The organism is Sphaerisporangium rubeum (genome assembly GCF_014207705.1).
GTDB classification, from domain to species: domain Bacteria; phylum Actinomycetota; class Actinomycetes; order Streptosporangiales; family Streptosporangiaceae; genus Sphaerisporangium; species Sphaerisporangium rubeum.
Genome location: NZ_JACHIU010000001.1, coordinates 458,529 through 573,871, shown reverse-complemented (window position 1 = coordinate 573,871; position 115,343 = coordinate 458,529). Strand labels below are relative to the sequence as shown.

Annotated in this window: 75 protein-coding genes and 2 tRNA genes (2 of these 77 cut by a window edge); 27 read left to right on the top strand and 50 right to left on the bottom strand. The window is 70.0% G+C overall.

The annotated features are described in order from the left end of the window. Positions 1-4,035: the 5' portion of a type I polyketide synthase gene (locus BJ992_RS02210; RefSeq protein WP_184978285.1), read on the bottom strand. Its footprint begins 1,566 nt before the window's first position; only the first 4,035 of its 5,601 coding nucleotides appear in the window; the start codon lies at positions 4,033-4,035; its stop codon lies beyond the left edge, outside the window. A gap of 151 nt (positions 4,036-4,186) precedes the next feature. Here BJ992_RS02210 and BJ992_RS02205 point away from each other — a divergent pair, with 151 nt between their 5' ends. The 3 genes from BJ992_RS02205 (at position 4,187) to BJ992_RS02195 (ending at position 6,672) form a co-directional block, all read left to right on the top strand. Beyond that, positions 4,187-4,915: an alpha/beta fold hydrolase gene (locus BJ992_RS02205; protein ID WP_221474650.1), complete on the top strand. Its 729-nt coding sequence runs from the start codon at positions 4,187-4,189 to the stop codon at positions 4,913-4,915. A gap of 82 nt (positions 4,916-4,997) precedes the next feature. Further along, positions 4,998-5,285, top strand: coding sequence for an acyl carrier protein (locus tag BJ992_RS02200; protein WP_184978283.1), 288 nt, complete (start codon positions 4,998-5,000; stop codon positions 5,283-5,285). Positions 5,286-5,304: 19 nt separating this feature from the next. After that, a complete protein-coding gene (locus BJ992_RS02195; RefSeq protein ID WP_246496498.1) occupies positions 5,305-6,672 on the top strand; it encodes an NAD(P)/FAD-dependent oxidoreductase in 1,368 nt (455 codons plus the stop codon). A 133-nt stretch (positions 6,673-6,805) separates the two neighbouring features. Here BJ992_RS02195 and BJ992_RS02190 read toward each other — a convergent pair whose 3' ends face one another. Beyond that, positions 6,806-7,540, bottom strand: coding sequence for a TetR/AcrR family transcriptional regulator (locus BJ992_RS02190; protein ID WP_343072464.1), 735 nt, complete (start codon positions 7,538-7,540; stop codon positions 6,806-6,808). Positions 7,541-7,585: 45 nt separating this feature from the next. On the opposite strand from BJ992_RS02190, the gene BJ992_RS02185 reads away from it, so the two are divergent. Beyond that, a complete protein-coding gene (locus tag BJ992_RS02185; protein WP_246496497.1) occupies positions 7,586-9,307 on the top strand; it encodes an ABC-F family ATP-binding cassette domain-containing protein in 1,722 nt (573 codons plus the stop codon). A gap of 118 nt (positions 9,308-9,425) precedes the next feature. Here the strand turns inward: BJ992_RS02185 and BJ992_RS02180 are convergent. The 5 genes from BJ992_RS02180 to tmk all read right to left on the bottom strand — a co-directional run bounded on the left by BJ992_RS02180 (position 9,426) and on the right by tmk (position 15,480). Continuing rightward, positions 9,426-9,499 (bottom strand) — tRNA-Thr (locus BJ992_RS02180). Between the two features lie 69 nt (positions 9,500-9,568). Further along, on the bottom strand, positions 9,569-11,137 hold the full coding sequence (locus BJ992_RS02175; RefSeq protein ID WP_246496496.1) for an alpha/beta hydrolase: 1,569 nt from the start codon (positions 11,135-11,137) through the stop codon (positions 9,569-9,571). Between the two features lie 88 nt (positions 11,138-11,225). Next, positions 11,226-12,062, bottom strand: a complete 837-nt coding sequence (locus BJ992_RS02170) for a PSP1 domain-containing protein (RefSeq protein WP_184978281.1) — start codon at positions 12,060-12,062, stop codon at positions 11,226-11,228. A 120-nt stretch (positions 12,063-12,182) separates the two neighbouring features. Next, entirely contained in the window at positions 12,183-13,364 is a 1,182-nt protein-coding gene (locus BJ992_RS02165) for a DNA polymerase III subunit delta' (RefSeq protein WP_184978280.1), read from the bottom strand. 55 nt (positions 13,365-13,419) lie between these two features. Further along, positions 13,420-15,480 carry a dTMP kinase gene (tmk, locus tag BJ992_RS02160; RefSeq protein ID WP_184978279.1) on the bottom strand — a complete coding sequence of 687 codons (2,061 nt, stop codon included), beginning with the start codon at positions 15,478-15,480 and terminating at the stop codon, positions 13,420-13,422. A gap of 235 nt (positions 15,481-15,715) precedes the next feature. Here tmk and efeU point away from each other — a divergent pair, with 235 nt between their 5' ends. The 3 genes from efeU to efeB are packed head-to-tail and all read left to right on the top strand — an operon-like array spanning position 15,716 to position 19,026. Continuing rightward, positions 15,716-16,564 carry an iron uptake transporter permease EfeU gene (efeU, locus tag BJ992_RS02155; RefSeq protein ID WP_184978278.1) on the top strand — a complete coding sequence of 283 codons (849 nt, stop codon included), beginning with the start codon at positions 15,716-15,718 and terminating at the stop codon, positions 16,562-16,564. 52 nt (positions 16,565-16,616) lie between these two features. After that, positions 16,617-17,756 (top strand): iron uptake system protein EfeO, encoded by a 1,140-nt coding sequence (gene efeO, locus BJ992_RS02150; RefSeq protein ID WP_184978277.1) that lies wholly within the window; start codon positions 16,617-16,619, stop codon positions 17,754-17,756. 19 nt (positions 17,757-17,775) lie between these two features. Further along, entirely contained in the window at positions 17,776-19,026 is a 1,251-nt protein-coding gene (efeB, locus tag BJ992_RS02145; RefSeq protein WP_184978276.1) for an iron uptake transporter deferrochelatase/peroxidase subunit, read from the top strand. An 84-nt stretch (positions 19,027-19,110) separates the two neighbouring features. Here the strand turns inward: efeB and topA are convergent, their stop codons facing one another. Beyond that, a complete protein-coding gene (topA, locus tag BJ992_RS02140; protein ID WP_343072463.1) occupies positions 19,111-21,822 on the bottom strand; it encodes a type I DNA topoisomerase in 2,712 nt (903 codons plus the stop codon). 204 nt (positions 21,823-22,026) lie between these two features. On the opposite strand from topA, the gene BJ992_RS32055 reads away from it, so the two are divergent. Continuing rightward, positions 22,027-22,254 carry a DUF5703 family protein gene (locus tag BJ992_RS32055; protein ID WP_425503637.1) on the top strand — a complete coding sequence of 76 codons (228 nt, stop codon included), beginning with the start codon at positions 22,027-22,029 and terminating at the stop codon, positions 22,252-22,254. Positions 22,255-22,912: 658 nt separating this feature from the next. On the opposite strand, the gene BJ992_RS33590 is transcribed toward BJ992_RS32055, so the two are convergent. The 3 genes from BJ992_RS33590 to BJ992_RS02125 all read right to left on the bottom strand — a co-directional run bounded on the left by BJ992_RS33590 (position 22,913) and on the right by BJ992_RS02125 (position 27,133). After that, positions 22,913-24,655: a chaplin family protein gene (locus BJ992_RS33590; RefSeq protein WP_184978274.1), complete on the bottom strand. Its 1,743-nt coding sequence runs from the start codon at positions 24,653-24,655 to the stop codon at positions 22,913-22,915. A gap of 372 nt (positions 24,656-25,027) precedes the next feature. Continuing rightward, the gene (locus BJ992_RS02130; RefSeq protein ID WP_343072461.1) at positions 25,028-25,648 is read right to left on the bottom strand and encodes a hypothetical protein; all 621 of its coding nucleotides are present in this window, start codon (positions 25,646-25,648) and stop codon (positions 25,028-25,030) included. Between the two features lie 186 nt (positions 25,649-25,834). After that, positions 25,835-27,133 carry a M20/M25/M40 family metallo-hydrolase gene (locus tag BJ992_RS02125; protein ID WP_343072460.1) on the bottom strand — a complete coding sequence of 433 codons (1,299 nt, stop codon included), beginning with the start codon at positions 27,131-27,133 and terminating at the stop codon, positions 25,835-25,837. Between the two features lie 143 nt (positions 27,134-27,276). Between BJ992_RS02125 and BJ992_RS02120 the strand changes: the two genes are divergently transcribed. After that, positions 27,277-27,362: transfer RNA gene (locus tag BJ992_RS02120), tRNA-Leu, on the top strand. Between the two features lie 202 nt (positions 27,363-27,564). Here the strand turns inward: BJ992_RS02120 and BJ992_RS32445 are convergent. The 4 genes from BJ992_RS32445 to BJ992_RS02100 form a co-directional block, all read right to left on the bottom strand. After that, on the bottom strand, positions 27,565-29,592 hold the full coding sequence (locus BJ992_RS32445) for a cellulose binding domain-containing protein (protein ID WP_343072459.1): 2,028 nt from the start codon (positions 29,590-29,592) through the stop codon (positions 27,565-27,567). Between the two features lie 238 nt (positions 29,593-29,830). Further along, positions 29,831-30,037, bottom strand: a complete 207-nt coding sequence (locus tag BJ992_RS02110; protein ID WP_184978273.1) for a hypothetical protein — start codon at positions 30,035-30,037, stop codon at positions 29,831-29,833. A 384-nt stretch (positions 30,038-30,421) separates the two neighbouring features. Then, entirely contained in the window at positions 30,422-32,494 is a 2,073-nt protein-coding gene (locus BJ992_RS02105; RefSeq protein ID WP_184978272.1) for a lectin, read from the bottom strand. Positions 32,495-32,648: 154 nt separating this feature from the next. Further along, positions 32,649-34,586, bottom strand: coding sequence for a lectin (locus tag BJ992_RS02100; RefSeq protein WP_221474649.1), 1,938 nt, complete (start codon positions 34,584-34,586; stop codon positions 32,649-32,651). Positions 34,587-35,237: 651 nt separating this feature from the next. Here BJ992_RS02100 and BJ992_RS32440 point away from each other — a divergent pair. The 7 genes from BJ992_RS32440 to pdxR all read left to right on the top strand — a co-directional run bounded on the left by BJ992_RS32440 (position 35,238) and on the right by pdxR (position 51,226). Next, positions 35,238-36,704 carry an arabinofuranosidase catalytic domain-containing protein gene (locus BJ992_RS32440; RefSeq protein ID WP_184978271.1) on the top strand — a complete coding sequence of 489 codons (1,467 nt, stop codon included), beginning with the start codon at positions 35,238-35,240 and terminating at the stop codon, positions 36,702-36,704. Positions 36,705-37,238: 534 nt separating this feature from the next. Then, entirely contained in the window at positions 37,239-38,195 is a 957-nt protein-coding gene (locus tag BJ992_RS02090) for a hypothetical protein (RefSeq protein WP_184978270.1), read from the top strand. 3 nt (positions 38,196-38,198) lie between these two features. Then, positions 38,199-42,233: a DUF6603 domain-containing protein gene (locus tag BJ992_RS02085; RefSeq protein WP_184978269.1), complete on the top strand. Its 4,035-nt coding sequence runs from the start codon at positions 38,199-38,201 to the stop codon at positions 42,231-42,233. Further along, positions 42,230-44,563 carry a hypothetical protein gene (locus tag BJ992_RS02080; RefSeq protein WP_184978268.1) on the top strand — a complete coding sequence of 778 codons (2,334 nt, stop codon included), beginning with the start codon at positions 42,230-42,232 and terminating at the stop codon, positions 44,561-44,563. Before BJ992_RS02085 ends, BJ992_RS02080 begins: the two co-directional genes overlap by 4 nt. Further along, on the top strand, positions 44,560-48,315 hold the full coding sequence (locus BJ992_RS02075) for a hypothetical protein (protein ID WP_184978267.1): 3,756 nt from the start codon (positions 44,560-44,562) through the stop codon (positions 48,313-48,315). Before BJ992_RS02080 ends, BJ992_RS02075 begins: the two co-directional genes overlap by 4 nt. A 34-nt stretch (positions 48,316-48,349) precedes the next feature. After that, positions 48,350-49,651 (top strand): hypothetical protein, encoded by a 1,302-nt coding sequence (locus tag BJ992_RS02070; protein WP_184978266.1) that lies wholly within the window; start codon positions 48,350-48,352, stop codon positions 49,649-49,651. A gap of 135 nt (positions 49,652-49,786) precedes the next feature. Beyond that, positions 49,787-51,226, top strand: coding sequence for a MocR-like pyridoxine biosynthesis transcription factor PdxR (pdxR, locus tag BJ992_RS02065; RefSeq protein WP_184978265.1), 1,440 nt, complete (start codon positions 49,787-49,789; stop codon positions 51,224-51,226). A 74-nt stretch (positions 51,227-51,300) separates the two neighbouring features. Here pdxR and BJ992_RS02060 read toward each other — a convergent pair whose 3' ends face one another. The 6 genes from BJ992_RS02060 to BJ992_RS02040 form a co-directional block, all read right to left on the bottom strand. Further along, a complete protein-coding gene (locus BJ992_RS02060; protein ID WP_184978264.1) occupies positions 51,301-52,656 on the bottom strand; it encodes an FAD-binding oxidoreductase in 1,356 nt (451 codons plus the stop codon). Positions 52,657-52,745: 89 nt separating this feature from the next. After that, on the bottom strand, positions 52,746-52,874 hold the full coding sequence (locus BJ992_RS33585) for a hypothetical protein (RefSeq protein ID WP_281390271.1): 129 nt from the start codon (positions 52,872-52,874) through the stop codon (positions 52,746-52,748). Beyond that, entirely contained in the window at positions 52,871-56,200 is a 3,330-nt protein-coding gene (locus BJ992_RS02055; protein ID WP_246496929.1) for an ATP-binding protein, read from the bottom strand. The genes BJ992_RS33585 and BJ992_RS02055 overlap by 4 nt, the downstream gene beginning before the upstream one ends. A gap of 2 nt (positions 56,201-56,202) precedes the next feature. Beyond that, positions 56,203-56,871, bottom strand: coding sequence for a DUF4194 domain-containing protein (locus tag BJ992_RS02050; protein WP_184978262.1), 669 nt, complete (start codon positions 56,869-56,871; stop codon positions 56,203-56,205). After that, entirely contained in the window at positions 56,864-58,363 is a 1,500-nt protein-coding gene (locus BJ992_RS02045) for a DUF3375 domain-containing protein (protein ID WP_184978261.1), read from the bottom strand. The genes BJ992_RS02050 and BJ992_RS02045 overlap by 8 nt, the downstream gene beginning before the upstream one ends. A gap of 172 nt (positions 58,364-58,535) precedes the next feature. Beyond that, positions 58,536-59,093 carry a hypothetical protein gene (locus BJ992_RS02040; protein ID WP_184978260.1) on the bottom strand — a complete coding sequence of 186 codons (558 nt, stop codon included), beginning with the start codon at positions 59,091-59,093 and terminating at the stop codon, positions 58,536-58,538. 185 nt (positions 59,094-59,278) lie between these two features. Between BJ992_RS02040 and BJ992_RS02035 the strand changes: the two genes are divergently transcribed. Next, positions 59,279-59,875, top strand: a complete 597-nt coding sequence (locus BJ992_RS02035; protein ID WP_184978259.1) for a TetR/AcrR family transcriptional regulator — start codon at positions 59,279-59,281, stop codon at positions 59,873-59,875. Positions 59,876-59,950: 75 nt separating this feature from the next. Here the strand turns inward: BJ992_RS02035 and BJ992_RS02030 are convergent, their stop codons facing one another. The 10 genes from BJ992_RS02030 to BJ992_RS01985 all read right to left on the bottom strand — a co-directional run bounded on the left by BJ992_RS02030 (position 59,951) and on the right by BJ992_RS01985 (position 70,686). Continuing rightward, positions 59,951-61,198 (bottom strand): glycosyltransferase family 4 protein, encoded by a 1,248-nt coding sequence (locus tag BJ992_RS02030; RefSeq protein ID WP_184978258.1) that lies wholly within the window; start codon positions 61,196-61,198, stop codon positions 59,951-59,953. 37 nt (positions 61,199-61,235) lie between these two features. Beyond that, on the bottom strand, positions 61,236-62,537 hold the full coding sequence (locus tag BJ992_RS02025) for a lipopolysaccharide biosynthesis protein (protein ID WP_184978257.1): 1,302 nt from the start codon (positions 62,535-62,537) through the stop codon (positions 61,236-61,238). After that, positions 62,534-63,748, bottom strand: a complete 1,215-nt coding sequence (locus tag BJ992_RS02020; protein ID WP_184978256.1) for a glycosyltransferase family 4 protein — start codon at positions 63,746-63,748, stop codon at positions 62,534-62,536. Before BJ992_RS02020 ends, BJ992_RS02025 begins: the two co-directional genes overlap by 4 nt. Further along, a complete protein-coding gene (locus tag BJ992_RS02015) occupies positions 63,745-64,509 on the bottom strand; it encodes an NTP transferase domain-containing protein (RefSeq protein WP_343072458.1) in 765 nt (254 codons plus the stop codon). The genes BJ992_RS02020 and BJ992_RS02015 overlap by 4 nt, the downstream gene beginning before the upstream one ends. Then, positions 64,506-65,165, bottom strand: coding sequence for an HAD family hydrolase (locus BJ992_RS02010; RefSeq protein ID WP_343072457.1), 660 nt, complete (start codon positions 65,163-65,165; stop codon positions 64,506-64,508). Before BJ992_RS02010 ends, BJ992_RS02015 begins: the two co-directional genes overlap by 4 nt. After that, on the bottom strand, positions 65,162-66,400 hold the full coding sequence (locus tag BJ992_RS02005) for a 2-phospho-L-lactate transferase CofD family protein (RefSeq protein WP_184978255.1): 1,239 nt from the start codon (positions 66,398-66,400) through the stop codon (positions 65,162-65,164). Before BJ992_RS02005 ends, BJ992_RS02010 begins: the two co-directional genes overlap by 4 nt. Then, complete coding sequence (locus BJ992_RS02000) at positions 66,397-67,212, bottom strand: glycosyltransferase family 2 protein (RefSeq protein WP_184978254.1); 816 nt, start codon at positions 67,210-67,212, stop codon at positions 66,397-66,399. The genes BJ992_RS02005 and BJ992_RS02000 overlap by 4 nt, the downstream gene beginning before the upstream one ends. Positions 67,213-67,262: 50 nt before the next feature. Beyond that, positions 67,263-67,997 carry a hypothetical protein gene (locus tag BJ992_RS01995; RefSeq protein WP_246496495.1) on the bottom strand — a complete coding sequence of 245 codons (735 nt, stop codon included), beginning with the start codon at positions 67,995-67,997 and terminating at the stop codon, positions 67,263-67,265. Between the two features lie 325 nt (positions 67,998-68,322). Next, the gene (locus BJ992_RS01990; RefSeq protein ID WP_184978253.1) at positions 68,323-70,155 is read right to left on the bottom strand and encodes a glycoside hydrolase family 9 protein; all 1,833 of its coding nucleotides are present in this window, start codon (positions 70,153-70,155) and stop codon (positions 68,323-68,325) included. A gap of 57 nt (positions 70,156-70,212) precedes the next feature. Further along, positions 70,213-70,686, bottom strand: coding sequence for a MarR family winged helix-turn-helix transcriptional regulator (locus BJ992_RS01985; protein ID WP_343072456.1), 474 nt, complete (start codon positions 70,684-70,686; stop codon positions 70,213-70,215). Between the two features lie 278 nt (positions 70,687-70,964). Between BJ992_RS01985 and BJ992_RS01980 the strand changes: the two genes are divergently transcribed. Both BJ992_RS01980 and BJ992_RS01975 read left to right on the top strand, forming a co-directional pair. Continuing rightward, positions 70,965-72,341, top strand: a complete 1,377-nt coding sequence (locus BJ992_RS01980) for an extracellular catalytic domain type 1 short-chain-length polyhydroxyalkanoate depolymerase (RefSeq protein ID WP_184978251.1) — start codon at positions 70,965-70,967, stop codon at positions 72,339-72,341. Between the two features lie 621 nt (positions 72,342-72,962). Continuing rightward, entirely contained in the window at positions 72,963-75,452 is a 2,490-nt protein-coding gene (locus BJ992_RS01975; protein ID WP_184978250.1) for a non-reducing end alpha-L-arabinofuranosidase family hydrolase, read from the top strand. A 239-nt stretch (positions 75,453-75,691) separates the two neighbouring features. Here BJ992_RS01975 and BJ992_RS01970 read toward each other — a convergent pair whose 3' ends face one another. Beyond that, entirely contained in the window at positions 75,692-76,402 is a 711-nt protein-coding gene (locus tag BJ992_RS01970; RefSeq protein WP_221474647.1) for a hypothetical protein, read from the bottom strand. A gap of 38 nt (positions 76,403-76,440) precedes the next feature. On the opposite strand from BJ992_RS01970, the gene BJ992_RS01965 reads away from it, so the two are divergent. Continuing rightward, positions 76,441-77,067, top strand: a complete 627-nt coding sequence (locus tag BJ992_RS01965) for a TetR/AcrR family transcriptional regulator (RefSeq protein ID WP_184978249.1) — start codon at positions 76,441-76,443, stop codon at positions 77,065-77,067. A 165-nt stretch (positions 77,068-77,232) separates the two neighbouring features. Here the strand turns inward: BJ992_RS01965 and BJ992_RS32435 are convergent, their stop codons facing one another. Then, positions 77,233-78,936, bottom strand: coding sequence for a glycoside hydrolase family 27 protein (locus BJ992_RS32435; RefSeq protein ID WP_343072455.1), 1,704 nt, complete (start codon positions 78,934-78,936; stop codon positions 77,233-77,235). 485 nt (positions 78,937-79,421) lie between these two features. Next, positions 79,422-79,598: a hypothetical protein gene (locus tag BJ992_RS01955; RefSeq protein ID WP_246496493.1), complete on the bottom strand. Its 177-nt coding sequence runs from the start codon at positions 79,596-79,598 to the stop codon at positions 79,422-79,424. 503 nt (positions 79,599-80,101) lie between these two features. Here BJ992_RS01955 and BJ992_RS01950 point away from each other — a divergent pair. The 6 genes from BJ992_RS01950 (at position 80,102) to BJ992_RS01925 (ending at position 90,707) form a co-directional block, all read left to right on the top strand. Further along, the gene (locus BJ992_RS01950) at positions 80,102-81,406 is read left to right on the top strand and encodes a cellulose binding domain-containing protein (protein WP_184978247.1); all 1,305 of its coding nucleotides are present in this window, start codon (positions 80,102-80,104) and stop codon (positions 81,404-81,406) included. 697 nt (positions 81,407-82,103) lie between these two features. Then, a complete protein-coding gene (locus BJ992_RS01945; protein ID WP_343072454.1) occupies positions 82,104-83,129 on the top strand; it encodes a ketoacyl-ACP synthase III family protein in 1,026 nt (341 codons plus the stop codon). After that, on the top strand, positions 83,126-83,404 hold the full coding sequence (locus BJ992_RS01940; protein ID WP_184978246.1) for an acyl carrier protein: 279 nt from the start codon (positions 83,126-83,128) through the stop codon (positions 83,402-83,404). The genes BJ992_RS01945 and BJ992_RS01940 overlap by 4 nt, the downstream gene beginning before the upstream one ends. 22 nt (positions 83,405-83,426) lie before the next feature. Next, entirely contained in the window at positions 83,427-84,467 is a 1,041-nt protein-coding gene (locus BJ992_RS01935; protein ID WP_184978245.1) for a ketoacyl-ACP synthase III family protein, read from the top strand. Between the two features lie 29 nt (positions 84,468-84,496). Next, positions 84,497-88,324 (top strand): type I polyketide synthase, encoded by a 3,828-nt coding sequence (locus BJ992_RS01930; protein ID WP_184978244.1) that lies wholly within the window; start codon positions 84,497-84,499, stop codon positions 88,322-88,324. A gap of 562 nt (positions 88,325-88,886) precedes the next feature. Continuing rightward, positions 88,887-90,707 carry a lectin gene (locus BJ992_RS01925; RefSeq protein WP_184978243.1) on the top strand — a complete coding sequence of 607 codons (1,821 nt, stop codon included), beginning with the start codon at positions 88,887-88,889 and terminating at the stop codon, positions 90,705-90,707. A 146-nt stretch (positions 90,708-90,853) separates the two neighbouring features. On the opposite strand, the gene BJ992_RS01920 is transcribed toward BJ992_RS01925, so the two are convergent. Genes BJ992_RS01920 through BJ992_RS01870 form a run of 11 tightly spaced genes read right to left on the bottom strand, consistent with a single transcriptional unit; the run spans position 90,854 to position 106,696 of the window. Continuing rightward, on the bottom strand, positions 90,854-91,900 hold the full coding sequence (locus BJ992_RS01920) for a MupA/Atu3671 family FMN-dependent luciferase-like monooxygenase (protein ID WP_184978242.1): 1,047 nt from the start codon (positions 91,898-91,900) through the stop codon (positions 90,854-90,856). Between the two features lie 9 nt (positions 91,901-91,909). Next, entirely contained in the window at positions 91,910-96,568 is a 4,659-nt protein-coding gene (locus BJ992_RS01915) for a non-ribosomal peptide synthetase (RefSeq protein WP_184978241.1), read from the bottom strand. Further along, on the bottom strand, positions 96,565-97,695 hold the full coding sequence (vioD, locus tag BJ992_RS01910; protein ID WP_221474646.1) for a capreomycidine synthase: 1,131 nt from the start codon (positions 97,693-97,695) through the stop codon (positions 96,565-96,567). Before vioD ends, BJ992_RS01915 begins: the two co-directional genes overlap by 4 nt. Before the next feature lie 25 nt (positions 97,696-97,720). Next, entirely contained in the window at positions 97,721-98,482 is a 762-nt protein-coding gene (locus tag BJ992_RS01905) for a thioesterase II family protein (RefSeq protein WP_184978240.1), read from the bottom strand. Further along, a complete protein-coding gene (locus tag BJ992_RS01900) occupies positions 98,479-99,738 on the bottom strand; it encodes a cation:proton antiporter domain-containing protein (protein WP_184978239.1) in 1,260 nt (419 codons plus the stop codon). The genes BJ992_RS01905 and BJ992_RS01900 overlap by 4 nt, the downstream gene beginning before the upstream one ends. Continuing rightward, positions 99,735-100,550, bottom strand: coding sequence for a PhzF family phenazine biosynthesis protein (locus BJ992_RS01895; protein ID WP_184978238.1), 816 nt, complete (start codon positions 100,548-100,550; stop codon positions 99,735-99,737). Before BJ992_RS01895 ends, BJ992_RS01900 begins: the two co-directional genes overlap by 4 nt. Further along, positions 100,531-101,649, bottom strand: a complete 1,119-nt coding sequence (locus tag BJ992_RS01890) for a fatty acid desaturase (RefSeq protein ID WP_184978237.1) — start codon at positions 101,647-101,649, stop codon at positions 100,531-100,533. The genes BJ992_RS01895 and BJ992_RS01890 overlap by 20 nt, the downstream gene beginning before the upstream one ends. A 3-nt stretch (positions 101,650-101,652) precedes the next feature. Continuing rightward, entirely contained in the window at positions 101,653-102,336 is a 684-nt protein-coding gene (locus BJ992_RS01885; protein ID WP_184978236.1) for an iron-containing redox enzyme family protein, read from the bottom strand. A 5-nt stretch (positions 102,337-102,341) separates the two neighbouring features. Next, the gene (locus BJ992_RS01880; RefSeq protein ID WP_184978235.1) at positions 102,342-103,208 is read right to left on the bottom strand and encodes an aspartyl/asparaginyl beta-hydroxylase domain-containing protein; all 867 of its coding nucleotides are present in this window, start codon (positions 103,206-103,208) and stop codon (positions 102,342-102,344) included. 4 nt (positions 103,209-103,212) lie between these two features. Further along, entirely contained in the window at positions 103,213-104,097 is an 885-nt protein-coding gene (locus BJ992_RS01875; RefSeq protein ID WP_184978234.1) for a chlorinating enzyme, read from the bottom strand. Position 104,098: 1 nt separating this feature from the next. Beyond that, positions 104,099-106,696, bottom strand: coding sequence for an amino acid adenylation domain-containing protein (locus tag BJ992_RS01870; RefSeq protein WP_184978233.1), 2,598 nt, complete (start codon positions 106,694-106,696; stop codon positions 104,099-104,101). A 241-nt stretch (positions 106,697-106,937) separates the two neighbouring features. On the opposite strand from BJ992_RS01870, the gene BJ992_RS01865 reads away from it, so the two are divergent. Continuing rightward, positions 106,938-109,346, top strand: coding sequence for an amino acid adenylation domain-containing protein (locus BJ992_RS01865; RefSeq protein ID WP_221474645.1), 2,409 nt, complete (start codon positions 106,938-106,940; stop codon positions 109,344-109,346). Between the two features lie 87 nt (positions 109,347-109,433). Here the strand turns inward: BJ992_RS01865 and BJ992_RS01860 are convergent, their stop codons facing one another. The 5 genes in view from BJ992_RS01860 to BJ992_RS01840 are tightly spaced (at most 22 nt apart) and all read right to left on the bottom strand, a layout consistent with a single transcriptional unit that may run on beyond the window. Continuing rightward, positions 109,434-110,234, bottom strand: a complete 801-nt coding sequence (locus BJ992_RS01860) for a phytanoyl-CoA dioxygenase family protein (RefSeq protein ID WP_184978232.1) — start codon at positions 110,232-110,234, stop codon at positions 109,434-109,436. A gap of 12 nt (positions 110,235-110,246) precedes the next feature. Further along, positions 110,247-111,617 (bottom strand): MFS transporter, encoded by a 1,371-nt coding sequence (locus BJ992_RS01855; protein WP_184978231.1) that lies wholly within the window; start codon positions 111,615-111,617, stop codon positions 110,247-110,249. Positions 111,618-111,625: 8 nt separating this feature from the next. Beyond that, the gene (locus tag BJ992_RS01850; RefSeq protein ID WP_184978230.1) at positions 111,626-113,014 is read right to left on the bottom strand and encodes an MFS transporter; all 1,389 of its coding nucleotides are present in this window, start codon (positions 113,012-113,014) and stop codon (positions 111,626-111,628) included. A gap of 15 nt (positions 113,015-113,029) precedes the next feature. Next, on the bottom strand, positions 113,030-114,277 hold the full coding sequence (locus BJ992_RS01845; RefSeq protein ID WP_184978229.1) for a cytochrome P450: 1,248 nt from the start codon (positions 114,275-114,277) through the stop codon (positions 113,030-113,032). A 22-nt stretch (positions 114,278-114,299) separates the two neighbouring features. Beyond that, positions 114,300-115,343 carry the 3' portion of an aminotransferase class I/II-fold pyridoxal phosphate-dependent enzyme gene (locus BJ992_RS01840; RefSeq protein WP_184978228.1) on the bottom strand. It continues 90 nt past the right edge of the window, so the window shows 1,044 of its 1,134 coding nt (coding positions 91-1,134); the start codon falls outside the window, past its right edge; the stop codon is at positions 114,300-114,302.

The window sequence follows — 115,343 nt, the reverse complement described above, 5'->3', positions numbered from 1 at the left end:
GGCCTCCAGGTGGCCGATGTTGGTCTTGACCGAGCCGACCAGCAGCGGCTTCTCCGCCGCACCCCCCGGACGCAGCGCCGCGGCGAGCGCGCGCAACTCGATGGCGTCGCCGAGAGGTGTGCCGGTGCCGTGCGCCTCGACGTACTCGACCTCGTCGGGACGCACCCCGGCCTGGCGCAGCGCGTCGCCGATGACCTCCCGCTGGGCGGCACCGCTCGGCACGGTCAGCCCGCCGCTGGCCCCGTCCTGGTTGACGGCGCTGCCCTGGATGACGGCGAGCACCCGATCACCGTCGCGCAGTGCGCAGGACAGGCGTTTCAGCACGACCACACCCGCACCCTCGCCACGGCCGTACCCGTCGGCGGCGTCGTCGAAGGTCTTGCACCGGCCGTCGCGGGACAACGCGCCGGCGGCGGACATGGCGCGGAAGATCGTCGGGGTGACCATGACGTTCGCGCCGCCGGCGACGGCGACCTCGCTCTCGCCCGCGCGCAGGCTCTGGCAGGCCAGGTGCACGGCGGTCAGCGAGGACGCGCAGGCCGTGTCCACCGCCATGCTCGGCCCGCGCAGTCCCAGCATGTACGACAGCCGGCCCGCCGCTCCGGAGAACGAGTTGCCGGTGCCGTAGTACAGGTCGACGTCGTTGCCGCCGCCGAGCAGAAGCTGTTGGTAGTCGGTGGAGTTCAGACCGACGAACACACCGGTCCTGCTCCCCCGCAGGCCGTCGGCGGACAGGCCCGCGTGCTCCAGAGCCTCCCAGGCGACCTCCAGGAACAGACGCTGCTGAGGGTCCATGCTGCGCGCCTCACGTGCGGAGACCCGGAAAAAACCGTGGTCGAAGCCGTCCACCGCCTCCAGGAAGCCACCGCTGGCGGTCACGGTGAGGCCGTCCTCCAGCAGGCGGCCGGCGTCCCAGCGACCGGGTGGCACCGGGACTATGGCGTCCCGACCGGCGCTGAGCAGGTCCCAGAACTCGCCGGCGTCCGCGGCGCCTGGCACCCGACAGGCCAGTCCGACGATGGCGATGGGCTCGGGTCCGGCGGGGGCCGGCCTGTCCGCGGGCTCGTCCCTCGCTGTGGCCGTCTCCCGGCGCAGGTGCGCGATCAGCCCGCCGAGTGTGGCGTGGGTGAGCACGTCGGCGGCGTCCAGCGGCCGGCCGGTGGCCCTGGCCAGGCGTTCGGCGAACTCGACGGCGGACACCGAGTCCAGGCCCAGCTCGACCAGCCCCCGGGTCTCGGGGAGACGCGTTCCCGCCGGGTGGCCGAGCACCTCGGCGAGCGACGCGTGCGCGGTGTCGGCGAGGTCGCCGGTGGTCTCCACACGGCCGAGCGCGACGGCCGGGACGGCGTCGGCAACAGGCACGGTGGACTGGACGCCGCGCGGCACCCCCGCCAGCCAGTGCCTGCGGTCGGCCCAGCGAGGCGGAGGCAGCGGCGCCGCGCGGACCGGCCCCTCGTACCCGCGAGCCCAGTCGACCGCCACACCCGCGATGTGCAGCGCCGCCCTGGACCTGGCCTGCACCGCCGCGCCGCGCTCGCCACGAACCAGGGAGGCCACCACGACGCCTCGGCGTCCCCGGCGTGCGATCATGTCGCGCAGCGGACGCGACAGCACCGGGTGCGCGCCGATCTCGACGAACACCACGTCCCCTCCGGCCAGCAACCGGTCGGCGACGGGCCAGAACATCACCGGCCGGCAGAGGTTGTGCTCCCAGTACTCCGCGTCCAGCGCTCGCGGCCCACCGCCGGGGTCGGCGGTGGACAGGAACGGGATCGCGGGTGCGGAAGGACGAAGCCTGGCCCTGCGCCGCAACTCCCGGCCGTAGGGGACCATGAGCGGGCCGTGCGAGGGATACTCGACCGACAACTCGACGGCTTCCACACCTTCCTCCTGAAGGCGGCGGACGGCGTCGGCGATCTGGAGCCGCGGGCCGCTCAGCACGACCGAGCGCGGGCCGTTCACCGCGGCGACGGTCACATCGGGATGGCGCCGGGCGAGCCACTTCCCGGCCGGCTCCGCGCCGAGATCGGCCGACGCCATCGCGCCGGTCCCCGTCGCGTCCTCCAGCACCCGGCTGCGCTCGACGATCAGCCGCGCCGCGTCGGGGAGCGTCAGCGCGCCGGCCACGCAGGCCGCCGCGATCTCGCCCATGCTGTGCCCGATGACGGCGTCCGGCCGTACCCCCCACGACTCCCACAGCCGGGCCAGCGCGACCTGCAGGCCGAACAGCGCCGGCTGACCGGTCCCGGTGGCACGCAACGCGGCCGGGCCGGGGTCGGCCAGCACGTCGAGCAAGCTCCACCCGGTGTGCGCGCGCAGTTCGGCGTCACACTCGTCCAGGGCCGCGCGGAAGACCGCGTCCTCCCGGTACAGGTCCATACCGGCGCCTGGCCACTGCGCCCCGTGCCCCGAGAAGGCGTACACCACCGGCGCGCCGGCGAGTCCTGCCTCGCCATGGAGCACGGCATCATGCGGCCGTCCGTCGTGGTAGGCCTGGAGCGCGGCGCGCAGAGGCGCGGCGCCGTCGCCGACGACGGCGAGCCGATGAGCGAGATGGGTCCGGCGCACCGCCGCCGTGGCGAGCCGTCCGGCGAGGCCCTCGCCATCGGTCAGCGCGGCGGCGTGGTCGCCGGCGAGCGCGCGCAGACCCGCCGCGGTGGTCGCCGAGATCACCAGGGTGTCCGGACCGAGCGGCGAGGAGACCGCGGCCGGCTCGGGCTCGGGGCCACGGACGACGAGGTGGACATTGGTACCCGACAGGCCGAACGCGCTGACCCCGGCGACGACAGGCACCGAGGCGGGCCCCGGCAGCGGTATGGGCCCGCGCGGCACCTCCAGCCCACTACCCGCCCATTCGATCAGGGGGGTCGGAGCGTCGAAGTTGATCTGTGGTGGCACGACGCGGTGCCGCGCGACCAGCAGTACCTTGAGCAGCCCGGCGACGCCTGCGGTGGCGTCCATGTGCCCGAAGTTCGCCTTGAGCGACCCGACGAGCAGCGGCTCACCGGACGAGCGGCCCCGGCCGAGCACCTCGGCCAGCGCCGACAGCTCCAGGGGGTCGCCGAGCGGCGTGCCGGTCCCGTGGGCCTCCACGTACCGGGGGACGTCCGCGCCGACACCGGCCGAGGCCAGGGCCCGGCGGAGCAGTTCCACCTGGGCCTCGACGTTGGGCACGGTCAGGCCCGCGCTTCGCCCGTCGTGGTTGACGGCGCCGCCGATGACAATGCCGTGGATCTGGTCGTGGTCGCGTATCGCGTCGGCGTAGCGTTTGAGCACGACGACCGCACAGCCCTCTCCGCGAGCGATACCGTCGGCGCGCGCGTCGAACGGACGGCACCGGCCGGTCGGGGACAGCGCCTGCACCTTGCTCATGAAGACCGACAGGTCCGGTGTGACCAGGGCGTTCGTGCCTCCGGCCAGTGCGGTGTCCACTTCGCCGTCACGCAGTGCACGGCAGGCCAGATGCAGTGCGGTCAGTGAGGAGGAGCAGGCGGTGTTGACCGTCATGGCTCCGCCGCGCAGACCGAAGGTATAGGCGACGCGACCGGCGGCGAAGCTGAACTCCTTTCCCGTGGCGAAATGAGGGCCGATCCCCGCGGTCCCCGCGGTCCTGGCGTGCAGGAGCAGGTAGTCCGAGCCGAGCATGCCTACGTGGACGCCGGTGCGAGTGCCCTCCCAGCGGTCGCGCGGCACGCCGGCGTCCTCCATCGCCTCGGCCGCCACCTCCAGCAGGATGCGTTGCTGCGGGTCCATCTCGGCCGCCTCACGCGGCGATATGCCGAAATAGTCGGCGTCGAATCGGTCGATGTCGTCGAGGAAGCCGCCTTGGTCGGCGTACATGGCACCCGAGCGCTTGGGGTCGGAACTGTGAAAGTCGCCGTCCCAGCGATCGGCCGGCACCTTCTCCAGTACGTCGGCCCCGTCGAGCAGCGCACGCCACAGCGCCTGAACGGTCCGCACCCCGCCGGGGAACCGACAGCCGATTCCGACCACCGCGACGTCATCGGGCCTTGGCGCCGCCGCGTACTCGGACATCCGGGCTCCTCTCCGGCCTGGGTCGCTTCCCAGCCAGGCCACGGTCTTCTTAAGCTGAATGCGAGCGCGTAGGTGTCAACGACCATCGCCCCGGCCACTAGTGCCCCGCTTGAATGCCGGTCCTGGGCCGGCCAAGGGAAGGACCTCCGCGGTGAAACAACGCGCTCATCTGGAGCCCTCGCCGGAGCCGCGGCTGCGGCTGTACTGCCTCCCGCACGCCGGCGGCGGCGCCGCCCACTACAACCGCTGGCGGCCCGTACTGCCCGGCGTACTCGTCACGCCACTGGAACTGCCCGGCCACGGCACCCGTCTGGCCGAGCCGCCGATCCGCGACATGAACGCCTTGGTCGCGTCGCTCGTCGCCACGATCAGCACAACCATCCCGTTCGTCCTGTTCGGGCACAGCTTCGGAGCACTGGTGGCCTACGAGCTGGCGCTGCGGCTCCCCCCCGAGTCGCTGGCCGGCCTGGTCGTCAGCGGCCGTAACGCCCCCTCCGAACCGCCGGCCGCCGATCCGCTGCACGTGCTGCCTGACGGCCCGTTCATCGCCCGGCTGCGGCGGCTTGGCGGCATGCCCGAAGAGCTGCTGGACGACCCCGGACTGCTGCGGCTCTACCTGCCGGCGCTACGCGCCGACCTGGAGATGTCCGCGACCGGTCGCCCGGCGGCTGATCCTCGTCTGCGCGCACCGATCACCGTGTTCGGCGCCTGGGACGACGACCTCACCCGGCCGGACGGCCTGGCCGCCTGGGCACGGGAGACGACCGGCCCGTTCGAGCTGGCCATGCTGCCAGGCGGACACTTCTTCCTCCGCGACCCCGGCTTCCCTGTTCTCCTGCGCGCACGGCTGGACCGGATGGCCGCCGCCGTGTCGCGGTAGCCGCGCCCAAGCGTTCCTCTACCCACTCCCCCGATCGTCGGGAACACCGGCGGAAGACACCCGGCGATCTGGGGAGGACCGAATGCCTGTCACCGACCGCGAAAAGATCAACGCCGCGATCACCGGCTACGTCAGCGTGCAGTTTCTCGACGACACGGAGCTGTCCGAACTGGACCAGGAGACCCCCCTGCTGGAGTGGGGCGTCCTCAACAGCATGAACACCAGCACTCTGCTCGCCTACATCAGGCAGGAGTTCGGTGTGATCGTCCCGCCCGCGCACATCACATGGCGGCACCTCCAGAACCTGCGAGCCATCACCGACATGGTTCACGAACTGTCGACCCAGGCCGAGCACTCCTCCCGCGCCTGACCCGAAGAGGGAGAACGCCATGAACAGCATGAACAGCGCGGACGCCGTGGACGCCGACTTCGACATCGGCGTCATCGGCGGCGGTCCGGCGGGTGCGACCGTCGCCGCCTACCTGGCGAAGGCGGGTCTGTCGGTCGCCGTCTTCGAACGTGACACCTTCCCCCGCGAGCACGTCGGAGAGTCGCTGGTTCCCGCCACCACCCCCGTGCTCGTCGAGACCGGCTGCATCGACAAGGTCGAACAGGCCGGCTTCCCCAAGAAGTACGGGGCGGCCTGGACCTCGGCCGAGAGCCGCGAGATCGACCGGATGGGGTTCCGCAACCTGACCAACGGCTTCCGCTCCGCCGAGGTACTGTTCGCCGAGCGCGACCAGACCGGGGTGGACCGTGACTACACATTTCACGTGGACCGTGGCCTCTTCGACCAGATCCTGCTGAAGAACGCCGAGAGCCTGGGTGCGTCGGTGTTCCAGGGCGTGGCGGTCGGCGCGGTGGACTTCTCATCCACGTCTCCGGTGATGAACGTCCGCCTGGGCCGGCGCCAGGTCCCGATCAAGGTGCGCATGGTCGTGGACGCCAGTGGCCGACGCACCCACCTGGGCAACCAGCTCAAGATCAAGGTCACCGACCCGGTGTTCAACCAGTACGCGGTGCACGCCTGGTTCGAGGGGCTGGACCGGACCGCTCTGGCGGTGAACAAGGAGCAGGCCGACTTCATCTTCATCCACTTCCTGCCGGTGGCCGACACCTGGGTGTGGCAGATCCCGATCACCGACACGGTCACCTCGGTCGGTGTGGTCAGCCAGCGTGACCGCCTGCGCGCCTACGACGGGGACCGGGAGAAGTTCTTCTGGGACACCATCGCCAGCCGCCCCGAACTGCTCGACGTTCTCAAGAACACCAAGCAGGTCCGCCCGCTCAAGGCCGAGGGCGACTACAGCTACGGGATGAAGCAGATCATCGGCGATCGGCACCTGCTCATCGGCGACGCGGCAAGGTTCGTCGATCCGATCTTCTCCAGTGGAGTGAGCGTCGCGCTCAACAGCGCGCGCCTCGCCGCGCGGGACATCATCGCCGCCGCCGAGGCCGGCGACTTCGGCCGGCACCGGTTCACCACCTACGAGGCCAAGCTGCGCCGAGCCATGCGCAACTGGTACGAGTTCATCTCGATCTACTACCGGCTGAACATCCTCTTCACCGCGTTCGTCCAGGACGACCGCTACCGGGTCGACGTGCTGAAGATGCTGCAGGGAGACGTCTATGACGACGAGCCGAAGGTGCTGGCCGCCATGCGGGAGATCGTCAAAGTCGTGGAGGACGATCCCGGCCACCTGTGGCGTCCCTACCTCGGCACGCTGCGCACCCCCGCCACGGCGCCTGGGTTCTGACCGGTGAGGTCGACGACCCGGCGCACACCCGGCGCACGGGTGGCCGGGGCTCTGGCGTCCACCTCGGCCGTCCGCCGGGCCCACGGCGGCAGCTCTTCGTGAGTTCCGGGTATCCCGCCTGGCGGAGCGGGGGTCAGGCCCGGGTGCCAGGCCCGTCCGCTCCGTCGGCGCACGCCTGGATACCGTCGAGCAGCCAGGTCAGGCCGCGCGAGAAGCCCGCATCCCACTGGTCGTCCACGACGAGCGGGCCGTGTTCGGCCAGCGACGGGTAGCGGTCGCGGTTGGCGCGCAGGTGCTGTTCGGCAGCCTGCCGTGTCGCCTGGTCCACGTTGGTCATCCACGACGCCTGCATCAGCGCGGAACCGATGACGTAGTTGGACAGGCCGTATGCGGCGGCGATGATCTGTGACTCGCCGACTCCCGCCTTCAGCAGGGTGGCGTAAAGGAACTCGCTGCGGGCCAGCACGTTCGGCCCGAGCATCGGACGGCCCAGCAGCGCCGCCGACCATGGGTGCCGCAGGAGGGTTTCCCGCCAGCGGTTGATCAGCGCCGAGACGTCCGCGCGCCAGCCGTCCCGGCCGGCGCGCGGGATGTCGACCTCCGAGAAAATGGTGTCCAGCGCGAGGTCCAGCACATCGTCCTTGGTCTTGACATGCCAGTACAGCGTCGTGGAACCCGTGCCGAGCCGCTCTGCCAGCCGGCGCATCGTGAGCCTGCCGGTGCCCTCCTCGTCCAGGAGCGCCACGGCTTCCTCGATGATGCGGTCACGGCTGAGCGGCGGCGCGTCCCGCCCCTGTCGTTCGGAGGCGCGCAGCCAGACGTTCACCGCGGCCTTGGCTTCCGGAGCCGGTTCCGTCCCTGATGACACTTTTCCTGATCCCGTCTTGCCGGTGCTCACGCGGAACAGTTTAGTATGATGTTCGAGGACTGGATCGTCGATCCGGTCGCCAGAACAACGATCCAGGCGATTCGGGCCGCGTGCCGGGTCCGCGAAGGGGGGACGGTGGTGGCGGGGCATGTCGAGGCCGACCGACTGACCTATGTGCTGCCGGACGGGCGGCTGCTTCTCCACGAGGTGTCCTTCCGTGTCGGCGACGGCGTCAAGGCCGGTCTGATCGGGCCGAACGGCGCGGGCAAGACCACCCTGCTGCGCCTCATCGCCGGCGACCTCCAGCCCGACGACGGCCGCGTGGTCCACTCCGGCGGGCTCGGCACGATGCGGCAGTTCATCGGCGACATCCGCGACGGGCGGACCCTGCACGACCTGCTGCTGTCGGTGGCCCCCGACCGGGTGCGCGCCACGGCCGCGGGGCTGGCGCGGGCCGAGAAGCGGCTGGCCGAACACGACGACGAACGGACCCAGCTCGCGTACGCCCAAGCCATCAGCGACTACGCCGACGCCGGCGGCTACGACATGGAGGTCGTCTGGGACACGGTCGCGACCCTCGCCCTGGGGCTCCCCTACGACGCCGTGCGTGAGCGGCCGGTGAACACGTTGTCGGGGGGCGAGCAGAAGAGAGTCGTGCTGGAGGCCCTGTTCCGCGGCCCCGACGAGGTCCTCCTGCTGGACGAGCCGGACAACTACCTGGACGTCCCCGCCAAGGAATGGCTGGAGGCGCAGCTCCGGGCCACCTCCAAAACGGTGCTGCTCGTGTCGCACGACCGCCAGCTCCTGGTCGGCGCGGTCGACCGCATCATCACGGTCGAGGACCGCGGCGTCTGGGTACATGGTGGCGGCTTCGCCAGCTACGCGCAGGGCCGACAGGACCGCATAGCCCGCCTGGAGGAACGTCTGCGCCGCTGGAACGAGGAACACACCAAGCTGCGGCAGCTCGTCGGCACCCTGCAGCAGACCGCCGCCAACAACGACGCGCTGTCGTCGACCTACCGCGCCGCACGCACCCGCCTGGCCCGGTTCGAGGAGGCCGGCCCACCCGCCCGGCCGCCGAAACGGCAGAACGTCCGCATGCGGCTACGCGGAGGACGCACCGGCAAACGCGCCGTCATCTGCGAGCGGCTGGAGCTGACCGGGCTGATGAAGCCGTTCGACGCCGAGATCTGGTACGGGGAACGCATCGGCGTGCTCGGCTCGAACGGCTCAGGCAAGTCGCACTTCTTGCAGCTCCTCAACCAGGCCGCCGACGGCGCGGTCCCCACCGTACGGCACACAGGCACGGCCCGGCTCGGCGCGCGGGTGGTCCCCGGCCTGTTCGTGCAGACCCATGCCCGGCCCGACCTGCACGGCCGCGTCGCGGTGGACCTGGTCATGGACGGCCACACGCTCACACTGAACGACGCCATGGCCGCGATGGCCCGCTACGAACTCGCCCCGGCCGCCAACCAGCCGTTCGAGACACTGTCCGGCGGACAGCAGGCGCGCCTGCAGATCCTGCTGCTCGAACTGTCCGGCGCGACGCTGCTGCTCCTGGACGAGCCCACCGACAACCTGGACCTCGCCAGCGCCGAGGCGTTGCAGCAGGGCCTCGCCGAGTTCTCCGGCACCGTCCTGGCCGTCACGCACGACCGCTGGTTCGCCTCCGACTTCGACCGTTTCCTCATCTTCGGCGCCGACGGCACAGTGTACGAAAGCGCCGAACCGGTCTGGCACGAAGGCCGCGTCGAACGCACCCACTGACCCGCACAAGGACACCCCCTTGTGATCAAGGGACACCCCGGGACCCAATGCGAACCGCCCGCCAGGCGTAGCCTGACAGGCGGTGATCAACTGACCTGTGGCCAGCGGTTATGCGCTGAGCCGCCTTGGGGAATCGAACCCCAGACCTACGCATTACGAGTGCGTCGCTCTGGCCGACTGAGCTAAGGCGGCGTGCTTCGGTTGAACCGTAGCGTGAGGCAGTCTACAGGGTTCGGGTGGGTTGGGGGACGTGGATCTTGGTCAGGTTACTTTGGGGCAGAGGGTGTTGGGTTTTGGGGGGGTTTGGGTGATCAGGTAGGTGTCTACGGCCTTGTCGATGCAGGTGCTGTTGGTGCGGTACGCGGTGTGGCCGTCGCCGTCGTAGCTCAGGAGGACGCCTGAGGAGAGTTGGCCTGCCAGGGCCTCGGCCCACTGGTAGGGGGTGGCGGGGTCGCGTTGGGTGCCTACCACCAGGATGGGTGGGGCGCCTTCGGCTTTCAGGGGCTTGTCGGTGCCGGTGGGGGGGACGGGCCAGTACTCGCAGGGGAGGGAGCCCCACATCACGTAGGCGCCGAACAGCGGGCTTTCCTTCTGAGCGGCTGTGGCGGCTTGTTCGTAGGCCTGGGTGGTTTTGGGGTAGGGGTGGTCCACGCAGTTGATGGCCATGTTGGCTTCGGTCTGGTTGCTGTAGGTGCCGTCCTGGTGGCGGTCTATCAGGACGTCGGCCAGGCGGAGGAGAGTGGTGCCGTCGCCTTTGAAGGCTTGGGACAGGGCTACTCGGAGTACGGGCCAGGAGCGTTTGTCGTACAGGGCTGTGACGACGCCCAGGGTGGCCCAGGATTCGTCGATCTTGCGGGTGTCGCCGGTGCTGTTGCGCAGGGGGGTCTGGTCGGCGTTCTTCAGCATGGTGCCTATGCGGGACTGGGCCTCGTCGATGTTCTTGGCGGGGAAGGGGCAGGAGGTGTGGGTGAAGCAGTCGGCCAGGAAGGAGCGGAGGGCCACCTGGAAGCCTCTGGCCTGTGCGGCGTTGACGTCGGGGACGGGAGGCAGTGCGGGGTCCACGGCGCCGTCCAGGACCAGGGCTCGCACGTTCTTGGGGAACAGGTCGGCGTAGACGGCCCCCAGGTAGGTGCCGTAGGACTTGCCGAGGTAGGTGAGGCCGGTGTCACCCAGTGCGGCGCGCAGGACGTCCATGTCGCGGGCCGCGTCGGCGGTGCCTACGTGGGGGAGGAGTTTGGCGGACTTGGCTTCGCAGCCTTGAGCGAACTCCTTGGCGCCGGTGGCCAGTGCGTCGACTTCCGCGGGGGTGTCGGGAGTGCCGTCGAGGCCGATGAACTTGTCGAGTTGCGGGCCGGTGAGGCAGCGGACGGGGGCGGACTCGCCTACGCCGCGGGGGTCGAAGCCTACGGCGTCGAAGCGGGACAGGACGGCGGGGGTGAGGACGGACTTGGCGGCGCGCGCGTACTCGATGCCGGAGCCGCCGGGACCGCCGGGGTTGAGAAGTATGGAGCCGATGCGGTCGCCGGTGGCGGGGAGGCGGATCACGCTGATCTGGATGCTTTCGCCGCCGGGGTTCGCGTAGTCGAGGGGGACCTTGATCTTGCCGCACTCGAAGCCCTGGCGGCACGCCGTCCAGGTGATCTTCTGGTTGTAGAACGGGGCCAGCGCCGCGGAGGGAGCATTGCGGCCGGCGGCCGGGTCGCCTGCGGGGGACGGGCCGCCTGCTGGGTCGGCGTCGCCTTTCGCGGAGCACGCCGTGGCGAGCAGTGCCGCCGCTGCGAGAACGGCGGCTGTACGTCTGGTCCTGCCCATGCCTTTACAGCGCGTCATGCGCCGACCACCTTATCCCCCGATTCGGTGTGACCGTGGCCCTGATCAACGCCACAGCTCTAAGGTAGTACCCCTCCGACGTGCGCTTTCACTCCTCGCCGGCCGTCTGTCCTCCATACTTTTCGTCATGCTGCTTACGTGGCGCGCAGACGTCCGCGCGGGAGCAGGCGCAGCGGCGGCCGCCGTCGTCGAGGCGGACCACCACCGAGTCGGACGGCACGTTGTGGCCGACGACGGTGCCGCGGCCCTCAGGGGTGTCCACAGTGGCGCCTGCGCGGGGAGCCCCGGCACGGAACTCCTGGTACAGAGGGTGCTCGTACTTCAGGCAGCACATCAGGCGGCCGCACGCGCCGGCGATGCGCAGGGGGTTGACGGGAAGGTCCTGGTCCTTGGCCATGCGGACCGACACCGGCTCGAAGTCCTTGAGGAACGTGGCGCAGCACAGGTCACGGCCGCAGGGGCCGATGCCGCCTTGCAGGCGGGCCTCGTCTCGGGGGCCGATCTGGCGTAACTCCACCCGTGCGCGGAGGTTGCGGGCCAGGTCGCGGACGAGCGCGCGGAAGTCGACGCGGTGGGGAGCGGAGAAGTAGACGGTGTAGACGTTGTCGGCGTCCAGGTAGTCGACGCCGACGACCTTCATGGGGAGCTCGTGCCGGCGGATCAGGCGCTTGGACACGCTGCGGGCCTCGGCGCGGTGGCGGCGGTTGGTCTCGTCGCGTTCCAGTTGCTCGTCGGCGGCGATGCCGGCGCACACGGGGAGACCCTCGACGTCCTCGCTGACCCATTGCGGTGCCCAGACGCATTCGGCGACCTCGGGACCCGCGTCGGTGGGGACGAGGACCTTGTCGCCGACCTTGGGGCTGTGTCCGCCGGGATCGAGATAGTAGAGCCTCCCATATCGGGTGAAGCTCACAGCCATCATCATGCCCACGCGAACGCCTCCGCTCCTTGCCGATACGGGCCATGCCGATGCGTTGCCGACCACCCTACGCTCAGAGGTGGCATCAGCCCACAAATCGGCCGCCGCATGTGTGAGACAGGCGGCTCAGAGGCGGGGTTTCCACAGGCTGATCGTCATGGACTCCAGCGCCATCTGCGGGTTGACGTTGGCCTCCAGGCGCTCGCGGCAGAGCATGATGGCGTCGATGCGCCGCAGGCTGTCCTCAGGGGTGGAGACCACGGCCAGCGCGTCGAGGTCGGCTCTGCGGTCCTCGGTGGGGAGCTCGACCACGGCGCCGAGCTGGACGGCGAGGACGTCGCGGTAGAAGGAGGCGAGGTCGAGCAGGGCCGAGTCGAGGGAGTCGCGGCGGACGCGGGTGGCGCGGGACTTCTGCCGGTCCTCCAGCTCCTTGACGGCGCCGGCGCCGCCGCGCACCAGGCCCTTGTTGAGGCCCTTGCCTGAGGAGCCCTCGCCGTAGATCTTGCGGAGCTCGGCGGTCTCGGTCTCGTTGAGCCGGGTCGTGGCCTCCTCGGCGTCCTCGGCGGAGGTCTTGACCAGCCGCTCCGCCGCCTCCACGCACGCGCCGAGGCTGGTGAGGCCGCGCGGCAGGGACAGCACGGACTCGCGCCGGCGCCGCACCTCGGCGTCCAGGGCCAGGCGGCGCGCACGGCTCACGTTGCCCTGTGCGGCGCGCGCGGCGAACGCGGCGAGCTCCGGGGGGACGTCGTCGCGGGTGGCGAGCACGTGGGCCACGGCCTCGGTGGACGGGGTGCGCAGGGTGACCACGCGGCAGCGCGACCTGATAGTGATCATCATGTCGTCGGGGGACGGCGCGCACAGCAGCCAGACGGTGCGCGGCGGCGGCTCCTCGATGGCCTTGAGCAGCGCGTTGGCCGCGGCCTCGGTGGCACGCTGCGCGTCCTCGAACAGGATGACCCGCCACCGGCCGAGCGTCGGCGCGCCGGCGGCGCGCAGCACCAGCTCGCGGGTCTCCTTGACGCCGTACGACAGCCCCTGGGGCCGCACGGTCTCGACGTCGGGGTGGGAGCCGACGGCGACCTGGTGGCACAGCTCGCAGTGGCCGCAGCCGCCGGAGTGGCACAGCAGCGCGGCGGCGAACGCCTGCGCGGCCTCGGTGCGGCCCGACCCCGGCGGGCCGGTGAACAGCCACGCGTGGGTCATGCCGGTGCCGGGGCCGCCGGCGAGGACCTCGGCACCCGCGGTGGCGGCCTGCCGCAGGACGTCCACCGAGCGGTCCTGCCCCACGAGGTCGTCGAAGACTGTCACGCAGGCCAGGTTAGCCGTCGGCCGGACGGCCGTGGCGCGGCCTGTGGACAACCGTCTAGTCGCGGATGATCGGCATGGTGCCGGTGATCGCCTCGGTCTCCTGCGGCACGGGGTCGGGGAGGATCTCGCGCACGCGGTCCTGGATCAGGGCCGCGATCTCCTGCTGGGTGCGCAGGCCGTCCACCACGAAGTACCGGTCGGGGTCGGCCGCCGCGAGCGCGCGGAACTCGCGGCGCACGCGCTCGTGGAAGTCGAGCGGCTCGGACTCGATGCGGTCGGCCGGCGAGGCGAACCGCGACAGACCCACCGAAGGCGGCACGTCGATCAGCACGGTCAGGTCGGGGACCAGCCCGCCGGTGGCCCAGGAGTTGACCTTGACGACGTCCTGGGGTTCCAGCTCGCGACCCGCTCCCTGGTAGGCCAGCGAGGAGTCGACGTAACGGTCGGAGATCACCATCGCGCCGCGGTACAGCGCGGGGAGGATGACCTTCTCGACGTGCTCGGCGCGGTCCGCGGCGTACAGCAGGGTCTCCGACCGCGCGGACAGGCCCTGGTGGGTGGAGTCGAGCAGGATGGCGCGCAGCCGCATGCCGACCTTGGTGGACCCCGGCTCTCGGGTCTGCACGACGTCGAACCCCTGGTCGCGCAGCCAGATGGCGAGCAGCCGCGACTGGGTGGTCTTGCCGGAGCCCTCGCCGCCTTCGAACGCGATGAACGTGCCGCGCGCCTGCTCGGCCGTCTCGGCGACGTACCGCTCGCCGCGCAGCGCGGCCAGCAGGTCCGAGCGCAGCGGGACGTGGCGCCGGTCGTCCATGTGCCGCAGGGCCAGCACGCCGACGATCACGGCGAGCAGGCCGCCGATCAGCATGACGAGGTGGGTGCCGTCGAAGCGGTAGGCGATGCCGGCCCCGACGGAGAACCTGTGCTCGCCGAGCAGGCCCGCGAGCGCGGGGGCCACGGCGACCACGAGCAGCAGGGTGACCCGGGCCAGGGACTGCAGGAACGAGAAGGTGCGGCCCCGGATGGCGTCCTCGACCTCAAGGCCGATCAAGGTGTACCCGATGATCCACGCGATGCCGGCGCACGCGCCGAGCACCACCGTCAGCAGCACCAGGATGACGAGGTTGTGGATGAGCGCGGTGCCGGCGAGCACCACGCCGGCGGTGACGATGGCGAGGCCGAACAGCCGCCGCCTGGACAGCTCGCTCAGCACCCGGGGCCCGAAGAAGATGCCGAGGCCCATGCCGGCGAACACCGCGGCGAACACGGTGCCGTACGCCGCGTCTCCCCCGCCGAGCGACAGGACGTAGACCTTGGCCACGCCGATGACGGCGCCGCCTGCGGCGAACGCGCCGAGCATGCCGATGACCAGCCCCCGCACCATGCGGTTGGCGCCGACATACCGCCAGCCGTCGATGATCTGGCGGAGCACCGACGGCGCGGCGACCTGGCCGGCGTGGCCCCTGGGAATGCCTTTCAGCGTGAAGATCAGCGCCGCGGACACGAGGTAGGCCACGGCGTTGACGATCAGCGCGAGCCGCGCGGGCTCCCACGTGAAGCTCGGCACGGCCTGCGCGGTGAGATCGACGACCAGCGACAGGACGGCGAACAAGGCCGCGGCGACCGGAGCGGTGCCGTACGTCACCAGCAGGTTGAGCTGGTTGGCCTCCTCGAGTCGCTCCTTGGGGACGAGGTTGGGAACGGTGGCGTCCTTGGCGGGGACCCAGAAGAGGTTCACGCACTCGACGAGCAACGTCGCGATGATGACCCAGCGGTAGCTGCCGACGATCGGGATGGACAGCACCAGCGCGAACCGCAGCAGGTCGCTGACGAACATCGTCAGCCGGCGGTCGAACCGGTCGGCGAAGGCGCCGGCGAGCGGGCCGAGCACGATGGCGGGGAGCATCTTGACGACGAAGACGCCGCCGATGGCGAGGCTCTGCGCCTGGTAGCCGGAGCCGCGGGTCAGGAAGGCCGCGAACGCGGTGATCGCGATGATGTTGAGCCAGTCGCCGAGACTGCAGACCGACATGGCCGTCCACAGCCGGCGGAACGGGGCATTCGCCAGCACGTGGGAGGTTTTGCGCCGCGGAGCGGACCGGCCGGACGTGGTCATGATGTCAGCGTATCCAGGTGCTCGCCGGGCTGGGGTGGAGTCAGCACAGGTCGGAATGGTCCACCTGTCCGCTCACGAGGGTATTACCAGAGAGCAAGGTGGTGGGGGGTCATGCGGTGAAAAGTCTCCGCGCGACCCCTGACCGATCAAGCCCCCTAGGCTACAGCGCGAGCCCTCGCCGCGCTAAGGTTAAGCTGCCCTAATTTAGGTAAGGCTAAGTCGTAGGGGGACCAGGTTGTTCGCCAGCTATCTCATCGGTCTGCGGGAGGGCCTTGAGGCGACGCTCGTCGTGTCGATCCTCGTCGCCTTCCTCGTCAAGAGCGACCGCCGGGACCGGCTCCCCCTCGTCTGGACCGGTGTCGCGGCGGCCCTCGTGCTGTCGGTCGGCTTCGGCGCGCTGCTCACGTACACCGCCGCGCAGCTCGAATCACGACAGCAGGAACTGTTCGACGCGGTCGCCTCCCTCGCCGCCACCGTCTTCGTCACCTTCATGATCTTCTGGATGCGCGCGACGGCCCGCCGCCTGTCCGGCGACCTGAAGGCCAAGCTGAGCGACGCGATCAAGCTCGGTTCGTTCGCCGTGGTGGTGATGGCCTTCCTCGCCGTCGCACGGGAAGGCCTGGAGACGGCCCTGCTGTTCTTCGCCGCCGCGCAAGGCGCCACCACCAGCGCCGCGCCGCTCACCGGCATCCTGCTCGGCCTCGCCTCGTCGGTGGCGCTCGGCTGGGCCCTGTACGCCAGCGCCGTGCGCGTCAACCTCACCAAGTTCTTCACCTGGACCGGCCTGCTGCTGATCCTCGTCGCCGCCGGCATCTTCAAGTACGGCGTGCACGACCTGTTCGAGGCCGGTGTGATCACCGTGCTGACCTCGCCGGCGTTCGACCTGACCGGCGTCCTGCCGCCGGACACGTGGTACTCGACCCTGCTCAGCGGCATGTTCAACTTCACCGCTCAGCCGACGATCCTCGAAATGGTCGCGTGGGTCGCCTACCTGGTGCCGGTCCTGACGCTCTTCCTGCTCCCGGCGCGCAACCGGCCAGGCGCCACACCCGCCAAGACGCCTGAGCCGGTCGCCACGTCCTGACCCTCTCCCCCGGCCCGTCACAGGCCGGCGGCTCCCTGAAACTGGAGAACCATTGCGTACGCCCCTTGTACTCACCGCGGGTGCACTGGTCCTGGCCGGACTCACCGCCTGCTCGTCCACAGGCGGCGGGGGCGGCACCGCCGCGCAGGCGGGGGGCGGGCCCGGCAAGATCGCCGTGGCGGCCACCGACACCGCCTGCGACGTCGGCTCCACGTCCTTGCCTGCGGGGACCTCGACGTTCTCCGTCACCAACAACGGCACCAAGGTGACCGAGTTCTACGTGTACGCCGCCGGTGACCGCGTGATGGGTGAGGTCGAGAACATCGTCCCCGGCCTCACCCGCGAGGTGATCATCGAGCTGCCGGCGGGGACGTACGAGACCGCGTGCAAGCCCGGCATGATCGGCAAGGGCATCCGGGGGCCGCTGAAGGTCTCCGGCACCGCCGCGAAGCTGTCCGACGACGCCAAGCTCGCGCAGGCCGCCAAGGACTACGGCCGGTACGTCAAGAGCCAGACCGACGCGCTGCTGGTCAAGACCCAGGAGTTCGTGGACGCCGTCAAGGCCGGCGACATCCCCGAGGCCAAGGCGCTGTACCCGGTGGCGCGCACCTACTGGGAGCGCATCGAGCCGGTCGCCGAGACGTTCGGTGACCTCGACCCCGCCATCGACGCGCGCGAGGACGGTGTCGAGCCCGGCGCCGAATGGACCGGCTTCCACAAGATCGAGAAGGATCTGTGGGTGGAGAAGGACATCAGCAAGGACGGCCCGCTCGCCGACAAGCTGATGACCGACGTCAAGAAGATCGTCGAGCTGGCCAACAGCGAGCAGATCCAGCCGCTCAAGCTCGCCACCGGCGCCAAGGAACTCCTCGACGAGGTCGCCACCGGCAAGATCACCGGCGAGGAGGACCGCTACTCGCACACCGACCTGTGGGACTTCGCCGCCAACCTGGAAGGCTCCCAGGCCGCCGTGGCCGCGCTGCGTCCCGTCCTCGACGAGCGGGACCCGGCCCTGGCCAAGACGCTGGACGAGAAGTTCGCCGCCGCGGAGACGACCCTCGGCAAGCACCAGAAGGGCGACGGCTGGAAGCTCCACACCGAGCTGAGCAAGGCCGACCTGAAGGAACTGTCCGACGTCATCAACGCGCTCGCCGAGCCCATCAGCAAGGTGGCCGCGGTGGTGGCCCAGTGACCGTGGAGGTGCCTACCCCATGACGGGGATCAACCGCCGCAAACTCTTCGGCCTCGGCGCGGCCGGTGTCGCCGCCGCCGGCGCCGGCGTCCTCGCGACCCGGAACCTCGTGGAGGGCCCGCCGCCGGCCGCCGCGGCGTCCACGTCCGACCCGGTGGGCTTCTACGGCGAACACCAGGCCGGCATCGTCACCCCCGCGCAGGACCGTCTCCACTTCGTCGCCTTCGACGTGGTCACCAAGAACCGCGCCGAGCTGATCGACATGCTCCAGGAGTGGACGGCCGCCGCGGCCCGCATGACGCAAGGCAAGGACGCCGGGACGTTCGGCGCGGTCGGGGGCCACCCCGAGGCCCCGCCGGACGACACCGGCGAGGCCCTCGGCCTGCCGGCGTCCGGCCTGACGCTCACCATCGGCTTCGGGCCCTCGCTGTTCGACGGACGGTTCGGGCTCGCCGCCAAGAAACCGGCCGCGCTCGCCGATCTGCCGCACTTCCCCGGCGACGCCCTCATCCCGGATATCTCCGGCGGCGACATCTGCGTCCAGGCCTGCGCGCACGACCCGCAGGTCGCCGTGCACGCCATTCGCAACCTCGCACGCATCGGCTTCGGCAAGGTGTCGGTCCGGTGGACCCAGCTCGGGTTCGGCCGCACCTCCTCCACGTCACGGGCCCAGGCGACCCCGCGCAACCTCATGGGGTTCAAGGACGGCACCGCCAACGTCAAGCTGGAGGACGCCGCGATGCTGAGAGACCACGTGTGGGTCGCGCCAGGCGACGGGCCCGAGTGGATGGCAGGCGGCAGCTACCTGGTCACCCGCAAGATCCGCATGAACATCGAGACCTGGGACCGCACCTCGCTCAACGAGCAGGAGGTCATCTTCGGCAGGGACAAGGGGGCCGGCGCGCCGCTCGGCAAGAAGGCCGAGTTCGACGAACCCGACTTCGCCGCCAAGGGTCCCGACGGCGAGCCGGCGATCGCGATGGAGGCGCACATCAGGTTGGCCCACCCCACCACCCACAACGGCGCGCGGCTGCTGCGGCGCGGCTACAACTACGTGGACGGCTCCGACGGCCTCGGCCGCCTCGACGCCGGGCTGTTCTTCATCGCCTACCAGCGCGACCCGCGTACCCATTTCGTGCCGATCCAGCGGGAACTGGCACGCAAGGACGTACTCAACGAGTACATCAAGCACGTCTCCAGCGGATTGTTCGCCTGTCCGCCAGGGCTGCGGGACGCGGGGGATTACTGGGGACGCACACTGTTCGCCTGAGCTGTTTTGGGTCCCCTTGGGGGAGTATGCGAACGGCCATTACCGGTGTCCCGGTAATGGCCGTTTCTCACTGCTGAAATGGGCTTACTTGGCACCCGCTCTGGCACCGGTCTTCGGAGTCGTCGTCTTCGTCCCCGCCTTGGCGCCGGTCTTGGCGGAGGTGCTCGCCTTGGCCCTCGGACGCTTGGCCGCCGGCCCCCTGGCGCGGCGCTCGGCGAGCAGCTCGGCGGCCCGCTCGATGGTGATCTGCTCCACCGAGTCGTCCTTGCGCAGCGACGCGTTGGTCTCCCCGTCGGTGACGTACGGCCCGAACCGGCCCTCCTTGACCACCACGGGCTTGCCGGAGACCGGGTCGTCGCCGAGCTCGCGCAGCGGCGGCGCGGCGGCGGCCCGGCCGCGTCCACGCTGCTTGGGCTGAGCGAACAGCTCCTTGGCCTGCTCGATCGTCACCGTGAACAGCTCGTCCTCAGAGGCCAGCGACCGCGAGTCCGTACCCTTCTTGATGTAGGGGCCGAACCTGCCGTTCTGCGCCGTGACCTCCTCACCGTCGAGCTCACCGAGCGCACGCGGCAGCGACAGCAGCTTCAGCGCGTCCTCGAGCGTGACGGTGTCGAGGGACATCGTCTTGAACAGTGAGCTGGTGCGCGGCTTGACGACGTCCTTCTTCGTGCGCCGCTTGCCGTCGGCCGGGGGCTCCTCCTCAGGCAGCACCTCGGTGACGTACGGCCCGAACCGGCCGGACTTCGCCACGATCGGGTGCGCCGACACCGGGTCGGTGCCGAGCACGCGCTCCCCGCTCGGCTGGTTGAACAGCTCCTCGGCCTTCTCCGCGGTCAGCTCGTCCGGAGCGAGGTCCTCCGGGACGTTCACCCTGGCGCCGTCGCGGTCGAGGTACGGCCCGTAGCGGCCGACCCGGATCACGATGTCGGTGTCCTTGATCGCGAACGAGCTGATCTCGCGCGCGTCGATGTCACCGAGGTCGCTGACCATCTCCTTCAGGCCGTCACCCTGCTCGCCGTAGTAGAAACGGCGCAGCTCCGGCACCCGCTCGGCCCGCGCGTTGGCGATGTCGTCGAGGACCTTCTCCATCTCGGCGGTGAAGTCGTAGTCGACCAGGTGGCCGAAGTGGCGCTCGAGCAGGTTGACCACGGCGAACGCCAGGAACGACGGCACCAGCGCGGTGCCCTTCTTGGACACGTACCCGCGGTCGAGGATCGTGCCGATGATCGACGCGTACGTCGACGGCCGGCCGATCTCGCGGTCCTCCAGCTCCTTGACCAGCGACGCCTCGGTGAACCGCGCCGGCGGCCTGGTCGAGTGGCCCTCGGCGGCCAGCTCCAGCGCCGTCAGCGCGTCGCCTTCCGAGAGGTTCGGCAGGCGGCTGACCGAGTCGTCCCTGTCGGTCGACGGGTCGTCGGCGCCTTCGACGTACGCCTTGAGGAAGCCGTAGAAGGTGATCGTGCGGCCCGACGCGCCGAACTCGACCCGCTCACCGGCCGACGAGGTCCCGGCGATGCGGACGCTCACCGACTCGCCGACGGCGTCCTTCATCTGGGACGCCACCGTGCGCTGCCAGATCAGCTCGTACAGCCGCACCATGTCGCCGGACAGGCCCGTCTCACCCGGAGTGCGGAACTCGTCCCCCGAGGGCCTGATGGCCTCGTGCGCCTCCTGAGCGTTCTTCACCTTGCTCGCGTACACCCGGGGCTTGTCGGGGACGTACGCGGCGCCGTAGAGCCGCACAGCCTGGCTCCTGGCCGCGGCGAGCGCGGTCTCCGACAAAGTGGTGCTGTCGGTACGCATGTAGGTGATGTAGCCGTTCTCGTACAGCTTCTGCGCCACCTGCATCGTGTACTTGGCGGAGAAACCGAGCTTGCGGCTGGCCTCCTGCTGCAACGTGGTGGTGCGGAACGGCGCGTACGGACGGCGGGTGTACGGCTTGCTCTCGACCGACGTCACGCTGTAGGCGGCGCCGTCGAGGCGCGCGGCCAGCGCGCGCGCGGCCTGCTCGTCCAGGTGCAGGACCTCGGCGGACTTCAGCGCACCTGTGGTCGCGAAGTCGCGGCCCTGCGCCACGCGGCGGCCGTCCACACCGGTCAAGGTGGCGGTGAAGCTGCGGGGATCCTCGTCGCGGCCCACGTCGAACAGCGCCGAAAGGTCCCAGTAGGCGGCCGAGGTGAACGCGATGCGCTCGCGCTCGCGCTCCACGACCAGCCGGGTCGCGACCGACTGCACACGGCCGGCGGACAGGCGGGGCTTGACCTTCTTCCACAGCACCGGGCTGACCTCGTAGCCGTACAGACGGTCGAGGATGCGGCGGGTCTCCTGCGCGTCCACCAGGCGGAGGTTCAGCGACCGGGGGTTGGACACGGCGTCCCTGATCGCCTGCGGGGTGATCTCGTGGAACACCATGCGGTGCACCGGGACCTTGGGCTTCAGCACCTCGTTGAGGTGCCACGCGATGGCCTCGCCCTCGCGGTCCTCGTCGGTGGCGAGGTAGAGCTCGTCGGCGTCCTTCAGGAGCTGCTTGAGCTTGGAGACCTGAGACTTCTTGTCCGGGTTCACGACATAGAGCGGCTCGAACTCGTTGTCCACGTTCACCCCGAGGCGGGCCCACGTCTGGCCCTTGAACTTCTCGGGAATGTCATCGGCCCGCTCCGGAAGGTCACGGATATGGCCGATGGAGGACTCCACGATGTAGCCGCGCCCGAGGTACCCGGCGATGGTCTTCGCCTTGGCAGGCGACTCCACGATCACCAGGCGGGTTCCGCCGGCGTTGCCGTTGTTGGCTGGCACGCTGCTTCCTACCTCGCTGTTCGCTGTCGTTCCGAGCCGGATCGCCCCGGCCCGCGTGCGCGGGCTCGCGCTGGTTCGGCGACCCCGCACAGGCATGAAGGTAACCCGTCGCCGGACCTCACCCCGTCGGACTACCCGGTCACTTGCCGGTGTTCCACCTACCTGGACCCGATACCCACGAGGACGCAGAATAGAGCCCAGACAGTGCCAGCGTCCCCTTGCATACCCTTCTGGAGACTAATCGCAGTGCTCGAATATTCCTATTTGGACCTCTATCTCCCGCGCGGGACCACGCGGGAAACCGCTCGGCGGGTCCTCACCGAGCACGCCGAATACGGACATTGGGAGCTCGACCGCCTGCGCCTGTACCCCGACGGCCGCAGATACGTCCGACTACGCCGAAAGATCGTAAGAGTAGCCAGCACCCTCTGACCCGCACCGCCCCCACTGTAACCCCACCCCACCCCCGCACTCCCCCCCTTCCACCCCCCGCACCCCCGGACTTCCTTCCCACCCCCCAGGTAAACGGCCATTACCTCCCTCACAACCCGACCTCCCCCCGTCTCCACCTCCACAGCCCCCACCCTCCTCGCTCGGACCGTCCCCCACCGCTCGGACCGTCCCACCCCGCTCGGACCGTCCCACCCCGCTCGGACCGTCCCGCATCGCTCGGACCGTCCCCCCGTTCGGACTGTTCCGCACCGTTCGGACTGTCCCCCCGCTCGGACTGTCCCGCACCGTTCGGACCGTCCCCCACCGTTCGGACCGTCCCCCACCGCTCGGACCGTCCCACCCCGCTCGGACCGTCCCGCATCGCTCGGACCGTCCCCCGCCCGGACCTTCCTGACCGGCGCCGCGACGGCGAGAAGTGGTACGGCGAATCCGGCGCCGCCCTACGGCGACAAGGCGGCCACCGCACGACCCGACTCCGGACATGGCTTTGCCCGCCGCCGGGCCCACGCTTCCGGAAGCGGACAAAGCTCTTGTGCCTCACCGTGCGGGCCACAGCTCAGGACGAGCCCGCGACCCGCGGCGGCGAAGCGTCCACACCTGGCCCGGAGGCCGCAGCCCCCGGATCAGGAAGATCAGCTCACCGGCGGCGCAGGCGCAGCCGGCGACCGGCCGCGAACAGCAGGGCCGCGCCGGCGAACACGGCGCCACCCAGCAGCGCGACCAGCGAAGCCGCGTTCATGCCGACGACCCCGAGCGGCTGCTCGGCGCTCATCAGCCCGGCCTTGCCGAGCGGCAGGTCACCGGCGGCGTCGTCCGCGACGAGGCCCTTCACGGGAGTGCCGTCGATGACGTTCGCGACGGGAGCCAGCGGGTCACCGGACACCGGGCCACCCGGAGTGACGGGGAGCTCAGGCAGATCCTTCTTGTCACCGGCGGGAACGGCAGGGGGCTTCGGCAGGGCCTTGGCCGCGGCACCGCCGGACGGCTCAGGCGTCCCCGCCTGGTGGGTCGCCGAGGCGCGCCGCTCGGGAGCGAGCGGCAGCTCAGGCAGCAGACCGCTCCCGGCCTGCTTCCGCACCGCCGCGCCGGACTCGCGCGCGTACCCGTGGCCGCCACCGGGGTGACCACCGGGGCCGCCGACGCTCGCACCGCCGAGGCACCCGGCCGCCGCGTCCCCGAGCACCGCCACCGCGTTGCCGCACACGTTGACCGGCACGGCCACCGGCGCCACGACCTGGTTACCCCCGAGGACGGACGACCGGCCGGAGGTGACGTTCCCTCCGGCACCCCCGCCACCACCCCGCACCGAGGCGCCGCCGCGGCACCCGGCGAAGGCCTGGCCCAGCACCGCCACCGCGTTGCCGCACACGTTGACCGGCGCGGTGATCGGCGCCACCACCTGGTTGCCACCGCCGACGCTGTGCCTGCCGTCCGTACGGTTACCGCCGGCGCCACCGCCGCTCCCCGCCGGGGGAACGTGCACGCCACCCTCGCACCGCTGCCACCCGCCGCCGATCACGTTGCCGCACACGTTGACCGGCGCGGTGATCGGCGCCACCACCTGGTTGCCACCGCCGACGCTGTGCCTGCCGCCGGTGAGGTTGCCGCCGGCCCCACGACCGCCGCCGTGACCGCCGCCGTACCCGTGACCGGGCCCGCCGCCCTTGACCTTGGCGCCGCCGCGGCACCCCGCGAACGCCTCCCCGATCACCGCGACGGCGTTGCCGCAGATGTTGACCGGCGCGTTGATCGGCGCGACCACCTGGTTGCCGCCGAGCACACTGTGCCGTCCCGACGTCCGGTTGCCACCCGCACCACCCGCGCCGCCGCCCTTGACGACCGCGCCACCCTCGCAGCCCGCGGTGGCCTCGCCGAACACCGCGACGGCGTTACCGCACAGGTTGACCGGCGCGTTGACCGGCGCGACCACCTGGTTGCCGCCGAGCACACTGCCCGTGCCATCGGTACGGTTCCCGCCGGCGCCACCACCACCGGACTGCTTGACGGCCGCGCCACCCTTGCAGCGAGCGTCCGACCTACCGAACACGGACACGGCGTTGCCGCACGCGTTGATCGGCGCCGAGATCGGGGCGTTCACCTGGTTGCCACCAAGGATGCTCCCCTCCCCCGACGTGGCACCCGGGACGCTCCCGGAGCCGCCCTGGACGGACGCGCCGCCCTGCGAGGAGGCCGCGGACTCCCCGGCCACCGCCGCGGCGTTGCCGCTGATGTCCACCGGGATGTTGATCGGCAGGTTGACCTGGTTGCCACCGCCGACAGAACCGGTACCGGAGGTGTCGGCCATGGCCGTGCCACCGCTGAGCGCCAGGACACCGAGCGCCAGGAAGGCGGGTGCCGTGGTCTTCGCCCACGTACGCATAACAGATCGCTCCTTGATTTTTCGGGGGGAGATTGCCGGCAAGTCACCAGCGGACGACGCTCACACCGCTCCGTGAACCGCCCGGTGCACCCGAACCGGCGGACGACCCACGACTGAAGCGACAGCGACCGTCTCCAAGCGGAACAGTCACCAGATCACGAGCAGAACGAGCACCTGGCGCGACCAGAACGGCACTCATCCAGAGATGGCACCGTGGCCCGCGGCGACTTGCCATGACTTGCTGTGACGTGAACCTGACACTTCACCAGGCACCGGGAGAGGGGAGACCGGCTCTCATGAGCCGGCGAGACTCCCGGCACGCTCCACGACCGACCCGGCGCACGTCGACTCCGGACCGGCTCGGTGGTGGGATCAGTCAGGTGAGAAAGACGGATCGTCCACGACAGAGCGGACGATCGGGACGTCGGCACGCGTCTGACCCACCCGGGTGACCATCGGCCCCGGGACGACAACAGAACGTGCGACGTCGCCCAAACCGAGCCCCGAGAGCCCGGACCCGCCGTTGCGCGGCACGAAACCGTTGACCCCCGCCGAGTGATCGGCGGTGGACGGCGAGGACGGGGCAGGTGTGGACTGGCTGGTCAGCCCGTCCACCATGCGCCCCGCGATGGCCCCGGCGTCCGCCGGGAAGATGTCGCTCACCGTGGGGAAATCGCCGGCCGAAACCGGCCCGGTCGCGACATGAGACGTCGAGAAGACGGCAGAGAGCGGCACCCCGGCCTCGGCGGCGCCGGCGGTGTGTCCCGCCGCGCCGGCCGCGAAGGAGCCCACATGCCCCCCAGGGATGTGATCCCCCACAGCCGCCGCGACCGCAGGCGCGGCGCCGAGACCGAAGAACAGTGCCAGAAGCCAGCCCGCGGCGATCAGCCCGCCGATGACGAGCCGGCGGCCGTACCGGGCTCCGGCCGCGAACCGCGCCATCCGGATCACCCGCACCACGACCGCCGGGACCTGATCGCCCGGAGCGGTCACGGGCACGCACCGAATCACGGACGGCTTTGCCGCCGTCCGCCGCCCATCCGGCATGCGTGCCACGTGACCTCCCCGGACTCCGCGATCGGCCCGGCTCTCACCGGGCCGATCGTGGGTGCCAACCCCTCAACGGAACGTCACGTTAGCAGTACTCGCCGTGATGGCAATGCTTTTCCGAGAATCAGGTCAGCAGTCGTCAAGGAAACGGTCAAGGACCCGCACCCCGAACCGGAGCGAATCCACCGGAACCCTCTCATCCACTCCGTGGAACATCCCCGAGAAGTCGAGATCCGCAGGCAGCCGCAACGGCGCGAACCCGAACCCTCTGATGCCGAGCCGGCTGAAGGCCTTCAGATCGGTCCCTCCCGACAGGGTGTACGGCACCGGCCGCGCCTCCGGGTCCTCGGCCCGCAGCGCGTCCGCCATGGCCCGCACGAGGTTCCCCTCGAACGACGTCTCCACCGCCACGTCGTGATACAGGAACTCCCTGGTCACGTTGGGCCCGAGCAGCTCATCGATCGTCGAGAAGAACTCCTCTTCGTACCCCGGCAGGAACCGTCCGTCCACATGCCCCGTGGCCACCTGCGGAATGACGTTCGCCTTGTACCCCGCCGCGAGCATCGTCGGATTGGCGGTGTTCCGCAACGTGGCCCCCACCATGCGCGCCAGCGGCCCCAGCCTGCCGACCGCCGCCTCCGCGTCCACCGCGTCGATCTCGATGTCGAACGCGTCCTTGAAGAAGGCCCGCACCGTAGGCGTCACCCGCACCGGCCACTCGTACCGTCCGATCCGCCCCACCGCCTCCGCCAACTCGGTGACGGCGTTGTCCCCGTTCAGCATGGACCCGTGCCCCGCACGTCCCGTGGCCGTCAGCCGCATCCAGGCGATCCCCTTCTCCGCCGCCTCGATCAGATACAGCCGCCGCCCCTCCTCGACCGACACACTGAACCCCCCCACCTCCCCGATGGCCTCCGTGCACCCCTCGAACACATCCCTGTGCTCCCGAGCCAGCCACTGTGCCCCGTACTCACCCCCGGCCTCCTCATCTGCCGTGAACACCAGCACGACGTCCCGAGGCGGCCGCCGCCCCTCACTGAGCCGTTGCCGCATCACCGCGAGGATCATGGCGTCCATGTCCTTCATGTCCACCGCCCCCCGCCCCCAGACACACCCGTCCGCCACCTCGCCACTGAGCGGATGCAGCTTCCAGTCCCCCGCGTCGAACGGCACCACATCCAGATGCCCATGCAGCACCAACGCGTCCCGCGAAGGATCCACCCCTTCAACCCGAGCCACCACATTCGCTCTCTTACTGGACGACTCCAGCACCCGAGCCTCAACCCCCACCTCCCCCAACTTCTCCGCCACGTACTCAGCGGCCACCCTCTCCCCAGGCCCCGAGTTGTCCCCCGCGTTCCGCGTATCGATCCGAATCAAGTCCCGACAAAGCCCCACAACCTCATCCTCAGCCCGAACCCCACCCACGCCGACCCCTCCTTCCACCGACACCTTCCCCCCATCCTCCCCCCACCTCCGACCTCCTCGACATCCCACCCCGTATCAACCACCCCCCGAAGTTTGCTAACCTGGTCCCGCCGACGAGGACACGTCCTCGTCCAAGCACCCCGGTCCGGGTGGCGGAATAGGCAGACGCGCTAGCTTGAGGTGCTAGTGCCCTTCACGGGGCATGGGGGTTCAAGTCCCCCCTCGGACACGCACTCTGGTGCATGCTGGGCCTGGCCTCGACGTGAACGATCCTCTCCACAGGGTCGAAGACGAGGTGCAGGCCCATCTGCGTGTGGAGGTCGTTTCTCGGCCGCTGAGGGCCGGTGCTGGTCTGGGGACTTCTCAGAATGCCGGTGGGGCCTCAGCCTGCCGTGGAGCAGGCCGAGGTCCCACCGGTGACCCGACGTTCGTCAGGAAATGGCGCAGGTGACGCCATTGAGAGTGAATTGGTTAGGCTTGCCGGTGTTGCCGGTATGGGTGGCCTGGAAGCCGATGTCGGTGGATGCGCCTGCTGCCAGGGTCCCGTTGTACGAGACGTTGCGCGCGGAGATCTGACCGCTGGAGCCGGTGTAGGTGGCGTTCCAGCCGTTGGTGATGGTCTGCCCGCCGGGAAGTGTGAACGCCAAAGTCCAACTGTTGATCGTTGTCGTGCCACGGTTGGTGATGTGGATGCCGGCGGTGAACCCGTCGTTCCATGAGTTCATCGTGTAGCCCACCTCGCAGACGCCGGACTGGCTCGGCGTCGGCGTGGGGGTCGGCGTCGGCGTGGGAGTCGGCGTCGGCGTGGGAGTCGGGGTCGGGGTCGGCGTGGGGGTCGGGGTCGTGGAGAAGGTGATGTTGGAGACGTAGGAGTTGATGTTCCAGCTCGCGTCCGTGTCGGTCGAACTGGTGACGGGTTTGCCCTGGACGGTGAAGTTGGTGAAATGTACGCCGTTGATGTTCACGGTCGACGAACGACCGTGCAGGTTGACGACCTTCTTCACGTCGGAGGCGACGTTGGTGAAGTAGGCGTCGCGGATCGTCGCGGTGTTCTTCACGGTTCGCCAGGACGGCGGCCGGTCCTCCTGCAGGTCGATCAGGCTGTCGGTGTTCTCCACCCTGATGTTCACCCACCGGGTGTTCGAAACAACGGCCGTGTCGACCGCGTCGATCACCATCGAACGTCCCGCCTTCACCACGTCGATGTCACGGAATTCGATCCCGTCCATCGACCGTCCTTCCGTCTTGGTGCCGATCTTCGCGCAGGCGGAATTGCTGTAGCAGACGACATGCTCGTGGACGACGTTCTTGGTGTCGATCGCACCGGCGGTGGTGTCCTCGTTCTTGGTCGCCATGTTGTCGTCACCGGTGTAGAGGAAGGCATTGGACAACAGGCCGTTGGTCGACTCGTCGAAATCCACACCGTCTGTGTTGTTGTAACCCGACATGGGCCGACAGTTGATCAGCTTGTAGTTCTTGATGGTGACCTTGTCGCTGCGGTAGATGAGCGTGTTCCAGTAGCTGGAGTCACGGACGATCGGGCCGTCGATCTCGATGTTCGAGCTCTGCTCGATCTTCAGCAACGCCAGATTCAGGCCCTGCGCCCGCAGCGACTTCCCGTTACCGTCGATGACACCGCGGCCCAGCACCTTCGCGTTGCTGACCTGGTACACCCGCAGGGAGGCGTGCTGCATGCCCTCGATGTTCACCCCGCCGCTGCCGGTGTTGAAGTCCGCCTTGTTGTTCGAGCCGTAGAGGACAGCACCGGCGGCCAGATACAACGTCATGTTGCTTCTCAGCCAGAGCTCGCCGACCAGGTACTTGCCCGCCGGCACGTACAGGATGTTACGGGTCGCTCCCGACGCGGCGTTGATGGCACTTTGGATCTTGGCCGTGACGAGTGTCCCCCCCGTGTTGTCGACCCCGTAGTCCGCCAGGCTCTTGACGTCGGCGTCCCCCAGGTGCGGAGGATCGGACTCGGGTGCGTCGATGAGGATGAACAGGAGCTCAGCGGAGTCGAACTGGACGATCAAGTAGTTGGGACCGCTGTCGAAGGTGATGGTGTTGCCGCTTCTGGTGACCGCCAGCTTCCGGCTCTTGGGGCTGACGGTGTACGAGTTGAAGCTTTGGGCGACGGTGACGGAGAACCTGGCGGTGCCCGCTGCCGCCATCGAGCAGTGCGCGTAGTGCACCTGCATCTCGGGAGCGAACTTGGTCATCTTCTCCACGAACAGCGGGGAGCCGTCCGCCGTGACGGTGTAGAGGGAACTCTTCGTGGCGCCCGGCAGCGTGGGATCGGCGACGCAGCCGCCGGCTGCCAGGCCGGCCGAGTCGTTGCCGGCCGGGCCGGTCGCCGCAATCGCGGCGTACTCCGGCGCCACCAGGCCGGTCGTGCTGACGCCAATGCAAACGGCAAGCAGTGTGACGATTAATGACTTCGCCAGATCTTTGATCTTCACGGGGATTCCTTGTTGTGGGAGAGCATGGAGTGCTGAGCGACTCGCATCAGAACCGGTAGCCTCGACGTGTCGATCCTTTCCGCGCGGTCGTGGACAAGGTGCGGGCCCATCTGCGTGTAGAGGTCGTTTCTGTGGGCCGGACCCGTCTATCGGCTCCGCCGCTGGACGTGATGTGGTCAGGTGCCGTGCCTGGCAGGCGCGGCACCTGGTGGCGGTGGTCGTCGGTTGTCTGCTCCGGTCACGGCCGTAGGGTCGGCGGGTCGGAGAAGATGATGCTGATCTGCTGCGGCACACCCTGGGAGAACCGAGCGTCGATTGTGGCGTTCACCCCGTACGCCCGGTTGCCTGAGACGTTGTCGGCCACACGGCAGCCGGTGGCCGCGTGCGCGTTGACGTCGTCAACGTCGACCGCGTGACGACGGCACCGGCGACCACGCCGATCCACCGACGGGTTCTCCCTGATCTGTGCATCTCTCACTCCCTTGTGCGCCTCGGCACTCGACCACGCCGATCAGCACTTAGAAAGTTTTCCTCGCTGCCACCGGCAACATGATGCGGGCATAGATGGGGGCTGGGGCCAGCTCCGGCACAGTCGCTTCTCCTGAGGCGCGAGCGTGCACGCGAGCCAGAGGGACGATGAGCAGGCAATCTTATGATCATCTCGAAAATTGACTAAGAAACTTTCCATGATCGAGAGCTGAATGTTTCAGTAGCAGGACGAAGCGGGCCGTAGTCAGGACGCGAGATCTCTCGGCGCGGTCACCGTTGGCCGCACCGGCCGCGTGATCGGCCCCCGGAGTGATCCGGGGTGGGGCCGCCGGTCACTGAATCAGGGACGTGTCCATTTCTGGTTGTTCTGGCCGGTGCATGACCAGATATGGATTTTGGTGCCGTTGGCGGTGCCGGCGCCGGAGACGTCCAGGCACTTGTTGGCGCCGATGGCGGTGATGGTGCCGTCGGAGTTGAGGCGCCACTTCTGGTTGTTCTGCCCGTTGCAGTCCCAGGTGATCACGGCGGTGCCGTCCGCTGATCCCCCGCCGTTGACGTCCAGGCACTTGTTGCCGTACACCCGCAGCTCGTTCGCGCTGGTCGACGCCCACTGCTGGTTGGCGCCACCGTTGCAGTCCCAGATCTGCAACTGGATGCCGTTGGCCTGGGAGTTGCCGTTGACGTCCAGGCATCGGCCCGACCCCACACCTCTGATCGTGGACGTCGGCGAAGTGCTGCCGGAAGGGCGAAGGTACAGGCCGAACTCGGCGATGCCGGGTGCGGCGCGGGAGCTGGTGACGCGCAGTCTGACCCGGTTGGTGGTGACTGGGGAAGCCAGGCGGATCAGCTTCTTGTGGCCGATCGTGGTGTCGGTCGCGATCTGGGTCCAGGAGTTGCCGTTCCAGGAGTCGACGGCGAACGACCTCGTCCGCTGGCCGATGCGCAGGTCCTCCTGTGTGGCGATGACGTCGAAGGTCCGCGACGACGGCAGGGTCAGCACCAGCGCGCCGGTGGCGCCGGCCGGCTGCCATGAGCTGTCGAGGTCGCCGTTCACCGCCAGGTCCGGGGTGTGACCCGTGCTGTTGGAGGTGCCGCTGTCGTTGGCCGCGCCGGCGCCGCTCGCGAGGTTGGTGGCGAAGGTCGACGACACTACGGTGCCGAACTGGGTCAGGGTGTCCACCGCCGACTGGTCCAGGAGTCCCTGGCGGTTCGGGGAGATGTTCACCAGCATGTTGCAGTTGCGTCCCACCGATCCGTAGTACATCTCGATCATTTCGGTGACGGGTCTCCAGGTCTCGCCGGGTTGCCAGAACCAGTTGTGGCGTGCCGACAGGGTTCCGTTGCACTCCGCGGGGAACCACCGCAGCACGTTCCACGCGCTGGTCCCGTCCGGCTTGCGCTGGGACAGCAGCGAGTCGCTGCCCACGTCGGCGGCGGTGTTGAACCCGGGAACGGGCAGTACGGTGTCGGCGGCGGTCGCGGGATCGCCGGTGGCGGGCACGACCGACCATTCCGACGTGCGCGCGTAGCCGTTCTCGTTGCCGACCCAGCGTACGTCCGGCCCGCCGTCGTTCTCCATGACCGCGTTGGGCTGCAGCGTGCGAACCATGGTGGCCCAGTCCTTGAAGTTGTACGGCTGGTCGCGGCCGGTCGGGTTGGCGCCGTCCCACCACAGTTCGTCGATGCTGCCGTAGCGGGTCAGCAGTTCGTACAGGGTGTTCTCGAAATAGGCGTTGTAGTCGTCGGAGTCGAAGCGGAACGTGACCCCATTGACGATCTCCGTGGGGTCGGAAGGGATCGTCACCTGTCTACTGGTGCTGCCGTTGGCGAATCGCCCGCCGGACAGGTTCTCGCGCAGGTCGGCAGGCGACACATAGAGGCCGGCCTTCAACCCGTACTTGTGCATGGAATCGGTGAAGCTCTTCACCACGTCCCCCCGGCCGCCGGACCAGGAGGATGACGCGACACCGAATTGGCTGTACTTGGAGGGAAAGAGCAGATAGCCGTCGTGGTGCTTGGCGGTGAGGATCGCCCCCTTGAACCCGGCGTTCTTTATCGCGGCCGCCCACTGGTCGGTGTTCAGACCTGTGGGCTGGAAGGCGTTCGGATCCTCGGTGCCGGTGCCCCACTCCCTGCCGGTGAAGGTATTGATGCCGAAGTGAATGAAGTTGTACTGCTCCAGCCGCTGCCAGGCGAGTTGACGGGGAGCCGGCACGACATCCGCGGCCTTCGCGATGATCGTGGCGGCGGAGTCCGACGGTGACACCGGCGCGACCTGGACCGTGGCGGCGAAGGCGGCGCCGGCCGGAGCCAGGGCGGCCGCGACCAGGCCGAGAACGGACAGCGCGCTCAGTGCTCTTGTGACCAGAGCGCGCCTCACCGGCGCGGATCCGCGCCGATCTGCAGTCTGCATGTGCGGTACCTCTCGGTTGGAGCGTGCGCCGCGCGGGCCGGGAAGAGGAGAGCCCGCGCGACCTTGCGACAGGCGGTGGCGCGAATCGGTTCGAGCAGAGAGGGCCTGTCTCCCCGTCCTCTCGGCGGGGGACGAGGAGCGTCGCCGTACGGTGTCAGGCCCGGGTCCATTTCTGGTTGGTGCCGCCGTGGCAGGTCCAGATGTGCACCTTGGTGCCGTTGACGGTGCCGGCGCCGGACACGTCCAGGCACTTGCCGGACCCGATCGCAGTGATGGTGCCGTCGGTGTTGAGGCGCCATTTCTGGTTGTTCTGGCCGTTGCAGTCCCAGATGATCACCGCGGTGCCGTCGGCGGTGCCGCCGCCGTTGACGTCCAGGCACTTGTTGCCGTAGACCCGCAGCTCACTGGTGCCGGTGGAGGTCCAGCGCTGGTTGGCCTGGCCGTTGCAGTCCCAGATCTGCGCCGCGGCGCCGTTGGCCTGCGAGGCGCCGTTGACGTCCAGGCATCGTCCCGACCCGGTGCCTTTCAGCGCGCCGGCGCCGGCCGGTGGCTTCATGGCGCCGTTGAAGGTCAGTTTCACCACGTACGCCAGCGCCGGGTAGGGCTGGCTGGGCATGGTGATGTGCAGGCCGGTGGTGTCCTGGGTGCGGGTGGGAAGGTTGACGTAGGTGCCGGCGGTGTTGCCGATGAGCTCGGCCTTGCTCAGGTTGGACAGATCCATCCGGCCGCCGGCCAGCGAGGCGAGGTTGAGGGTGGAGCCTGGCCAGCCGAGCACGGTGGCGTACAGCACGGTGTTGTCCTTGCTGCGGGTGTAGCGGATGTCCTGCGCGGTGCCGGCCCGGGGTTCCACGAAACTGCCGCCGCCCATCTTGGTCGGCCCTTCGCCGTAGGTGGTCCAGGCGCGCGTGGCGTAGACCGATTCGCCGTTGCGCCGCAGGTAGGCGCCGATGGCGCTCAGCAGGTCCTTCTGCGGCTGTGGGACCGAACCGTCGGCTCTGGGGGAGATGTTGAGCAGCATGTTGCCGTTCTTGCTCACCCGGTCGATCAGCGCGTGGACCAGTGCGGCCGAGCTGTAGTACGTGATGGTCGGGGTGTAGGACCAGGACGGGTTGCTGACTGCGTCGTCGGTCAGCCAGTAGGGATCGCGGATGTCGGCGGGCCCGCCACGCTCGTAGTCGTACACCTCGCCGTTGGTGTTGAAGCCGTCCTTGTAGGCGGCGACGACCTCTTTGCCCCACGCGTTGGCCTGGTTGTAGTAATACGCCAGGAAATTGAGCCGCTTGGTCTCCTCGACGAGATACAGGCCGCCGTCCTGCCAGATCATGTCCGGCTGGTATTTGTCGACGACCTCCTTCAGCTTGTCGTACCACAGTTGCTGCTCCGCGGCGGAGCCGAGCTGGCCGTACAGCTTCTTCAAGGTGGTGGTCGGCTGCGAGGGCACCTGGTCGTAGTAGCCGGTGAAGTTGTACAGGTGGTGCAGGGTGACCAGGAACTTCAGGTTCTTGGCGCGGATCGCGTCGGCGAACAGCCGTACCAGGTCGAGCTTGGGCCCGCGGTCGACGGAGTTCCATTCGTTGACCTGGCTGTCCCACATGGAGAAGCCGTCGTGGTGCTCGGCGACCGGCCCGGCGAACCTGGCCCCGGAGTCGGCCACCAGCTGTGCCCACTCGGCGGGGTCGAAGTTGCCGCCCTGCGACTTGAGCTTCGGAGTGAACTGCACCCAGTTGCCGGCCTTGTCGCGCGCACCGTCGATGAAGTTGTGGTACGGCCACGCCGAGGGGTCGCCGTAGACGCTCTTGTGGTGGTTGTTCTCGTTCGAGCCGTTGATGTACATGGTGCGCGGATACCACTCGGTGCCGTACTCAGGCGTGGCGAAGGCACCCCAGTGCCAGTAGACGCCGTACTTGGCGTCCTGGAACCACTCCGGAGCGGCCGGATGCTGGTCCACCGACGTCCAGGTGGGCTCGTAGACCGCGGGGGCGGCCTGGGCCGTGCCGGCCACGGAGGGAACGGTGAGGAAGGTTCCGGCGAGCAGAGCGGTACAGGCCTGAGCGGTCCGTCTGCGTAGCCGCGACAGCTTGATGGGGGGCACGCCGGCTCCTGTCGATGGTGTTATCGATTCGGTTCGATCGCTCAGGCCACACGGTAGGGATTGGTTTTCCGCTGTCAAGATGGAAACTTTCTCGACCGGCTGTCGTGCGTACCGCACGTTGCACGCGTGCGCGAGCAACGGTGCCGGTGGCTTCGGCCTTCCAGTCGCAGGAGAGGAGGCCCCCCGTGGAGAAACGTTTCCGGAGAGGACAGCGTCTGGTGGCGACTACTGAAAGTTTCATACTCATTTGGTCGTCTGCCGGGCCGCGACTGCCCGATCATCTACCGAAGGGGAAGGCAGCGAGGCGGCCTGACAGGTCTTCCATCGTCTGACGTGCGGATTTCTGTCCGCAGTGGCTCAGATCCTCCTCCAGAGTCGCCGGAGAGCCTGCGTCCGATCCAATGGATTAACCCGCTTGGTGAGCAGATTAGTAGGCCTATTCACTCGGATCACACGGAGACGTCCATAGCCGTCCCAGCTCGTCGCGGAGGCTAGATCGCAGGCGACGAGGTCAGGGGTCACGTAAAGTGACGGTTCTTGACAGGACGTCATACGTCATATGTGCTGCACATCAACACGCACGGCTGAGAAACATAAAAGCCGGCTCGACGATACGAGCGCTGCCGACAGCCCATCATCCGAAAGGATTCGATGAACGTGAAGAGAAGGCTGAGCCGCCTCCTGGCCGCCGCAGGGATCCCGTTGTTACTCGCCGCCGCCGGCGGTTACGTGGGCTTGGATGCTCCGTCAGCCCAAGCCGCCACTACGGGACCATGTGACATCTACGCCTCGGGCGGCACGCCGTGCGTGGCGGCGCACAGCACGACGCGTGCCCTGTACGGCACCTACAACGGTCCGTTCTACCAGGTCAGACGCTCGTCGGACAACACCGCTCGCGACATCGGCGTGCTGAGCGCGGGCGGTGTGGCCGACGCCGCCGCCCAGGACGCGTTCTGCTCCGGCACCAACTGCGTCATCACCATCCTTTACGACCAGTCCGGCCGGAACAACCGCCTCGCCCAGGGGCCCGGCGGCGCCGTGCCCGGCCCCGGTCCCGGCGGATCGGACAACCTCGCCGACGCGAAGGCGGCCCCGATCACCGTCGGCGGCAAGAAGGCGTACGGCGTTTACATTTCTCCTGGAACCGGTTACCGCAACAACACCACCAACGGTGTCGCGACCGGCGACCAGCCCGAGGGCATCTACGCCGTCCTCGACGGCACGCACTACAACGGGGGGTGCTGCTTCGACTACGGAAACGCGCAGACGAACGGCCAGGCCGATGACATCGGCATCATGGAGACCATCTACTTCGGCAACAACAACTGGTGGGGCTACGGGGACGGTAGCGGCCCCTGGATCATGGCGGACATGGAGTGGGGACTCTTCTCCGGAGTGAACCCGCGGTACAACCCCCTGGCACCCATCAACCACCGCTTCGTGACCGCCATCGTCAAAGGCGAGTCAAACCACTGGGCGATCCGGGGCGGGAACGCGCAGACGGGCGGCCTCACGAACTACTTCGACGGACGGCGCCCCAACGGCTACCACCCGATGAAGAAGGAAGGCGCCATCCTGCTCGGCATCGGCGGCGACAACAGCAACGGCGCACGCGGCACCTTCTACGAGGGCGTGCTGACCTCGGGCTATCCGACGGCCGACACCGAGAACGCCGTACAGGCCAATATCACCGCCGCCGGCTACGCGGCGAGTGGCGGCAACCCGCAGCAAGGCGTCCAGATCGTCGGCGGCCAGTCCGGCCGCTGCGTCGACGTGCCGAACTCTCGCACCACCAACGGCACCCAGGTGCAGATCTGGGACTGCGGCAGCGGCGCCAACCAGCGCTGGACCAGCACCTCCAGCAGGCAGCTCCAGGTGTACGGCAACAAGTGCCTGGACGCCAACGGTCAGGGCACCGCCAACGGCACCCAGGTGATCATCTGGGACTGCAACGGCGGAACCAACCAGCAATGGAACATCAACAGCAACGGCACCATCACCGGAGTCCAGTCCGGACGATGCCTCGACGCCAACGCCGCCGGAACCGCCAACGGCACCAAACTCATCCTCTGGTCCTGCAACGGCCAAGCCAACCAGCGATGGACCCTGCGCGACTGACCCGTCTCCCCGGCGTCGCCGATCCAAACGGCTCTCCGGACAAGTCCTTCGCAGCGGTTCGACCACGCCGCCGTGTTCGACTCCCTGGGGTCGGGCAGTGACCAGCGATCTGGTGTCGTGGTCTTGGGGGTCGGCGCTTGCCGGCGTCCTTGCTGAACGGTGTGCCTTTTATGTGAGCGGTCGCATGTCCTTAACGTCATCCAGAGGCATAACGCAGCACGGCGGCGAAGGTCGCGCAATACCTGCCGGCTGTTCGGATGGGTCAGATTTGGATCGTGACAGGCCTTCGCATAGGCCGTAGAATATCGGATGCCCGGGCCGGGCTGACGTGATGGCAAGTATCTGCTTACCTGCTCGGCGGGCTTCCGGTGGAAGCATTGTGCTGGTGCGGCGGGAATGGCACAGTCCTTGGGGAGCCGGGCTGCCGTTGAAAAAAGCTCCAGCGTTCCACGTGTACATGAGCGTGATGCCTCCATGGGTCTCGTGTGCTGTTTGCTGTGGACATTCGAGGGATCGATCAGAGGGAGCTGTGCGGTGGCCCCTGCGGGTGACGGCGCCATCCGGGAGACGAACTCGCTCAACTTGGCGGACGGGAGTGCGCCTAGCCATGACCAGTATCTTGGCCTGATCAAGTACATGCGGGGGCAGTACAACGGCTATGACGTCAATGGCTGTGACAGGTGCAAGAAGAATGACTCCTGTACTGTTAGTGCGTGTTTTCTCCGCGTTGACGTCGTGCTGGACGAGGAGAAATCGATACAGTTTTACCTCACGAAGCGTGATCTGTATCTGAGGGGGTGGACGATCGACGATCCCCCTCTCGGCGGTAATGGGACCACTTACGTGGCGGCCAGCAAGGACAATGACAGCAAGGACCTCGCCACGGTGCCCTCGGGGCTGGGGAGAATCGTGGAGGCGGACCGTATCCCTATCGAGCACGGGCGATTCACGCAGCAGGCGAAGGATCCGGCGGAGCCGTTCAGGTCGGTGAATCGGTGGATCATCGGGAGCCAATTGGAGGAGGGGCTCCACCGGTATTCGAAGGAGTTGCTCGCCTACCGGGCCGATCCGCGGAAGAACAAGAAGCCGGGCTCGGCGAAGGTCGACGAGGCCTGTAAGGCGTTTGACGCGGTGGCCTACGTGACGGCGGAGATGGCGCGGTTCGAGCCGTACTGCATGAGCTTCTCGCTGGCCTGGAACGCGGGAGGGTGGGACGGGTTTCCCCGTTCGGGTGGGTCCGCGGCCGGCGCTTCAGGTGGAGACGTGCGCCACGACCTTCCGCACTTCTGCGCCGCGGTCAACGAGTGGAGCAAGCTCTCCCAGCTCATCCGGGACGGCAAGGGGACGGTGGACATCGGCGGCGGTAAGTCGCTTTCCGTGCAGAACGCCAAGGACATGATCGGTGGAGGGGTGTTGTGCCGTCCCGGCATCACCACACCGGACGCCTCCTCGTCCGGCGGGAAGCAGGGCAAGAGGCAGGTCAGGAGGTGAGGCATGGGTGAGGGGCGGTCCGGCGGGGAGGATTCCGCCGATCTCGGTGCGGTGAAGGCGTCCTTCCTCGGTTCGGGTGATCCACCGAGGTTGAGTGCCGCGGACACCGCGCTTCCGGTGCGGTTGCGCGACATGCTTGGCACGTTCCCGGATGGCGCCTGCCAGGGGGTGGCCGGTTCGGGACAGGCGGTGATGGACGAGAAGCGGACGACGCTGACGCTCTCCCTGACGTGCGTGTCGTTTCCCTGGCCGGCCGGCGCGAGCGTGACCGTCGCGGTGACGGGTGTGACGGCGGCGGTGACGGACGAGGGTGTCGTGACGCTCACCCTGAGTGGAACGTTCGACGAGGTCGAGGTGACCTCGACGATGACCGCGGCCGGGGCCGGACGGCTGACGGTCGCGGTGCGGCCGGTCCGGCCGGGTGCCTTCGGCGGAGAGTTGGAGAGGCTCGGCAGGCGCTTCGCCGGTGACGTGTGGCAGAGCGCGCAGGACGGGATGAGCGAGTTCGGGTTCGACCCCCGGGAGGTCGCCGGTTTCGACTTCCGCCTGGTGAAGGACCGATCGGCCGGCCTCTACGATCTGTCGTCGGTGGCGGTGGTGGCCGCGCTCGACCTCAAGGGGCTGCCGCTGCGGATCGCGTTGTGGCTTCCCGATCTGCGCGTCACCGGTTCGCTCCGCGACGACACGCCGATCGGCGTCCGGTCACTGCTGGAGTCGTTCGGGATCCCCTCCGGTGAGGTGCCGGAGGAGCTGGCCGTCAGCGACCTGTCGTTCGCCGCGGCCCTCGGACATGCCTACATGGTCCGGACGAAGGTCACCGGTCTGTGGTCGCTCGGTCCCTTCGAGATCGCTTCCCTGTCCATGGAACTGTCCTACGACCCCGTCGAGACGTTCGTGGTCAACGTCGCGGGCACCGTGGCGATCGGCTCGTCCTTCGGCATCGATGTCTTCGCCGCCAAAGGCTTCGGCAAGGGCGGCTGGTCCTTCCGGGGCGGTCTGCCGGCCGGTGCGGACCTCGGCATGGCGGAGGTGACCGCGGCCTTCGGCCTGCCGGACGTGCCTGAGCCGATCAAGAGCCTGGAGCTGACCAGCCTGTGGGTCTCCTGCGCCACCGTCGCCGGTGCGAGCGTCTTCGACCTCATGGTGCAGGGCGACATGATGATCACCGAAGAGATCCGGGCCTCCCTCGGGGTGACGGTCACCCGGGACGGTTCGGGTACCCGGTACGCGGGGACGCTGGACATCGCCGGCTACGACTTCGAGGTCGTGTTCGACGAGGACGGGTCCGGCGACGAGGTGGTCGCCGCGACGTTCCGCGGCGGCGACGATGGCGTCGAGATCGTGCTGCGGGACCTGGTCGCGCACTTCTCGGACGACCTGGCGGCGGACGTCCCCGAGAGTCTGCGGATCGACCTGAAGGACGCCAAGTTCGTCCGGGTGAGACCCGCCGGCGGCCCGGCGCGGTTCTGTGTCGGGGTCGACCTGTCGGCGTCCATCGACCTTTCCCGGCTTCCCCTGGTCGGCGGGTTCCTGTCGCAGGTGGGGACGTTGAACGTGGAGAACCTGCAGGTCCTCTACAGCTCCGCCGACTTCACGGCCCAGGCCGTCACGTCGGTCAACGGGCTGCTCGGGCAGGCGCGGGTGGTGCCTCTGCCGGCGGCCGGGCTGAAAGCGGGTGTGGCGGCCCTGGCGGAGCTGAAGGCCGGGAACGAGACCACACCGGTCGCCCTCGGTGTGCCCTCGACGACCACGCCGGCCCCCACGGGGAACGCGCGGTCCAGCACCCCCGCGGTGCCGGCCGATGGCGCGCCGGCCTCCACCGTCCACTGGATCTCGGTGCAGAAGAAGCTCGGCGTCGTCCAGATCAACCGGGTGGGGGTGATGTACCAGCACAATGTGCTCCTCTTCGCGCTGGACGCCGCGGTCGCGCTCGGGCCGCTGTCCCTGTCGTTCGACGGGCTGGCGGTCGGCTCACCGCTGGACAGGTTCGCCCCGACGTTCGACCTCTCCGGGCTCGGCGTGGCCTACAACGCTCCACCGGTGGAGATCTCCGGTGCCTTGCTGCACCTGCCCGCCGACCGGCTCGCCCCCGATGTGGCGTTCCAGTACGACGGCACGGCGACGCTCGTGCTGCCGAACTACTCCCTGGCGGCCATCGGCTCCTACGCGCAGCTGAAGGACGGCGAGCCCTCGCTGTTCATCTTCGCCCAGCTCGAAGGGACGTTGCTGGAGCTGCCGCCGATCCTGGTCACCGGGCTGATGGCCGGGTTCGGCTACAACCGGGAGCTGGCCCTGCCCGCCGCCACGGAGGTGTCCGGCTTCCCGCTGCTGACCCTGAACAAGCAGGGGCCGGACCCGGCAGGGAACAGGCCCTCCCGTGTGCTGGACGTCCTGGAGGGACGTGAGCCGGCCGTCGCCGGTGGCCGGCCGCGGCAGTGGATCTCGCCGCGGCAGGGCTCGTACTGGCTGGCACTGGGGGTGGAGTTCACCTTGGCCAAGGTGGTGAACGCCAAGGTGCTGCTCGCGGCGGAGTTCGGCCAGGAACTGGTGCTCGCCCTGCTGGGGACCGCGATCCTCCAACTGCCGCTGCCCGCCGAGTCCGCCACCCGCACCTACGTCTACGCCGAACTTGGCCTGGAAGCCGTCCTCCGGCCCGCCAAGGGCAGCTTCGAACTGACCGCGCAACTGTCCCCGGCCTCGTACGTGCTGACCCGCGACTGCCATCTCACCGGGGGGTTCGCCTGCGCGGTGTGGTTCGGGTCGAACCCGAACGCCGGACAGTTCGTGGTCACGCTCGGCGGCTACCATCCGGCCTTCCAGCGGCCCGCCTACTACCCGGTGGTACCGCGGCTGAGCGTCGACTGGTCGGTCAGCGGCAACGTGTCGATCACCGCGCAGGCGTACCTGGCGGTGACGCCGTCGTGCGCGATGGCGGGAGCGATGCTCAGCGCCGTCTACCAGGGTGGCGGCGTCCGTGCGTGGTTCACGGCGAACGCGGACCTGCTGCTGTCGTGGCGGCCGTTCTGGTTCACCGCCGATATCTCGGTGAGCGTCGGAGCCTCGTACACCGCCGACTTCTTGTTCGTCCACAAGACCGTCAGCGTGTCGGTCGGCGCCGACCTCGACCTGTGGGGACCACCCGTGGGTGGCACGGTCACCGTCCACATCGTGTGCTTCAGCATCACGGTCCGTTTCGGCCACGGACGGCCCGGGGCCGGGGACAAGACGCTGGGATGGTCCGAGTTCGCCGCCATGTTGCCGAAACCGGAGGAGATGGTCACCGTCGCGGCGGTCAGCGGCCTGGACAAGACCATGGACGACCCGGCAGGCGGCGGCACGGTGTGGCTGGTCCGCGCACGCGACCTGCGTTTCTTCACGCAGGCCGCGATCCCCGCCAGCCATCTGCGCGCAGGGGACGCGCCGCTGGCCTCCCCCGAGCCCGGTGACGGACCCCTGGTCGATGTGCGTCCCATGAATCGCGGCGGACTGATCGGCGAGCACCGCCTGAAGCTCTACTTCGAGAACGCGCCGGCGCCGACCGACGGCTGGACGCTGACGGCCCGCACCAGGAACGTGCCCGCGTCGCTGTGGGGAGCCACACCCACCTCGTCGCGGGACCCGGCCGACATGGTCGAAGCGGTGCTCGAAAAGATCATGGAAAGGCCCACCGCCGAGGTGGTCCCCGACCGGCCGGTCGGTTTCGACGTCCAGGCGCCACGGCCACAGCTGGCCCCGTCGCGCGGGGTCTTCCCGCTCAGCGAGTACAGCGAGGACGAACTCCAGCCCGGTCTCTCACCGCTGCCCCGGCAACCCACCGCCGACGGCGACTTCGCCTTCACCTCCGAGCCGTCGTGCGTGGACCTCATCGGCCGCGCCGACCGCGGGGACGCCAGGAACGGCCGCGACCAGGTGTACGCGGCCCTGGCCGACGCCAAGCTGTTCACCGGCCCCAACGACTCCCTGGCCGATCTGGCGGGCAACGCCGGCCACCTGTTCGGCCAGGCCCCCATGACCCAGGACGCGGGGAGCCGGACGTGAGCCCGAGCCCGCCGCACCCCGCCCGCGACACGATTCCCGTCGGGGACATCGAACTGCACGACAACTACCTGCCCGCCCTGCCCGCGGGTGACCACCGCGTCGAGGTCACCCACACGCTGTGGACCGGCGGCGGGAAAACCTTCACGGCCGTTCAGCGGTTCACCGTCCGCGGCCCTCAGGTGGCGATCGACACCGCCGCGGTCGTCGCCAAGCAGCCGCCGGACGCCTCCAGCGGCCTGTACGCCGAGGTCCTGCCGCACCTGGTCCTCGGCGACCCCATGCTGCCGTGGGAACGGGCCGTACGCGGCGCCCCGGCGGGCACCCCCTGGCTGGCGCTGCTGGTGCTCACCGACGACCAGCTCGTCGGCGGCACCACCGCACCCACCCGCACCATCACCGGCACGGTCGGTGACTTCCTCGCCGGCGACCCGGCCGTGCTCAAACCCGAGCTCGCCGTGGAAGCCGACATCGGTGACACCGATCCCTGCGCGTACATCCAGGTCGCGGCCACCGAGTTCCACGCGGTGGCGCCCCGCCTCGAGGAGCTGCGGTTCTGGACGCACTGCCGGGGGGCCAACACCGGGGACCGGGCCATCCTCGGCCTCAAGGAGGACGGGCTGTTCGCCGTCGTCGTCGCGAACCGCTTCCCTGCCACCGCCGGCTCCACCGCGGCCACCAAGAACATCGTGCACCTGGTCTCCCTGGAAGGCCACGAGAAGATCCTCGTGGACGACCCCGACTTCCAGGGCCGTACGTCGGTGGCGCTGCTGTCCCTCGCGAGCTGGTCGTTCTGGGCCTACCCCGACCGGCAGGCCGACTTCGCCGACCTCGCGGAGGGGCTCACCCGCACCCCGGACGGCGACCAGGCCGGCCGCGACGAGATGTGGCTGCGGCTCGCCTCGCCGTACCAGGACACCGACGGCACCCCGGCCCCGCGGCGGCAGGTGGCCAGGCGGCTCAACGACGGCTACCTGCCGCTGCCGTACCTGACCCGCTCAGGCGAGGCCACCTACGCCTGGTACCGGGGGCCGCTCACCCCCGTCCTGCCCGTGGCCACCGCACAGGCGGCGCGGGCCACCACCGCCGACGCGCTCATCGGCTACGACCCCGCCTGGGGCACTTTCGACATGTCCCTGGCCACCGCGTTCGAGACCGGCCGTGCGCTCGCCGTGGCCGACGCCGCCTTCGCCCAGCACCTGCTGGAGCTCAAACACGCCGCACGGCACCTCGTCGACACCCTGTACCACCAGGCCACGAGCACCCACCTGCCGCAGGACGGCGACGGGCCGGACACCGCGCGTGCGGCGTTCGGCCTGCTCCTCGGCGGCGACCTGCTCACCGCGCTCGGCACGCCACCGGCCAGGCCCACCGCCCCGTGGTCGCCGCCGGCGCCGGCCGCGCCACCGGCCGACCCCACTCAGGCCCTGGACGACTTCCTCCGGTCCGACGCCACCCGCGAAGCCCTCACCGGCGCGCTCGCCGACGGCGACGGGCTCAAGGAACACCTCACCCCCGTCGCGCGGTGGCTCGGCAGGCTGATGCTGCTCCACCCCGTGCCGTTCACCCACCTGGTGCCCGACGAGCGGTTGTTGCCGCAGGAGTCGCTGCGTTTCTTCCACGTCGACCCGAGCTGGCTGGACGCACTGGTCTCCGGCGCATTCAGCATCGGCGCGCAGTCCAGCCGGGACACCCTCCAGGACCAGATCGTGGCCGACGCCGTACGGTCGGCGGCGGCCCGTACCGCGGCGGCGCACCGCGACACGCTCCGCGGCGACACATCCGGCGATCCGGACGCCGCCACCGGCGCACCCACGGAGGCCGGGGACGGCCTGGGGCCCGTCACCGGCCTGCTGCTGCGTTCGGCGCTGGTCTCCGGCTGGCCGAACCTGGCCGTCCGCGCCGCCGCCCCGGACGGCACGCCGCTGCCGGTGCTGCGTATGGACCACCTGGCACCCACCGTGCTGCTGTGCCTGTTCGGCGGCCTGCCCGCGATGGTCGAGCTCCGCGAACCCCAGGAAGGTTTCCGGTTCGGCGTCGAGGACCACGGCGTGATCCCGCTGCGCAACATGCTGCCGCCGGACTCACCCACCGGCCGGCGACTCGGCGAACAGCTCGGCGCCGACGTCACCTTCCCCGTCCTGGACCACCTGAGGACGGGGACCGGCGGCCGGGTCCTGGACATCGGCTCGCTCATCCCCGCGTTGACGGCCGCGCTGGAGACCGCGCACGGCACCACGCTCGGCCCCATCGGTCCCGCCGACCTGGCCATGCAGATGGTCAAGGTCCCCGAGGCCGTCCACTTCACCGGCCCGGACGGAGACCGGCGATGACCACCCGGCCCACGCTCGTCGTGCCCGTCGGCCTGGACGCACTCGTGGTCAACACCGCCCTGCGGGGCCGGGACGGCTTCCGTACCTGGCAGCACAACTACCAGGCGCTGAACGACCACATGAGCCCGGAGCCCGACGAGGGCGACCGGGAGAGCAACGCGAAGGTGCACAACCACACCGGCGTGCATCTGCACTGGACGTTGCCCCGGGGGCTGCGCCACGGCGTCCAGGACCCGCGCACCGGGGAGATCAGCTATCCGCTGGTGCCCAACCGGTGGCTGGTGGTCCGCTTCAGTGGCACCACCACCCGCCGCGCCACGGCGTGGGTGGTCGAGAGCGACTGCCCCTACAGCGGCACCGCCTACCGCGACGGTCACCCCTATGACAGGTCGAGCACCTATCTGGTGTCCGACGCCACCCTGCAGGCCTGGCGGTCCAGCGCCGACCCCTACCGCAACACCATGGCGTCCGGCACCCACCAGGTCCTCATCGGGCTCGCCTTCCCGCTCACCGGCACCACACCCTGGACCGAACGCGCCGCACGCGACCCGCTGTACGTGACCGCCATGGCCACCGGCGACCCGTACTTCACCACCTACACGCCGCACAACAGCAACGTCTTCTCGTTCCTCGACGACCTGTCCGACGTCACGACGGCCGACACGCTCGGCTACCAGGTCGTCGGCTGGTACTCCGACCCCGGTGCCGACGTCCTCGCCACCCTCCCGTCCGGCACCTCCTACGCCGGCCGTCTCGCCGACCTCGGCTGGCAGGACCCCCGCCTGTCCGGCGACCCGGACAAGGACGCCGCGGTCGCCCCCGCCACCCGCAGTCTCTACTCCGGTACGGTCCTGACCGTCGCCTGGGACCCGGACGCCACTTCGGCACCCGCCCCCGACCCCCTGGACACCATTCAGGACAACGGCAGGCTCAACATCGCCGTCGGCGACACCACCGAGGACGCCTTCACCGCGCTCGCCGGCCGCACCCTGCACGCCGGCGGCGCCTCCCCCTCCGCCTCGGACCTGCAACTGCTGCGTGCCTTCCTGCACAACGTCCTCGACGTGGCCGACGAGAAGGGTGGCGACGCGCGGGTACGCCGCCACATCAACGACGCGTCGTTCGGCGCATCGGCCGGGGGCCACCACTGGACGGTGACACCACCCCCCGCCGACACGGCCGATCCGGCGTCGGCACCCGCGCCTTTCACCCCTCCGGCCTGGCTGGCCACCCTGAACGACGACCAGCGCCGGCTGGACGAGCAGCTCGGCGAGTTGTACGTCCACCAGTGGCGGCTGAACGCCTTGTGGCTGAAGTACGGCCTGACCGACGCGTTGTCCCCGCGTCCCGGCGACGCGCCGGACCCCGAGCGGATGCGGCAGGAACTGGACCAGGACCGGGAGGGCTCACTCGCCCACACGGTGCGCACCCTGACCGTCCAGGTGCGGGACCTGGCCGCGAAGGTCCCCCAGCCCGACCTCACCGGCTCCTACGCGGGTGACGACGACGCCTTCCTCGCCGGGATCGGCGCCTTCGCGGCGGCGAAGGGGCTCACCGGGGGTGCCACGCTCAAGGCCGTCCCCCGTCGCCCGTACTGGCAGAGCAACAACCCCGTGGTCAGCCTGTCCGGTCTCCTGCCGCCGGCCGACACCGCCGTCGCAGGCCGGCCGACCCTCGTACGGCCGCTCACCGGCGACGGCCCCTCGCCCCTGGTCGGCGCCGTCACGGTCGCGGGCACGGCGATCACCGCGACCCCCGGCAACCGGCCGATGCCCGCCGTCCCCGGCCTTTCCGCGCTGCCGCCGGAGATCCCCGCGCTGCTCGCGGAGTACTTCCTGCTGGACCCGGGCAACGCCCCCGCGCTGGCCGCGGCCGGCGGCCTGCCGGTGGACGACGTGCGCGCCACCATCACCGCGCACCGCCCCGCCGACTACACCGGCACCCTGCCCGCGCTGGGCCTGGATCCCTGGACCCAGCCCTGGGAGCCGCTGATCATGGAGTGGAAGGTCGCCTACCGCCACATCCCCTACGCCGTGGGCACCCAGCGCTGCTGGGCCTTCGACGGCACCGGCCACCGCTACACCGGCGCGGCCGGCGTCACCCCGGACCCGGTCACCGTCACCGGCATGTCAGGCCTCGGCCCCCACCCCCGCTCGCTGTTCGCCGCCCGGTTGACGGAGTTCGTCTCTCATCACGGCACCGAGGAGCAGCGCGGTCGACTCGACGCCTGGCTGACATCGATCGGCGACTGGGCTTTCCTCGCCCAGGAACTCACCGGCTTCAACGAACGGCTGGCCGCGCGCGACACCCGCGCCTTCCGCCGTCCCACGACCGGCGACCCCGACCACCCGCACATCGCCGGACTGGCCGGCTACCCCGACGCCGCCACCGGCGACGGACTGCCCGCCCGCTACCGGGGCCGGGTCACCAGCGTCCCGTACCTCCCCGGAGGCACCAGCGCTCCCTTCCACGAGATGCGGCAGGGGCAGATCCACGTCGAGGAGCTCTTCCTCTACGACAAGTTCGGCCGTGTCCTCGACGTGGTCAGCCCCGACACCGAAGGCGGCGGGCTGCACGACTACCGCAACTTCCCCCTCGTCGTCGACACCCCGCTGACCGCCGTGACCTCGCTCACCCCCACGATCGCGGCCGTGGCCGAGCTGCCGCCCCGCCCCCTCCAGCCCGCCCGGCTCGACTTCGACCTCCTCGACGCGCGGACCGGCACCCGCGTCGTGCGCACCGCGGCGGACCCGAGCCCCATCGGCGGCTGGCTCCTTCCCAACCATCTCGACCACAGCCTGCTGCTGTACGACCCGGCGGGCCGCCTGCTCGGCACCTACCGCCTGCTCACCGGCTCCCAGGGGCGGCGCACCGGCCAGTGGGAGCCGCCGCCTGACGGCACCGTCACCACCTTGGACCAGGTCGCGGGGCTCGCGCCTCTGGTCGCGGGTCTGATCGGTTCACCCGGTCTCGCCGCGGAGGCCGGTTTCACGGCCTTCCTCGACGTCATCGACTCCACCCTGTGGACCACGGAACCACTCGGCCAGCGCGCCGACCAGAACCTGAGTCTCCTCGTCGGACGGCCCCTGGCTCTCGTCCCCGCACAGCTCCGGCTGGCCCTCCAGGGACCACCCCTGGGTGACACCGGCTGGGCCGCCACCCTCGGCCCGCCACCCCCTGCCTTCACCGCCGACCGGTTCCCCGTCCGCCTCGGCGACCAGGCCGCCCGCGACGACGGCCTCATCGGCTACTTCACCGCCGGCGACGCGGCCGCCTACCGGTACGACAGGTTCCACAGCGTCACCGCTCCCGATGACGGGCAGGACCACGTCCGGCAGATCGGCCCCCTCGGCCCCGCCGGTGACTACCCCGAGCTGACCTTCGGCGACCTCGCCCCCACCCGGTTGCTCCTGCTCGTCGACCCGCGCGCCGCCGTCCACGCCACCAGCGGAATCACCCCCACCGCCGCCGTCACCGTGCCGCCAGGACACGTGGACGACGCGCTACGCCACATGCAGGCGCTCTTCCGGTTCGGTCCCGTCCTCACCACCGAACACGCCGCGACCCTGGTCTTCCCCCGGCCGGCCGAGAGACGCGGCACCTGGTCCTGGCTGCGGCCCGCACCGGGACAGGCGCCGTGGACACCGTACGAGCTGACCCCGGCACTGCCGGACGCGCGGTTCCCCGACAGCCCCGCCACCCTCGAGGACGGCATGCTCCGCCTCCTCACCGAACCGGAACAGGACCACTAGCCGCATCCCTCCCTCACCCCGAGGAGACCCCGCGGTGGGACCAGCGGTCCCCTGCACCCCACCCCTCGTCCACAAGGAGATCTTCCTCATGTCAGGCCCCAACCTGCTGCATTACAGCACCACCACCACCCCGGCCACGCTTGAGGCCGGCACACCCGAGAAGCCCGCCCCCGCCCGTATCGACCTGACCGTCTCCAGTCCGTCCGGCCAGCAGATCTACTGCCAGAAGATCGACATCGCCGTCCCGGCCGGCACACCGGAAGGCGCGTACTTCACCGAGAAACCCAAGGGCGAGGTCATCGGCGGCAACTGGAGTCCCCTGTCGTTCCAGATGAAGACCGGCCAGGAACTCGGCCTCGCCACCGGCACGAGCTACTACCAGCTCATCTTCGAGCCACCCATCCCCGAGTTCGAGCTCGTCAACGAGCCGTTGCAGTTCCGCGTCAGCGGCACGCTCGCCGCCAGTGGCGGCAGCGGACTCAACTGCTTCATCACCGAATATTCGGACACAACCAGCGGCTCGTCCAAGCGCAGGGACCCGCTGGCGCTCTCCCTGCCTACCGTCGAGCCCGTCTTCTACCTGCACAACTTCCTGTCCACCGCCCCGGACAAGCCCACCGTTCCCCGGACGAGGTTCAACGCCGGCGACACCGTCCGCTTCTCCTGGGAGAGCAACGGCAGCTATTTCCAGCTCTACGACGGCGACGGCACGACCCTCTACGAAGGGCCCGGCACTTTCTGCACCGTCCCCCAAGGCAAGATCGTCAATGACACCACTTTCACCCTGAAAGCGGTGGCGACCTCCGGAACCCAGCAGTCCGACGACTCCACGCCGGCCTACCGGTACGCGACCCTCACCGTCACCATCACCAACCCCACCCTGAGCGGCCTGACCAGCACCGGGGACATCGCGGCCAAGTCACGGCTCGCTGTGGACGGCCAGATGACCGCCAACGGCGGCCTCACCGTGAATCAGCTTCTCACCGCGAACGACGAGGTCAGCGTGCGACGGCTCCTCACGGCCGACAGCGGCCTCACCACGAACGGCACCCTCAACGCCAACGGCTCCCTCTATGTCAGCAACCAGCTCTCCGCCAACGGCGGCCTCTCCGTGGACGGTCACCTCTCCGTGGACGGCACCCTCGACGTCAGGGACAAACTCACCGCCAACGGCGGCCTCACCGTCGAGGACGACTGCCAGATCAACACGCACCTCCACGCCAACAGCGACCTGACCGTCTACTGGGGTCCCTACAAGAAGATCACCACAGGTTCTTACAACGGCCTCTACGTGAACTACGACCTCAACGTCGCCGGCGCGATCCACAAACTCTAGACAGGGCGGACCGGGGGGTGCGGGGCCGCGAGTTCGTGGGGGGAGCGGGCCGGATCCAGCCGGCCAGGCTGAAGACGAGGTCCGGTCCGTCAGGGACTTGGTAGGAATCGGTGCACGCCGATAAGGTCCGGTCACATGGGCCGATCGAGGGCCAGGTCAGGGCCGGCTGAGGACCTGCTCATCGAGCTGGACCGTGATGCCGGGGTGCCGCTGCACCGGCAGATCGAGGCGTCCATCCGCGCCGGCATCCGGGCCGGTCGGCTACGAGCGGGTGCGTCGCTGCCACCTACGCGCACGCTCGCGACCGGCCTCGGGGTCTCCCGCGGGGTGGTCGTGGAGGCGTATCAGCAGCTTGTGGCCGAGGGCTACCTTGCCAGTCGGCCGGGTGGTTACACCCAGGTCGCCGCGTCGATGCCGCCTGCCGCCGCGAGTGCCGGGCCGGTGGCATCGGTGGTGCGGCCGGTCGTGCGCGGAGCCGGGGTCAGGGTCGACTTCGGGTACGGACGCACCGATGTGTCGCGGTTCCCGCGGGCCGCCTGGCTGCGCTCGGTCCGTACCGTGCTCACCACCACCCCCAACGAACGGTTCGCCTACCTCGACGGACGTGGTGTGCCGGAACTGCACGACGCACTGTGCGACTACCTCAACCGGGTGCGCGGCACGTCGGCCGTGCCGGGGAACATGGTGATCTGCAGCGGGTATGGGCAAGGCATCTCGCTGCTGATCCAGGTGCTCGTCCGGCGCGGCGCCAGGCGGATCGCCCTGGAGGACCCCTCGTCCAACGACGACGCTCGGGTGGTGGCCGGCGCCGCTGGTCTGGACGTGGTCGGCATCCCGGTGGGCCGGGACGGTGTGCGGGTCGATGCGCTTCGTCGGGCCGACGCCGACGCGGTGGTGCTCACGCCGTCGCATCAGTGGCCGACCGGGGGGGTGTTGTCGGCTGCGGCGAGGGCCGAGGTGATTGATTGGGCGAGGCGCCGTGGCGCGCTGGTGGTCGAGGACGATTACGATGCGGAGTACCGGTATGACCGGTCGCCGGTGGGGGCCATGCAGGGTCTGGCGCCTGATCATGTCGTCTACTGCGGTACGGCCAGCAAGACGCTCGCGCCGGGGTTGCGGCTCGGCTGGCTGGTGGTGCCTCCGCGGTTGGTCTCCGAGGTCGCCGCGGCGAAGGTGCTCGCCGACCGTGGTTCGCCGGTCATCGACCAGCTGGCGTTCGCCGACTTCCTCGCGCGCGGCGAGTTCGACCGCCACCTGCGCCGGATGCGTCCGGTGTACCGCCGTCGCCGCGACGCGCTGCTGGACGCGCTGCGCACCCATCTGCCCGACCTGGAACCGGCCGGGATCGCCGCCGGACAGCATGTGGTCGCCTGGCTCCCGCCCGGCCTCGACGAGACGGAGGTGGTGGCGGCCGCCGCGCGGCACGGGCTCGGCATACACGGCGTCGGGCCGTACCGGATCGCCGGCACCGGACCGGGTGGTCTCATCTTCGGCTACGCCATCCTCGGCGAGACCGCCATCGCCGAGGGGGTCGCGCTGCTGGCGACGGCCATCCGCGAGATGCGGAGAGTCTGATCGCGCTCAGCCGGCGGCCATCCGGGTGATACGGGGAGTCCGATCGCGCTCAGCCGGCGGCACATCCAGGCGCGTCAGTGTGCCGGGGGGATGTTCTGGTTCAGGTGGAACACGTTGGCCGGGTCGTACGCGGTCTTCAGTGCGGTCAGCCGGGCCAGCTTCGCGGCCGAGTAGGCCCGCTCCACGCCGCGTCGTCCGTCGGCCAGTTCGTCGACGGTCAGCGAGTTGACGTACACCCCGCTCGCGTACGGTTCGAGCGACGCGCCGGCGGCGCGGGCGGCACCCATCCTCGTGTCGTCCTCGGCCGGGTCGGTCCAGCGAGCGCCGGCGCCGAACTCGAACATCGTGCCGCGGTGGCTGAACGCCGCGTCCGCCTCGGGGACGTCGGCGATCGCGCCGCCGTGCGCCTGCAGGCCGACGCTCGGCAGGTACGGGTTCGCGCTCAGGTCGGCGCCGCCGCGCAGCAGGAACGCCTCGATCGCCGCGGTGGGGAATCGCCGCAGGTAATGCGCCTTGGAGTAGCGGCGGTAGGTGTGGCCGCCGGTGGAGTCGTCACGTCGCTGGAGTTCGAGGTACGACGGTGTGGTGACGCGCGACCCTATGGGACGGCCGAGCCCCCGCATCTCAGGAAGTAACCGGCTGCCTTCGGCCGGGTCGCCGACCCACACGAACCCCACCGTGGCGATGGGACCGGCGGGACCGCTGCCGACATCGGCGGTGAAGGTCGCCTGCCGTGGCGCGACCGCGTTCAGGTCGCGCCAGCCCTCGACGACCGGGACGGCGTCCTCGGCGCGGAAGTCGAACTCGGCGACCAGTGTCCGCGTGCCGGTGCGATGCAACTGGAACTCGAACTCGGTGACGATGCCGAAGTTGCCGCCACCGCCACGCAGCCCCCAGAACAGGTCGGGGTTCTCGGTGCGGCTCGCCGTCACCACATCCCCCTCCGCGGTGACCATGGTGTAGGAGATGACGTTGTCGCAGGCCAGTCCGTGCTGACGTGCCAGCCAGCCCATGCCGCCGCCGAGCGTGAGCCCGCCGACACCGGTGTGCGAGACGTTGCCGGCGGTGGTGGCCAGGCCGTACGCCTGCGACGCAAGGTCCAGCGAGCCGAGCAGCGCGCCGCCCTGCACCCGAGCCCGGCGGCGAACCGGATCGATCCGCACACCTCCCATGAGCGTCAGATCGATCATGAGCCCACCGTCCGGCACGGCGAACCCGGCGACGTTGTGGCCACCGCAGCGCACGCCGATCTCCAGGTCCAACTCCCTGGCCATCCGCACGGCGGCCACGACGTCGGCGGCACCCGCCGCACGGACGATCATCCGTGGATACCGGTCGACCATGGCGTTCCAGACGGTACGTGCGGCGTCGTAGCCGATGTCGCCGGGGGTGAGGAGCCGGCCGTCGAAGCCGGTCGCTGTCGTTGTCATGTCACTCACACTGACAGGAATCGGTACACGCGATGAAGTCCGATTGCGCCTGTCATCAGAGGACCAATTCACGACCGCCGAGGGTCCGCTTACTTCTGACCGAGCAGGAGCCGGCGGATCCTGACGTCGAGGTCGGCGCGTACGGCCTCGGCCCATTTCTGGTCGAGCTTGCGGCGGACGGCGGCGACGGCGTCCGCCGGGGTGACGAGTGCGCTCATGCGTCCGGGACACCGACCAGGGGCTTGGCCCAGGATCGGCCTTGAGAGCTTTTGAGGATCAGGTACTCGGCGTCCACATGGGGCTCGATCGCGCTGTGCTTGTCGTTGGGTGCGCCGATGACGAGCTGGAAGCCGAGGCCGCGCCACGCGCCGATGGCCCGGCCGGTGAAGTGCGCGTCCGCCTTGATGAGGGCTTCGTCGAGGAAGACGGGAGCGTAGCGGGGACGTGCGGCACCCGCGTCGCCGAGCTGGTACCGCAGTGCGGCTCCGACGATGAAGGCGACCAGCTCTTGCGACTCGCCGCCGGACTTCTCGCCGATGTGGTCGTACACGGCGACGTGGCCGCCGTCGAGGTCGCGTTTCTCGGCACTGATCCGGACATGGTTGCGGACGTCGACGAGGTCGGCGAAATCGGGTGCGGTGCGGCGGATGCGGTCGATCACCTTGGCCATCCGGTGGTAGGCGCGTTCCCGCTCGTCGTCGGTCGCCGCCTGGTCGATGAAGGCGCGTACGTCGCGCAGCTCCTTGCGGAACCGAGCGCGGACCGTGGAGTGGCTCTCCTGCGGGTCGATGCGCAGCCGGTGCTTGTCGTCGGCGAACGGCAGTTCGGCGAGGATGCGGTTGACCGGGTCGATCCGGTCGCGGATCTCCCGGACGGCGGCGGCCAGTTCGCTGTCCAGGCCGGTCAGGTCGTTGCCGGACAGTTCGAGGAGACTGTCCCGCCACTCGGTCTCCAGTTCGTGCAGCCCGCTGGTCTCCAGGTCGGTGAGCAAACGGTCGAAGTCGCGGTACGAGGTGTCGGCGTCGATGCCGAGATTCGGGTTCGGCCAGCGCTCGACGAACGTCGAGAACGTGTCGAGCAGCGTCTTCTTCGACCTGTCGATCGTCTCCGCCGCGGACTGCCGGTCGGCGCGGAGCCGCTCGGTGGCCCGTCGCACCGCCGCGTCGAAGTCCGCGAGCGCACTGGTGCCGTCGGGGTCGCCACCGAACAGCGCCGCAAGGTAGGCCCGGTGTTCCCGGCCGACCTCGGCACCTGTCTCCACGGCCGTGTCGAGTGCCTTCTGAGCGCGGTCCACCTCTTCGGCCGTCGACTCCCAGGACTCCCCGAGTGTCGTCACGTTGTCCTTCTGCCGGCCGACGCGCTCGGTCAGTTCCCTGACCCGCTCCTTGAGCTCCTCCAATTGGCCCTGCAGCCGGTCGATTCTCGGGTTGCCTGCGCGGACCTCGTCGACGACACGGTTCCAGCGTGCCAGTTCCGCCAGGACGGACTCGACGTCCACCTGGTCCCAGGACAACTCGGTCAGGGTCTGGTAGGTCATGCGTCTGGTGTCGAACGAGTTGAGGTTCTCTTCCGCGCTCGACTCCAGCGCGACCGCGTCGTCGAGGCGTTCGCGCGCGAGGCCGATCCGGCTCTCCAGGTCGGCGAGCAACCTGCTGTTGGTGAAACCGAGCAGGTTGGCGCGGCCGTGGCCGCCGTGTGCGCCACGGCCGCCTTCCGACGTCTGGCCGGTGATCGTGAGCGCTTTGGGGTACTGCGCCAGCAACCTCGGCGTCTCGACGCAGACGAAGTCGAACCGCCTGGCGAGCTCGCTCTTGAGCCATGGGGTGAACGGCGACGGCCGGTAGTCGAGCCGGCCGGGGAGCGTTCTGTCGTCCAGCCCGACCTCGTCACGCAGGCCGGTACGCACACCCTCGAAATGGACACGCCGCGCGGTCGGCACCGCGTTGATCGCCTCGCGGAACGAGTTGAGCCGGCCGATGTCGATCAGCATGCGGGTGGCGAATCCGCCGAGTGCCAGGTTGAACGCCTCGCGCCACGGCTCGAACTCCGTCCGCACCTCGATCAGCTCGCCGACGAACGGCACGTCGTCCGGGCTGAGCCCGGCGGCCTCGGCCAGCGCCGCGCGAGCCGCGTGCAGCTCGGTCGGGATGTTGCCCCGCCGGTTACCGACCGCCTTGCGCTCGGCGAGCAACCCGGCCAGCTCGCGGTCGGCGTCCTTCTTCTCCGCCATCGCGTCGGCGAACCGCTTCCGGACGGTCTTTCTGGCGTCGGCGTCGGCCAGCGAGCGACGCGCCGTCTCGACCAGTGCGGCGAAGTCGTCCCCGTTCGCCACGCCGGCGCCGATGGTGGCGAGCGCACGGTCCAGCCGCTCCCGCGAGCGTTCGACATCACCCAGTCGTTGCTCCACGCCGCGGATCTCCCGGAGCGCGGTGTCCAGACGGTCACCACCGGACGCACGAAGCGTGTCGTCCACCCCGTCGCGCTGCGTTTCGGTCGCTTTGACCAGTGCGGTGGTCTCCGACAGTTCCTCCTTGGCTCGGCGGTGCCGCTCGGCCAGGTCCTTCTCGGCGGAGCGCAGCAGGTCGAGCCGGCGTTCGTGACGCCACAACGCGGCAGGGGACGACGTGTCGGTGAACGATCCGACCTGGTCGATCAGGCGCGACCGTGCCTCTGCTTCGTCGATGGCGCGCCGGTGTTCGCGGATCGGTGTCAGCGCCTTCACCTGCTGACGCGCGGTGATCATCCTGGTCCGGGTGCCGGAGAGTTCGTCGAACTGCTGCACCACCGCGTCCGCCGTGGCCAGTGTGGACGGCTCCTCAAGGACCATCGTCTTGTACAGCGCGTCGACGGTGGTGATCTGCTGACCGGCCTGGATGCGTCCGAGCAGCGCGACCGCCTTGTGCCCGTCGCCCGCGGCGCCGATGCCGAGCGTGGTGTGGAGACGCGCGGTGAAGTCGCGGTCGGTCTCGCACCATTTCAAGCCGGTCGCCTCGACCTCGGCACGCACGAGCTTCTTGTTCGCCGGGCCCTCCAGGGTGCGCAGATCGTACGAGTGGTCGCAGGTGGCGCGTACCGGGATGACTTCGTCGAGGCCGCGGGCCGATGACGGGACGTACCAGGCCCGGAGCGCGGTGAACTCGGCGCCGGTGCGGTCGGCCCACGTCATCGCGATGGCGGACCAGGTGTCGCGGCCGTCCCCACGCAGGACCCGTGACTTGGTCTCGCCGTCGCTCCGGGACTCGTCGAGCTTGCCGCGCGCGTAGGAGAGGATGTTGCGCTGGTCCTTGCCGCGGGGCCTGCCGACCACTCCGCCGTTGGACGCGCCGTTGAAGGGAGTCGTGTGCGGCATGAGCAACGCGATGTAGGAATCCATCAGCGTCGACTTGCCGGATCCGGAACCTCCGCTGAGCAGGGTGGCGCCGGGTGCGAGCCGCAGGTGATGATACCCGTCGTAGCCGCCCCAGTTGACCAGTTGCAGATCGCGCGCCACCCACTGCTGACCGCGTGACGCCGCCGGGATCAACCCGAACAGCGTGTCGATCATGCTCACGCCGTGGCCTCGTTCCGTTCGCGCAACCACTGCTCCAGTTCGGCGAGCTTCACGGTGCTCAGCACGACCTCCACCATCGGGGTGATCCGGTACCGGCCGGCGGAATCCTCCGTGAGCAGGCCTTCGGTGACCAGCCGCTGCACCGCGGTGCGGACCTCCTGCTGGCCGCGGGCCACATTGTGGTCGTTCGGATCGAAGTAGGTCAGCACGGTCTGCTCCAGCTCCTCGATGTCCACCCGTGCGGACGCCTCACCCGTGCCGCGTTCCCGCTGGAAGACGGTCCGCAGGTGCACCAGCACCAACGTCTCGGCCCGGTTGTAGGGGTCGTCCTTGAGCAGGATCGGCACGTCCAGCTCCACCGAGCGCACCTGCTGCTTGTAGGCGACTCCTCGCTCGTGGTCGACCACGAGCCGGACGAACAGGTCGTGCATCCGCGACTCGATGATCTGCTGGTTCTCCAGCAACGTGCGCCACTGCGCGGAGTTCTTCTCCGCCAGCAGGAACTTGCGTCGCAACAACTGGACCAGCACCCGCCGCACGTCGACGTCCAGGGTGCCCGCGTCGCCGGCGAACAACTCCGCCGGATCGTCCTCCATCGAGATCGGGTCGATGAACCCGGCCTCCGTGGCCGCCGGCCAGTCGTCGGCGCCGTCCGGCTCACTCATCGCCACTCCTGTCCCCGCTCGCCGGGTTCGCCGCCACCACACCGCCGAGGGCGAACCGTCGCCGGGTCCGGTCGGGCCGGACCGTGTCGACGACCGCGACCTCGTCCGACTCGGTCAGGCCGGCGTCATGAGCGATTTCCAGAAGGCCGAGCAGGTCGACCGGACGCCGGATGTCCTCGTCCGCCGCACGGAACGCGGCCATGACGTCCACGCTTTCCGCGTCGCCCGCGAAGGCCGCCAGGTGCGCGCGCAACTCGGCGTACCGGGGGCCACCCCATGCCCGGGTGTCCGCGGCCGTCATGTCCTCGGCCTCGTCCCACTCCCGCAGCGGCGCGGGTGGCTGTGGTGGCCGCAGGTCGCTCATCCGTTGCCGCAGGTGTCCGACGTCGGCGACCGGCAGCCGGCGGAGCGGCTCGACGGCCTCGCCGCGACGTGAACCCGGCACCCACTTGTGGAGACCGGACATCACGTCCCTCAGCAGTTCGTCGACCTGCCGATCCCGCATCGGATCGTGGTTGCGGACCTGTGCGGTGATCACATGGGATGCCTGCCGCTGCGCGGTCAGCACCTCCTTGACACCCTGCTCGATCCGGCGCGAGATCTCGGTGAGCTCCCGCCGCTGCTGCTCCGGCAGCAGTTCGGTGAACCGGTGCCGCAGCACCGTGCGCAGCCGGCTCCACAGGTCGTCGATCTGCGCCGGGTCCCCGATCAGGCGCAACGCCCCCGCGAACGCACGGCCTTCCGGTGTCGCGTCCAGGATGCGCTGGCCGCGGGCCAGGTACTCGCGGAGCACCTCACCGGTCGGCCGCACGTCGTGCCGCAACTCCGCGACGACGTCGCGCTGGATGGCTTTGATCGACTCGGCGACGCGAGCGAAGTCCGCAGGCAGCTCCCGCGCCAGGTGCAGCACGTTCTCTGCCGCCTCAAGCAGTTGCTCGTCCTCGACGGTCTCGACGACGCCACCCTTCTCGAGGCGGGTCAGTTCCTTCCGGCGCTGCTGGATCTCCTCGTGGAGGCGCAGCATGCGGGCCATCACGTCCGGGTCGGCGTCCTGCGCGAGCCGCTCGATCGCCTCCAGCAGCGTCCTGACCCGGGACTCCGACACCCTGGTCCGCACCCCGCCGACCCGCCCCGCGACCTCGAGCGCACCCACGCCGTACGCGGACAGCCGGTACACCTCGACGTCGTCGTCGGACACCTGCCGCACCAACCACCCGGCCTGGACCCACTGCCTGCACAGGTCCCGTGCGTTCCCGGTGGGCAGCGGCTGGTTGTCCTCCTCGCCGTAGCCCGCGGCCCGCAACTGCTCAAGCGCGTCGTTGATCTCCGCGTGCGTGTCCGCCACCGTCACCCTCGGCCGCTCCGCGGTGAACACCATCGCCAGCACCGTCACCACGAACGGCGCGTGCGTCTGGTGGAGCAAGGCGAGCATCGGGTTCTGGAACGCACGGAGCGCACCCTGGTAAGCACCTTCCACACCTCGTGTACCCATCGCCAAGTAGCGTACGGCGAGGGAACGACAGACACGGTCGACTCCCGCGGCTTCCGCCGCTGCTCACGCCGTCAGATCTTGCTCTGCCTGCGCCACCGGCGAAGTTCCCGGATCCACGAAACGCTCGCCGATCCGTGAACCGTTTCTCTTTCCCGGAGTCGTGAGAACCGTGTCAGGCGTTTTTCGCCGTGCGGCCGAGACGGATGGCCGCGATGAGGAAGAAGACGGCGCCGGGGACGGCGTAACCGATCGCATTCGTCAGCGCCGGGTCGGACGCGGCCGCGGCCGCCAGGAACGATCCGCCGGCGAGGACGGACAAGCCGCCGCTGATGATCATCGGCCACTGGCCGCTCATCGTGCGGCGGGTGAGGCCCACGATCAGCTGGACCGCGCCGGCGACGATCGCCCAAGCGCCCCACACGCGCAGAACCGCCGGGACACCGGACGCGCCGGCCACGGCCAGGCCCGCCGCGGCCAGCAGGCTGATCGCGACATTCACGTACAGCAACGTGGCTGATCCTGTGGTGCGCGACGCGCGGACATCGATGATCGCGGCGGCGGAGTCGACCAGGGGGTAGAGCACCAGCAGTGTGACAGCGAGTGGGTTGAGGTCTTCTGCGACCGCGAAGGTCACGGCGGCCCAGACGATGGCGAAGGCGGAGCGGGCGAAGTACAGCCGCCGTAGGGCGGCGGCCGTGGTGGAGATGTGGGTGGCGGCAACGGTGGTCATGGTCGTCCTCATGGTGATCGCTCAGCGGAACGGAGGTCCAGCGGTGTCGCGGAAGCGACCATCGCTAGGGAGAACCAACGTTCTGTCTCTCTTCACAATGACTCCTTCTCCTCCTGCGGTCAAGACGGAACGTTCTGTCTACTTCGTTACGGAAAGACGGAACGTTCTGTCACTAGACTGGAGGCATGGCATCCAGCGAGACCGGGACCCGGCTGTCCGAGGCGCGGCTCCGGCTGCTCACCACGGCGAGCAGGATCTTCTACGCGGAGGGGATCCACTCTGTAGGCGTGGACCGCATCATCGCCGAGGCGAAGATCACCCGGGCCACCTTCTATCGGCACTTTCCCGGCAAGGAAGATCTTGTCCTTGCCTATCTGCACGTCGCCGACCGAACGATCCGCAGCCAGGTGGAGACGGCCCTCACCACCAGTGCATCGGCTCACGAGGCCGTCCGGGCCGTCGCGGTGTCGATCGCCGAGGGCATCCGGTCGCCTGGCTTCCGTGGCTGCGCCTTCCTGAACGCCGTGGCGGAGTATCCCGACCCCGCTCATCCCGTGCATCGAGCCGTCCTGGCCCACCGGCAATGGTTCCTCGACACCATCAACACCTTGATGGCGAGCATCGAGGAGACCAGAGCCGAGCCGGCGGCGCAGCACTTCGTCATGCTCAGGGACGGCGCCATGGCGGCCGGCTGTCTTTTCGACCCGAAGTCGGTCTGCGCGACCTTCCTCCGCGGCGTCGAGGGACTCGTCCAGATTCACGGCTCCCGTCAGCCATCCTGACCGTCGCGACACAGGGCCGCTGGAGCTGTGTGCTCGTGAGGAGATCTTTCTGGTAGGCGATCACCTAAGGAGACGTCACGGTGTGTCGTCGAGTGCGGTGCGGTAGACCGCGAGGGTCTCGTCGGCGGCTCCGCGCCAGCTCAGGTTCTCCCGGACGAAGCTCTCTCCTCTGGAGGCCAGGGTGTGGCGCAGGTCCGGGTCGGTCATGACGTCGACCACCACGCGGGTGATGTCGGCGGGGTCGGTGCTTCGTACGAAACGGACGGCGGGACGGTCGGGGTCGCCGAGGAAGATGCTGGAGAAGCCGTCGCCGAGGATCGTGGGTCTGGCGAGGGCCATCGCCTCGGTGGCCACCAGGCCGAACGGCTCGAAGAGTGAGGGGAAGACGCAGGCGTCGGCCATTTCGTAGAACTCCAGGAGTGCCTTGCCTTCGACGAAACCGCCGGAGGTCAGGACACGGCCGTCGAGGCCCGTTTCCGTGACGATCCTGGCCACGCCTGTGTCGTCGCCTTCCCCGACGATCACCAGGCGTAGACGGGGGACGGCGGCGGTGATCTTCCGCATGGCTTCCAGGAGCGGGTAGATGCCTTTCTGCCGTTCGATGCGGCCGACGAACAGGAGCACCGGATCGTCGGCGGCGATGCCGAGCCTGGTGCGCAGGGTCGCGGCGCCGGTGCGCAGCTCGTCGCGGTCGAACGTGGGGTCGGCCAGCAGGTTCTCGTAGGTGCCACCGAGGCGGACGACGTCGATCGGGGTGCGGTTCCAGCGTGCGGCGGTCAGTTGCTCGCGTACCTCCGGGGTGGCGACGACCACTCGGCGGGAGATCCGCGCGAGCCACCGCTCGATGGCGGCGAACAGGTTCAGCGGGTCGGTGATGGTGCGTTGCGCGGCGACGCCGTACTCGGTGGTGTGCACGTGGAAGACGACCGGCAGGCGCAGGACGTAGTGGCAGAGCAGGCCGCACAGGAAGTTCGTGGAGTCGTGGACGGCGACCAGGTCGGGCCGTTCGTCGCGGCGCACGCGGCGCAGGCGCAGGAAGTAGCGCCAGTTGCTGACCATGACGTTCAGCGCGAGCAGGGCGAACTCGGCGCCTCGGGTGCGGTTGAGGCGCCGGCGGCGGCTGACGGCGCCGAGGACGCGGCCGAGGGGCCGGTACACGGTGACGCCGTCGGTGCGCTCGTGCACGGGCTGATGGCCGTCGTTGAGGGTGAAGACGGCCAGGTGGTGGTCGCGGGTCAGGTACGGCGTGATCAGCTCGACGTAGCGGCCGAGGCCGGCGGTGATGTTCGGCGGGTACTGGTTGATGACGCAGGCGATCCTCATCGGCCGGGCTCCTGTTCGGACGGGGTGACGGCGATCCTCATCGGCCGGGCTCCTCTGTGGACGGGGTGACCGTCTTCTGGCCGTCCGGCCGGTACACCCGGCCGGCGACGGCCGCCACTACGGCCACGAGGACGAGGTTGGTCAAGGCGAACGCCACCAGTCCGCCGACGAGGCCCCACCAGGCGATGCACACCGCCTGGCAGGCGAGCGCGGCGGGGGTTCCGGCGGCGAGACAGGCGATGAACACCTTGGCGCCGCGCACGCCGTCCATCGTGAGGGCCACGAAGTAGAGGTTGAAGACGGCGTGCGCGCCGATGCCGGCGGCCGCCAGCGCCATCAGAGGGACCGAGTACGGGTAGCCGCCCCCCATCACGAGGAAGAACACCAGGCTCGCCGCGAAGGAGACGATCGCGGTGGCCGCCGCGAGGGACGGCGCGAGCCGTGCGATCCTGCGCATGAGTGCGGGCTTGGCGGTCGTGGCGAGCATGGGGAGCAGTACGAGGCCGATGCCGTCGGTGAACACGACGCCGAGCAGCCGCTTGGGGAAGCCGTTGTACAGCGAGTACACCCCGACGTCGGCGCGGCCGACCCAGTGGTTGAGGAAGATCACGTCGATGCCGAAGAGCACGGCGGTGAACGTCGCGATGGCGGTCACGTACGCGCCGTGCCGGTAGAGCGACCGCGCGAGGACCGGCGACCAGGAGCGTGGCGCCACCTCCGAGCCGGCGACGGCCACGACGGCGAAGACGAGGTTCGTCACGATGAGCGCGCCGAGGTACACCTCGGCGTCCCCGATCCCGAGCACGAGCAGGCAGTACGCCGCTCCGGCCAGGTAGGCGACGGCGACGGCCAGCTTGAGCGCGGCGACGAGCCTGAACCTCTTCAGCCCGCGCAGGAAACTCTCGGTGAGCTGGTTCACGGTCATCGACAGCGCCAGCGCCAGGCCGAAGGCGAGCGTGCGGGTGTCGACGCCGAGCGCGGCGGTCAGCAGCGGCGCGGCCAGCATCCCGGCGGCGAACAGGGCCGTCCCGAGCACCAGTGTCGAGAAGAGCGCCGTGGTCACCAGGGCCGGCCGGTCCGCCGGTTCGGCGCGCGGCAGTTCCTGGAACATGACGTAGTTGAGGCTGGTGAGCATGGCGACGGTGACGATCAGCGCGATCGACAGGACGACGGTGAAGTGGCCGAACGCGGCGGGGCCGATCCCCCTGGCGATGACCAGTGTGGTGGCCGCCGCGGTGCCGCTGGCCAGGATGCTCACCAGCGTCGGCCCGGCGGCCCAGCGGTGACCCTCGACGATCCGCGCGACGCGTGCGCGTACGTCCCCGCGCCGGCGCGTCACCGGGCCGGCTCGCCGTACGCCGCCAAGGTGAGCTCCGCCGTCCGTGCCCACGTGTACCGCTCTCGTACGTGAGCGGCGCCGCGGGAGGCGAGCCGGGACGCGGCCGGTGGGTCGTCCAGGCACCGCAGCACGGCGGCGGCCAGTTCCTCCGGCGAGTCGTGCTCGCACCGGACCGCGCCGTCCCCCACGACCTCCGGGGAGTAGCCGGGGCCGACCACCACAGGCCGGGCCAGTGCCATCGCCTCGATCGCGACGAGGCCGAACGGCTCGTACGTGGACGGGAACACGCACACGTCGGCGGCCAGGAAGTGGGTGAACACCTCGGCGGAGGGGAGGAAACGGTAGCCGGCGATCACGTGGCGGCCGGCGCCGGTCTCGTCGATCAGCCGTGCCACCTCGGCGTCGTCGTCGGTGCGTGGCGCCTGCGCGCCGATGAGCACGATCCGTACGTCGTCGCGCTCGCCGGCGATCAGCGGGGCCGCGCGGATCAGGGTGCGGACCCCCTTGTGCGGCGACAGGCGGCCGGCGAACACCACGAGCCGTCCTCGGCCGCCTGGCAGGTGGCGGCGCCGGACCGTCGCGGCGAGCCGGTCGCGCTCGTCGTCGCCGAGCGCGGCCAGCCGCAGCAGTTCGGGGTCCTCGAATCCGTGCGGGATGACGCGCAGCCGGTCGGACGGCCAGCCGCAGGCCGCGAGTTCGTCCCGCATCCCGGTGCTCGGCACCACGATCAGGCGTGCCGTCCGCGCCTGTACGGTCTCCAGCGCCGCGATGCCGGCCGCCACGGCGGACCGGCGGCGGGAGGGGCCGGCGTTGAGTTCGCGGGTGTGGACGTGGAACACCACCGGGGTGCGTGCGAGCAGCCGGCAGAGGATTCCGGCGACGCAGCCCATCCAGTCGTGCACGGCGACGACGGATCCCGACGGCCGGGCTCTGAGGATGCGGGCCGCGACGCGCACGTTGAACAGCAGCACCCCGATCACCCGGACGGCCCGGTTCCCGCCGCCGGGGGTGCGCACCCGGTGCAAGGTGACGTCGCCGATCCGCTCCTCGCGCGGCGCCGTGCGCCGCGTGGTGGCGCCGAACACCTCGACAGGTGTGCCGAGATGCCGCATGGCGGCCATCATCCGCTCGGCGTACCGTCCGAGCCCGCCGACGACGTCCGGCGGCGTCTCGGCGCAGACGACGTAGACGGGACGCGGCGGCTTTCTCATCGGCCGCCGGGCTCCGTGCCGCGCAGGTACGCCTGCCTGGCGAAGTCGAGGTCAGCCTGAGTGTTGATGCCGCGCGCCTCGTCGGGGTCGTCCACCGGCACCACGGTCAGCGGCCGGCCGGCGACCTGCGACAGGTAGGGAAGGAACGGCAGGAAGTTGACCTCGCCGGTGACGGTGCCGGGGGCGGCGTCCCGCAGATAGCGTGTCCACTCCTTTCGCAGCCCGTCCGTGCCGAGGCAGAACACGCCGACGTCGCTGAGCCCGCCGGGACGGCACTCGTCGCCCTCGCGTGACTGCCGCACCCGGACGAGCGCGGAGCCGGCGACCTCGTACTCGACGTACGGATCCGCCATCGGCACCAGCGGAACGGTGAGCCCTGACGTGCGGTGCGCGGCCACGACACGCCGGACGGTGGCCGGGGACAGGTTCGCCTGGTCACCCCAGACCACGAGGATCGTGTCGTACGGCTCCCAGTGCGGCGCGGCGCCGAAGATGGCGCCTCCCATGCCGGTCGGCTCGTCCTGGACGCTCACCGAGACGGCGCCGCTCGCGATCTCCTCCGCCGCGAGGTCCCGGAACGGGGCCTCGCCTTCGGGGGAGACGACGACATGGACGTGCTCGGACCGGGGCCGCAGCCGCCGGTACAGCAGGTGCCAGACGGTGACGCCGCCGGCGATCTCGATCATGATCTTCGGGATGCCGGAACCGAGCCGGGTGCCGCGTCCGGCCGCCGGGATCACCGCGCAGACGCGCTCACTCACCGTTGCTCCTGCCGCAAGAGGGACACGATGTCGTCGAGCCCCGGTACGGCGATCGCTCCCGCCGCGGGCTCGGTGGCGTGGACCTGAAGGGTCACCAGCCCGGCGCCGACGGCGGACGCCACGCCGTGCGCGGAGTCCTCCACGGCCACGGCCTCGGCCGGGTCGACGGACCAGCGACGGCAGGCGTACGCGTAGAACCACGGATCGGGCTTGCTCACCGGGACGTCGTCGCTGGTGAGCACGTCACGGAAGCAGCCGCCGAGGGAACAGGCCGCGAGGACCCGCTCGACCGACCCGCGGCTGCCGCTGGTGACCAGGTACGCCGTGCGGCCGTCCTCGGTGAGGCGGTCGAGGAGGCGGCGAGCGCCGGGCAGCAAGGCGACCATTCCCGCCTCGACGTACTCGTGGTAGAGCCGCTGCTTGCGCCGGGTCAGCCGCTCGGCCGTGACGGCGTCGCCGGGGACCAGGCGTGCCGCCACCTCGGCGGTGCTCGCGCCGGTGTGCTCGGCGTACCGGAACGTGGCGAGCGCACCGGGTGCGAACTCCGCGATCGCCTGGCGGAACGCGGCCTCGTGCGCCGGACAGGAGTCGACGAGTGTGCCGTCGAGGTCGCACAGCCAGGTCCGGCGGCCGACGGCCACGGCGGCCGCGGTCACTCGGCTCCCGCCAGTGCCGCTTCGCCGCAGATGGCCGTCAGCGCGTCGACGGTGCTGCGTCCGCCGTGCACGCCTGGCCGGCCGGGGTCCTCCAGGTCGGCCGTGACCCACCGCGCGCCGGCCCACTCGCCGCGCTCGGTCACGGCGCGCGGCACCGGAGGCACCGCCGGCAGGCCGTCCGACGGCGGGGACAGGACATGGGTGACGGTGCGCCGCTCGTTGCGGGGGTCCCCGAGGTAGGTCAGGGTGAGGTCGACCAGGTCGGGTGCGGTCAGCCCCTGGGTGTCGTGGTCGGCCCTGGTGTTGACGACGAACACCTTGGCCACGGCCCGGCTCGCCGCGATCGCCTCGGTGACGCCAGGCGTCAGGTAGCTCGGCAGCAGGGACGAATGCGGCGTCCCCGGCCCGTACACGAGGAGGTCGGTGTCCCTGATCGCGTCCAGCGCCTCGGGGTTCGGCGTGACGTCGGCGCGGTGGCGGGCCAGGACCTCACGGACCCGCGCGGCGGGCATCGCCTCCAGTTCGGCGCGGAACCTCGGGCCGATCGGCTGACGCAGCAGGAACAGGTCGGTGATGGTCTCGGCGTCCTGCGGCGCGACGATGTCGGCCTCGTCGGCCAGCAGGCGGCCGTCCCGCTTGAGCGCGGCGAGGTAGGCGTTCTCGCCGCCGGTCACGTTCAGCAGCCGGACCGGGGAGCCGAACGTGCGAGCGCAGGAGCGAACGGCGGCGTTGAAGTCCTCCCCGGTGCGCAGATACGCGCCGGCGAACACGAGGTTGCCGAGCGCGCAGTCGCCGAGGTCCATCCCGTACGGCTCGGCGCGGAGCCGGCGCGCGAACAGGCGCAGGTCCCGTGTGATCTCCTCTCGCGCCTCCCGCCGCAGCGCGCCGAACGGCGGACGGCCCGCGTCCGGCCCGGCGATCTCGTCGACGAGGTCCACGAGGCGCTCCGGCGTGATCCCGGCCGGCAGGCGATGCTCCAGGACGGACATCAGCGCGGCCTGCCGCGGATCGCCGCGGTCCAGGTGGAGCAGGCAGTTCTTGCGGAAGTCGGACGGCCCGAGCATCCCGGGGAGGTAACGCCGCAGCGCGCCGGTGGACAGCCCGTTGTCGTACCCGTTGATCACCAGGGCCAGGTCGAGCCCGGGGACGCTCAGCAGCTGGCGCGCGATGCCGGCCCCGCCGCGTCCGCCGCTGAACATGGTGACCGTGCTCAGGGGACGCGGACGGGTGCTCATCGGGTCTCCTCCGTCACGCCGGACCTCACCGGCAGTGGCGGCGGCGCTTCGTCCGGGGCCGGCGCGCGCAGGACACCCCTGCGCAGCAGCCAGTTGCGGTAGCCCACGTAGCCCACGAACAGCGCGCGGTCCCGCGCTCCCTTCCAGAAGCGCCATCCGCGACGGCCGCCGCCGCGCTCGCGGTGCTCGATGGGAAGCTCCACCCAGGTGTGACCCAGCTCGGCGACCCTCGCCGTGATCTCCGTCGAGCAGTTCATCCCGCCGGACTCCAGCGGCAGCGCGCGGAACAGCGGGCCGCTGACCACCTTGAAGATCGAGTTGAAGTCGCGGTAGCGGGTGCGGAGCAGTGCGTTGCTGACCGCGCCGCTGGCCGCCGAGCCCCACCGGTACGGCAGGCCGTCGGCCTTCTTGATCCTGGCGCCGGAGAAGGCGAGCGCCTCGCCGGCCTGGATGCGCGGGATGAACGTGTCGAGGTTGGCGATCGGGAACTGGCCGTCGGAGTCGAGCAGCACGACCCAGTCCAGGCGGGTGCGGGCGATCGCGGCGGCGATCGCGGCGCCGGCGCCCCTGTTGCGGCCGTACGAGACGACGGTGAGCTCGGGGCAGTCGGCTCGCAGTGCGGCGAGGATGGCTCCGGTCGCGTCGGTGCTGCCGTCGTCGCACACGACGATCTCCCACGTGCCGACCGCCGGGTGCCGCGCGAGGTAGTCGCGCCACTCCGTCACCGTCGCCGCGATGGTCTCGGCCTCGTTGTACGCGGGTGCCGCCACCGAGATGTCGACGGTGCGGGGCCCGGCATTCGTGTTCGGCAATTCTCACCTCCCGGAGAAGCTTCGGATGCGGGTATGACGACCGGGACGGGTCACCGGACCGGGGTGGGGTCCTCGGTCCCGAGCAGGCGGGTGATCCAGCGGTCCAGGGGGAGCATGTTGATCGCGACGACGATCGGGACGTGCGCGAGGGCGAACAGGATGGTCGCGCCGAAGGAGATCGGGCCGCCGGTTATCAGGTTGATGTGGGGTGCGTCGATGACCTCGGGGATCGCCACCGGGTTGGCGACGAACCACATGATGTCGAGAAACCCCGAGAACAGGATGACGACGCCGGTCGCCATGATTTTCAGGCAGCGGCCGGGGCTGCCGCCGCCGATCCGGTAGGCGGCGGCCACCGTCAGGACGATCGCCGGATAGAACAGCAGATAGAGGTGCGTGTAGAAATAGTCGCCCTGCGCGCGAGCTGTGTCGCCGTAGTAGAACCAGCTGATCCGCGGGACCATGTACCCGGTGAAGAAGACGAACGGGATGTAGACCAGCCATTGCAGGCGCGGCGACACCCACGGGAAGAACGCGATGGCCACGCACAGGCAGGCGAACGCGAGCAGCTTGGCCACGAGTTCCCACGGCGTCTGGATCTCCCGCGTGTGGGGGGTGAGCAGCCAGACGAGAGCCGCGCCGGCCGCGCCGGCGACCAGGGACGACCACCACAGATGCCGGGCCCAGCGCCGCCGTCCGCGAGGGCCGGAGTCCCCCGGACGACCCACGGTGGCGGTTCCGTCCAGGAGCGACCGGGAAAGCGGGCTTTCGTCACGTGCCGTCATGGAGAATCGGCACCTTTCTCTCACACCAGGGGCGATCCAGGATGGTTGATGAGCGCCGGCCCCAAGCCGCGGGAGCGCTCCCACACACTAGGGCAGCCGCCTCCTCAGCGGTGGCTAGGTATATGAAAATGGGACCTTTCAGCCCCATTCCCTCAATCACTCGATTTAGCGATGCGCGCAAATATCCCCACGACACATTATGTAAGTTTCAACATCAGAACCTTCTTCTAGAACAGGATGAAATATGAGCCACGCTCAGAATCGCCTCCGGTAAGTCGTCTTACCGGCGGAGTCGTGCGTCCGGCTAGCGCGCTTTTGCGCCGGCTCACCGCGACATCAAGGTCAGCGCGTACAGCGCGACGGCCGCGAAGTCGTCGGCCGGCTCCGACGTCTGCCAGGAGCGGACGTCGTCCACGAACCGGCTGCCCCGGCCGGTGAACCGCTTGTACCGGTCGGTCTTGTCGCGCGGACACGGCGTCATCTCGTCGAAGCGTCCGCCGAGGCCGTCGCCGAACAGGCCGGCGCTGTTGGGGCCGTTCACCACCGCGCCTACGGCGGGCCTGCCGGTGATGCCGGCGATCTGGTGGTGCGGGCAGGCGATCGAGTTCTCGCCTGCCCCGGCGACGAACGACACCCCCCACGGGTTCGCCCCGAGGGCCCAGTTCCGCTGTCCGGTGCCGAAGGCGTCGTAGGATCGGTCGCCGGTCACCGACCGGTACAGCCGCGAGGTGGCCGCCAGGCCGAAAGCGTGCGGTACCGAGTCGAAATCGTCGTACTCGGCCCCGGCGCGGAAGGGGTCGGCGGCGGCGCGCCTGGCGCCGATCTCCAGTTGCGCGCGCAGGCCGGCGACGAGGTCCGGCTCCGACACCGCGAGGCCGCTCGCTCCGGCCCGGCGCATCGCCTTCAGGAGGTCGGCGTGCGCGAGCGCGCTCACGTCGTACAGGTTGAAGGTGTCGCCGGTCTCCTTGTCGAGGTACTCGGCGGCCCAGCGCGCGGCCCGGGCCAGCCACCGGCCGGCGCGGGGGTCGCCGAGGCGCTGCGCGGCCAGCGCGAGCTGTGCGCCACCGAGCTCCATGTCGTCGCGCCAGACGCTCTCGGGGTAGAAGGCGTGCGGAAGCGAGGTCACGAGCCGGCCGACATCGGTGGTCCTCGCCATGGCGTAGACGGAGGCGGCCTTGTCCAGAAGTTCCCTGGCCCGCTCACGGGACGGCTCACGCTGGGCCGCGAGCGCGAACGCGGCGGCGGTGCGTCCTGCGAGGTTGGGGCTGATCGGCTTGCCCGGTGCGGCGGCACGGAACACCGGCCGGTTCCGGATGAACCGGTGCCGCCGGCCCGTCGCGCCGTCGTCGGCCTGCGGGAGCCGCCAGACGTCGTGGTCGCCGTAGTAGGTGCCGGCCTTGTCGCCGGCGCCGATGCCGATCTGGATGTAGAGCGTCCTGGTCTTCTCGTCCCACATCTTGTCGAGGTACCGCAGGCCGTGTACGGCCTCGGCGCGCAGGTGCCGGACGTGTGCGCCGTCCCGTTCCGCGGCCCACAGCAGGGTGTCCACGTAGGACAGGATGTGAGTGAACTTGAGGTAGTCACCCGCGTCGAACCAGCCGCCCTCGACGTCCACCGGCCCGCCGATCCTGGTCAGCCCACCTTTGATCTGGTCGGTGTCAGGGCCGGTGAACCTCGGCCAGGCGTAGACCGAGGCGGTCCGGTCGTTCAGGTGGCTCGGCCCGCCGTCGGCTCGCGCGCCGTCGCGCTGGAGGCCGAAGAAGCCCACCACCTTGCGCGCGGTGCCGGCCGGCAGCCCGGCGGAGGCCACCTCGAACTCCGGTGAGATCACCGCACCCGCTTTGACGCGGTACGCGCCGGGGGTCCGCAGCCGGGTCAGGTCCAGGTCGTGGACGTGCGGATAGCGGGTGTTCCAGGCGCCGAGGTCACGGCCGATCGTGCCGGTGAGGACCGTACGGCCGCGGCGGTCCACCACGGTGAAGCGGCCGGTGGGTTCCGCGCCGGCGGTCATCAGGTAGGCGTGCTTGGCCTCGGCCGCCGCGAAGCCCACCTGGTCGACCCGGATGTAGGCGGAGGCGGCGGCGTGCGAGGGGGTGCCGGTCGCGAGGCCGGTGGTGAGCGTCGCCAGCGCGAGGACGGCTGGAATCAGCCTCTTCATCGGTTCTCCTGACGTGGTCACGCACGCGGTGGCCGGTCGTCGCGCGGGCCTGTCGTCTCATCCGGCAGGGGTGTCCGGACGCAGGGCCCGCGCGCACAGGGTGAGGTTCTGCACCAGGGTCTCACGGGTCAGGGGGCCGATCTCGGCGAGCATGGCCTCCTCGATGTCGTCGAGCAGGCGGTCGCAGCGGCGTAGCGCGGCCACTCCTTCGCGGGTGAGGCGTACGCACAGGACGCGGCCGCCGTCCGGATGGGGGTCGCGGCGGATGAGGCCGCGTTGTTCCAGGTCACGGACGACGAGGTTCATGGCCTGCGGCGTGACGAAGGCGATGCGGGCCAGCTCCGCCGACGAGACCCCGTCGCGGGTGCGCAGCTCGCTCAGCGCCATGTAGGCCGTGGTGGTCATGCCGAGCTCGGAGAGGGCCTCGTCGAGGTGGGCCCGGATGCGGCGCTCCAGGCGGTACACCAGGTAGCTCAGGCGCGGCGCGGGTGGCGCGGCGCGGCGGACGCGCGGGGCCGGAGGAGGGGTCACGGGAACACGAAAACGCTCGGGCCCCGGAGTGAAAGTTTCGTGTCCCATATCAAGCAACTTTATAACAAGTAGCTTGATATGCAGCGGTTGGGGGGGTCGTCGGCGCGCGCGTCGCCGCCGCCGTGTGGTCGTCGCTTGACCACCACGTCGCCTCACTTCTATACCGGCAGGCGGTGAGACCTTGTGAGCGGTCATGTGCCGCGGTACCGCGCACCAGGCAGGCAAGCATCCGACCAGATCCCGCCGAGTTCCGGCATCGTCCAAGCAGAGGAGAGCGGATGAAGCGAATCATCACCGCGCTGGCAGGCGCCGGCGCCGTGCTGCTGTCCGCTGTCGCGGCCCTGGTGTTCACACACCCCGCCGCCGCCGCGACACTGACCGAAGTCACCAACTTCGGCGCCAACCCCGGCAACCTGCGCATGCACCTGTACGTCCCCGACAACGCACCCGCCAGCCCCGCCATCATCCTGGCCATGCACCCCTGCGGCGGATCGGGCCCCGGCTTCTACTCCTCCAGCGAGTTCGCCACCCTGGCCAACCGCTACGGCTTCATCGTCATCTACCCCTCCGCCAGCAAGAAGGGCAACTGCTTCGACAACTGGTCCGAAGCCTCCAAGGTCCGAGGCGGCCAGACCGACCCGGTGTCCCTGATGTCCATGATCACCTGGGTACAGCAGAACCGCGGCGGCGACCCCGGCCGCGTCTACGCCACCGGCAGCTCCTCCGGCGCCATGATGACCAACGCCATGCTCGCCCTCTACCCCGAGGTCTTCAAAGCCGGCGCCGCGTTCATGGGAGTACCGTTCACCTGCTTCCCCAACGAGGCCGCCTACTCACCCGGCGGAAACTCCGCACCCTGCGTCAACATCAGCGCACAGGCCTGGGGCGACCGCGCACGCAACGCCAACCCCAGCTTCCGCGGACCCTGGCCCCGCATGCAGGCCTGGCACGGCACCAGCGACAACGTCGTCGCCTACTCCGAACTCGAAGAAGAAGTCAAGCAGTGGACCAACGTCCACGGCCTCAGCCAGACCCCCACCAGGACCGACACCATCCAGACCAACTGGAACCGCCGCAGCTACGCCGACAGCTCCGGCAACGTCAAGGTCGAAGCCATCACCGTCCAAGGCGCCGGCCACAGCCTCCCCTCCACCGGCATGGCCCAACGCGCCATCGACTTCTTCGGTCTCACCGGCAGCAACCCCACCCCCACCGTCACCCCCACGGTGACCCCGACCGTCACCCCCACCGTCACCCCCACGGTGACGCCGACCGCCGGGGGCTCGTTCCGGCTGCGCAACGAGGGAGCGGGCCGGTGCGTCGACTCCCCGAACAGTGCCAGCGCCAACGGCACCCAGTTGCAGATCTACGACTGCCACACCAACCCCAACCAGCTGTTCACCTACACCTCCGGTAGGCAGTTGCAGACCCTCGGCAAGTGCCTGGACTCCCCGACCGGCGCCGGCTCCGGCACCCGGGTGCAGCTGTGGGACTGCCACGGCAACAGCAACCAGCAGTGGGTGTTCAACTCCAACGGCACCGTCACCAGCGCCGCCAACAACCTGTGCCTCAGCGTCACCGGCACCGGCAACACCTCCGGCGTGACCGTCGCCTCCTGCAACGGCCAGGCCACCCAGCGGTGGACCCGGGCCTAGTCCGCGACCGAGGTCTCGACTCCGCGCCGGTTCAGGCGGTCACGCCTGGACCGGCGCTCCGTTCGAGGCCACCGGTACGGACGAGACTTGCGGCGCGTGCCGCTGCCGCCGTTTCGCGACTCACCGAAGTGACCTGGCGGGGAAACGACTCCAAGGACGTGGTGTCTGTCCTGAGCCGTCCGCGCCATGACCACCGAGGGGGCGGATCATCGATTGTTAGCGCTAACACTCCTTCTTCTCCGTCGTCGCTCCTTCGTCAGCAGAGTGCCGTGGTGGCAGGGCAGAGCCAATACGAGACGCAGAGCGACGTCAAGGACGGCACACACGCTCACAAAGGGAACAAACGGCCGCGCGCGGCTCATCAGGGACTATCAGCGGTCGTCGCCTGTCACAAGCAGGACCCGCACTGAAACTTTCTTAGGTTACTTGACACATTTCGGGATGGTTTCCACACTGTTTCCTCAAGGCGGTCTGGTCGTGCGTGTGGTGGCCCACGGCAGAGACCGCCGTCCACGACGCCCTTGTGGTGTGCGTTCCCGAACACGGGACGCGGCGTCGATCGCGTGGGGACGTCCCCCGCATGTCCACGCATTTCCGTGATTCGGTCTGGAGCACTAGGTCATGGGCACGAAAGCCACACCCCCGCCGGGAACCCGGCGATCTACGAAGGGCCTGCGGGTCCTGGTCGCGAGCGCCGTCGGTCTCGTCGGCGCGGTCACCGCGCTCACGCTGCCGACGCCGGCCGGCGCGGCGGAGAGCACGCTCGGTGCCGCCGCCGCGCTGAGCGGCCGGTACTTCGGCACCGCGATCAGCACGAGCCGGCTCGGCGACTCGCAGTACACGACCATCGCGAACCGTGAGTTCAACATGGTGACCGCCGAGAACGAGATGAAGATCGACGCCACCGAGCCGAACCGGGGGCAGTTCAACTTCACCAACGGCGACCGGGTCTACAACTGGGCCGTGCAGAACGGCAAGCGCGTGCGCGGCCACACACTGGCCTGGCACAACCAGCAGCCCGGCTGGATGCAGTCGCTGTCCGGCAGCAGCCTGCGCCAGGCGATGATCGACCACATCAACGGCGTCGTCGGCCACTACAAGGGCAAGATCTACGCCTGGGACGTGGTGAACGAGGCCTTCGCCGACGGCAACTCCGGTGGCCGCCGTGACTCGAACCTGCAGCGCACCGGCAACGACTGGATCGAGGTCGCATTCCGCACCGCACGCGCCGCCGACCCCGCCGCCAAGCTCTGCTACAACGACTACAACATCGACAACTGGTCCTGGGCCAAGACCCAAGGCGTCTACAACATGGTCCGCGACTTCAAGTCACGCGGCGTGCCGATCGACTGCGTGGGCCTGCAGTCCCACTTCAACAGCCAAAGCGCCTACAACAGCAACTACCGCACCACCATCAGCAGCTTCGCCGCGCTCGGCGTCGACGTGCAGATCACCGAACTGGACATCCAGGGCGGCTCCGCACAGACCTACGCCAACGTGGTCAACGACTGCCTTGCGGTGGCCCGCTGCGCCGGCATCACCGTCTGGGGTGTCCGCGACAGCGACTCCTGGCTCGGCGCCAACACCAGCCCCCTGCTGTTCGACAGCAACGGCAACAAGAAGGCCGCCTACACCTCGGTCCTCAACGCGCTCAACAACGCCACCCCCAACCCGACCCCCACGGTGACCCCCACCGTCACCCCGACGGCCACACCGACCGTGACCCCGACCGGTGGCGGCAGCGGTACCGGTCAGATCAGAGGCGTGGGGTCCGGACGCTGTGTGGACGTGCCGAACAGCAGCACCACCGACGGCACCCAGCTCAACATCTGGGACTGTCACGGCAACGCCAACCAGCAGTGGACCTACACGTCCTCCGGTGAGTTCCGGGTGTACGGCAACAAGTGCATGGACGCCGGCGGCACCGGCAACGGCGCCAAGGTCCAGATCTACGGCTGCCACGGCGGCGACAACCAGAAGTGGCGCGTCAACTCCAACGGCACCATCACCGGCGTGCAGTCCGGTCTCTGCATCGACGCCACCGGCGCCGGCACGGCCAACGGCACCACGCTCCAGATGTACGCCTGCCACAGCAACAGCAACCAGCAGTGGAACTGGACCGGCGGCGGCACCTCCACCCCCACCGCGACCCCGACGGTGACCCCCACCGCCACCCCGACGGTGACGCCGACCGGTGGCACCTGCCAGCTGCCGTCGTCGTACCGGTGGACCTCGACCGGTGCGCTCGCGCAGCCGAAGTCCGGCTGGGTGTCGCTGAAGGACTTCACCGTGGCGCCGTACCAGGGCAAGCACCTGGTGTACGCGACCACGCACGACTTCGGCTCCAGCTGGGGCTCGATGAACTTCAGCACCTTCACCAACTGGTCGGAGATGGGCTCGGCCACCCAGACCGGTATGAACCAGGGCACCGTCGCGCCGACGTTGTTCTACTTCGCGCCGAAGAACATCTGGGTGCTGGCCTACCAGTGGGGAGGCAGCGCGTTCTCCTACAAGACGTCGAGCGACCCCACCAACCCGAACGGCTGGTCGGCGGCACAGACCCTGTTCACCGGCAGCATCTCCAACTCCCAGACCGGGCCGATCGACCAGACCCTCATCGCCGACGACCAGAACATGTACCTGTTCTTCACCGGTGACAACGGCCGGGTGTACCGGGCCAGCATGCCGATCGGGAACTTCCCCAGCAGCTTCGGCTCCAACTACACCACCATCATGACCGACTCCACCAACAACCTGTTCGAGGCCGTCCAGGTCTACAAGCTCCAGAACCAGCAGCGCTACCTGATGCTGGTCGAGGCCATCGGCTCGCAGGGCCGCTACTTCCGGTCGTTCACCGCCACCAGCCTCGGCGGCACCTGGACCGCGAACGCCGCCACCGAGAGCAACCCGTTCGCGGGTAAGGCCAACAGCGGCGCCACCTGGACCAACGACATCAGCCACGGTGAGTTGATCCGCGTCAGCGCCGACCAGACCTTCACCGTCGACCCCTGCAACCTGCAGCTGCTCTACCAGGGCCGCAGCCCGAGCTCCAACGGCGTCGACTACGGTCTCCTGCCGTACCGTCCCGGCCTGCTGACCCAGCAGCGCTGACGACATGACCCGGTCCCTGGTGTCCCTGAGATACACGCGAGGCGTACGCCGAGCGAGTTGAGCGTCCGCACCGGACGCGACCAAGGACCCACGGAACCGCCAGGCGGGCCCGGCACACAGCCGGGCCCGCCGTGTCATGTTTCGCCGCGGCCTTCGTGTCCGCCTTCCCCCACGCGATCGATCTCGCCGCCGGCCCGTTCCACCGCTGCCACCCGCGCGCGTCCTGGACGTCGCCGCCGTCACCCGCTGAGCCCGGTCTCCACCACGGAGGACGAGCGGTTCAGGCGGATGAGGGTGGTGCCGTAGGCCAGGATCCATACGACCCACAGGAGCCAGCCCACGAGGCCGAGCAGACCGAGCGGGCCCTCGTGGTCGATGATCAGTGGGGTGAGTGTGGCGGAGGTGAACAGCAGGGTGGCCGAGGCCAGGCCGGTCGCGCCGTGCCAGCGGCGGATGAGGCCGGCGCGCAGGCCGGCGATGGACAGGCCGATCAGGGCCAGGGCCAGGAAGGTGCCGTTGAGGGTGAAGAGCGCGTCGTGCAGGGGCCAGAGGCCGCTCGGCGCGGGGATGTCGTCGGCGGTGGCCGACGACATGGCGAGGCGGGTCGCGGTGACGGCGGCGAAGGTGGCGTTCTGCAGGGCCAGGCCGGTGAAGCCGATCAGGGACCAGGCTTCGCCTCGGTCGCGTTCCGAACGCCTCAGGGCCGTCACCGCGCCGGCGCCGAACAGAGTGGCCAGGAGCCAGGCGGCAGGGGTGAGTGCCGAGGCGACGGCCACGATGCCGTTCTCTGTGGCGAAGAACGCCTCGGCACGGCCGATGTCGGCGCCGGTGAGGGGGAGGCCACCGGGGACCAGGATCAGGTTGGCCGAGACGATCGTGACGGCGAAGCCGATGGCGGCCAGGCCGGTGATCGCGGAGAAGCCGAGACGGCCGGTGAGTTGACTTGGCATGTATTCATTATAAGCAGTGTAAAACCAATAAGGGGATCATGAATACGGAGAAGGATCGGCGGCGGTACGACTCCCTGCGGCGGTCGGCGCAGGCACGGGAGACGCGTGCGCAGATCGCCGATGCCGCACGGCGGCTGTTCGTGGTGCGGGGGTGGACGGCGACCACTGTCCGGGACGTGGCGCGGGAGGCCGGGGTGTCGGTGCCGACGGTCTACTCGGCGTACGGGAACAAGGCGGGGCTCACCCAGGCTCTGGCGGACGCGGCGGACCTGTCGGCGGACGTGCCGCGGATGGCGGAGGAACTGGAGGCCTCGGCGGCGGTCCCCGAACGGCAGCTCGCGGCGATGGCCGGCTACGATCGGCGACTGTTCGAGCGCGCCGGCGACGTCATCGCGCTGGTCCGTGAGGCGGCTCGTACCGAGCCTGAGCTGGCGGCGGCGTACCGTGACGGTCGCGCACGAGGGGACGAGACCCGTGTGCTGGTCTTCTCGTCGTGGCCCGCCGGGGTTCTGCGCCACGGCCTCGACATACCGGCCGCCGTCGATGTCTACGCGGCCATCTGCAACATCGACGTCTACACCACTCTCACCGTCGAACGCGGCTGGTCACCGGATCAGGTCGAGCGGTGGTGGAGCGGAGTGCTGGCCCGCGAACTGCTGAGTTGAGGTCAGAGGCACCGGCCGGCTCCAGCGTGGAGGCCGGGACCGCCGCGTCGCGGTGGTCGTGCGCCTCGGGTGTCCGGTGGCCTGCTCGTCCGGTGGGGCTCGGCTACGCCGGACGGCGTAGCCGAGCCTGGGTCGCGTCCGGTCAGGGAGTGTTACCCGGGGGGATCAGATGCGGTTCCAGCGCTGGTTGCCGGCGCCGGTGCAGCTCCAGATGTTGATCTTCGCACCGTTGGCGGTGCTGTTGTTGGCGACGTCGAGGCACTTGTTCGCGCTGATGGAGGTGATGGTGCCGTCGGCGTTGAAGCGCCACTTCTGGTTGTTCTGGCCGTTGCAGTCCCAGATGATGACGGTGGTGCCGTCGGCGGTGCCGTTGTTGTTGACGTCGAGGCACTTGTTGCCGTAGACGCGCAGTTCACCGGCCGCGGTGGAGGTCCACTGCTGGTTGCTCTGGGTGTGGCAGTCCCAGATGTTCACCTGGGTGCCGTTGGTCTGGGACGCACCGGTCACGTCGAGGCAGCGGCCCGAGCCCACACCCTGGATGCGGGTCGTGGTGGACGACGTGGGGGTCGCCGTGGGGGTGGCGGTGATCGTGGGGGTGGCCGGGGGGGTCGGGTTGGGGGTGCCGCCGCTGACGCGGTAGACGACGGTGCCGTGCGCGGGGACGCTGGCGGAGATGGCGCCGGCGGTGGTGCTGAGGCCGTTGGTCCAGGCGTCGCGCAGGGTGAAGGCGTTGCCGGTCAGGCCGATGGCCGAGGCGGTGGTGCTGACGGTGGTGGTGGCGCCGCTCTGGTTGAACAGGGCCACCGCGACGTCGCCGTTGCTCAGGCGTTTGGCCAGGACGCGGCGGGTGCCGTCGTTGCTGATCTGGGTGGCCTGCAGGCCCAGGGTGTCCTGGTTGATGGCGATGAGGTTCTGGTTCTTCAGGATGGTCTGGGTGGCGGCGTTCATGTTGCGCAGGTCGTTGCCGGCGATCAGCGGTGAGGCCATGACGGCCCACAGCGCGAAGTGGCTGCGCATCTCGGTGTCGTTCATGCCACCGCGGCCGACCTCCATCATGTCGGGGTCGTTGAACGCGCCGGGCCTGGCGTAGGAGGCCAGCGGCACGGTGACGTTCACGATGTTCTGGATCCCCATCGGGTACCCGTTGGTCTGGCCGGTGTCCCAGGCGTTGGTGATGTCCTCGGTGGTCCGCCAGATGTTGGCGATGTCCCCCCAGTTGCGCCGCGGCCCGGTCTTGTCGTGCACGCTGTTGGAGTTGATGCTGTACAGGATCGGCCGGCCGGTCGCCGCCAGCGCGTCACGCATCTTGGCGAACGTGCGCACCTGATCGTCGATCGTGCCGCTGGGGGAGCACCAGTCGTACTTGAGGTAGTCCACCCCCCAGGCCGCGAACTGCCGCGCGTCCTGCGCCTCGTGCCCCTGCGCACCGGTCGCACCGGGGTAGGAGTTGAAGTACTGCGCACACGTCTTGTCCAGCGGCGCCTGATAGATCCCGAACTTCAGCCCCTTACCGTGCAGATAGTCCCCCAGCGCCTTCATCCCGCTCGGGAACCGCTGCGCGTTGGCCTGCAGATTCCCCGCCGAATCCCGCGTGGAGTTCATCCAGCAGTCGTCCACCACGACATACTCGTAACCCGCGTCCCGCATACCCGAACTGACCATCGCATCAGCCATCTGCTTGATCAGCGACTCACTGATGTTGCACCCGAAGGTGTTCCAGCTGTTCCAGCCCATCGGCGGCGTGCGCGCCACACCGTTGTCCAGCGCCTGCGCTGGGGCGGCTGACGTGAGCGCCACGGCTCCGGCGGTCAGCGTCAGCATCATGGCGGCCGCGGGGGACATCAACGCTCGTAGTCGCGTACTTCTCACGGAGATCGCTCCTTGGGGGGGACGGCCGTCAGGAGGCAGGAGGTGATCTACTTCGCGTTAGCGCTCACATGTGACCATCAGGAGGTGGTCCAGAGATCAACGAGAGGTCATCGCGCAGGTAGCAGGTGACAACCTTGCTCTTGGCCGCATCCGGGAAATGAGCGACCTCTGAGCTTGTTACCGCTAACATCGGAGATTTCCATTCACCTGACCTGCTCCTGCGGTGGTTGTCGTCGGAGTACATCCGACGGTCAGGTCCAGCGTCAACGAAGTGACGTCCCCGCTGGCCTGGCTGTCGCGGCGGACGGGTCCTTGCCTGGAGGTTCGCCGGAAGACGGCCGTCACGCGATGCTCGTGGAGGTGAAAATTTCAGGTCTTCGCGAGGAGACCGGCGAGAGCGGCGGCGAGGACAGGGGTCCGGCGGCCACGTCACGCGCCGCTCCAGGCCCGCATGTGTCGAGCCTGGAGCGCGGTGGTTCACATCGTCAGGCGTAGAGGAAGTAGTAGTAGTACTGGCTCTTGAACTCGCAGCGATAGCCGGACCACCAACCCTGGTCGTCGCCGTAGCCGCCGACGCGCTCGCAGTCGTTGTACTGCTGGTAGATACCCTGCAGGGTCTCGGTGCCGGCGTGCGCGGGGGCAGTGCCGATGGATAACGTCATTCCTGTGGCCAGAACGGCCGACATGAGAAGAGCGCGTGCTTTGCGCATCAATCCTCCTGTTACTGGGCGGATTCCGACGGTCAAGATATCACTTACCGTGTGCCAGGATGGAGTGTCATCTATTGCCGGAGTGTGAAACTTTCACGGGACTTCATGAGGGTGGCGCATGTTCCGCGGATGATTGTTGCGCATCGTCGGCCGACGGATGGTCTGGACGTTTCTTCGCATCTCTGTCCCCTTTCGACGTCAGATAAGTACTGATTTCCTGTTCGGCGACGTGAGATGTCATCAGGAATGGAACGATCCGGCGAATTGCTTTGACCATGGTGGCGTCGTGTCATATCGTCGCCTCGCCCATATCGATGCGAGGCCAGGACTCGAACGGGACGTGCCTACTCATAGGTGTTGCGTCCGTGCGCGCTGATCGCGGCTACCCCGTGAGCGGGGAGATCTGGACGGCCATCTCGAAAGCGGCGATCAATCCGAACACCGGAGGCGCAACCATGCAAGTTCGTATCCGCACGTCCGCGATGGTCGGCATGGTCTTGACCATGCTGGCCGCCATCGGCGTGTCACTCACCCCGCAGGCGGCGCACGCGGCGGTGATCAGCAACATCGCCTACGCGCCGGCGAACCCGGCCGGGACCAACGGTCACCTGCTGGACCTCTACCTGCCGGACGCCGGCGTCGGCATCACGCCGCGGCCGCTGCTGATCTGGCACAGCGGCTCGGCCTGGTCGAGCGACAACGGCAGGTCGGGGGCGGCGGCGATCGCGGCCGAGTTCAACCCCCGGGGGTTCGCGGTGGCCGGGGTCAGCGTACGGTCCAGCAGCCAGGCGATCTTCCCGGCGCAGGTGCACGACATCAAGGCGGCCATCCGCTATCTGCGCGCCAACGCGGCCACCTACCAGCTCGACCCCAACCGGTTCGCCATGATGGGTGACTCCTCAGGTGGCTGGCTGACGGAGATGGCGCTCTTCAGCGGCGGTGTGTCGTCGCTGGAGGGGACGATCGGCACGACCGGCGTCTCCAGCTCGCTGCAGACGGGCCTCGCGTTGTACGCGCCTACCGACTTCATCCAGATGAACGCGCAGAACCTGCCGACCGGCGGGCTCGACCACAACTCCCCGGCCTCCCCCGAGTCGCTCCTGGTGGGCTGCCCCATCCAGACGTGTCCCACGCAGGTGGCCGCGGCCAGTCCGCTGACGTACGTCGACGCCAACGACCCGCCGTTGATGTTCCTGCACGGTCAGGCCGACTTCCTGGTGCCGCACGGACAGAGCGTCCTGCTGTACAACAAGATCATGGCGATGTGCGGCAACGCGACGTTCATCTCGGTCCCCGGCGCGGACCACGGCCGTGCCTACATCATGGACCCCGCGCACTTCGGCGGCCAGACCACCTACACCACGCAGAACTGCTACGGAACCACCACGAGCGGCTCGCCGAACCCGACCTGGGACACCTTCGAGAAGTGGATACGCGGCGGGCTCAAGATGGGGACCTCGTGCTCGGTCGCCTACTCGCCGACCCCCTGGAGCGGCGCCTTCCAGGGCAGCGTGACCATCACGAACACCGGCACGACCCCCGTCGACCGCTGGATGGTGAACTGGAACTGGCCAGGCAGCCAGTCGGTCACGGCCGGGTGGAACGCCACAGTGACCCAGTCCGGCACCAAGGTGACCGCGGTCGACGCCGGTTACAACTCCTATATCGGCCCGGGGTCCGCCGCCAGCTTCAGCTTCCAGGCCAACGGCACGAGCGTCACGCCGTCCCAGTTCAAGCTCAATGGAATCGTCTGTAGCTGAATGTCCGACTGAGCCGGCACATATGTGCCGGCGGGTTGCCGGTCCGTGCGCCGCACGGACCGGCAACGGCCGGACCGGACCGTCCTGAATCGCCTGCTCTCCGGAGCGGCGCTGAAACACATCCCGGAACCCTCGGGACGGAGAAACCGCAGCTCGGAGCGGAAACGTTCATTTCAAAACTCAGCACGTTCCGCCGGGCTCCGATCACGGAATGACATGGTTTCAGATTGCGGACGCTCATATTGCTTTACCAGGGGGTCGGCCCTATCCTTGCCTGTGTCCGACGGCCCATGAGGAGAGGAACTCGTGACGGCACCTGGTTCAAGCACTTCGGCGGCTCGCGGAACCACCGGATGAACGGCGCCTGACCGTCGGTTCCGTATTCACGATAATTCTCACCGGCCGGTCGCGAGCCTGCCGGCATACCGTACCGCGATTTACCTGGTTTCGCGATAGGAAATAGCGTTCCCGCGTTCCGCGGGTGCTCCGGGTGAACGCACGATACGGACGTCCCCCCGGCCTGCCGTCGCCGCAGCAGCCTGAAATACCGCCGGCGCCCTCGTGGACGCCGTTCTCCTTGGTGTCCCGCCGATTCGGCGGTGACTTTCCTCGCCCTGCCGCCAGGTGTGGCGATCGTCGATGAATTAGGGGACTTGTGCGTACATCCAATATGTTCGTCAGGAGTCTCGGCACCTTCGTGCCTGACACCGTGACCGTCGAGCAGGCGGCCAGGGACGGCCTGTACCCGGCCGACGAGATCGAGCGGTTCCAGCAGATCGGCGCGGCGGTCGCCGGCGACATACCCGCACCGGAGATGGCGCTGCGCGCGGTACAGGACGCCTACGACCGCTGGGGTGAGTCCTCCCCGCGCGATCTCGACCTGCTGCTCTATCCGTCGGTATGGCACCAGGGGCCGAACGGCTGGCAGCCGCAGCACTACCTGCAGATGCGTCTGCTCGGCGGCGACGTCCCCGCGTACGAGATCCGCAGCGGCTGCGTCGGGATGATCAGCTCACTGGAGCTGGCGGCGAGCTACCTGCAGGCCGACCCCGGCAGGCGGACCGCGATGGTGGTGTCCGCCGACAACCACGGCACCCCGCTCGTGGACCGCTGGCGGATGACACCCGGAGCGGTGATCGGCGACGCCGCGTGCGCGCTCCTGCTCGGCAAGGAGTACGGCATGGCCGAGCTCCTGTCGGTCAACGCGACGACGATCCCCGAGGCGGACGCGGTCAACGACGGCGGCTACCCCTTGTTCCCCCCGGACGCCACGGTCGGGATCGGGCTGAGCTTCGGCGACCGGCACGAGGAGTTCCGCCAGCGACTGCTCAAGAAGCAGGGCACCGGGATCCACCTGAAGATCCAGAAGACGATGATGGAACAGGTCGAACGGACCCTGGACGAGGCCGGCATCAAGCTGGCCGACATCACGCGGGTCGCGTTCCCGCACGGCCGCCGTGAGGACCTGGACGGCCAGATGTCCTGGCTCGGCATCGGGATCGACCAGACGACCTGGGACTACGGCCGTCGCGTCGGTCACTGCGGCGCGGTCGACCAGTTCATCGCCTTCGAGCACCTCATCGCGACCGGCGGGCTCCAGCCGGGTGACCACTACCTCATGGTGGGGTTCGGTTCCGGCACGTCGGTCGCCGCGGCGGCGTTCCGGGTCCTCGCGCCTGCTCCGGTGACACGGCCCGCGGCACGAGAGGGGCACTTGGCATGACGACCGCACGGAACACCGGCGAGATCACGCATCGGCTGGTCGAGTTCATCCAGGAGAACCTGGTGCCGGCCGACGCCGACATGAAGGTCGACGAGACGACCCCGCTCCTGACGTCCGGTCTTCTGGACTCGCTGCGCACGGCGCGCCTGCTGAACTTCCTCCGCCGCGACATCGGCGTCCCGATCCCCGCCGCGAAGCTCGACCCGGAGAACTTCCGGGACGTGGCGACGATCGTCGAGCTGGTCAGAGAACTCGAACCGGCGTCATTCGTCTAGCCGCGAGCAAGGACAAAGAGTCATGCAGTTGGCGGACACGTACATCAGCGGCGTCGGATCCTTCGTCCCCCGCACGGTCAGCGTCGAGAAGGCCGTCGCGAAGGGCTGGTACCCGGCCGAAGAGGTCGACCTGCACAACCTCGCCGGAGCGGCCGTGGCCGGTGACGTACCGGCCCCCGAGATGGCGTTGCACGCCGCGCGCAGCGCGCTCAAGCGCAGCGGACGCGCACCGGACGACCTGTCGCTCCTTCTCTACGCGTCGACGTGGCACCAGGGCCCCGACGGCTGGCCCCCGCACGCGTACCTGCAGCGTCACCTGGTCGGCGGGAACGTTCTCGCCACCGAGATCCGGCAGGGCTGCAACGGCATGTTCATCGCCTTCGAACTGGCGGCGGGCTACCTGGACGCCGTCCCCGGCAGGCAGGCCGCACTGCTGGTCGCCTCGGACAACTACGGCACCCCGCTGATGGACCGGTGGCGGATGGGCCCGGGATACATCGGCGGTGACGCCGCCAGCGCGCTGGTGCTCACCAAGGAGCCGGGGTTCGCGCGCCTGACGTCGGTCTGCACCGTGACCGTGACCGAGGCGGAGGAACTGCACCGCGGCACGGAGCCCCTGTTCCCTCCCGGCGTCACCGTCGGACGCCGCATGAGCTTCGGCGCGCGGAACGAGCAGTTCCGGCAGCAGGTCATGCCGCAGGGGGAGAGCACGGCGGCACTGTTCAAGATCCAGCGCGCGCTGATGGAGGTCGTCGAGCGCGCGCTCGACGAGAGCGGCGTCAAGGCACGCGACCTCACCCGGGTGGCGTTCATGAACTACTCGGAAGAGATCGTCGAGCAGCGGTGCATGGCCGCGCTCGACCTGCCGATGTCCCGTTCGACCTGGGACCACGGCCGCACCATCGGCCACTGCGGCGCCAGTGACCAGGTGCTCGCCCTCGACCGGCTGCTCCTCACCGGGGAGCTCGGGCCCGGCGACCACCTGCTGATGCTCGGCACCGGCCCGGGGGTCACCGTCTCCGGCGCCGTGATCAAGATCCTCGACACACCCGCGTGGTCGTGAGAGATCGTCATCGAAGGGACACGAAAGCGATGGTCGACAACCCGAGCGCATTACGGGTGGAACCGGTGGCGGTGGTCGGGATCGGGTGCCGTCTCCCCGGCGACGCCGGCTCACCGGACGAGTTCTGGGACCTGCTGCGCAGCCGCAGGAACACGACCGGGCCGCTGCCTGCGGACCGCTGGCGCTCGTACGAGAACCGGAGCCCCGGACACGCCGCCGCGCTGCGTGACGCCGTACGTCACGGCAGCTTCCTGAGCGACATCGAGGGCTTCGACGCGGAGTTCTTCGGCCTGTCGCCGCGCGAGGCCGAGCTGATGGACCCGCAGCAGCGGGTCCTGATGGAGACCGCGTGGGAGGCCATGGAGCACGCCGGCCTGCCGCCGCGCGACCTGGCCCGCACCGACACCGGGGTGTTCATCGGGGTCTGCACCGACGACTACGGACGCCGCCTGCTTGAGGACCTGCCGCAGATCGAGGCGTGGACCGGGATCGGCGCCGCGACGTGCGCCGTCGCCAACCGCATCTCCTACTCCCTCGACCTGCGCGGCCCCAGCATGGCGGTGGACACCGCGTGCTCGGCGTCGCTGGTCGCGCTGCACCTGGCGGCGCAGAGCCTGCGGCTCGGCGAGAGCGACGTCGCGCTCGCCGGCGGGGTCAACCTGCTGGTGACGCCGGGTGAGACGCTCACGCTCGGCGCCGCGGGGGCCCTCGCTCCCGACGGCAGGTCCAAGTCGTTCGACGCCACCGCCGACGGTTACGGACGCGGCGAGGGCTGCGGCGTGATCGTGCTCAAGCGGCTGTCGGACGCGCAGCGGGACGGCGACCGCGTGCTCGCGCTCGTCATCGGCAGCGCCGTCAACCAGGACGGTCACACCAACGGCATCATGGCGCCGTGCGGCGACGCGCAGGCGCACGTGATGGCCCGTGCCTGCCGGCAGGCCGGCGTCTCACCGGCCACGGTCGACTACATCGAGGCGCACGGCACCGGCACGCGGCTCGGCGACCCGCTTGAGGCGTCCGCGCTGAGCTCGGTGTACGGCGCGGGCCGGCCGCCGGGTGACCCGTGCCTCATCGGCTCGGTCAAGTCCAACATCGGCCACCTCGAAGGCGCCGCCGGCATCGCCGGGGTCATCAAGGCGGTGCTCGCGCTGCACCGCCGCGAGATCCCCCCGAGTGTGCTCGGCACCCCCAACCCGGCCATCCCGTGGGAGACGTCGGGACTGCGCGTGGTGACCGAGCAGACGGCATGGCCGGAGCGCGACCACCCGAGCCGGGCCGGTGTGTCCAGCTTCGGGTACGGCGGCACCGTGGCGCACATCCTGCTCCAGCAGGCTCCCCCGGCCGAGGACGTGCCTCGGAGCGAGGGGACGGGTCAGCGGCTGTTCCCGTTGTCGGCGGCGTCGGAGACGGCGCTGCGGCAGTACGCCGGCCGGCTCGCCGACCGGCTCGCCGGGCTCGACCTGGCGTCCACAGGTCACACACTGGCGCTGCGCCGTTCGCATCTGAGCCGTCGCGCCGTCGTGGTCGCGGCGGACAGGACCGAGCTGGCCGACGGCCTGCGCAGGCTCGCCGGCGACCTGCCGGCCGAGACCGTGATCACCGGGGACGCGCTGCCGGTCCCCGGACCCGGACCGGTCTGGGTGTTCTCCGGACAGGGCTGCCAGTGGCGCGGCATGGGACGGGAACTGCTCGCCACGGAGCCGGAGTTCGCGTCGCTCGTCGACGAGCTGGAGCCGATCTTCATGGCGGAGATCGGTTTCTCACCCCGGCAGGTGCTGGTCGACGGCGACCTGGACCGGGTCGACCGCCAGCAGACCATGATCTTCGTGATGCAGCTCGGCCTGGCCAGGCTGTGGACCGCCTACGGGGTGACGCCGGCGGCCGTCATCGGTCACTCCGTCGGTGAGATCGCGGCGGCGGTGACGGCCGGAGCGCTGAGTGTCGCGGACGGCGCGCGCCTGATCTGCCGCCGTTCGCGGCTGCTGCTCCACGCCGAAGGCAAGGGGGCCATGGTGATGGCCGGTCTGCCGTTCGAGGAGGCCGCCGAGCGGCTGGCGGGCCGCACCGACCTGGTGGCGGCGATCGCGTCGTCCCCCGGTTCGACCGTGCTGTCCGGTGACGTCACCGCGGTCGAGGAGGTGCTGGACCGGTGGCCGGCCGAAGGCATCGTGATGCGCCGGGTCGCCTCCGACGTCGCCTTCCACAGCCCGCACATGGAGCCGCTGGCCGTGGAGCTCGCGGCGGCCGTGGCCGGCCTCTCCTTCGGCGCGCCGCGCATCCCCATGTACACGACCGCGCTGCCGGACCCCCGGTCGGCGCCGGTGCTCGACCACGACTACTGGGCCGCGAACCTCCGCGAGCCGGTACGGCTGGCCGCCGCGACGACGGCCGCCGCGCAGGACGGCTACCGCGTGTTCCTTGAGATCTCCCCGCACCCCGTGGTGACGCACTCCATCAGCGAGACGCTCGACGAGGCCGGCTTCGAGGACGTGTTCGTCGGCACGTCGCTGCGCCGGAACCAGCCGGAGCGGCAGACGTTCCTGACCGCGGTGGGGACGGCGCACTGCCACGGCGTCGAGGTCGGCTGGAGCCGTCTGCAGCAGGAAGGCGGCCTCGCCGACCTGCCGCCGTACGCCTGGCAGCACCGCCGCCACTGGCGTGACCAGTCCGACGTCGAGGCCGAGGGCCGGGGGCACGACGTGCACTCCCACACGCTGCTCGGTGCGGGGACGAGCCTCGCCGGCAGCGAGACGCGGGTCTGGCGTACCAGCCTTGAGGACGCCAACCGGCCCTATCCCGGCAGTCACGCGCTCAGCGGAGTCGAGATCGTGCCGGCCGCCGTGCTGGTCAACACGTTCCTGAACGCGGCCGGCGGCGGCGCTCTCACCGACGTGGAGATGTCGCATCCGCTGATGACGGCGGAACGGCGGCAGATCCAGGTGGTCCACGAGCCGCCTGCGCTGCGGCTCGCGGCGCGCACACCGTCGGGCCCCGGCGAGCCGGAACCCGCCTGGCTGATCCACGTCACGGCGTCCGCGGCGGCTTCCGGCGCTCCGGCCGAGGCCGGGCCCGGTGTCCTGCGGGACGCGGCCGGGCTCACGCCGATCGACCCCGGGTTCGTCCAGCGGCGACTGGCCGCCGTCGGCGTGCCGGAGACCGGTTTCGACTGGACGATCGAGACGCTGCTGAGCGGGGACGGCGTGCTGCGCGCCACAGTGCGGACCACAGTTCGCGCCGAGCGGGCCGGCGAGGCGACATGGGCTCCGGCGATGGACGCGGTGATGTCCGTGGCCCCGTGCGTGTTCCCCGGCGACCCGGTGCTGCGCATGGTCGTGCGCATCGACGAAGTGGTGCTGACCGGAGCGCCGCCGGAGACGGTGATCATCGAGACGGCCCTCGACCCGGAACGTGAGGACACCGTCCAGGCGCTGCTCGCCGACGCCGAAGGTCGTGTGGTGGGCCACATGTCGGGTCTGCGCTACCCGGTGATCGACGCGCCGGCGGCGGAGGAGGAGCCGGAGGGCTCCGTGGCGGCGTTCACCGGCCTGTCGCCGGAGGACCTGCACGCGCATGTCCTGACCGAGGTCCGCGCCGAGATCGCCTCGGTGATGAGGCTCGCGCCGGAGGACCTGGCGCTGCGGCGTCCCCTCGTGGAGCAGGGTTTGGACTCGGTGATGACGGTCATGGTCCGGCGGCGTCTGGAGAAGCGCTTCGGCTGCCGTCTCCCGGCGACCCTGCTGTGGCAGCAGCCCACCATCTCGGCGATCGCCGGCCACGTGGTGGACCTGCTGACGGTGGCGCGGCCGGCCGCGGAGACGGCGGCCGTTCCGGAGAGCGTGCCTGCTTTCGGCGGCTGAGACAGAACTCCTGACGCGCTCCCCGGCCTTCGGGCCGGGGAGCGTTTCTCATGTCGGTCCCGTGCCGGTGCGTCTCGTGCGGGATGGGTTCGCAGCGGTGGTGTCGAACGCTGCGGCGAATCGGTTCGAACGAAATGGGGTCGTCCGATGACGCCGGGTGGACCGGGAGTCGCCTTCCGGCGAGGCGCGACAGGGCCGGTGCGGGCCCGCAGGCGCGGGGGACGACGACGCTGAAATTTTCACTTCGCGACCGAGCGGGAAGTGCGGCCGGACCGCCGGATAAACGCTGATGAAGGACGCTCGGCGGCGCAACGGCCAAGGAGGCGCGGCGTACCCGCTCCTTGACGCGGGTTCCTCGCGTCGTGTTCGCTCCGCCGCACCGCACCATGTTCGTTCGACGTTCCTCCCACTCCTACCGGAAGGCGGAAGCCAGGGTGGAATGGCCGATGTGACCGCTAACAAAAAATCGGTTCGACATGGGCCGCGATCGGCCCCCGTCCGTCGCCGTGGCGGCGAGGGACGGGCCCCGCGTCCCCACCCCTTCATGTCCAAGGAGCCATCAGTGGACGTACCCTCCCAAAGGCGGCGCGGACGCCGTCTCCGTCTCTGCGCCGCCTTGTTGTCCTTCGGCGCGCTGGCCGCCACATCCCTCGTCACGCTGGCCGCGCCGGCCCAGGCCGCCGACCAGTCGATCGCCGTGAACTTCTCCGTCACCAACGGCACCCCGACCTACCGGGCCTCGGGGTGGATCTACGGCATGACCGAGAACGCGTCGGGCCCGCCGGACCACTTCTTCACCGATGTGAAGTTCCGGTACATGCGTGCGGGTGGCGCGCAGCTGGACTCGCCGGGTGGCTGGGTGTCGGGCAAGTACGACCGGCGGTGGAACGCCACCCGGGCCCAGCTGCTGCGCACCCGGTCGCTGGGTGGGGAGTTCATCCTCCTGGTGCACGACCTGTGGGGTGCCGACGGGTACCCGATCTCGCGGTTCCCCGGCGACAACGGCAACTGGACCGACTACGACAACTTCCTCACGCGTCTCATCAACGACGTGCGGGCCACCGGCGCGCCGGTCCAGTGGGACCTGTGGAACGAGCCCAACATCACGCTGTTCTGGAACCGGCCCCAGTCGCAGTACTTCGAGCTGTGGCGCCGCACCTACCAGCGCGTCCGCGCCGCCTTCCCCGACCAGCTGATCGTCGGCCCGAGCTGCGCGTGCGTGCCGTCGACCTCGCACGCGTTCTGGAACCAGTACCTGGACTACGTCAAGGCCAACAACGTCGTCCCCGACATCATCAGCTGGCACTCGCTGCCGGGTGACCCGGTCGCCAACGTCGCCGCCGCCGACACCACCCTCAACTCGCGCGGCATCCCGCACCCGCGTCCGTACCAGATCAACGAGTACGGCGCCTCCAACGAGCAGAACCCCGGTGACGGCGCCTGGTACATCGCGCGCCTGGAGCGGGCCGGCGCCGACGGCCTGCGCGCCAACTGGGCCAGCGCCGGGAACCTGCACAACGACCTCGGCAACCTGCTGGTGCGCAACTCCTCCGGCCAGCACCAGCCCAAGGGTGAGTGGTGGGCCTACCGCTTCTACGGCTCGCAGACCGGCCAGATCGTGTCGGTGACCCCCAGCTCGTCGTACGACGCGTTCGCCACGAAGGACTCCGGGGTCGCCAAGGTCCTCGTCGGCGGCGGCAGCACGACCGGCAACATCGCGGTCAACCTGCAACGGCTGGACACCACCAGCGGCATCGTGCAGAACAACCAGGTGCGGGTCGTCGCCGAGCGCATCCCGTACAACAACGGCGGCGCGGTCCAGAGCCCGGTCACCATCCAGGACACCGTGGTGACGCTGTCCGGCAACGCCACGACGGTCAACCTGCCGCACTCCAACATCGACGAGACCTTCACCGTCACCCTCCTGCCACCCTCCGGCACCAACCCGACCCCCACCCCGACACCCACCGCCACCCCGACCCCGACCCCGACCTCGTCCACCACCCGCATCCAGGGTGTGGGCTCGGGCCGCTGCCTCGACGTGACCGGCGCGTCGCAGACCAACGGCACCCAGGTGAACATCTGGGACTGCCACACCCAGAGCAACCAGCAGTGGACCTCCACCGCGGCCGGTGAACTGCGCGTCTACGGCAACAAGTGCCTCGACGTCAACGGTAACGGCACAGCCAACGGCACCACCGTCATCATCTGGGACTGCAACGGCCAGAACAACCAGAAGTGGCGCTTCAACGCCGACGGCACCATCACCTCCATCAGCGCGAACAAGTGCCTCGACGTCCCCAACAACGGCACCGCCAACGGCGTCAAACTCGACATCTGGACCTGCTCCGGCGGCTCCAACCAACGCTGGAACCGCATCTGATCCGCAAGCGCTGACCCGCACCACATGACCGCAGAGCCCACCCCACCCCGGGGGGGTGAGCCACACCGGCGAGGCGCCTCGACAGGCGCCTCGCCGGCGCGATCAGGCGCGACCGCGTATCGACCAGAGCGGTGCGTTTCGCTTGGTCAGCCGGTGGTGCGGGTTTTCAGGTCGGCTATGTAGGGGAGGGAGTGGAGCACCTCGTCGGGGGGGACGCCGAAGTCGATGAGGCAGGCGATCTCGTCCACGCCGATCGCCTTGAGGCTTTTCACCGTTTCAAGGCCGTCGGTGACGGTGCCGAAGAGGCCGCTGGTGGTGAGGTAGCGGTCCACGGCGTGGTTGATCAGGTACTGCTTGTCGCGGTCGGGGAGGCGGTCGATGTCGACGCCTGGGGGGAGGAGGGTGGTGGCTGCCTTGAGTATGAGGTCGGCCGAGCTGCGGAGGTAGTCGGCGAAGGGGGGGCGGACCTGGTGGCGTACCTGGTCGCGGTCCTCGCCGAGCATGGTGTGGAGCATCAGGGTGACGTGGCCGTGCGCCGTTTCGCCGTGGGTCTCGGTCAGGGCCTCGCGGTAGGCGGTGATGTTCTTCGCGAGGGTGTCGCGGTCCTGGCCGAGGAGGTGGGTGAGGAGGTTCGCGTTGAGGCGGCCGGCGGCGCGGAAGGTGTCGGTGGAGCCGGCGCTGGTGATCCACACGGGGAGTTCGGGCTGTACGGGGGGTGGGTGGATGCGGACGCGTCGTTTCTCGCCGGCGCCGTCGGGGAACTCGATCTCCTCGCCGCGCCAGAGGCGGCGGACGGTCTCCACCGTTTCGACCATGGCGTTCTTGCGGTCGGCGTAGGTGTCGGGACGCAGGACGAAGTCCCTGGCGTGCCAGCCTGAGGCGAAGGAGACGCCGGCGCGGCCTCGCGACAGGTTGTCGACGACGGACCACTCTTCCGCGATGCGTACGGGGTGGTGCAGCGGTGCGACGACGCTGCCGGCTCGGACGCCGACGCGCTCGGTGACGGCGGCGACGGCGGCGCCGGTGACGGCGGGGTTGGGGTACAGGCCGCCGAAGGTGTGGAAGTGGCGTTCCGGGGTCCAGACCGCCGCCAGGCCGGCCGAGTCGGCGAATCTGGCGCTCTCCAGGAGCAGGCGGTACCCGTCGGCGCCGGTGGCGCCGCTGTCGGCGAAGAAGAAGAGGCTGAACTCCACCGGGGCCTCCTAGAGCCGGCTCAGCAGGTCGTTGAGCTGGTCCTGGTTCACCTTCGCGAGGGGGAAGTCCGACGGGGTGTACGCGGAGGTGATGTTCTGGCCGAGTTCGACGAGCGCGCGCAGTTCGGCCACGTACCTGGCGGCCAGCTTCTCGATGGTCTCGCGGTGGTGGAGGGTCTCGCTGTAGTGCCACCGGACGGTGAGGGTGCCGCCGGCGACGGTGGCCTCCACCTCGATGGGGTACGTGCGGCGTGCGCGGGGGCTCTGGTCAAAGGCGGGCCGGTCCGTCAGGACGGTGAAGGCGGTCGACGCCGGGGGGTCGGTCTGGTCCAGGTAGGTGAAGCCGATGCCGGTGGCGGGCTCGGGGACCGGGTCGCGGTCCTGGCGGAGCAGGAGCCAGCCGATGCCGTTGGCGGGGACGGCGCGCAGGGCTTCCTTCACCGTCTTCAGGGTCGTCTCGAGGGAGGCGCCGGGGTCGCAGGTCAGGGCCACGGGGTGGGTGACGCTGAAGCGGCCGGTGGTCCTCGACAGGTCGACGTCCTCGGTGAGGGGGTCGCGGTCGTGGCGTTCGAGGTCCACGAGGTGGCGTTCGGCACCGGTCCAGGCGGTCAGGGTGCGGCCGAGCGCGGTCAGCAGGAGTTCCTCGGTGCGGCAGCTCAGCGGGCCGGAAGCGGTGCCGAGCAGGGTGGAGGTGCCGGCGGCGTCCAGGGACACCTCGACGGTGCGCGCGGTGGCGACGGTGTTGGCCGCCGGGTCCGCCGGAAGGTCGGACGGCAGGCCGGCGGCCGGCGTGGTGACCAGGTCGGACCAGAACGCGCGCTGCGACCGCACCGGGTCCGTGGCGCCGTACGCGGTGAGGCGGCGGACGAAGGACTGCCAGGACGTGGTCTTGGCCGGCAGTTTCACCTCGCGTCCGCCGGTGAGCTGGGTGAGCGCGGTGCCGAGGTCCTCCAGGAGCACGCGCATGGAGGCGGGGTCGGCGACGAGGCGGTGCGCGATGAGGACGAGACGGTCCGGCCGGTCGCCGAGCAGGAACAGGCCGGCGCGCAGCAGGGGTCCGACGGCCAGGTTGAGGCTCCGGTGCAGCTCGCCGGTGAGGTCGGTCATCCGCCGGTTCTGCTCGTCCTCGCCGAACGCGGACAGGTCGTGGACCTGCAGAGGGGTGACGTCGCCGCGGGGGGCCACGCGGACCCGGGTGCGTTCGCCGGCCACCAGCAGGCGCTGGCGCAGGCCGTCGTGGTGGGCCAGCAGATGTTCCACGGCCTCGCCGACCAGGCGGGGGTCGGCCGGTGCGCGCAGTTCCAGCAGGACGGAGGTGGTCCAGTGGTGCGGGTCCTCGACGCCGGCGAGGCAGAACCGGCGCTGGGTCGGCGCGAGCGGCACGGGGCCGGTCACGTCGCCTTGTTCGGCGTCGATGGCCGGGCCGGCGGCGGCGATCTCGGCGAGGGACGCGACGGTCGGGTTGGTGAACAGGTCGTACGGCGAGAGCCGCAGGCCGGCTTCCTGGGCCCTGGCGACGACCTGGATGGCGAGGATCGAGTCGCCGCCGATCTCGAAGAAGTTGTCGTGGATGCCGACCCGGCCGAGGCCGACGACGCCGGCCATCACGTCGGCGAGCGTCCGCTGCACGGGGGTCTGCGGTTCGACGTACTCCTCCCCCGAGTCGGCGAGCATGCCGTCGGGTGCGGGGAGGCGGTCGCGGTCGATCTTGCCGTTGGCGTTGAGCGGCAGCGCGTCCAGCTCGACGAACGCGGACGGCACCATGTAGGCGGGGAGTTCCTGTTCGAGGAACCGGCGCAGGTCGGGGACGCCGACCTCCGCTCCGGGGGCCGGGACGACGTACGCGGCGAGGCGGCGGTCGCCGGGGGACGGTTCGTACAGCACGACGACGGACTCGGCGATCAGCGGGTGCCGGCTCAGGGTCGACTCGATCTCCAGGGGTTCGACGCGGAACCCGCGGATCTTGATCTGGGTGTCGACCCTGCCGAGGAACTCCAGATTGCCGTCCGGACGCTGGCGGACCTGGTCGCCGGTGCGGTACAGCCGCTCACCTGGCCGTTCGGGGTCGGCGACGAAACGCAGCGCGGTCAGGCCGGGCCGTGCGAGGTAGCCGCGGGCCAGGCTGCTGCCGCCGATGTACATCTCGCCGGTGCCGCCGACGGGGACCGGCCGCAGGCGGTCGTCGAGGATGCGCAGGTCGGCGGACGGCAGCGCGGTGCCGATCGGCATGTTCGGGTAGTCCCACACCGGGTCGGCGGGGTCGAGGCGGAAGAAGGTGGAGGTGACGGTGGTCTCGGTCAGGCCGTAGCAGTTCAGCAGCGGCACGCCGAGCCGCCGCCACATCAGCAGCCGGTCGGGAAGTGCGCGTTCGGCGCCGATGATGACCATGCGCAAGGACGACGGCAGGTCCTTGCCGGTGCGGTCGAGTTCGCGCACCCATTCGTGCCAGTACGCGGCCGGCAGCTCCATGACGGTCAGCCGCTCGCGTTCGATCAGGTCGGCGAGGTCGATCTCGCCGCTGATGATGTGCTTGGCGGTGATGACGACGGCGCCGCCGGCCAGCCAGGTCGGGAACAGCTCCTCCACCAGCACGTCGAAGCCGGGTGAGGAGAACTGCAGGAACCGGTCGCCGGCGCCGAGGCCGAGGCGGTCGACGACGTCGCGCGCGTACACGGCGAGCGAGTGGTGCTCGATCATCGCGCCTTTGGGACGGCCGGTCGAGCCGGAGGTGTAGACGACGTACGCCAGGGACGACGGGCCGGGGACGTCCGGCAGGTCGGCGTCCGCGCCGGGCTCCGGGTCGGGGGCCGGCGCGTCGAGGAGCACGGTGTGGCCGGGGAGGCGGACCTCGGCGTCGGTGAGGACGCGTCCGAAGCTTTCCTGCGTGATCAGGACCGGCGCGTCGGCGTCGGCGAGCATGTACGCGATGCGTTCCGGCGGGTACGTCGGGTCCAGGGGGAGGTAGCCGCCGCCGGCCTTGAGCACGCCGAGGATGGCGAGCGGCAGCCGTACCGAGCGGTCCACCAGGATGCCGACCGGGGTGTCCCTGCCGACCCCGAGGTCGCGCAGGCGGCGGGCCAGCACGTTGGCCTGCCGGTTCAGCTCGGCGTAGCTGGTGGGGACGCCGTCGCAGATGACGGCCGGCGCGTGCGGCGCGTGGGTGACGCGCCGCTGGAACAGCTCGACGAAGCCGGGTTCGGTGCGGCTCGTCCCGGAGGCCGGCGCGGTCGCCGTCATGGCCAGCCGTACGTCCGCGACCGGGGTGTCGGGTGCGGTGACGAACTGCTCCAGGACCGTGGTGAACTGGCCGGCGAGGAGCTCGATGGTGCCGGCGTCGAACATGTCGGTCATGTAGACCCACTGGAGCTGCATCCGGTCGCCGTTGGGGTTGGCGTCCAGGGTGAGCGGCGCGGCCGACATGTTGACCTCGATGGGCTCCCGGGTGATCCGCAGGCCGGGGACCTCAAGGGTGCTCTCCGGGGTGCGGACGTCGAGCCACATGTGGGTCATGGACGTCTGCGACGCCTCACGGCCGAGGCCGAGCTCGTCGATGAGGCGCTCGATCGGCAGGTCCTGGTGGTCGTACGCGGTGTGCACGGTGCGCTGCGCCTGTTCCACGACCTCACGCAGGGTCAGGCCGTCGGCGAGCCGCATGCGCAGCGGCAGCGCGGTGACGAAGCAGCCGATGAGCCGCTCGACCTCCACCCGGCCGCGGCCGGACACGATCTCGCCGATGACGAGGTCCTCGCGGCCGAGGTAGCGGTACAGCATCACCGAGAGCGCGGCGAGCAGGACGACGACGGGGGACGCCTTCTCCTTCTCGATGAACCGGCGCAGGTCGGCGGTGAACTCGGCGGACAGGTCGACGACGTGCGCCGCGCCGGCGAACGTCGGCCGGGACGGGTAGGGCCGGTCGCTCGGCAGGGTCAGCACACCGGGGATGCCGTCGAGGGTCTGCCGCCAGTGGTCCACCTCGGACGACATGCGCTTCTCGCCGAACTCGCGCTGCCAGGCGGCGAAGTCGGCGTACTGGATGTCGAGCGGCGGCAGGCCGGGGCCGCCGTTGATCTCCATGACGTACAGGGCCGCGAACTCCTGCACGAGGATCGCCATGGACACGAGGTCGGCGGCGGTGTGGTCGGTGGTGATGAGCACGACGTGGTTGTCGTCGGCCATGCGCAGGATCGTGGTGCGCAGCCGCAGGACCTGCTCACGGTCGAACGGCCGCATCACCTCGGCCTTCCAGCGGCGCAGCACCTCGGCGCGCTGCTGCTGCGGGGTGCGGTCCGACAGGTCGACCACGGGGGTCGGCACCGGCTGGAGGGGGTGCGCCTTGAGCACGCGGGTGCCGTCGTCCTGGAGGCGCACGGTGGAGCGCAGGATCTCGTGCCGGTCCACGACCTTGGTCAGGACGCGGCTGAGCACCTCCAGGTCCAGGTGTCCCTCGACCCGGAACGCGCCGGGGATGTTGTTGGCGGGCCGGAACTGCGCGATGGCCCACTCGCGTTCCTGCTGGAACGCCAGCGGGATCGGCTGTGCGGGGTCGCGCGGTGTTATCCGCTCGTCAGGCGCGGTCCCGCGCGCGGCGTTCAGCTCGGCCATCCGCCGTTCCAGGATCGCTCGCTGCTCCGGCGACAGCGCCGCGATGCGACTCTGCAGGTCAGTCATCGGTCACCCTTCGCGTCTTCGCGCAGTACCCGTTCCAGTAGTGAGAGCCCGGCCGTCAGGCCGGCGGTCGTGCCGCCGAAGCCGAGCCGCGCGTGGTTGCCGTAGGCGTCGCCGAAGCACGCTCCGGGGACGAGCAGGACACGGTGCTGTTCGGCGAGGCGGCGGCAGGACGCGACCACGTCCGGCTGGCCGGGGAACTCGACGAACGCGGTCACGCCGCCGTCCGGCGGGCTGAACCGCACGAGTTCCGGCAGTCCACCGGCCCAGTCGCTCAGCAGCCGCAGGTTGGCGCTCGCGTGCTCGCGCTGCACCGCGACGATCTTGTCGGCGTTGCGCACCGCCTGTTCGGCGAAGAACTCCAGCACCGGTGAGACGTACAGCGCGATGTAGTCGCGCAGCAGCGCCATGCGGGCCAGCAGGTCAGGGGGTGCGACGCACCAGCCGACCCGGAGGCCCGGGAGGCCGTAGCTCTTGGAGAGTGTGCCGAACGCGACGCACCTGTCGTAGGACGAGGTCGGCAGCGGCAGGGGGTCGGCGGTGTAGGTGAGCTCACCGAACGCGTGGTCCCACACCAGCAGGGCCCCGGCCTCCTCGGCGATGGCGAGGAGTTCCTTCTGTTCCCCGGCGGTGATGGACCGGCCGGTGGGGTTGTGCGGGAAGTTCACCACGATCATGCGGGGCCGGGACCTCGCGAGTTCCCGCAGGCGCGCGAGGTCGGCGGCGAAGCCGGCCGCCGGGTCCAGCGGCCACCGGGTGAGGCGGCAGCCGCGCGCGGCGGCGATGCCGTGCAGCTGCTGGTAGGCGGGGTCCACCACGATCAGCTCGTCGCCTGGCTGGAGCGCCAGGCTCATGACCAGGTAGATCGCCTCGCTGGAGCCGTGGGTGACCATCACGCGGTCGACGTCGCCGCCGGTCCACCGGTCGGCGAGCGCGGCGCGCAGGCCGCTGCCGCCGTAGCTCTCGCTGTCGCGGCAGGTCATCGCGTCGAGTTCTGACAGCTCGAATCCGCACAGACCGCGCAGCTCCGCGATGGTCAGGTCACGTACGCCGCTGCTGCCGATGTCGTGGTCGACGTTGTGGTAGTAGTCGCGCATCCACTGTTCGAGCTTGGCGATCGCAATGTCCACACCGCAACGCTATGGCGGGTCGTCGTCAACGTGATGTCACCGGAAGCCGGGACGGTCCCCGGCCCGCCATGCCGGCGCACAGCGTGCGCAGCAGCTCAGCCGGCGCTTCGATGAAGCGGTTGTGGCGTCCGTCGAAGAGTTCGAAGGTGGTGTCGCCGCAGGCCGGCCAGCCGGTCATCTGGCCGGGGGTGACCTCGTCGTCGTCGCGCCAGCCGATGGCGGTGACGGGACAGGTGAGCCGGAGCGGCGCGGGGACGACGTACCTGCGGCTCATCTCGACGTCGTCGCGCAGTACCTTGAGGTAGACGGTCACGAGCTCGGGGTGCGGTGTGCCCCCCTGGTCGCGGATCATCGTCTCCAGTTCCCCGGCGAGTTCCGCCTCGTCCATGCCGAGCATGCGTCCCACGGGGCCGTCCTGCGGCGCGAGCTGGGACGAGACGAACAGGTGTGCCGCCTCGGGGCCGCCGGCGCGCTGGAGCCGCGCGGTCGCCTCGTAGGCGAGGAGCGCGGACCAGCAGTGGCCGAAGAACGCGAACGGCACGTCCATGTGGGGGGTCAGGCCGGCGATCATGTCGTCGGCGAGTTCCTGGAACGTCGCCGGCATCCGCTCGCCGAAGCGGCTCAGCCTTCCCGGCAGTTCCACGGGGATGAACTCGACGGCACCCTGCCGCTCGGGCCAGTCGCGGAACACCCCGGTGCCGCAGCCGGCGTGCGGCACGCAGAACACCCTGGCGGCGGCCTCCTCCGACGGCTCGCGTTGCAGCCAGACGCTCTTGCGCGACCTCATGGCACCGCCTCTTCCGGGGACGTACGGCGACGGGGTGCGCTGTCCTCGACGATCCTGCGTTCGGGGTAGACGACGCGCAGCAGGACGCCGGTCATGGCGGTCGTGACGAGCGCCATGACGATCATCAGGGAGTACAGGTCCGGGGTCAGCACGCCGAGCTGGAGGCCGACGGTGAGCACGATCAGCTCGGTGAGGCCGCGCGTGTTCATCAGGATGCCGAGGACCGCCGAGTGGCGCGGACGCACGCCGGTGACGCGTCCGCCGATGTACGCGCCGCCGAACTTGCCGCCGATCGCGACGAGCAGGATCAGCGCCAGTTCGCCGAACGCGACGACGTCCAGCCGGGACAGGTCGACCTTGAGGCCGGCGACCAGGAAGAACACCGGCAGCAGCAGGACGGCGCAGATCCGCTCGATCCACGGCAGCACGCGTTCACGCAGCACAGGAAGGCCGTCACGCGGCAACGCGGCGCCGAACAGGAACGCACCGAAGATCGCGTGCAGGCCCATCCAGGTCGTCGCCTGCGCCGACAGCAGCAACCCGGCGGCCACGGCGACCAGCACGACGCCGGTCAGCGGTCCGGACAGCCGGCGGCGCGCGGCGAGCCGGGCCAGCAGGGGTCGTACCACTCCGAGCAGCACGGCGGCGAACGGCACCACGAACAGCACCCGCCACGGATGTCCCCCGCCGCCGGCCAGCGCCGCCACGACGGCGAGCAGGGCCCACGCGAGCACGTCGCCGACGGCGGCGCACGCCAGGGCCAGACCGCCGATGGGGGTGTCGAGCAGCTTGTTGTCGGTGAGGATGCGCGCGAGGACGGGGAACGCGGTGACCGCCATCGCGGCCCCCATGAACAGCACGAAGGCGAGCCGGTCCCCGGTCTCCCTGCTCGCGGCGAGGTGGAGCGCGAGCAGCACGCCGAGGCCGAACGGCAGCAGGATCGCGCCGAACGACACGACCGAGGCCGTGCGGCTCTGACCGCGCAGCAACGTGTGGTCGAGGTGCAGGCCGATGAAGAACATGAACAGGCACACGCCGAGGTCGGCGAGCAACGTCAGCGACGGCCGGACGCCGGTGGGGAACAGCGTCCCGGAGATCGCGCCGCCGAACAGGGTCGGCCCGAGCAGGATGCCGGCCATGATCTCGCCGATCACGGCGGGCTGGCCGAGCCGCCGCGCGAGCATGCCGAGCAGCCGCGCCGTCACGACGATGACCAGCAGGCCGAGGAGCAGCAGCGCGACGGTGCTCGCGCTCATCGGAGCGCTTCCTTCCTGACGCCGTCCCCGGCCTCGACCTCGCCGGCTTCGCGCGGTATCGCCGTGCCGAGCACCCGGACCCGGGTGCCGAGGTCCTCGACCTCCAGCCGGCCGCCGCGGTCGGACAGCTGCAACGCCTTCAGGCGGGTACGGCCGAGGCGCGGCGACCAGTACGGCGCGAGCTTGCAGTGCGCCGTGACACAGACCTGGTCCTCGTCCACCCCGAGCGAGGGGAAGAACGTGCGGGAGACGAAGTCGGCGCCGGACGCGCCGCGCGCGGTGACGATGTGGCCGCGGAACGGCTGCCTGGCGAGCGCCGCGAAGTCCGGCCGTACGGCGGCGACCGCGGCGGCGGACTCGACCTCGACGAGGACGTCGTCACTGGAGACGGCGCACACCACGGCGTCGGTGCCGAGCGCGTCGAGCAGTCCCGGCGGCGGTTCGCCGACGGTGAGCCCGGCCGCGGGGAGGTCGATGGCGATCAGCGCGCCGTCCCGCTCGGCGTGCAGCACGCCGTTGTCGGACACGAAGGTGAGCCTGGTCTGGCCGGTGTTCTCCGGCGCGAGGAACAGGTGACGCGCGCTCGCTATCGTCGCGTGGCCGCACAGGTTGATCTCCTTGTACGGGGTGAACCAGCGCACCCGGTACCGCGCGGGTGCGACCGGCACCACGAACGCCGTCGTCGGGAGGCCGATGCGGTGCGCGGTGCGCTGCATCACGGCGTCCGGCGGGAATCCCGGCACTTCGACGACGGCCGCCGGGTTACCGGCGAACCGTTCGTCGGCGAAGGTGTCAACGACTTGGAAGCGCATCCGCGCGACTCTCCCCCTGGCCTGCCAGCGTGCGGAACATCTGGTCGATCGCCGCACCCATCCCCCAGACCTCCCGGTAGGGAGGCCCCTCCGGTCCGTTGTCGATGTCCCGCTGGCGCGCGTACGCGGCCGTGGTCCATTCGGGGGTGGACGGGTAACGGTGGTGGTAGTCGTGGTTCGGGAGGTCACCCACCACGACGAGCAGCCGGGACGGCAGGTGGTAGCCCAGCGTGAGCGCGGTCCAGCGCAGCAGCGCCGCGGGGCCCGCGCCTGGCGGCGGGACCGGGGACCCGCAGTACCTGGCCGCCGTGTTGGCCACGGTGTAGAAGCGGTGACCGGACGCCGGGTCGCGCGGGCCGAGCCACTCGTGCTCCCCGAGCCGGTCGAGCAACGCGCTGAGCTGCGCGAACAGCACTACCGGCACGAAGAACGCGAGCACGAGGGCCAGCAGGCCGTTCGGCAGCCAGAACGGCAGCGACAGCCACCAGCCGACCCACACCGCGAACCCGGCGATCCTCGGGCCGCGACCCTGGAGGTTGCTCCTGATCCGGCCGAGGAAGCCCTTCCAGTAGAAGACCGGCGAGACGAACACGACCCACGCGCGCCGCCACAGGGCCGCACGGCTGAGACCGGGCCGGAACCCGAGGTCGATCAGGAACTGCACCGGCGGGTCGGCCCTGGTGGCGAAGACCTCCCGCCTGTGGTGGTTGTCGAAGTGCTCCTCTTTGAAGTCGCGGAAGGTGTGGAAGACGGAGAGCACCGTCACGACCTCGCCGAAGAACGCGTCCCAGCGTGGCCGGCCGGAGAAACGCCTGTGCAGCGCCTGGTGCGCGATGACCAGCACCATCAGCCGTTCCCCGTGGACCGTGAGCAGCCAGCCGGCCGGGAGCGCCACGTACCACAGGGGGAACATGAGCGCCACGGCGAGCGTCGAGACCGTCAGGCCCGCGAAGAACAGCAGCAGGGTCACCGCCAGGTAGGAGGCCCAGGTGTGCCGGATGACCGGCTTCTGGCCTGGCAGGGCCTTACCGGTCTGCCACGTCCAGAAGGGTTGCGTCCAGGAGGGGAAGCGCAGGTAGGTGCTCCGCACGTCTTCCACGGCTCACCTCGCCGGAGCGCCGACGCCGGACTCCGCGACGAGACGGTCGAAGAACGCCGTCCACAGCCGCCACATCTCGTTGGCCGCGCTCAGGACCGCGTCCTCCTGCTCGGCCGTGAAGTTGTCGAGCAGCGTGTTGTTGGCCTCCTCGACGTGGTCCGGCTCCTGCTGGACGTGGATGTTCACCCACTCGTTGTCGGTGATGCCGGTGGTCCGCTCGATGGCCTTGCCGATGCTGGACACCATGAGCAGGTCGGTCGTCTCGGTGGCGAAGATGAACCCGAGCGCGCTCTCCCTGCTGTCGGAGGCGTTCTTGTAGCCCTCGACGAGGGCCGCGGTCTCGGCGTACGGCTCGGTGCCGGTGACCCGGTCACGGTCGAAGCCGCACTTCTCCATCGAGTCGACGTAGATGACCTCGTGCGCCTGGGACACGATGCCGCCGCCGGCCTCCTGGTTGAGGATGCGGGTGATCGCGCTCTTGGAGGCGATGTCCGGCAGCGTGGCCACGCAGCGCGCGAGGAACGTCGGGAAGTAGTGCAGCGGGTGCCACCACTGCTCGATGAGGATGGCCGCCTGCTCCTTGGTCAGGTCGGCGTTGTTCACGGCGGCGAAGAACGGGTGGTCCTGGAAGTTCTGGTGCACCGGGCTCCCGGCCAGGCGGTCGCCGAACGACAGCGTCGTGGTCATGCTCGTCACTCCTTGCTTCCGGATCGATCCAGGGTGTAGTAGCGCAGAAGCTCCATGGTGTGCGGCAGGACGGCCGGGTCGTCACAGGCTCTGGCGAGCTCGGTCATGGTGTCCCAGGCGAAGTTCTCGCCGCCGTCCCACCTGAAGTGCGTCTTGATCACGATGCTGAAGACCTCACGGAAGCTGTCCATGGTGAGGACGTCCGCGAGCCGCAGCAGGGCCGCGCGCCGGTCGTCCGGCAGCGCGGGCCGGTCCACCCGGCGGCCGGCCGGGATGTTCTCGCCTTCCGGCTCCGGCTCCCCGTTGACCAGGGGGCCGTCGCCTGAGCGGTTGGCGAAGTCGAAGATGAGGTGGATGCGCGGCGCGCTGGACAGCGACGCCACCGAGTGGATGCGGGCCGCGTCGAAGTACCAGATCTCACCGGCGCGCATCCGGTAGACGACGTTGTCCTCGCTGAAGAAGCAGTTCTCGTGCGTGACGAGCGGGATGTGCAGCCGGTGCGCCGACCGCGACTCCTCGGGGACGTCGGACAGTTCGAGGAAGTCGCGGTGCGGGACGATCACACTGTCGGAGAAGACGGCGAGCCGGACGAACTGCAGCCGGCCGAGGTCGGCCACGTTGGTGATGATCTCCTGGACGTACGGCAGCCGGCTGCCGTACTCGGTGAACGTGGACCGCTGGTCGTAGGCGTAGTTGGTGAGCACACCGCTGCCGGTGTCCCCGCCGGTGGCCCACACCATGGCGCTCTTCCACGGGCCGCCGATGAGGTAGTTGCTGTACGCCTCGGAGTACTGGAACGACTCGCTCTCCTCGAGGTCCTTGGCCAGACGGTCCTCGTCGAGTCCGATGGTCTTCACATAGCGGGTTCGCATCTGGTCACACCCTTTCGAGAGTGGTGAACCGCTCGCCCCACGCGTTCTCGCGCACCACCCGGTTGAGCCCGTACCGGTCCTCGCCGGCGACGAGCACGCAGCCGTGCCTGGCGAGGTCGAAGTGGTGACCGAACTCGTCGAACTCGGTCATGCCGCCGTAGACCCGCACGTGGGTGGGCACCACCCGGATGGCGAAGCCCATGCGCTGCCGCCGGCTGGTGTTGGGGTTGGAGCCGTGGATGCAGCGCGCGGTGAAGATGAAGAACTGGCCGGCGCGCATCTCCAGGTGGCGGACGTCCTCCTGTTCCGGGCTCCAGTCCTTGTCGATCTTGATGTCGTCGTAGTTGTAGCCGAAGAACGAGTTGTCGCGCGCCGCGCCGTTCCACTTCATCGGAGCGTGCTCGTCGTAGCGCCACTTGCGGTGGCTGCCGGGGATGACCTTCATGCAGGCGTTCTCCCTGGCCGCCTCGGTGAAGGCCACCCAGCAGGTCAGCTCCATCGGGTTGCCGGGAGAGTGCTCGGTCGCCTCCAGCATCCCCTGGCTGGTCTCGCCGATCGCGTACGTCTCCACCTGGTGCCAGCCGGTGCCGGAGTCGCCGGGGTTCTTGGGGAAGAACTCGGTGCGCCAGCACAGGACGTCGGGGCCGATGAGGGCCTGCATCCGCCGGACGATCTCCGGCTCGCTGATGAGCTTGCTCAGGCCGGGGATGTCCAGGTGCCTGTCGTAGTTCACGGGGTTGTCGAAGACCTTGCGCGCGTTCGCGGCGGGGTCGAGCAGCGCTCGGCGCTGCTCCTTCCACCAGGCCTTCATCTCCTCCGGTTCCCAGAGCGTGAACGGCCCGATGTACCCCTGCTCGGCGAAGGTCTTCGCGTCTGTCTCAAGATCCACTTCAGCCACTCCCTGCCTCGCCGACACGCTCAAGCGCCGCGTCCAGTTCCGCCGCCGCCTCGGTGACGTGTTGTCCTCTGATGAAGGTCCAGTGGTCGCCGTCGATCGGGACGACGGTCAGCGGCCCCGCGCACAACTCGCCGATGGCCGCGGCCAGCTCGGCCTGACGCTCCGGCCCCGCTCCGGCGGCCTGGAACAGGTGGACCGGCCCGCGGTACCGCTCCGGCCGGTACCGCATCGCCGCGTTCATGCAGGACCGCGCGGTCTCCAGTGCGGTGCGCAGGTACGCGCTCGACGCGCCGGCCGCGATCGGCGCACCCATGAGCTGGATCCAGGTCCGCGACGACGTCAGCTCGGCGAGGTCCGCGCCGGTCGTCGCGGGGTCGTCGAGCCGCGCCACCACCTCGTCGAGCAGCCCGAGGAACGGTGTGTCCGCCATCGGCAGGCCGGTGATGGGGTCGATGACCGGGTTGGCGTCGAACAACCCGAGGAAGTCCACCGTGGAGCCGGCCGCGGTGAGCTGCTGCGCCATCTCGAAGGCCAGCACGCCGCCGAACGACCAGCCGCCGAGCCGGTACGGCCCGTCCGGCTCGATCGTGCGGAGCTGCTCGACGTGCGTGCGCGCGATCTCGGCGAGCGTGCTGCCGAACACCGGCGGCTCCCCCGTCCAGCCGACGCCGAGGAGCCGCAGCGGCGCCGTCGACGCCTGGGCCAGCTCGCGGTAGCCGAGCAGCTCGCCGCCGAGCGGATGCACAAGGTACAGGCTCCGGTTGGAGGGGCCGGGCCGCAGCGTGATGATCTGCGACGAGGTGTGCCGCGGCTTCGCCACGGCCGTGGAGCCGAGCGCCTGCGCGAGGTCGTCGACCGTGCTGTACTCGAGGAACAGCGACAGGTCGACCGGCCGGTCCAGCACCTGGCCGAGCTCGGCGACGACCCAGGTGGCGAGCAGCGAGTCGCCGCCGACCTCGAAGAAGTCGTCGTCCCCCTCGAACTCGTCGTGGCCGAGCACCCTGGCCCAGATGGCGGTGACCGTCTCGGTGAGCGACGGGCCGGACCGCGTGGGCTCGCCGGGGACCTCCGGCAGCGGCAGCGCCGCGAGCGCCTGGCCGTCGATCTTGCCGGTGCCGGTGCGCGGCATCGCGGCGACCGTGACGTACCGCGACGGCACCATGTAGGCGGGGAGGATGTCCCGCACGTGCTCGGTGAGTTCCCGGTGGGTGACCTGGCCGTCGGTCTGGAGGTAGCCGACGAGCACCGACACGCCGTCGGCGACCTCACGCAGCCCGGCGGCGGCGGCCTGGACGCGGGGGTGGCGCAGCAGCGCGTCCTCCACCTCGGCCGGCTCCACCCGGAAGCCGCGCACCTTGAGCTGACGGTCGGCGCGGCCGGCGAACTCGTAGGTCCCGTCGTCCCGCAGGGACGCGAGGTCCCCGGTGCGGTACAGCCGCTCCCCCGCCGCGAACGGGCTGGCCACGAACCGTTCCGCGGTACGGGACGGGTCGTTCTGGTACCCCCTGGCGAGGGCCGCGCCGCCGACGTACAGCTCGCCGACGTCCCCGTCCGGCACCGGCCGGAGCTCGTCGTCGAGCACCGCGCAGGAGATGCCGTCCACCGGTGACCCGATGGCGGGGATCGCGGGCCAGGCGGCCGGGTCCGCCGGGAGGGTCAGGCTGGTGACCAGATGCGTCTCGGTGGGCCCGTAGTGGTTGTCCAGGCGGCAGCCGGGGATCGCGGCGAACAGGTCGCGGATCGCCGGTGTGATGATCAGGCGCTCACCTGCGGTGACCACGTGCCGCAGCGAGCCGGGGGTCACCGCCAGCCGCGCGGCGGTGACGGCCATCAGCTGCAACGCCACGTACGGCAGGAACAGCCGCTCGACCCGGTGCCGCGCGATGGTGTCGAGCAGCACGGCCGGGTCGCGGCGCACCTCGTCGGACGCGACGACCAGGCAGCCGCCGGTGGCCAGCGTCGACAGCACCTCCTGGAACGTCACGTCGAAGGAGGTCGCGGTGAACTGCAGCGTCCGCAGCCCCGGCGGTCCACTCGCGACCTGCCAGCCGATCAGCCGCGCCAGCCCCCGATGGCTCATCACGACGCCTTTCGGCACGCCGGTCGAGCCCGAGGTGTGCATGACGTACGCCGGCGCGTCGAGCGGGACGTCCGGCAGGGGTTCATGGGGGCCGGCCGCGTCCGGTGGCACCACGGCGACGCCGGACGGCAGCCGGCCCGCGTTCGCCGCGTCGGCGACCGCCACCCGCGCGCCGAGCCGCCGCACGGTGGCCTCGATGCGCGCGGGGGGTGCGGTGACGTCCAGCGGGCTGTAGGCGCCGCCGGACGCGAGCACCGCCAGCATCGTGACGACGGTGTCGGCGGACCGGCCGAGCAGTACGGCGACCGGCCGCTCGGGACCGGCGCCTGCGGCACGCAGCCGGCCCGCCAGCGCGTCCACCCGGTCCAGCAGCGCGGCGTAGCTCAGCGGCGCCGCGTCCGTGCCGTCGGCCAGCGCGTCGCGGTGGCCGTCCGCACGCGCACGCGCGCGGATCAGGTCGAGTACCGGCGTCTCAGGTGCCGCGGCCGACGGCCGCGTCAAGGTCTCCATGTCGCTCACAGCAGGCGCCCAACAATCGGCGAAGCATGTCCCGCCCCGATTTCGTGCCACGAGTCGCCGGGGCAGCGTCGGCGACCCGCATCCCCGACGCTAGGTGCGCGCGGCACAGCGGGGAGAGTCCCGTGAACCGGCGACTGTGCGGCGGCGCTGTCGCGCGAACGGGGGACTCACCGGCCGTGGAACGGCTCGTTTAACTGGGGACCGAGGACTGATCCCGGCCATTGGAGCATCCGTGACCTGCAGCCGCTTCTCGGCCGAACCGGCACCGGTGTCCCTTCTCCCGGCGGCCGGGGGGCCGCCGCTCCTCGCGCCGGGGGACGGTGAGACGACGATGCCGCCGGAATGCGTCGGCCCCGTCGTGATTCCCCCCGATCTGGTGCGGAAGCTGTCCGCGCTGGCGTCGCAGGCGGGGGCCGACGATTTCGCGCCGCTGCGGATCTGCGCCGAGGTGCTCGCGCGGCGGCTGTCCCGGCCGGGGACGACCCGCCGGGTCCAGGTGCTGCAGGAGGCGCGCGAGGCGGTCGCGCCGGCCGCGCCGGTCGATCTGACCGATGACTTCCGCGCCGCGCTCCGCCGCGCCGCGCGCGAGGAGACGCCGGACGCGGCCACCCGCCACCGGGTCGACGTCACCATCGTGGTCGCCAAGGACAACAGGTGCCTGTACGCCGAGACCATGACGAGCGCCGCCGACGCGCCGACCGCCGAGTGCTGGGCCCGGTCGTACCTGCGGCTGCTCACCTGCCTGGCCGGCGACCCCGGCAGGCCCATGGCGGAGCACCCGCTGGTCGACGACGCCGAGCGCGAGCGCATCCTGCGCGGTCTCAACGTGTACGCCGTCCCCGAGGTGCGGCACAGCACGATGACGGGACCGTTCGAGGAGCAGGTGCGGCGCACCCCCGGCGCCGTCGCGCTGCTGGACGCGCACGGCACCACGGTCACCTACCGCGAGCTGAACGAGCGCGCGAACCGGCTGGCGCGCTTCCTCATCGGCCAGGGTGCGGGGCCGGGGAGCCGCGTGGGGATCTGCATGGAGCGCGGCATCGCGCAGGTCGTCGCGATCTACGCCGCGGTGAAGACCGGTGCCACGTACGTGCCGCTGGAGGCCGAGCTGCCGGACGCGCGGCTCGCGTACATGCTGGCCGACGTCGCGCCGGGACAGGTGCTCACCGACCGGGTCTGCCGCGACCGGGTCCCCGGCGGCGCGTGGCGCGTCGTGGACGTCGAGGACCACGGCCCGTGGCGGGACCTGCCGGCGAGCGACCCGGCGGTGGACGGCGGGCCCGGCGGCCTGCTCAACATCCTCTACACCTCCGGGACGACGGGCCGTCCCAAAGGGGTGGCCTATCCGACGGCCGGCGGGCTGGCGCACCTGGCGTGGATGCAGAGCCGGTACCCGTTCGGCCCCGGCGACCGCGCGCTGTTCAAGACCTCGCCGGGCTTCGACGTCTCCATCTGGGAACTGTTCTGGCCGCTCTACCACGGCGCGAGCCTGGTGATCTGCCCGCCGGGTGAGCACCGCGACCCGCGGCGCCTCGCGCGGCTGGTCGAGGACCACCACGTGTCCACGATCTTCCTGCCGCCGACCGTGATGGCCCCGTTCCTCGACCAGGTGTCGCCGGACCGGGCCGGCGCGTTGCGCTGGGCCATGTGCGGCGGCGAGCCGGTCACGCCGCGCGTACGGGACACCTTCCACGTCACGCTGCCGTCCGCGCGCCTGATCAACTGCTACGGCCCGACGGAGGCCGGCAACGTCACCGACATGGTGCTGCCGGCCGAACCCGGGGTGCCTGTGGTGCCGCTCGGCCGGCCCGCGGCCAACTTCCGTGTCACGTTGCTGGACGAGAACCTGGACCTGGTGCCGGTCGGCATGCCGGGTGAGGCGTACATCGGCGGCGAGGTCGGGCTCGCGCAGGCGTACTGGCGTGCGCCTGGCCGCACCGCGGAACGCTTCGTGGCCGACCCCTGCGGGCCGCCGGGTGCGCGCATGTACCGGACCGGTGACCTGTGCCGGTACCGGGACGACGGGGTGCTGGAACACCTCGGCCGCATCGACAGGCAGATCAAGATCCGCGGGCTGCGGGTCGAGCCAGGCGAGATCGAGTCGGTGCTCACCTCGCATCCCTCGGTCGCCGACTGCGCGGTCGTCGCGCACGGCACACCGGTGCGCCTGCTCGCCTTCGTGGTCCCCGCCGGCGTCGAGGGCCTGGACGTCGAGGCGATCGCCGCGCACGCGGCCCGCGACCTCGCCGAGCACATGCGGCCCGAGCGTGTCGTGCCGGTCCCGCGCATCCCCGCGACGGTGAACGGCAAGGTCGACAAGGACGCGCTGCTCGACGCGTTGGCGGCGGCCGACGATGACGACCGGCCGATGGTGCCACCCGCCGACGAGCTGGAGGCCGCCGTGGCCGACATCTACCGCCGCGTCCTGGACGTCGGCCCCGTGAGCATGCTCGACACCTTCGCCGCACTCGGCGGCCACTCCCTGCTCGCCTTCAAGCTGCTGGACGAGTGCCTGGAGAGGCTGCACGTACGGCCGGACGTGGCCGACCTGCTCGCCGGCAGCGTCCGCGACGTGGCGGCGTCGGTCAGGGCCGCGCGGTCCGGCCCCGCCGAGCCGGGAGACACCGCGTCCGCCGGGTGACCGTGACGCGGCGAAAAGGGGTGCGGCCGCCGGCCGCACCCCTTTCACCGTTCGTGGTGTCACGCCGGACGGATCACCTCGGCGCCGTCACGACCACAGGCCTCCGACGAGCGGCGCCAGCGGGGTGGTGTCGGAGGCGGACAGGAACTCCGGACGGCGGCTCGGCTCGTCGGGGACGTTGTCCACACTGTTGTAGGTGATGATGAGCAGTTGCCGGTCGTACGGCGACATGTTGGTGCCTGAGCCGTGGACCAGGCGGGGGTCGAACAGCACCATGCTGCCTGCGCTGCCGGTCGCGGCCCGCATGCCGAACCTCGCGACCATCGAGGCGAGCTGGCCGGCGGTCAGCGCGTAGTCGAGGTCGGCCGCGAGGTTGGACTTCCAGCTCTCCTCGCCGCCGGCGGCGCCGCGCCGCTCGGTGGGGAGGGTGCCCATGTGGTGCGAGCCGGGGAGGAACAGCAGAGGGCCGTTGTAGGGGGTCGCGTCGTCGAGCAGGAGTGCGACGTTGGTGACGAGCGGCGCCGGCATGCCGTCCTCCCGTTCCCAGAAGATGTAGTCCTGGTGCCAGGGCCACACGTCGCCGGCCAGCGCGCGTTTGGCGTTGACCTTGCTCTGGTGCACGTAGACCTTGCTCGCCAGCAGTTGCTCGGCCGGCATGAGCAGGGCCGGCAGGCGGACCAGGCGGGAGAACACCTCGCTCACCTGGTGGCAGCCGTGGACGCCGCGGATCGTCGTGCCGTCCTTCTCCAGGACCCGGCCGGGGTGGTCGGCGCGGTAGAGGCGCTCGACCTCGTCCCGGAGGCCGGCGAGGTCGCGCGGCGTCAGCACGTCCGGTACGACGAGGAAACCGGCGTCGTGGTATTCGCGGAGCTGTGCGTCATCGAGCACGGCGTGTTCTCCTCACGAGACGGTCTCGCTCTGCCGCGGCTCGGGTTCTCCGGCCTCCGGCGGACCTTCGGGTGTCACGTCCTCGGGGGTGACGTCGGGGAGTTCGTCCTCCAGGTGCCGCAGCCTCGGTGACAGGTACGCCACGACGGCGCTGAGCGCGAGCAGCAGGCCCATCACCATCATCAGCAGCGCGAACCCCCGGCCCGGGCCGTCGCCGATGATCGCCGCGAGCAGCGGCGAGTGGACGCGGTCACGGCCGGCGAGCGGCTGGAAGACGTAGTCGGCGGCGAGGCCGGTCAACGCGAACGCCAGCAGCTTCGGCACCGACGCGATCATGTTGCGGAGCGCGATGACCCGGCCGAGCAGGTGTGGCTCCACCTTGGACTGCCACACGATCTGGTTGCTGCCGATGACGACCGCGAGCACCGCGAAGAACACGAACGCGGCGACGGCCACCAGCACCGCGTTCGGCCGGGTGGCCCCCGCGACGACGGCGACGGCGAGCAGCAGCGAGCCGCCGAGTACGGCACGCACGCGCCGCCGCGGGCCTCCCCACGCGGTCATCGCCAGGCTGCCGACGATCATGCCGACGCCGCCGCAGGTCAAGATGGTGCCGAGCACACCGGATGACGCGAAGGCGAGGACGAGCGGCGTGATCGACACGTCGACGAAACCGGCGCAGAACTCCAGTGCCGCGATGAAGCCGAGCAGGGCCAGCAGCCCGCGCCGCGCCGCGACGTACCGCCACGCCACCCAGAAGTCCCCGAGCAGCGCCGTGGCGCCGGCCGGCCGGTCGGCGGCCTGCGGGGGCCGCGGGATCCGCACCAGGAGCAGTGCGACCAGGGCCACGGCGATCGCGGTGCAGTCCATCAGGATGATGCCGTCGATGCCGATGACCAGCAGCAGGAACCCGCCTGCCACGGGTGCGAGTACCTGGCTGGACGCCACCGCGATCAGCCGCAGCCCGTTGGCGCGGCCGAGCTGCTGTTTCGGCACCAGCAGCGGCAAGGACGTCTCGAACGCCGGCATCGCGAGCGCGCCGAGCGCCGACAGGCAGGCGACGACGACGACCACCGGCCACACGGCGGTGGCGTCGGCGGCGAGCGCGACCGCCAGGAAGAGCATGACGAACAGCGAGCCGACACCGGACGTGATCATGGCGCGTCGCGCGCCGAACCGGTCCACCAGGGACCCGGCGAACGGCGAGGCGACGAGGAACGGCAGGGACGACAGCGCGTAGACCAGGCCGAGCGCCGTGGCCGAGCCGGTCACCTGGTAGACGTAGACACTGAGCGCGAATCCCGACAGCGCCGACCCGGTCAGCGAGACGAACTGCCCGCACCACAGGACGACGAAGGCGCGGAAACCCGAGGCGGGTGCCATGGCCGCCGTCACCGCCGCGCCGGGTCGGCGGGTGTCACGCCGGCCAGGTCCTCGGGGGTCACGTCGGGGAGCGCGTCCTCCAGGCCGTTCAGCCGGCGGTGCCGGTAGGCGTACAGCGTGCAGAGCGCGACCACCACGCCGGCGGCCAGCATGAGCAGCGCGAACCCGCGGTTGCCTCCGTCCCCGACCAGGGCCGCCACGACGCGTGAGCGGACCTGGTCCTCGCCGACCAGCGGCTGCAGCGCACCGCTGAGCACGCCGGCGGTGACGTTGCCGAGCATGAGCAGACCGGCGTAGACGACGTTCTTCAGCGCCATCACGCGGCCGAGCAGCTCAGGTTCGACCTTGGTGTTCAAGACGGTGTGGAAACTGCCGATGATGATCGACGTGGTGCCGAGGAAGACGAAGGCCGCCACGGCGATCAGCACGATGTTCGGCCGGAGCCCGCCGAGGACCATCGCCGCCGCGAAGAGCAGCGTCCAGCCGAGCATGCCGTTGACCCGGCGGCGCGGCCCACCCCAGATCGTCATCGCCACACCGGTCAGCGTCATGCCGAGCGCTCCGACCGCGAGGACCGCGGCGAGCGACGTCTCCGGCGCGAAGGCGAGCACGAGACCGGGGAGCAGCACCTCGACGAAGCCGATGCCGAAGCTGACCACGCCGAAGAACACCATCAGCGCGACCATGCCGTGCCGGACCTTGATCTGGTCCCATGCCTCCTTGAAGGCGGCCAGGGACGAACGCGCGGGGCTGTCCGCCGCGTCCTGCCGCGTGGCCAGGGGGATGCGCACGGCGGCCACGGTCAGCACGGCGAGCGCCAGCAGCACGGCCACCAGCAGGCCGATGCCGCCGAGGCCGATGGCGTTGATCAGCAGGCCCGCGGCGATGGGGCCGAGCACCGCGCCGAGGCCGTTGACCAGCATGCGGGTGCCGTTCGCGCGGCCGATGTGCCGTTTCGGCACCAGCAGCGTCACCGACGTCTCGATGGCCGGCAACAGCAGCGACTTGAGTATCGGGACGATCATGATGACGGCGAACGCGTGCCACACCGAGAAGTCGCCGGTGAGGAACGGCACGACGAGGCTCGCCGCGAGCAGGATGCCGCCGATGTTGCTCACCAGCAGAGCCCGCTTCACCCCCCACCGGTCGATGAACGAACCGGAGAAAGGCGAGCTGACGAGGAACGGGATGAAGGGAAGCGCGAACATGATGCCGAGCCACGGCAGCGGGTACTTGTCGTAGAAGTAGAAGGCCGCCGCGAAGTTGAGCACCGTCAGGCTCGTCACCGCGACGAACTGACCGCACCACACGATCGTGAAGGTGCGCACCCCGCGCACCGGCGGGGCGGTCGCCGCGCCGTCGTGGTCGTCGCGCGTGTCGGCTTGGGAAGTGCTCATCGTCGACCCCAATGATCAGTTGGACGTACCCGCGGCCACTGCTCGGCGCCGGTGGGTCACCGCGCACGGCAGGGAGGCGAACCCTCGCTGGTGCGGGGAGTGCACACGCCGGACGTTGGTCATGTCGATCTCGTACTCCGACACCAGCGCGCCGATCTCCTCCAGCGCGATCCGCATCTCCAGTCGTGCGAGCGCGGCGCCGAGGCAGTGGTGCGGGCCGTGGCCGAAGCTGATCATCTTGCTGGTGTCGCGGTCCAGGTCGAACCGCTCCGGCTCGTCGAACACGCGGCGGTCGCGGTTCCCCGAGGCCGGCAGGATCGCGACCCGCGCGCCTTTCTTCAGCTCCACGCCGTGGATGACGGTGTCCGCGGTGAGCATGCGTGCCGTCATCTGGCTGGCGGAGTCGTAGCGCAACGTCTCGTTGGTCCATTCGAGCGCGCGTCCGTTGAGCCCGGCGCGCTGGATCTCCGGCTGCCGCCAGCCGTGGTACCAGGCGTTGCCGATGGTCTTCCCGGTGGACTCGTTCCCCGCGCTGATCACGAGGAACAGGAACGCGACGATCTGCGTGTCGGTGTGCCGGACGCCTTTGACCTCGGCCTTGAGCATGGTGGAGGTGAGGTCGTCGCCGGGGTTGCGGCGCAGGTCGCGGACGAACTCCACGAAGTAGTCGGCGAGCCGGAGCGCGGCGGCCACCGAGTTCGGGCCCCGGTCCTCCGACCCGTCGTCACGCTGGTTGAGCTGGTCGGTGTCGGCGCGGATCTGGTCCCAGTCCGCGGCGGGGATGCCGAGCATCTCGCAGACCACGTCGTTCGGCAGGCCGGCGGCGTAGTCGGCGGCGAAGTCGAACCGGTCCAGGTCGCGCAGCGGCGCCAGCCGCTCACGTGCCAGCTCGCGGATCCTCTCCTCCAGGGCCGTGACCTTGCGCGGCCCGAACGCGGCCCCCACGGGGCCGCGGTACGCGCCGTGCTCCGGCGGGTCCATCGCGAGGAAGAAACTGGTCTGCACCGCGTGCGGCCCCCAGAGCTCCGCCTCCAGCGAGATGCCGTTGACGTTGGAGAACAGCTTGGGGTTGCGCAGCGCCGCCACGATGTCGGCGTGCCGGGACAGGGCCCAGAAGTCACGCTCCTCGTTGCGGTACAGCGGCGCGTGCTCACGCATCCACGCGTAGGTCGGATAGGGGTCCTCGTGGATCCGGTAGTCGAACGGGTCGTAACCGAGAACGGCCCGCTGGTCCCCGGGTGGCGCCATGGCGTCGGTGCTCATCGATTCTCCCGTCGAGGCGACGTCAGCCGGCGTCCACGCTGAGGTCGCGGTACGCCTGGGCCAGCGTCCGCGCCCCGCGTTCGACGACCTCGAACGGCCGGGCCAGCGACACGCGGATGAAGCGCAGCCCGCTGTCGGGGTCGGCCCAGTGGAACGGCGTGCACGGCAGCATGTGGACGCCGCGGACGACCATGTCCTTGTAGAGCACCGCCGAGTCGGGGCCGCCGGGGGGAAGCTCGATCCGCGCGACGCTGATCTGCGACTCGGGGTCGGCGAGCCGCAGCCCGACGGCCTCGACGGTCTCCTTGACCACCGCGCGGTTGCGCTCCACCAGGTCGCGGGCCCGCTCGTAGCCGCCGTTCACCCAGTCCCCCGCGAGGGCCTTGATGAGCTGGAGGACGACCGGTGAGGCGGCGAGCAGCGACTCGGAGAACGCGCGCTCGATCGGCAGCCTGGTCCGCTCGCTGTACGCCAGCAGGCCGATCTTCAGCTCGTGCGTGGGCCAGAGCTTCCCGGTGTCCTCGATGACGATCCAGCTCGCGCCGGCCTCTTCGAGCACCGCGTACGAGTCGTACTGCGCCTCACGGACCTGGCCGCGGAAGCTGGCGTCGATGATGACCGTCTGGCCGTGCCGTACGGCGTGCTCGGCGAGCGACCGCAGGTGTCCCTCCGGCATGACGAGGCCCGTCGGGTTGTTCGGGTGGGTCACCACGATCGCGCTCACCGGCGCGCCGGGCCATTCCTGCGCGAGCATGGCGGGCTCGAACAGCGGCACCAGCGACAGGCCGCGGGTGACGAACAGGTCCGCGATGTTGTCGAACGTCGGGTGCAGCACCGCGATGACCGCGCCGGCCGGCAGTGCCCTGGCCACGATGTCGGTGGCCAGTGTCGAGGAGTAACAGCTCAGGATCCGGCCCGTGCCGACCGGCGCGCTGTGCTGTCCGATCGCGCCGAGGAACGCCGCGTGCGCCTCCCGTTCGATGTCCGGGAAGGACCGGCGGGTGGCCTCGGCGAACATGTCGGGGATGCGCTCGACGATGGCCGCCTGCTGCGCGGAAAGGACGAG

Bases quoted from the DNA above. Each gene is read 5' to 3' on its own strand.
- BJ992_RS02175 (WP_246496496.1), bottom strand. From the start codon at position 11,137: ATGACGCGCTGTAAAGGCATGGGCAGGACCAGACGTACAGCCGCCGTT.
- BJ992_RS01885 (WP_184978236.1), bottom strand. From the start codon at position 102,336: ATGACCACGACGCTGTCGTTCGGCGACCGCCTGGCCGGGAGCCCGGTG.
- pdxR (WP_184978265.1), top strand. From the start codon at position 49,787: ATGGGCCGATCGAGGGCCAGGTCAGGGCCGGCTGAGGACCTGCTCATC.
- BJ992_RS02105 (WP_184978272.1), bottom strand. From the start codon at position 32,494: ATGCAGACTGCAGATCGGCGCGGATCCGCGCCGGTGAGGCGCGCTCTG.
- BJ992_RS01975 (WP_184978250.1), top strand. From the start codon at position 72,963: ATGGGCACGAAAGCCACACCCCCGCCGGGAACCCGGCGATCTACGAAG.
- BJ992_RS01870 (WP_184978233.1), bottom strand. From the start codon at position 106,696: ATGGAGACCTTGACGCGGCCGTCGGCCGCGGCACCTGAGACGCCGGTA.
- BJ992_RS01905 (WP_184978240.1), bottom strand. From the start codon at position 98,482: ATGAGGTCGCGCAAGAGCGTCTGGCTGCAACGCGAGCCGTCGGAGGAG.
- BJ992_RS02040 (WP_184978260.1), bottom strand. From the start codon at position 59,093: ATGACCACCGTTGCCGCCACCCACATCTCCACCACGGCCGCCGCCCTA.
- BJ992_RS33585 (WP_281390271.1), bottom strand. From the start codon at position 52,874: ATGAGCGCACTCGTCACCCCGGCGGACGCCGTCGCCGCCGTCCGCCGC.
- BJ992_RS01995 (WP_246496495.1), bottom strand. From the start codon at position 67,997: ATGACGGCACGTGACGAAAGCCCGCTTTCCCGGTCGCTCCTGGACGGA.
- BJ992_RS01940 (WP_184978246.1), top strand. From the start codon at position 83,126: ATGACGACCGCACGGAACACCGGCGAGATCACGCATCGGCTGGTCGAG.
- BJ992_RS02195 (WP_246496498.1), top strand. From the start codon at position 5,305: ATGAACAGCATGAACAGCGCGGACGCCGTGGACGCCGACTTCGACATC.
- BJ992_RS01950 (WP_184978247.1), top strand. From the start codon at position 80,102: ATGCAAGTTCGTATCCGCACGTCCGCGATGGTCGGCATGGTCTTGACC.
- tmk (WP_184978279.1), bottom strand. From the start codon at position 15,480: ATGACCACGTCCGGCCGGTCCGCTCCGCGGCGCAAAACCTCCCACGTG.
- BJ992_RS01935 (WP_184978245.1), top strand. From the start codon at position 83,427: ATGCAGTTGGCGGACACGTACATCAGCGGCGTCGGATCCTTCGTCCCC.
- BJ992_RS02085 (WP_184978269.1), top strand. From the start codon at position 38,199: ATGGGTGAGGGGCGGTCCGGCGGGGAGGATTCCGCCGATCTCGGTGCG.
- BJ992_RS01980 (WP_184978251.1), top strand. From the start codon at position 70,965: ATGAAGCGAATCATCACCGCGCTGGCAGGCGCCGGCGCCGTGCTGCTG.
- BJ992_RS01930 (WP_184978244.1), top strand. From the start codon at position 84,497: ATGGTCGACAACCCGAGCGCATTACGGGTGGAACCGGTGGCGGTGGTC.
- BJ992_RS02055 (WP_246496929.1), bottom strand. From the start codon at position 56,200: ATGATCGACACGCTGTTCGGGTTGATCCCGGCGGCGTCACGCGGTCAG.
- BJ992_RS01990 (WP_184978253.1), bottom strand. From the start codon at position 70,155: ATGAAGAGGCTGATTCCAGCCGTCCTCGCGCTGGCGACGCTCACCACC.
- BJ992_RS01855 (WP_184978231.1), bottom strand. From the start codon at position 111,617: ATGGCACCCGCCTCGGGTTTCCGCGCCTTCGTCGTCCTGTGGTGCGGG.
- BJ992_RS01850 (WP_184978230.1), bottom strand. From the start codon at position 113,014: ATGAGCACTTCCCAAGCCGACACGCGCGACGACCACGACGGCGCGGCG.
- BJ992_RS01955 (WP_246496493.1), bottom strand. From the start codon at position 79,598: ATGACGTTATCCATCGGCACTGCCCCCGCGCACGCCGGCACCGAGACC.
- BJ992_RS01845 (WP_184978229.1), bottom strand. From the start codon at position 114,277: ATGAGCACCGACGCCATGGCGCCACCCGGGGACCAGCGGGCCGTTCTC.
- BJ992_RS02030 (WP_184978258.1), bottom strand. From the start codon at position 61,198: ATGAGGATCGCCTGCGTCATCAACCAGTACCCGCCGAACATCACCGCC.
- BJ992_RS02045 (WP_184978261.1), bottom strand. From the start codon at position 58,363: ATGGGTACACGAGGTGTGGAAGGTGCTTACCAGGGTGCGCTCCGTGCG.
- BJ992_RS32440 (WP_184978271.1), top strand. From the start codon at position 35,238: ATGAACGTGAAGAGAAGGCTGAGCCGCCTCCTGGCCGCCGCAGGGATC.
- BJ992_RS01965 (WP_184978249.1), top strand. From the start codon at position 76,441: ATGAATACGGAGAAGGATCGGCGGCGGTACGACTCCCTGCGGCGGTCG.
- BJ992_RS01900 (WP_184978239.1), bottom strand. From the start codon at position 99,738: ATGAGCGCGAGCACCGTCGCGCTGCTGCTCCTCGGCCTGCTGGTCATC.
- BJ992_RS02185 (WP_246496497.1), top strand. From the start codon at position 7,586: ATGATGTTCGAGGACTGGATCGTCGATCCGGTCGCCAGAACAACGATC.
- BJ992_RS02020 (WP_184978256.1), bottom strand. From the start codon at position 63,748: ATGAGAAAGCCGCCGCGTCCCGTCTACGTCGTCTGCGCCGAGACGCCG.
- BJ992_RS01895 (WP_184978238.1), bottom strand. From the start codon at position 100,550: ATGCGCTTCCAAGTCGTTGACACCTTCGCCGACGAACGGTTCGCCGGT.
- BJ992_RS01915 (WP_184978241.1), bottom strand. From the start codon at position 96,568: ATGACTGACCTGCAGAGTCGCATCGCGGCGCTGTCGCCGGAGCAGCGA.
- BJ992_RS01880 (WP_184978235.1), bottom strand. From the start codon at position 103,208: ATGCGAACCCGCTATGTGAAGACCATCGGACTCGACGAGGACCGTCTG.
- BJ992_RS02200 (WP_184978283.1), top strand. From the start codon at position 4,998: ATGCCTGTCACCGACCGCGAAAAGATCAACGCCGCGATCACCGGCTAC.
- efeB (WP_184978276.1), top strand. From the start codon at position 17,776: ATGACGGGGATCAACCGCCGCAAACTCTTCGGCCTCGGCGCGGCCGGT.
- BJ992_RS02170 (WP_184978281.1), bottom strand. From the start codon at position 12,062: ATGATGATGGCTGTGAGCTTCACCCGATATGGGAGGCTCTACTATCTC.
- BJ992_RS33590 (WP_184978274.1), bottom strand. From the start codon at position 24,655: ATGCGTACGTGGGCGAAGACCACGGCACCCGCCTTCCTGGCGCTCGGT.
- BJ992_RS01970 (WP_221474647.1), bottom strand. From the start codon at position 76,402: ATGCCAAGTCAACTCACCGGCCGTCTCGGCTTCTCCGCGATCACCGGC.
- BJ992_RS02075 (WP_184978267.1), top strand. From the start codon at position 44,560: ATGACCACCCGGCCCACGCTCGTCGTGCCCGTCGGCCTGGACGCACTC.
- BJ992_RS02050 (WP_184978262.1), bottom strand. From the start codon at position 56,871: ATGAGTGAGCCGGACGGCGCCGACGACTGGCCGGCGGCCACGGAGGCC.
- BJ992_RS02035 (WP_184978259.1), top strand. From the start codon at position 59,279: ATGGCATCCAGCGAGACCGGGACCCGGCTGTCCGAGGCGCGGCTCCGG.
- BJ992_RS02060 (WP_184978264.1), bottom strand. From the start codon at position 52,656: ATGACAACGACAGCGACCGGCTTCGACGGCCGGCTCCTCACCCCCGGC.
- BJ992_RS02005 (WP_184978255.1), bottom strand. From the start codon at position 66,400: ATGAGCACCCGTCCGCGTCCCCTGAGCACGGTCACCATGTTCAGCGGC.